This window comes from Streptomyces sp. NPDC041124 (genome assembly GCF_055592385.1).
In genome coordinates, this window is sequence record NZ_JBVIYR010000006.1 from 1 (window position 1) to 107,952 (window position 107,952).

At 73.1% G+C, this 107,952-nt stretch carries 115 protein-coding genes, 1 rRNA gene, 1 pseudogene and 2 riboswitches (1 of these 119 only partly in view); of the genes and pseudogenes, 61 read left to right on the top strand and 56 right to left on the bottom strand.

Features of this window, described 5'->3' with window-relative positions:
* The 11 genes from rrf to ACZ6A9_RS17345 all read left to right on the top strand — a co-directional run.
* A 5S ribosomal RNA gene (rrf, locus tag ACZ6A9_RS17295) occupies positions 1 to 95 on the top strand; the annotation flags it as partial.
* Positions 96 to 205: 110 nt separating this feature from the next.
* On the top strand, positions 206 to 814 hold the full coding sequence (locus tag ACZ6A9_RS17300; RefSeq protein WP_468985794.1) for a CDP-alcohol phosphatidyltransferase family protein: 609 nt from the start codon (positions 206 to 208) through the stop codon (positions 812 to 814).
* Positions 815 to 929: 115 nt separating this feature from the next.
* A complete protein-coding gene (locus ACZ6A9_RS17305) occupies positions 930 to 3,425 on the top strand; it encodes a sugar phosphate nucleotidyltransferase (RefSeq protein WP_468985796.1) in 2,496 nt (831 codons plus the stop codon).
* Between the two features lie 130 nt (positions 3,426 to 3,555).
* Entirely contained in the window at positions 3,556 to 4,452 is an 897-nt protein-coding gene (locus ACZ6A9_RS17310) for a DUF881 domain-containing protein (RefSeq protein ID WP_468985800.1), read from the top strand.
* A complete protein-coding gene (locus ACZ6A9_RS17315; protein WP_030808725.1) occupies positions 4,449 to 4,781 on the top strand; it encodes a small basic family protein in 333 nt (110 codons plus the stop codon). The genes ACZ6A9_RS17310 and ACZ6A9_RS17315 overlap by 4 nt, the downstream gene beginning before the upstream one ends.
* 5 nt (positions 4,782 to 4,786) lie before the next feature.
* The gene (locus tag ACZ6A9_RS17320) at positions 4,787 to 5,680 is read left to right on the top strand and encodes a DUF881 domain-containing protein (RefSeq protein WP_468985806.1); all 894 of its coding nucleotides are present in this window, start codon (positions 4,787 to 4,789) and stop codon (positions 5,678 to 5,680) included.
* A 61-nt stretch (positions 5,681 to 5,741) separates the two neighbouring features.
* The gene (locus ACZ6A9_RS17325) at positions 5,742 to 6,674 is read left to right on the top strand and encodes an FHA domain-containing protein (protein ID WP_468985809.1); all 933 of its coding nucleotides are present in this window, start codon (positions 5,742 to 5,744) and stop codon (positions 6,672 to 6,674) included.
* 38 nt (positions 6,675 to 6,712) lie between these two features.
* Positions 6,713 to 7,453, top strand: coding sequence for a transcriptional regulator FtsR (gene ftsR, locus ACZ6A9_RS17330; RefSeq protein WP_468985812.1), 741 nt, complete (start codon positions 6,713 to 6,715; stop codon positions 7,451 to 7,453).
* Between the two features lie 83 nt (positions 7,454 to 7,536).
* Positions 7,537 to 8,010, top strand: a complete 474-nt coding sequence (locus tag ACZ6A9_RS17335) for a bifunctional nuclease family protein (protein WP_004934251.1) — start codon at positions 7,537 to 7,539, stop codon at positions 8,008 to 8,010.
* A gap of 190 nt (positions 8,011 to 8,200) precedes the next feature.
* The gene (locus tag ACZ6A9_RS17340) at positions 8,201 to 8,881 is read left to right on the top strand and encodes a MerR family transcriptional regulator (protein WP_468985815.1); all 681 of its coding nucleotides are present in this window, start codon (positions 8,201 to 8,203) and stop codon (positions 8,879 to 8,881) included.
* A gap of 61 nt (positions 8,882 to 8,942) precedes the next feature.
* Positions 8,943 to 10,328 carry a DNA polymerase IV gene (locus ACZ6A9_RS17345; protein ID WP_468985818.1) on the top strand — a complete coding sequence of 462 codons (1,386 nt, stop codon included), beginning with the start codon at positions 8,943 to 8,945 and terminating at the stop codon, positions 10,326 to 10,328.
* Positions 10,329 to 10,338: 10 nt separating this feature from the next.
* Here ACZ6A9_RS17345 and ACZ6A9_RS17350 read toward each other — a convergent pair whose 3' ends face one another.
* A complete protein-coding gene (locus ACZ6A9_RS17350) occupies positions 10,339 to 10,713 on the bottom strand; it encodes a PRC-barrel domain-containing protein (RefSeq protein WP_468985821.1) in 375 nt (124 codons plus the stop codon).
* A gap of 113 nt (positions 10,714 to 10,826) precedes the next feature.
* A riboswitch (glycine riboswitch) is annotated at positions 10,827 to 10,922 on the top strand.
* Between the two features lie 174 nt (positions 10,923 to 11,096).
* Between ACZ6A9_RS17350 and gcvP the strand changes: the two genes are divergently transcribed.
* Entirely contained in the window at positions 11,097 to 13,982 is a 2,886-nt protein-coding gene (gene gcvP, locus ACZ6A9_RS17355; protein WP_468985823.1) for an aminomethyl-transferring glycine dehydrogenase, read from the top strand.
* 55 nt (positions 13,983 to 14,037) lie between these two features.
* On the opposite strand, the gene ACZ6A9_RS17360 is transcribed toward gcvP, so the two are convergent.
* From ACZ6A9_RS17360 to ACZ6A9_RS17385, 6 genes are all read right to left on the bottom strand, one after another.
* Positions 14,038 to 15,129 carry an ABC transporter ATP-binding protein gene (locus ACZ6A9_RS17360; protein ID WP_468987200.1) on the bottom strand — a complete coding sequence of 364 codons (1,092 nt, stop codon included), beginning with the start codon at positions 15,127 to 15,129 and terminating at the stop codon, positions 14,038 to 14,040.
* A 2-nt stretch (positions 15,130 to 15,131) separates the two neighbouring features.
* A complete protein-coding gene (locus tag ACZ6A9_RS17365) occupies positions 15,132 to 15,959 on the bottom strand; it encodes an ABC transporter permease (RefSeq protein WP_468985826.1) in 828 nt (275 codons plus the stop codon).
* Positions 15,956 to 16,762, bottom strand: a complete 807-nt coding sequence (modA, locus tag ACZ6A9_RS17370) for a molybdate ABC transporter substrate-binding protein (RefSeq protein ID WP_468985829.1) — start codon at positions 16,760 to 16,762, stop codon at positions 15,956 to 15,958. Before modA ends, ACZ6A9_RS17365 begins: the two co-directional genes overlap by 4 nt.
* A 162-nt stretch (positions 16,763 to 16,924) precedes the next feature.
* The gene (locus ACZ6A9_RS17375) at positions 16,925 to 17,320 is read right to left on the bottom strand and encodes a TOBE domain-containing protein (RefSeq protein ID WP_468985834.1); all 396 of its coding nucleotides are present in this window, start codon (positions 17,318 to 17,320) and stop codon (positions 16,925 to 16,927) included.
* Between the two features lie 150 nt (positions 17,321 to 17,470).
* On the bottom strand, positions 17,471 to 17,671 hold the full coding sequence (locus ACZ6A9_RS17380; RefSeq protein WP_468985837.1) for a DUF5999 family protein: 201 nt from the start codon (positions 17,669 to 17,671) through the stop codon (positions 17,471 to 17,473).
* Between the two features lie 304 nt (positions 17,672 to 17,975).
* Positions 17,976 to 18,560: a hypothetical protein gene (locus ACZ6A9_RS17385; protein ID WP_468985840.1), complete on the bottom strand. Its 585-nt coding sequence runs from the start codon at positions 18,558 to 18,560 to the stop codon at positions 17,976 to 17,978.
* A 562-nt stretch (positions 18,561 to 19,122) separates the two neighbouring features.
* On the opposite strand from ACZ6A9_RS17385, the gene ACZ6A9_RS17390 reads away from it, so the two are divergent.
* Together ACZ6A9_RS17390 and ACZ6A9_RS17395 are read left to right on the top strand one after the other, a co-directional pair.
* Positions 19,123 to 20,640: a glutamate-cysteine ligase family protein gene (locus ACZ6A9_RS17390; protein WP_468985844.1), complete on the top strand. Its 1,518-nt coding sequence runs from the start codon at positions 19,123 to 19,125 to the stop codon at positions 20,638 to 20,640.
* Between the two features lie 79 nt (positions 20,641 to 20,719).
* A complete protein-coding gene (locus tag ACZ6A9_RS17395) occupies positions 20,720 to 21,520 on the top strand; it encodes a CPBP family intramembrane glutamic endopeptidase (protein WP_468985847.1) in 801 nt (266 codons plus the stop codon).
* Between the two features lie 42 nt (positions 21,521 to 21,562).
* On the opposite strand, the gene ACZ6A9_RS17400 is transcribed toward ACZ6A9_RS17395, so the two are convergent.
* The gene (locus ACZ6A9_RS17400; RefSeq protein ID WP_468985849.1) at positions 21,563 to 22,372 is read right to left on the bottom strand and encodes a PhzF family phenazine biosynthesis protein; all 810 of its coding nucleotides are present in this window, start codon (positions 22,370 to 22,372) and stop codon (positions 21,563 to 21,565) included.
* 186 nt (positions 22,373 to 22,558) lie between these two features.
* On the opposite strand from ACZ6A9_RS17400, the gene ACZ6A9_RS17405 reads away from it, so the two are divergent.
* The 4 genes from ACZ6A9_RS17405 (at position 22,559) to ACZ6A9_RS17420 (ending at position 26,146) form a co-directional block, all read left to right on the top strand.
* Positions 22,559 to 23,191: a PadR family transcriptional regulator gene (locus tag ACZ6A9_RS17405; RefSeq protein WP_468987202.1), complete on the top strand. Its 633-nt coding sequence runs from the start codon at positions 22,559 to 22,561 to the stop codon at positions 23,189 to 23,191.
* A 191-nt stretch (positions 23,192 to 23,382) separates the two neighbouring features.
* A complete protein-coding gene (locus ACZ6A9_RS17410; RefSeq protein ID WP_468985851.1) occupies positions 23,383 to 23,916 on the top strand; it encodes a Clp protease N-terminal domain-containing protein in 534 nt (177 codons plus the stop codon).
* Positions 23,917 to 23,962: 46 nt separating this feature from the next.
* A complete protein-coding gene (locus ACZ6A9_RS17415; protein WP_468985853.1) occupies positions 23,963 to 24,964 on the top strand; it encodes an EamA family transporter in 1,002 nt (333 codons plus the stop codon).
* A 225-nt stretch (positions 24,965 to 25,189) separates the two neighbouring features.
* Positions 25,190 to 26,146 carry a DMT family transporter gene (locus tag ACZ6A9_RS17420; RefSeq protein WP_468985856.1) on the top strand — a complete coding sequence of 319 codons (957 nt, stop codon included), beginning with the start codon at positions 25,190 to 25,192 and terminating at the stop codon, positions 26,144 to 26,146.
* Positions 26,147 to 26,177: 31 nt separating this feature from the next.
* Here ACZ6A9_RS17420 and ACZ6A9_RS17425 read toward each other — a convergent pair whose 3' ends face one another.
* Positions 26,178 to 26,807 (bottom strand): FMN-binding negative transcriptional regulator, encoded by a 630-nt coding sequence (locus tag ACZ6A9_RS17425; RefSeq protein ID WP_468985858.1) that lies wholly within the window; start codon positions 26,805 to 26,807, stop codon positions 26,178 to 26,180.
* The gene (locus ACZ6A9_RS17430) at positions 26,807 to 27,487 is read right to left on the bottom strand and encodes a pyridoxamine 5'-phosphate oxidase family protein (RefSeq protein ID WP_468985861.1); all 681 of its coding nucleotides are present in this window, start codon (positions 27,485 to 27,487) and stop codon (positions 26,807 to 26,809) included. The genes ACZ6A9_RS17425 and ACZ6A9_RS17430 overlap by 1 nt, the downstream gene beginning before the upstream one ends.
* Before the next feature lie 35 nt (positions 27,488 to 27,522).
* On the opposite strand from ACZ6A9_RS17430, the gene ACZ6A9_RS17435 reads away from it, so the two are divergent.
* Both ACZ6A9_RS17435 and ACZ6A9_RS17440 read left to right on the top strand, forming a co-directional pair.
* Positions 27,523 to 28,860, top strand: a complete 1,338-nt coding sequence (locus ACZ6A9_RS17435) for an aminotransferase class I/II-fold pyridoxal phosphate-dependent enzyme (RefSeq protein ID WP_468985865.1) — start codon at positions 27,523 to 27,525, stop codon at positions 28,858 to 28,860.
* Between the two features lie 258 nt (positions 28,861 to 29,118).
* Positions 29,119 to 29,595: a hypothetical protein gene (locus ACZ6A9_RS17440; RefSeq protein WP_468985868.1), complete on the top strand. Its 477-nt coding sequence runs from the start codon at positions 29,119 to 29,121 to the stop codon at positions 29,593 to 29,595.
* A 162-nt stretch (positions 29,596 to 29,757) separates the two neighbouring features.
* On the opposite strand, the gene ACZ6A9_RS17445 is transcribed toward ACZ6A9_RS17440, so the two are convergent.
* Positions 29,758 to 30,705, bottom strand: coding sequence for a DMT family transporter (locus ACZ6A9_RS17445; protein ID WP_468985872.1), 948 nt, complete (start codon positions 30,703 to 30,705; stop codon positions 29,758 to 29,760).
* A 75-nt stretch (positions 30,706 to 30,780) separates the two neighbouring features.
* Here ACZ6A9_RS17445 and ACZ6A9_RS17450 point away from each other — a divergent pair, with 75 nt between their 5' ends.
* Positions 30,781 to 31,731 (top strand): LysR family transcriptional regulator, encoded by a 951-nt coding sequence (locus ACZ6A9_RS17450; protein WP_468985876.1) that lies wholly within the window; start codon positions 30,781 to 30,783, stop codon positions 31,729 to 31,731.
* Here the strand turns inward: ACZ6A9_RS17450 and ACZ6A9_RS17455 are convergent.
* Positions 31,706 to 32,176 carry a pyridoxamine 5'-phosphate oxidase family protein gene (locus ACZ6A9_RS17455; RefSeq protein ID WP_468985878.1) on the bottom strand — a complete coding sequence of 157 codons (471 nt, stop codon included), beginning with the start codon at positions 32,174 to 32,176 and terminating at the stop codon, positions 31,706 to 31,708. The genes ACZ6A9_RS17450 and ACZ6A9_RS17455 overlap by 26 nt on opposite strands.
* 41 nt (positions 32,177 to 32,217) lie before the next feature.
* Entirely contained in the window at positions 32,218 to 32,703 is a 486-nt protein-coding gene (locus tag ACZ6A9_RS17460; RefSeq protein WP_468985881.1) for a Rieske (2Fe-2S) protein, read from the bottom strand.
* Positions 32,704 to 32,904: 201 nt separating this feature from the next.
* Between ACZ6A9_RS17460 and ACZ6A9_RS17465 the strand changes: the two genes are divergently transcribed.
* Both ACZ6A9_RS17465 and ACZ6A9_RS17470 read left to right on the top strand, forming a co-directional pair.
* Positions 32,905 to 33,669: a HipA family kinase gene (locus ACZ6A9_RS17465; RefSeq protein WP_468985883.1), complete on the top strand. Its 765-nt coding sequence runs from the start codon at positions 32,905 to 32,907 to the stop codon at positions 33,667 to 33,669.
* The gene (locus tag ACZ6A9_RS17470; protein ID WP_468985885.1) at positions 33,666 to 34,049 is read left to right on the top strand and encodes a DUF3037 domain-containing protein; all 384 of its coding nucleotides are present in this window, start codon (positions 33,666 to 33,668) and stop codon (positions 34,047 to 34,049) included. Before ACZ6A9_RS17465 ends, ACZ6A9_RS17470 begins: the two co-directional genes overlap by 4 nt.
* 43 nt (positions 34,050 to 34,092) lie before the next feature.
* Here ACZ6A9_RS17470 and ACZ6A9_RS17475 read toward each other — a convergent pair whose 3' ends face one another.
* Complete coding sequence (locus ACZ6A9_RS17475; protein WP_468985891.1) at positions 34,093 to 34,638, bottom strand: excalibur calcium-binding protein; 546 nt, start codon at positions 34,636 to 34,638, stop codon at positions 34,093 to 34,095.
* Between the two features lie 278 nt (positions 34,639 to 34,916).
* Between ACZ6A9_RS17475 and fabG the strand changes: the two genes are divergently transcribed.
* The 5 genes from fabG (at position 34,917) to ACZ6A9_RS17500 (ending at position 39,679) form a co-directional block, all read left to right on the top strand.
* The gene (gene fabG / locus ACZ6A9_RS17480) at positions 34,917 to 35,678 is read left to right on the top strand and encodes a 3-oxoacyl-ACP reductase FabG (protein ID WP_468985894.1); all 762 of its coding nucleotides are present in this window, start codon (positions 34,917 to 34,919) and stop codon (positions 35,676 to 35,678) included.
* A 13-nt stretch (positions 35,679 to 35,691) separates the two neighbouring features.
* Entirely contained in the window at positions 35,692 to 36,450 is a 759-nt protein-coding gene (locus tag ACZ6A9_RS17485) for an SDR family oxidoreductase (RefSeq protein WP_468985898.1), read from the top strand.
* Between the two features lie 213 nt (positions 36,451 to 36,663).
* Positions 36,664 to 38,250: an ABC transporter substrate-binding protein gene (locus ACZ6A9_RS17490; protein WP_468985901.1), complete on the top strand. Its 1,587-nt coding sequence runs from the start codon at positions 36,664 to 36,666 to the stop codon at positions 38,248 to 38,250.
* Between the two features lie 89 nt (positions 38,251 to 38,339).
* On the top strand, positions 38,340 to 39,023 hold the full coding sequence (gene ung / locus ACZ6A9_RS17495) for a uracil-DNA glycosylase (protein ID WP_468985903.1): 684 nt from the start codon (positions 38,340 to 38,342) through the stop codon (positions 39,021 to 39,023).
* A gap of 140 nt (positions 39,024 to 39,163) precedes the next feature.
* Positions 39,164 to 39,679 (top strand): hypothetical protein, encoded by a 516-nt coding sequence (locus ACZ6A9_RS17500; RefSeq protein WP_468985906.1) that lies wholly within the window; start codon positions 39,164 to 39,166, stop codon positions 39,677 to 39,679.
* Between the two features lie 71 nt (positions 39,680 to 39,750).
* Here the strand turns inward: ACZ6A9_RS17500 and ACZ6A9_RS17505 are convergent, their stop codons facing one another.
* The 3 genes from ACZ6A9_RS17505 to ACZ6A9_RS17515 form a co-directional block, all read right to left on the bottom strand.
* Positions 39,751 to 40,239, bottom strand: a complete 489-nt coding sequence (locus tag ACZ6A9_RS17505) for a hypothetical protein (protein ID WP_468985908.1) — start codon at positions 40,237 to 40,239, stop codon at positions 39,751 to 39,753.
* Between the two features lie 112 nt (positions 40,240 to 40,351).
* Complete coding sequence (locus tag ACZ6A9_RS17510) at positions 40,352 to 40,861, bottom strand: DinB family protein (RefSeq protein WP_468985910.1); 510 nt, start codon at positions 40,859 to 40,861, stop codon at positions 40,352 to 40,354.
* Positions 40,862 to 40,891: 30 nt separating this feature from the next.
* Entirely contained in the window at positions 40,892 to 41,494 is a 603-nt protein-coding gene (locus tag ACZ6A9_RS17515) for a TetR/AcrR family transcriptional regulator (protein ID WP_468985914.1), read from the bottom strand.
* An 87-nt stretch (positions 41,495 to 41,581) separates the two neighbouring features.
* On the opposite strand from ACZ6A9_RS17515, the gene ACZ6A9_RS17520 reads away from it, so the two are divergent.
* Entirely contained in the window at positions 41,582 to 42,817 is a 1,236-nt protein-coding gene (locus ACZ6A9_RS17520; protein WP_468985916.1) for an FAD-dependent monooxygenase, read from the top strand.
* A complete protein-coding gene (locus ACZ6A9_RS17525) occupies positions 42,814 to 43,719 on the top strand; it encodes a Gfo/Idh/MocA family protein (protein ID WP_468985919.1) in 906 nt (301 codons plus the stop codon). Before ACZ6A9_RS17520 ends, ACZ6A9_RS17525 begins: the two co-directional genes overlap by 4 nt.
* Here ACZ6A9_RS17525 and lnt read toward each other — a convergent pair.
* The 3 genes from lnt to ACZ6A9_RS17540 all read right to left on the bottom strand — a co-directional run bounded on the left by lnt (position 43,643) and on the right by ACZ6A9_RS17540 (position 46,144).
* On the bottom strand, positions 43,643 to 45,208 hold the full coding sequence (gene lnt / locus ACZ6A9_RS17530) for an apolipoprotein N-acyltransferase (protein ID WP_468985923.1): 1,566 nt from the start codon (positions 45,206 to 45,208) through the stop codon (positions 43,643 to 43,645). The two genes, ACZ6A9_RS17525 and lnt, sit on opposite strands and share 77 nt — an antisense overlap.
* A 69-nt stretch (positions 45,209 to 45,277) precedes the next feature.
* Positions 45,278 to 45,763 (bottom strand): nuclear transport factor 2 family protein, encoded by a 486-nt coding sequence (locus ACZ6A9_RS17535; protein WP_468985926.1) that lies wholly within the window; start codon positions 45,761 to 45,763, stop codon positions 45,278 to 45,280.
* A 111-nt stretch (positions 45,764 to 45,874) separates the two neighbouring features.
* A complete protein-coding gene (locus tag ACZ6A9_RS17540; RefSeq protein WP_468987204.1) occupies positions 45,875 to 46,144 on the bottom strand; it encodes a hypothetical protein in 270 nt (89 codons plus the stop codon).
* 144 nt (positions 46,145 to 46,288) lie between these two features.
* Here ACZ6A9_RS17540 and ACZ6A9_RS17545 point away from each other — a divergent pair, with 144 nt between their 5' ends.
* The gene (locus ACZ6A9_RS17545; protein ID WP_468985929.1) at positions 46,289 to 47,029 is read left to right on the top strand and encodes an SDR family NAD(P)-dependent oxidoreductase; all 741 of its coding nucleotides are present in this window, start codon (positions 46,289 to 46,291) and stop codon (positions 47,027 to 47,029) included.
* Between the two features lie 25 nt (positions 47,030 to 47,054).
* Here ACZ6A9_RS17545 and ACZ6A9_RS17550 read toward each other — a convergent pair whose 3' ends face one another.
* The 3 genes from ACZ6A9_RS17550 to ACZ6A9_RS17560 form a co-directional block, all read right to left on the bottom strand.
* On the bottom strand, positions 47,055 to 47,234 hold the full coding sequence (locus ACZ6A9_RS17550) for a hypothetical protein (protein WP_468985932.1): 180 nt from the start codon (positions 47,232 to 47,234) through the stop codon (positions 47,055 to 47,057).
* 102 nt (positions 47,235 to 47,336) lie between these two features.
* Positions 47,337 to 48,212 (bottom strand): undecaprenyl-diphosphate phosphatase, encoded by an 876-nt coding sequence (locus ACZ6A9_RS17555; protein ID WP_468985935.1) that lies wholly within the window; start codon positions 48,210 to 48,212, stop codon positions 47,337 to 47,339.
* Between the two features lie 158 nt (positions 48,213 to 48,370).
* A complete protein-coding gene (locus tag ACZ6A9_RS17560) occupies positions 48,371 to 48,844 on the bottom strand; it encodes a winged helix-turn-helix transcriptional regulator (protein WP_468985939.1) in 474 nt (157 codons plus the stop codon).
* Positions 48,845 to 48,968: 124 nt separating this feature from the next.
* Here ACZ6A9_RS17560 and ACZ6A9_RS17565 point away from each other — a divergent pair, with 124 nt between their 5' ends.
* Entirely contained in the window at positions 48,969 to 50,138 is a 1,170-nt protein-coding gene (locus tag ACZ6A9_RS17565) for a thiolase family protein (protein ID WP_468985941.1), read from the top strand.
* A 16-nt stretch (positions 50,139 to 50,154) separates the two neighbouring features.
* Here ACZ6A9_RS17565 and ACZ6A9_RS17570 read toward each other — a convergent pair whose 3' ends face one another.
* Positions 50,155 to 50,943, bottom strand: a complete 789-nt coding sequence (locus tag ACZ6A9_RS17570) for a TVP38/TMEM64 family protein (RefSeq protein ID WP_468985944.1) — start codon at positions 50,941 to 50,943, stop codon at positions 50,155 to 50,157.
* A gap of 49 nt (positions 50,944 to 50,992) precedes the next feature.
* On the opposite strand from ACZ6A9_RS17570, the gene ACZ6A9_RS17575 reads away from it, so the two are divergent.
* The 3 genes from ACZ6A9_RS17575 to ACZ6A9_RS17585 all read left to right on the top strand — a co-directional run bounded on the left by ACZ6A9_RS17575 (position 50,993) and on the right by ACZ6A9_RS17585 (position 54,143).
* The gene (locus ACZ6A9_RS17575) at positions 50,993 to 51,760 is read left to right on the top strand and encodes a DNA alkylation repair protein (protein ID WP_468985946.1); all 768 of its coding nucleotides are present in this window, start codon (positions 50,993 to 50,995) and stop codon (positions 51,758 to 51,760) included.
* A gap of 293 nt (positions 51,761 to 52,053) precedes the next feature.
* Positions 52,054 to 53,223, top strand: a complete 1,170-nt coding sequence (gene tuf / locus ACZ6A9_RS17580; RefSeq protein WP_468985949.1) for an elongation factor Tu — start codon at positions 52,054 to 52,056, stop codon at positions 53,221 to 53,223.
* Positions 53,224 to 53,297: 74 nt separating this feature from the next.
* Positions 53,298 to 54,143 carry a spermidine synthase gene (locus ACZ6A9_RS17585; protein WP_468985952.1) on the top strand — a complete coding sequence of 282 codons (846 nt, stop codon included), beginning with the start codon at positions 53,298 to 53,300 and terminating at the stop codon, positions 54,141 to 54,143.
* A 126-nt stretch (positions 54,144 to 54,269) separates the two neighbouring features.
* Here the strand turns inward: ACZ6A9_RS17585 and ACZ6A9_RS17590 are convergent, their stop codons facing one another.
* Together ACZ6A9_RS17590 and ACZ6A9_RS17595 are read right to left on the bottom strand one after the other, a co-directional pair.
* A complete protein-coding gene (locus tag ACZ6A9_RS17590) occupies positions 54,270 to 55,571 on the bottom strand; it encodes an MFS transporter (protein WP_468985954.1) in 1,302 nt (433 codons plus the stop codon).
* 61 nt (positions 55,572 to 55,632) lie between these two features.
* A complete protein-coding gene (locus ACZ6A9_RS17595; protein ID WP_468985956.1) occupies positions 55,633 to 56,637 on the bottom strand; it encodes a DUF8017 domain-containing protein in 1,005 nt (334 codons plus the stop codon).
* A 134-nt stretch (positions 56,638 to 56,771) separates the two neighbouring features.
* On the opposite strand from ACZ6A9_RS17595, the gene ACZ6A9_RS17600 reads away from it, so the two are divergent.
* Positions 56,772 to 57,209 carry a DUF4442 domain-containing protein gene (locus ACZ6A9_RS17600; protein ID WP_468987207.1) on the top strand — a complete coding sequence of 146 codons (438 nt, stop codon included), beginning with the start codon at positions 56,772 to 56,774 and terminating at the stop codon, positions 57,207 to 57,209.
* 21 nt (positions 57,210 to 57,230) lie between these two features.
* Here ACZ6A9_RS17600 and ACZ6A9_RS17605 read toward each other — a convergent pair whose 3' ends face one another.
* The gene (locus ACZ6A9_RS17605) at positions 57,231 to 57,695 is read right to left on the bottom strand and encodes a cyclic nucleotide-binding domain-containing protein (protein WP_468985958.1); all 465 of its coding nucleotides are present in this window, start codon (positions 57,693 to 57,695) and stop codon (positions 57,231 to 57,233) included.
* Positions 57,696 to 57,984: 289 nt separating this feature from the next.
* On the opposite strand from ACZ6A9_RS17605, the gene ACZ6A9_RS17610 reads away from it, so the two are divergent.
* From ACZ6A9_RS17610 to ACZ6A9_RS17620, 3 genes and pseudogenes are all read left to right on the top strand, one after another.
* Positions 57,985 to 58,866, top strand: a complete 882-nt coding sequence (locus tag ACZ6A9_RS17610) for a universal stress protein (protein ID WP_468985961.1) — start codon at positions 57,985 to 57,987, stop codon at positions 58,864 to 58,866.
* 228 nt (positions 58,867 to 59,094) lie between these two features.
* Positions 59,095 to 61,473, top strand: coding sequence for a phosphoketolase family protein (locus tag ACZ6A9_RS17615; protein ID WP_468985963.1), 2,379 nt, complete (start codon positions 59,095 to 59,097; stop codon positions 61,471 to 61,473).
* Between the two features lie 12 nt (positions 61,474 to 61,485).
* Positions 61,486 to 61,698: pseudogene (locus tag ACZ6A9_RS17620) on the top strand (DedA family protein); the annotation flags it as partial.
* A 42-nt stretch (positions 61,699 to 61,740) separates the two neighbouring features.
* On the opposite strand, the gene ACZ6A9_RS17625 reads toward ACZ6A9_RS17620, so the two are convergent.
* Positions 61,741 to 62,271, bottom strand: a complete 531-nt coding sequence (locus tag ACZ6A9_RS17625) for a gamma carbonic anhydrase family protein (RefSeq protein WP_468985966.1) — start codon at positions 62,269 to 62,271, stop codon at positions 61,741 to 61,743.
* Positions 62,272 to 62,385: 114 nt separating this feature from the next.
* Here ACZ6A9_RS17625 and ACZ6A9_RS17630 point away from each other — a divergent pair, with 114 nt between their 5' ends.
* Positions 62,386 to 63,189 (top strand): acyltransferase, encoded by an 804-nt coding sequence (locus tag ACZ6A9_RS17630; protein WP_468985970.1) that lies wholly within the window; start codon positions 62,386 to 62,388, stop codon positions 63,187 to 63,189.
* 139 nt (positions 63,190 to 63,328) lie between these two features.
* Here ACZ6A9_RS17630 and ACZ6A9_RS17635 read toward each other — a convergent pair whose 3' ends face one another.
* Positions 63,329 to 63,736 (bottom strand): CoA-binding protein, encoded by a 408-nt coding sequence (locus ACZ6A9_RS17635; RefSeq protein ID WP_468985972.1) that lies wholly within the window; start codon positions 63,734 to 63,736, stop codon positions 63,329 to 63,331.
* A 152-nt stretch (positions 63,737 to 63,888) separates the two neighbouring features.
* Between ACZ6A9_RS17635 and ACZ6A9_RS17640 the strand changes: the two genes are divergently transcribed.
* The 5 genes from ACZ6A9_RS17640 (at position 63,889) to ACZ6A9_RS17660 (ending at position 70,121) form a co-directional block, all read left to right on the top strand.
* Entirely contained in the window at positions 63,889 to 64,653 is a 765-nt protein-coding gene (locus tag ACZ6A9_RS17640; RefSeq protein ID WP_468985975.1) for a hypothetical protein, read from the top strand.
* Positions 64,650 to 65,192: a SixA phosphatase family protein gene (locus ACZ6A9_RS17645; RefSeq protein ID WP_468985978.1), complete on the top strand. Its 543-nt coding sequence runs from the start codon at positions 64,650 to 64,652 to the stop codon at positions 65,190 to 65,192. Before ACZ6A9_RS17640 ends, ACZ6A9_RS17645 begins: the two co-directional genes overlap by 4 nt.
* Positions 65,193 to 65,220: 28 nt before the next feature.
* Positions 65,221 to 65,847, top strand: coding sequence for a YigZ family protein (locus ACZ6A9_RS17650; protein WP_468985981.1), 627 nt, complete (start codon positions 65,221 to 65,223; stop codon positions 65,845 to 65,847).
* A gap of 117 nt (positions 65,848 to 65,964) precedes the next feature.
* Positions 65,965 to 67,128, top strand: coding sequence for an exonuclease SbcCD subunit D (locus tag ACZ6A9_RS17655; RefSeq protein WP_468985983.1), 1,164 nt, complete (start codon positions 65,965 to 65,967; stop codon positions 67,126 to 67,128).
* Positions 67,125 to 70,121 (top strand): AAA family ATPase, encoded by a 2,997-nt coding sequence (locus ACZ6A9_RS17660; RefSeq protein WP_468985986.1) that lies wholly within the window; start codon positions 67,125 to 67,127, stop codon positions 70,119 to 70,121. Before ACZ6A9_RS17655 ends, ACZ6A9_RS17660 begins: the two co-directional genes overlap by 4 nt.
* Before the next feature lie 7 nt (positions 70,122 to 70,128).
* On the opposite strand, the gene ACZ6A9_RS17665 is transcribed toward ACZ6A9_RS17660, so the two are convergent.
* The gene (locus ACZ6A9_RS17665) at positions 70,129 to 70,575 is read right to left on the bottom strand and encodes an Lrp/AsnC family transcriptional regulator (RefSeq protein WP_468985989.1); all 447 of its coding nucleotides are present in this window, start codon (positions 70,573 to 70,575) and stop codon (positions 70,129 to 70,131) included.
* 93 nt (positions 70,576 to 70,668) lie between these two features.
* Between ACZ6A9_RS17665 and ACZ6A9_RS17670 the strand changes: the two genes are divergently transcribed.
* The 3 genes from ACZ6A9_RS17670 to ACZ6A9_RS17680 all read left to right on the top strand — a co-directional run bounded on the left by ACZ6A9_RS17670 (position 70,669) and on the right by ACZ6A9_RS17680 (position 72,609).
* Positions 70,669 to 71,142: a rhodanese-like domain-containing protein gene (locus ACZ6A9_RS17670; protein WP_468985993.1), complete on the top strand. Its 474-nt coding sequence runs from the start codon at positions 70,669 to 70,671 to the stop codon at positions 71,140 to 71,142.
* Positions 71,143 to 71,185: 43 nt separating this feature from the next.
* Positions 71,186 to 71,698 carry an immunity 21 family protein gene (locus ACZ6A9_RS17675; protein ID WP_468985996.1) on the top strand — a complete coding sequence of 171 codons (513 nt, stop codon included), beginning with the start codon at positions 71,186 to 71,188 and terminating at the stop codon, positions 71,696 to 71,698.
* 65 nt (positions 71,699 to 71,763) lie between these two features.
* Complete coding sequence (locus ACZ6A9_RS17680) at positions 71,764 to 72,609, top strand: SDR family oxidoreductase (protein ID WP_468986000.1); 846 nt, start codon at positions 71,764 to 71,766, stop codon at positions 72,607 to 72,609.
* Positions 72,610 to 72,627: 18 nt separating this feature from the next.
* On the opposite strand, the gene ACZ6A9_RS17685 is transcribed toward ACZ6A9_RS17680, so the two are convergent.
* Together ACZ6A9_RS17685 and ACZ6A9_RS17690 are read right to left on the bottom strand one after the other, a co-directional pair.
* A complete protein-coding gene (locus tag ACZ6A9_RS17685; RefSeq protein ID WP_468986004.1) occupies positions 72,628 to 74,316 on the bottom strand; it encodes a DUF885 domain-containing protein in 1,689 nt (562 codons plus the stop codon).
* A gap of 32 nt (positions 74,317 to 74,348) precedes the next feature.
* The gene (locus tag ACZ6A9_RS17690; protein ID WP_189559028.1) at positions 74,349 to 74,840 is read right to left on the bottom strand and encodes an Lrp/AsnC family transcriptional regulator; all 492 of its coding nucleotides are present in this window, start codon (positions 74,838 to 74,840) and stop codon (positions 74,349 to 74,351) included.
* A gap of 71 nt (positions 74,841 to 74,911) precedes the next feature.
* Between ACZ6A9_RS17690 and ACZ6A9_RS17695 the strand changes: the two genes are divergently transcribed.
* On the top strand, positions 74,912 to 76,087 hold the full coding sequence (locus ACZ6A9_RS17695) for a trans-sulfuration enzyme family protein (protein ID WP_468986007.1): 1,176 nt from the start codon (positions 74,912 to 74,914) through the stop codon (positions 76,085 to 76,087).
* Positions 76,088 to 76,190: 103 nt separating this feature from the next.
* Here ACZ6A9_RS17695 and ACZ6A9_RS17700 read toward each other — a convergent pair whose 3' ends face one another.
* From ACZ6A9_RS17700 to ACZ6A9_RS17710, 3 genes are all read right to left on the bottom strand, one after another.
* Positions 76,191 to 77,465: a GNAT family N-acetyltransferase gene (locus ACZ6A9_RS17700; RefSeq protein WP_468986010.1), complete on the bottom strand. Its 1,275-nt coding sequence runs from the start codon at positions 77,463 to 77,465 to the stop codon at positions 76,191 to 76,193.
* 98 nt (positions 77,466 to 77,563) lie between these two features.
* A complete protein-coding gene (locus ACZ6A9_RS17705) occupies positions 77,564 to 79,150 on the bottom strand; it encodes an alkaline phosphatase D family protein (RefSeq protein WP_468986013.1) in 1,587 nt (528 codons plus the stop codon).
* Between the two features lie 133 nt (positions 79,151 to 79,283).
* Positions 79,284 to 80,114 (bottom strand): alpha/beta fold hydrolase, encoded by an 831-nt coding sequence (locus tag ACZ6A9_RS17710; protein ID WP_468986015.1) that lies wholly within the window; start codon positions 80,112 to 80,114, stop codon positions 79,284 to 79,286.
* Between the two features lie 174 nt (positions 80,115 to 80,288).
* Between ACZ6A9_RS17710 and ACZ6A9_RS17715 the strand changes: the two genes are divergently transcribed.
* Both ACZ6A9_RS17715 and ACZ6A9_RS17720 read left to right on the top strand, forming a co-directional pair.
* Entirely contained in the window at positions 80,289 to 81,176 is an 888-nt protein-coding gene (locus tag ACZ6A9_RS17715; RefSeq protein ID WP_468986017.1) for an RNA polymerase sigma-70 factor, read from the top strand.
* 165 nt (positions 81,177 to 81,341) lie between these two features.
* Positions 81,342 to 82,103: a GntR family transcriptional regulator gene (locus ACZ6A9_RS17720; RefSeq protein WP_468986019.1), complete on the top strand. Its 762-nt coding sequence runs from the start codon at positions 81,342 to 81,344 to the stop codon at positions 82,101 to 82,103.
* A 134-nt stretch (positions 82,104 to 82,237) separates the two neighbouring features.
* On the opposite strand, the gene ACZ6A9_RS17725 is transcribed toward ACZ6A9_RS17720, so the two are convergent.
* From ACZ6A9_RS17725 to ACZ6A9_RS17735, 3 genes are all read right to left on the bottom strand, one after another.
* A complete protein-coding gene (locus ACZ6A9_RS17725) occupies positions 82,238 to 83,404 on the bottom strand; it encodes an ROK family transcriptional regulator (protein ID WP_468986022.1) in 1,167 nt (388 codons plus the stop codon).
* Between the two features lie 107 nt (positions 83,405 to 83,511).
* Positions 83,512 to 84,174, bottom strand: a complete 663-nt coding sequence (locus ACZ6A9_RS17730; RefSeq protein ID WP_468986025.1) for a response regulator transcription factor — start codon at positions 84,172 to 84,174, stop codon at positions 83,512 to 83,514.
* Positions 84,175 to 84,188: 14 nt separating this feature from the next.
* Positions 84,189 to 85,343: a sensor histidine kinase gene (locus ACZ6A9_RS17735; RefSeq protein WP_468986029.1), complete on the bottom strand. Its 1,155-nt coding sequence runs from the start codon at positions 85,341 to 85,343 to the stop codon at positions 84,189 to 84,191.
* Between the two features lie 109 nt (positions 85,344 to 85,452).
* On the opposite strand from ACZ6A9_RS17735, the gene ACZ6A9_RS17740 reads away from it, so the two are divergent.
* The 3 genes from ACZ6A9_RS17740 to ACZ6A9_RS17750 are packed head-to-tail and all read left to right on the top strand — an operon-like array spanning position 85,453 to position 87,598.
* Complete coding sequence (locus tag ACZ6A9_RS17740) at positions 85,453 to 86,373, top strand: ATP-binding cassette domain-containing protein (RefSeq protein ID WP_468986032.1); 921 nt, start codon at positions 85,453 to 85,455, stop codon at positions 86,371 to 86,373.
* A 2-nt stretch (positions 86,374 to 86,375) separates the two neighbouring features.
* Entirely contained in the window at positions 86,376 to 87,101 is a 726-nt protein-coding gene (locus ACZ6A9_RS17745; RefSeq protein WP_468986035.1) for an ABC transporter permease, read from the top strand.
* A 56-nt stretch (positions 87,102 to 87,157) separates the two neighbouring features.
* A complete protein-coding gene (locus ACZ6A9_RS17750) occupies positions 87,158 to 87,598 on the top strand; it encodes a hypothetical protein (protein WP_468986041.1) in 441 nt (146 codons plus the stop codon).
* A 9-nt stretch (positions 87,599 to 87,607) separates the two neighbouring features.
* Here ACZ6A9_RS17750 and mug read toward each other — a convergent pair whose 3' ends face one another.
* From mug to ACZ6A9_RS17785, 7 genes are all read right to left on the bottom strand, one after another.
* A complete protein-coding gene (gene mug / locus ACZ6A9_RS17755; RefSeq protein ID WP_468987208.1) occupies positions 87,608 to 88,156 on the bottom strand; it encodes a G/U mismatch-specific DNA glycosylase in 549 nt (182 codons plus the stop codon).
* A complete protein-coding gene (purB, locus tag ACZ6A9_RS17760; protein ID WP_468986045.1) occupies positions 88,153 to 89,595 on the bottom strand; it encodes an adenylosuccinate lyase in 1,443 nt (480 codons plus the stop codon). Before purB ends, mug begins: the two co-directional genes overlap by 4 nt.
* A 72-nt stretch (positions 89,596 to 89,667) precedes the next feature.
* Positions 89,668 to 90,444, bottom strand: coding sequence for an SGNH/GDSL hydrolase family protein (locus tag ACZ6A9_RS17765; protein ID WP_468986051.1), 777 nt, complete (start codon positions 90,442 to 90,444; stop codon positions 89,668 to 89,670).
* 59 nt (positions 90,445 to 90,503) lie between these two features.
* Positions 90,504 to 91,517 (bottom strand): hemolysin family protein, encoded by a 1,014-nt coding sequence (locus ACZ6A9_RS17770; protein ID WP_468986054.1) that lies wholly within the window; start codon positions 91,515 to 91,517, stop codon positions 90,504 to 90,506.
* Positions 91,514 to 92,881 (bottom strand): hemolysin family protein, encoded by a 1,368-nt coding sequence (locus ACZ6A9_RS17775; protein WP_468986057.1) that lies wholly within the window; start codon positions 92,879 to 92,881, stop codon positions 91,514 to 91,516. Before ACZ6A9_RS17775 ends, ACZ6A9_RS17770 begins: the two co-directional genes overlap by 4 nt.
* Before the next feature lie 168 nt (positions 92,882 to 93,049).
* Positions 93,050 to 93,475, bottom strand: coding sequence for a GNAT family N-acetyltransferase (locus ACZ6A9_RS17780; protein WP_468986058.1), 426 nt, complete (start codon positions 93,473 to 93,475; stop codon positions 93,050 to 93,052).
* A gap of 117 nt (positions 93,476 to 93,592) precedes the next feature.
* The gene (locus ACZ6A9_RS17785; protein ID WP_468986061.1) at positions 93,593 to 94,384 is read right to left on the bottom strand and encodes an ABC transporter ATP-binding protein; all 792 of its coding nucleotides are present in this window, start codon (positions 94,382 to 94,384) and stop codon (positions 93,593 to 93,595) included.
* 176 nt (positions 94,385 to 94,560) lie between these two features.
* Here ACZ6A9_RS17785 and ACZ6A9_RS17790 point away from each other — a divergent pair, with 176 nt between their 5' ends.
* Both ACZ6A9_RS17790 and ACZ6A9_RS17795 read left to right on the top strand, forming a co-directional pair.
* Positions 94,561 to 94,800, top strand: a complete 240-nt coding sequence (locus tag ACZ6A9_RS17790; protein WP_468986064.1) for a toxin-antitoxin system HicB family antitoxin — start codon at positions 94,561 to 94,563, stop codon at positions 94,798 to 94,800.
* A gap of 4 nt (positions 94,801 to 94,804) precedes the next feature.
* On the top strand, positions 94,805 to 95,179 hold the full coding sequence (locus tag ACZ6A9_RS17795) for a fic family toxin-antitoxin system, toxin component (RefSeq protein ID WP_468986066.1): 375 nt from the start codon (positions 94,805 to 94,807) through the stop codon (positions 95,177 to 95,179).
* Here the strand turns inward: ACZ6A9_RS17795 and ACZ6A9_RS17800 are convergent, their stop codons facing one another.
* The 4 genes from ACZ6A9_RS17800 to bioB form a co-directional block, all read right to left on the bottom strand.
* A complete protein-coding gene (locus ACZ6A9_RS17800) occupies positions 95,180 to 95,884 on the bottom strand; it encodes a class I SAM-dependent methyltransferase (protein WP_468986069.1) in 705 nt (234 codons plus the stop codon). It lies immediately after the preceding gene.
* Between the two features lie 327 nt (positions 95,885 to 96,211).
* Positions 96,212 to 96,928: a dethiobiotin synthase gene (gene bioD, locus ACZ6A9_RS17805; protein WP_468986073.1), complete on the bottom strand. Its 717-nt coding sequence runs from the start codon at positions 96,926 to 96,928 to the stop codon at positions 96,212 to 96,214.
* 1 nt (position 96,929) lies between these two features.
* On the bottom strand, positions 96,930 to 98,210 hold the full coding sequence (locus ACZ6A9_RS17810; protein WP_468986077.1) for an adenosylmethionine--8-amino-7-oxononanoate transaminase: 1,281 nt from the start codon (positions 98,208 to 98,210) through the stop codon (positions 96,930 to 96,932).
* Positions 98,203 to 99,360, bottom strand: a complete 1,158-nt coding sequence (bioB, locus tag ACZ6A9_RS17815) for a biotin synthase BioB (RefSeq protein WP_468986082.1) — start codon at positions 99,358 to 99,360, stop codon at positions 98,203 to 98,205. The genes ACZ6A9_RS17810 and bioB overlap by 8 nt, the downstream gene beginning before the upstream one ends.
* Positions 99,361 to 99,506: 146 nt before the next feature.
* On the opposite strand from bioB, the gene ACZ6A9_RS17820 reads away from it, so the two are divergent.
* A complete protein-coding gene (locus tag ACZ6A9_RS17820) occupies positions 99,507 to 100,634 on the top strand; it encodes an 8-amino-7-oxononanoate synthase (RefSeq protein WP_468986085.1) in 1,128 nt (375 codons plus the stop codon).
* Between the two features lie 89 nt (positions 100,635 to 100,723).
* Here the strand turns inward: ACZ6A9_RS17820 and ACZ6A9_RS17825 are convergent, their stop codons facing one another.
* Together ACZ6A9_RS17825 and ACZ6A9_RS17830 are read right to left on the bottom strand one after the other, a co-directional pair.
* A complete protein-coding gene (locus ACZ6A9_RS17825) occupies positions 100,724 to 100,948 on the bottom strand; it encodes a DUF397 domain-containing protein (protein WP_468986087.1) in 225 nt (74 codons plus the stop codon).
* Positions 100,949 to 100,957: 9 nt separating this feature from the next.
* On the bottom strand, positions 100,958 to 101,818 hold the full coding sequence (locus tag ACZ6A9_RS17830) for a helix-turn-helix domain-containing protein (RefSeq protein ID WP_468986093.1): 861 nt from the start codon (positions 101,816 to 101,818) through the stop codon (positions 100,958 to 100,960).
* 213 nt (positions 101,819 to 102,031) lie between these two features.
* Between ACZ6A9_RS17830 and ACZ6A9_RS17835 the strand changes: the two genes are divergently transcribed.
* The gene (locus ACZ6A9_RS17835) at positions 102,032 to 102,499 is read left to right on the top strand and encodes an ATP-binding protein (RefSeq protein WP_468986098.1); all 468 of its coding nucleotides are present in this window, start codon (positions 102,032 to 102,034) and stop codon (positions 102,497 to 102,499) included.
* Positions 102,500 to 102,608: 109 nt separating this feature from the next.
* Here the strand turns inward: ACZ6A9_RS17835 and ACZ6A9_RS17840 are convergent, their stop codons facing one another.
* From ACZ6A9_RS17840 to ACZ6A9_RS17850, 3 genes are all read right to left on the bottom strand, one after another.
* The gene (locus tag ACZ6A9_RS17840) at positions 102,609 to 103,082 is read right to left on the bottom strand and encodes a C40 family peptidase (RefSeq protein WP_468986101.1); all 474 of its coding nucleotides are present in this window, start codon (positions 103,080 to 103,082) and stop codon (positions 102,609 to 102,611) included.
* 3 nt (positions 103,083 to 103,085) lie between these two features.
* Positions 103,086 to 103,272, bottom strand: a riboswitch (cyclic di-AMP (ydaO/yuaA leader).
* 338 nt (positions 103,273 to 103,610) lie between these two features.
* Positions 103,611 to 103,919 carry a hypothetical protein gene (locus ACZ6A9_RS17845; RefSeq protein WP_468986107.1) on the bottom strand — a complete coding sequence of 103 codons (309 nt, stop codon included), beginning with the start codon at positions 103,917 to 103,919 and terminating at the stop codon, positions 103,611 to 103,613.
* 7 nt (positions 103,920 to 103,926) lie between these two features.
* Positions 103,927 to 104,562, bottom strand: a complete 636-nt coding sequence (locus tag ACZ6A9_RS17850; RefSeq protein WP_468986112.1) for an ATP-dependent Clp protease proteolytic subunit — start codon at positions 104,560 to 104,562, stop codon at positions 103,927 to 103,929.
* Between the two features lie 68 nt (positions 104,563 to 104,630).
* On the opposite strand from ACZ6A9_RS17850, the gene ACZ6A9_RS17855 reads away from it, so the two are divergent.
* Complete coding sequence (locus tag ACZ6A9_RS17855) at positions 104,631 to 104,918, top strand: type II toxin-antitoxin system Phd/YefM family antitoxin (protein WP_468986116.1); 288 nt, start codon at positions 104,631 to 104,633, stop codon at positions 104,916 to 104,918.
* A gap of 237 nt (positions 104,919 to 105,155) precedes the next feature.
* Positions 105,156 to 105,770 carry an urease accessory protein UreD gene (locus tag ACZ6A9_RS17860; RefSeq protein WP_468987212.1) on the top strand — a complete coding sequence of 205 codons (615 nt, stop codon included), beginning with the start codon at positions 105,156 to 105,158 and terminating at the stop codon, positions 105,768 to 105,770.
* A gap of 64 nt (positions 105,771 to 105,834) precedes the next feature.
* Here the strand turns inward: ACZ6A9_RS17860 and ACZ6A9_RS17865 are convergent, their stop codons facing one another.
* Positions 105,835 to 106,560: a lysophospholipid acyltransferase family protein gene (locus ACZ6A9_RS17865; RefSeq protein ID WP_468987213.1), complete on the bottom strand. Its 726-nt coding sequence runs from the start codon at positions 106,558 to 106,560 to the stop codon at positions 105,835 to 105,837.
* Between the two features lie 192 nt (positions 106,561 to 106,752).
* On the opposite strand from ACZ6A9_RS17865, the gene ACZ6A9_RS17870 reads away from it, so the two are divergent.
* On the top strand, positions 106,753 to 107,208 hold the full coding sequence (locus tag ACZ6A9_RS17870; protein ID WP_468986118.1) for an RpiB/LacA/LacB family sugar-phosphate isomerase: 456 nt from the start codon (positions 106,753 to 106,755) through the stop codon (positions 107,206 to 107,208).
* A gap of 29 nt (positions 107,209 to 107,237) precedes the next feature.
* On the opposite strand, the gene ACZ6A9_RS17875 is transcribed toward ACZ6A9_RS17870, so the two are convergent.
* Positions 107,238 to 107,952, bottom strand: partial view of a SpoIIE family protein phosphatase gene (locus tag ACZ6A9_RS17875; RefSeq protein ID WP_468986120.1) — the end only. It continues 1,739 nt past the right edge of the window; the window shows 715 of its 2,454 coding nt (coding positions 1,740-2,454); its start codon lies off the right edge, out of view — the gene reads right to left on this strand; the stop codon is at positions 107,238 to 107,240.

The following is a 107,952-nucleotide window of genomic DNA, read 5'->3' on the forward strand; positions in this document are numbered from 1 at the left end:
AAACGCCCGGTTACATTCCGAACCCGGAAGCTAAGCCTTACAGCGCCGATGGTACTGCAGGGGGGACCCTGTGGGAGAGTAGGACGCCGCCGAACTCCTATTAGAGCTCTGGCTCTTGGGCATACAGCCCGAGGGCCAGAGCTTTTTTGCGTTGAGGTAAGGTCGGGGAGCATCGTCGACATCATTTCCCACAGGAGGATCCCGGGTGGAGGTCCAGGAGACGCGGGTGCAGACAGACCGCGTCCTCACCATCCCGAACGTGCTCAGCATGGCGCGGCTCGTCGGCGTACCCCTGTTCCTGTGGCTGATCCTCAGGCCGGAGTTCGGCGGTCCGAAGAGCGACGGCTGGGCGCTCCTCGTGCTGGCCCTCAGCGGCGTCAGCGACTACCTGGACGGCAAACTCGCCCGGCGGTGGAACCAGGTCAGCAGCCTCGGCCGGCTGCTCGACCCCGCCGCTGACCGGCTCTACATCCTCTCCACGCTCGTGGGCCTCACCTGGCGGGAGATCCTGCCGCTCTGGCTCACAGCCGTGCTGCTGGCCCGCGAGCTGGTCCTCCTGGTGATGGTGGGGATCCTCAGGCGACACGGCTATCCGCCGCCCCAGGTCAACTTCCTGGGGAAGGCCGCCACCTTCAACCTCATGTACGCCTTCCCACTGCTCCTGCTCAGTGACGGAACTGGCTGGATCTCGTCACTCGCCGCAATTTTCGGCTGGGCGTTCGCCGGATGGGGTACAACCCTGTATTGGTGGGCAGGAGTGCTTTACGTGGTCCAAGTCCGCCGTCTGGTTCGTGCGGACCCTGTGGCCGATTGACCCCGCTGATCAGTACGCGCAACGTCGCGCGACGACCCGCACTGTAAAAGTGCCGGCCCCTCCTGGCGGGTGAAGTCGGTCCGACCGTCGTCTCTTCGAGGAGGACGCTTCCGACATGAAGGCCGTCGTGATGGCCGGAGGCGAGGGCACCCGCCTTCGCCCTATGACCTCAAGCATGCCCAAGCCGCTCCTGCCGGTGGCCAACCGGCCGATCATGGAGCACGTGCTGAGGCTGCTGAAAAGGCATGGGCTCAACGAAACCGTTGTGACAGTCCAGTTCCTTGCGTCGCTCGTCAAGAACTACTTCGGTGACGGCGAAGAGCTCGGAATGGAACTCACCTATGCCAATGAGGAGAAGCCCCTCGGCACCGCGGGGAGCGTCAAGAATGCGGAGGAGGCGCTGAAGGACGACGCCTTCCTCGTCATCTCCGGCGACGCCCTGACCGACTTCGACCTCACCGAGCTGATCAATTTCCACAAGGAAAAGGGCGCCCTCGTCACGGTCTGCCTGACCCGTGTGCCCAATCCGCTGGAATTCGGCATCACCATCGTGGACGAGGAAGGCAAGGTCGAGCGGTTCCTCGAGAAGCCGACCTGGGGACAGGTCTTCTCCGACACCGTGAACACCGGCATCTACGTGATGGAGCCCGAGGTCTTCGACTACGTCGACCCCGACGTGCCCGTCGACTGGTCCGGTGACGTCTTCCCGCAACTGATGAAGGAAGGCAAGCCCGTCTACGGCTACGTCGCCGAAGGCTACTGGGAAGACGTCGGCACGCACGAGAGCTACGTCAAGGCCCAGGCCGACGTCCTGGAACGCAAGGTCGACGTCGACATCGACGGCTTCGAGATCTCCCCGGGCGTCTGGGTCGCCGAAGGCGCCGAGGTGCACCCCGACGCCGTCCTGCGCGGCCCGCTCTACATCGGCGACTACGCCAAGGTCGAGGCCGGCGCGGAAATCCGCGAACACACCGTCGTCGGATCCAACGTCGTGGTGAAGAGCGGCGCCTTCCTGCACAAGGCCGTCGTGCACGACAACGTGTACGTCGGGCCGCACAGCAACCTGCGAGGCTGCGTCGTCGGCAAGAACACCGACATCATGCGGGCCGCGCGGATCGAGGACGGCGCCGTCATCGGTGACGAGTGCCTGGTCGGCGAGGAATCGATCGTCCAGGGCAACGTGCGGGTCTACCCGTTCAAGACCATCGAGGCCGGCGCCTTCGTCAACACCTCCGTCATCTGGGAGTCCAGGGGGCAGGCGCACCTGTTCGGAGCCCGGGGCGTGTCCGGCATCCTGAACGTGGAGATCACACCGGAACTCGCGGTCCGGCTGGCGGGTGCGTACGCCACGACGCTCAAGAAGGGCTCCACCGTCACCACGGCCCGCGACCACTCCCGCGGCGCCCGTGCGCTCAAGCGGGCGGTGATCTCCGCGCTGCAGGCCAGCGCCATCGACGTACGGGACCTGGAGAACGTACCCCTGCCCGTCGCGCGGCAGCAGACCGCGCGGGGCAGCGCGGGCGGCATCATGATCCGGACCACGCCCGGCGTGCCCGACTCCGTCGACATCATGTTCTTCGACGGGCAGGGCGCCGACCTCTCCCAGGGCAGCCAGCGCAAGCTGGACCGTGTCTTCGCACGGCAGGAGTACCGGCGTGCCTTCCCCGGCGAGATCGGGGACCTGCACTTCCCGGCGAGCGTCTTCGACTCGTACACCGGATCGCTGCTGCGCAACGTCGACATCACCGGAATCGCCGAGTCCGGACTCAAGGTGGTCGTGGACGCGTCCAACGGCAGTGCCGGACTGGTCCTGCCGAGCCTGCTCGGCAAGCTCGGTGTCGACTCGCTGACCATCAACCCCGGTCTCGACGAGTCCAGGCCGACCGAGACGGCCGACGTACGACGCGCGGGGCTGGTCCGGCTCGGGGAGATCGTGGCGTCCTCCCGAGCAGCCTTCGGCGTACGGTTCGACCCGGTCGGCGAGCGGCTGTCCCTGGTCGACGAGAAGGGGCGGATCATCGAGGACGACCGGGCGCTGCTCGTGATGCTCGACCTCATCGCCTCCGAGCGGCGCAGCGGCCGCGTCGCCCTGCCGGTGACCACCACCAGGATCGCCGAGCAGGTGGCGGCCTACCACGGAACGCAGGTCGAGTGGACGACCACCTCGCCCGACGACCTGACCCGCGTGGGCGGGGAAGAGGGCACGATCTTCGGCGGTGACGGCAAGGGCGGCTTCATCGTCCCGGAGTTCAGCAGCGTCTACGACGGCACCGCGGCCTTCGTGCGGCTCATCGGGCTCGTCGCCCGCACCCAGCTCACGCTCAGCCAGATCGACGCGCGCATCCCCCGGGCGCACGTGCTGAAGCGGGACCTGGCCACCCCGTGGGCGGTCAAGGGCCTGGTGATGCGGCGGGTCGTCGAGGCGGCCGGAGACCGCTTCGTGGACACCACCGACGGTGTGCGCGTGGTGGAGACCGACGGCCGCTGGGTGATGGTGCTGCCCGACCCCGCCGAGGCGGTCACCCACCTGTGGGCCGAAGGCCCCGACGACGCGTCCGCGCAGGCACTGCTCGACGAGTGGTCCGCGGTCGTCGACAGCGCGGGCAGGTAGGCCGGCAGCGCCCGACGACGGACCGAACGCCTGACCGGTGTGTCGGACAGGTGCCCCTGACGGGGCCCGTCCGGCACGCCGGTCAGGGCCGTTTCGGAGGTAGCGGCCGCGGCGTGCGACGATGTGCGGCATGCCGCAGCAACCCCCCGTTCGGAGCACCCCCGCGCGGCCCGCGCGCCCGGACGCCTCCATGTCGTTGCTCACCAACGTCATGGACCACAGCCTCGACGACGGATACGCCGAGGCCGCCGCGCGCAAGCAGTCCCACGGTGACGGCGGCCTGCCGAAGACCCTCCGGGCGAAGCTCGGACTGGCCGGCGGCCTGGTGCTTGCCGCGCTGATCGTGACCGTCGGTGCCGCGCAGGCCCGGGTGGAGGCTCCGGTCGTCGCGAAGGAACGCGAGGAGCTGATCGACCGGATCGACCGGGAGACCCGGGCCGCCGACAAGCTCGAGGACAGCGTCGACGGGCTGCGCGCCGACGTGAGCGCACGGCAGCGCGAGGCTCTGCGGGACAGCGGGGGCGGCGACCGGTCCACGCTGGTGGGCATACTGTCCGGCGCGAGCGCGGTGCACGGCCCCGGAGTGCGGCTCGTGGTGGACGACGCCAAGGACGCCGGCGGGGGCGGTGACGGTGACGCCCGGTCGGCCTCCGGATTCTCCGACACCGGCAGGGTCAGGGACCGCGACATGCAGCGCGTGGTCAACGGCCTGTGGGAGTCGGGTGCCGAAGCGGTCTCCGTCAACGGACAGCGGCTCACCGCCCTGTCCGCGATCAGAGCCGCCGGAGACGCGATACTGGTCGACAACAAACCGCTGGTGCCGCCGTACACGGTGCTCGCGGTGGGGGACGGGCGGCCGATGAGTGACCGGTTCCAGAACGGCGCGGACGGGCTGTACCTGCACGCCCTGCAGGAGAACTACGGCATCAGGACGGCCATCTCCGTGGAGGACGACGTCCGGCTGCCCGCCGCGCCGAGCGTCATCGTACGTACCGCACAGCCGATAACCGAGAAGGGCACATCGTGATCGCCGTACTGGGCCTCGTCGTGGGAGTCGTGGCCGGACTGTTGGTCCGGCCCGAGGTCCCGGCGGTTGTCGAGCCTTACCTGCCGATCGCCGTCGTCGCGGCGCTCGACGCCGTGTTCGGGGGACTGCGGGCGATGCTCGACGGCATCTTCGACGACAAGGTCTTCGTGGTCTCGTTCCTGTCGAACGTCGTCGTCGCCGCGCTGATCGTGTTCCTCGGCGACGAGCTCGGCGTGGGCGCCCAGCTGTCCACCGGTGTGGTGGTCGTCCTCGGCATCCGCATCTTCTCCAACGCCGCGGCGATCCGCCGGCACGTGTTCCGGGCGTGACGCCGATGAACGAACACGAGCACGACGAGACCACACGCCCGACGGTGACCCCGCCCAGGACCGCCCCCGAGGCCCCGCCCGCGGTCGGTCTGCGCAGGGAACTGCCCGCGGAGGTGCCCGCGAGTGCGCCCACACCCGCCGAGGAGGCCGTCCCGCGGGAAGCGGCCGGGCCCGCGCTGACCGGGCGGCAGAGGCTGGTGAAAGGGCTGTGGCCGCCGCGTCTGACCCGGGCGCAGCTCATCGTCGCCCTGCTGCTCTTCGGCCTCGGCTTCGGTCTGGCCGTCCAGGTGGCCTCCAACAGCGACGGCGACAGTGCGCTGCGCGGGGCACGCCAGGAGGACCTCGTGCGCATCCTCGATGAACTCGACAACCGAACAGAACGTCTTGAAGACGAGAAGCAGGGCCTCGAGAAGCAGCGCGAGGAGCTGGAAAACAGTTCCGACCAGGCCGAGGAGGCCCGCAGGCAGACGATCGAGAAGGAGAGGCAACTCGGCGTCCTGGCCGGCACCGTCGCCGCGCAGGGGCCCGGGATCACCATGACCATCGAGGACACCAAGGGGATGGTCGAGGCGGACATGCTGCTCGACGCCGTCCAGGAGCTGCGAGCGGCCGGTGCCGAAGCGATTCAGGTGAACGGTGTACGGGTGGTGGCGAGCACCTACCTGACGGATTCCGGCAGCGGTGTCGCCGTGGACGGGAACAAGATCACCGCGCCCTATCGTTTCAAGGTCATCGGCAAGTCGCAGGACCTCGAGCCGGCGCTCAACATCCCCGGAGGCGTGGTGCAGACTCTCGAGAAGGAACAGGCCACCGTTACCGTAGAGCGGTCCACCAAGATCGTTGTGGATGCCTTGCGGGCGGCGGAGCGGCCTGACTACGCTCGGTCGTCCTCCCGGTGAACCGAGGGTGCATGGGGGGCTTCCGGCGAGGGCATGAGGTTGCGGGGGGTCGGCGCACCGAATGGGTGGTGCGTGGTGGAAACTGTCTGGCGGAGGCGGACGTTGTGAAGATGTCCGGGTCGGCCAATGTGTTCAGTCAGGGTTCGTCCTGCCCCACGGGCGGGTCTGTTTCGGTCAAGGGGAATCGCCCGTGAAGTTGTTTGCGAAGTTGTTCGGCAAGAGCGCGCGGCGAGAGGACGGCGGCAACGCGACCGCTCGTCACCGCGCACAGCCTGACGCGGAAGGTCAGCGTCCGCTGTTCCGGGACCAGGTGGGTCAGGGTGCGCCGTCCGTCGACCCCGCGCAGTCGGGCGGCATAGGTTTCGGGCAGCAGCCGACCCCGGGTACGGGTGGTGGATACTCGGACCCGTACGCGTCCCAAGCCCCAGGTGGGCAGCCGCGGCAGGAGGATCCGTCCATGTCGGCCCTGGTGTGTACGAGGTGCGGTAACCGCAACGCGGAGAACAGCCGCTTCTGCTCCAACTGCGGCGCGCCGCTGAGGCCCGGCGTCACGCCGGAGCGCCCTTCGGAGACGACGTCGACGATCTCCATCTCCGGTCTCGAGGCCTACGACGCCGAGGCCACCGGTCAGACGCAGATGCCGACGCTCTCTCCGGAGGCGCAGGCGGCCGTCGACGCGCTGCCGGTGGGCTCCGCTCTCCTGGTCGTGCGCCGGGGGCCCAACTCGGGCAGCCGCTTCCTGCTGGACGGCGACCTGACGACGGCCGGGCGTCACCCGCAGAGCGACATCTTCCTGGACGACGTGACGGTCTCCCGCCGGCACGTGGAGTTCCGCCGCAGCCCCGACGGTTCCTTCACCGTGGCCGACGTCGGCAGCCTGAACGGCACCTACGTCAACCGGGAGCGGATCGACCAGGTCGCCGTCTCCAACGGTGACGAGGTGCAGATCGGCAAGTACCGGCTGGTCTTCTACGCGAGCCAGCGGGGCTACTGACGGCCCCGGTTCCGGCCGGGGGACCCCAGGGAAGGTCCATGCTTCAGACACCGAGCGGCGGTGCCGGTCACGGCGCCGCCGCCGCGGGCACCGGACTGATGAGCATCGGGGCGGTGCTGACCGTGCTGCGTGAGGAGTTCCCCGAGGTCACCATCTCCAAGATCCGCTTCCTCGAGTCGGAGGGGCTCATCGAGCCGCAGCGGACGCCCTCGGGGTACCGCAAGTTCAGCACCGGGGACGTCGAGCGCCTCGGCCACGTGCTGCGGATGCAGCGGGACCACTATCTGCCGCTCAAGGTGATCCGGGAGCACCTCGCGGCCATGGAGCGCGGAGAGGCCGTACCGCTGCCGGTTCTGAGCCGTCCGGGTGACGGTGAGGCCGCCCCGGAGCCGGCCCCCGACGGGCCCGCACCGGCCCGTATCGGACGTTGCCAGCTGCTCGCCGCCGCAGGCGTCGGGGAGAGCGATCTCGCCGAGTGGGAGTCCTACGGTCTGCTCGCCCCCTCGGAGGGCGGGGTGTACGACGCCGAGGCGGTCACGGTCGCCGGGCTCATCGCGGAGCTGGGGCGGTTCGGGATCGAACCACGTCACCTGCGGGTGATGAAGGCCGCCGCGGACCGGGAAGCCGGCCTGGTGGACCAGGTCGTCGCCCCGCTGCGGCGCCACCGCAACCCGCAGACCAGGGCGCACGCGGAGGCCCGCACCAAGGAGCTGGCCGGACTCGCGGTGAAGCTGCACGCGACGCTGGTGCAGTCCGCGCTCGGGGTGCGACTGCCCTGATCGCGCGGGTTCGGGAGACCGGATCGGCCACCCGATCCCTGCCCGACTACCCAAACGTCCCGGGCACGGCCTAGGGTTGCTGTGTGAACGAGCTCGATGTCGTAGGTGTCCGGGTCGAGATGCCCTCCAACCAACCGATCGTGCTGTTGCGTGAAGTGGGCGGCGACCGCTACCTCCCCATCTGGATCGGACCGGGGGAGGCGACGGCCATCGCCTTCGCCCAGCAGGGCATGGCACCGGCACGGCCGCTGACCCACGACCTTTTCAAGGACGTGCTCGAAGCCGTCGGACAGGAGCTCACCGAGGTACGCATCACCGATCTGCGCGAAGGTGTCTTCTACGCGGAGCTGGTCTTCGCCAGCGGGGTCGAGGTGAGTGCCCGCCCGTCCGACGCCATAGCGCTGGCGCTGCGCACGGGCACGCCGATCTACGGCAGCGACACGGTGCTGGACGACGCGGGGATCGCCATTCCGGACGAGCAGGAGGACGAGGTGGAGAAGTTCCGCGAGTTCCTCGACCAGATCTCGCCGGAGGACTTCGGCACCAGCAACCAGTGAGGGAGGGCGGCCGCCGCGACGGCTGGGCTGAGGGCCCGTGCGGCAGGCATTCGGCTAGCCTTTCCCCGGGGTGGGGCACGGTAAACCACTCTTAGGGTGATTATCACTCGGCGTGCCGAGTGTGGCGATCGTTGACGCACCCTTGGCGACTGCCTACCGTCGAGGAGGCAGGTCAAGGACGGAGGTCGGCGTGAGAAGCAGCGGCGACGGTACGGCTGGGGGTGCCCCCGGACACGGTCTCGGGGCGAGCGGGCCGTACCCTCCCCAGAGCTCCCGGCTCCGCCCGAGTGCGGGCCACCCCGGGCACGGCGGGGCGACCGGGGCGGTTCCTCAGCGGCCGACGGCCGTGCCGGCCGGCGGAGAAGAGGTGGGGGCCGCCGAGGAGATCGGCTACCGGGGGCCCACTGCCTGTGCCGCCGCGGGCATCACCTACCGGCAGCTCGACTACTGGGCCCGTACGGGTCTGGTCGAGCCGAGCGTGCGTCCGGCCCACGGATCGGGGACGCAGCGGCTGTACAGCTTCCGTGACGTCGTCGTGCTGAAGATCGTCAAGCGGTTCCTCGACACGGGCGTGTCGCTTCAGAACATCCGCAGCGCCGTGCAGCATCTGCGCGAGAGCGGCTTCAGCGATCTCGAACGCATGACGCTGATGAGCGACGGCGCCACCGTCTACGAGTGCGGCTCCCCGGACGAGGTCCACGCCCTGCTCCAGGGCGGCCAGGGGGTCTTCGGCATCGCCGTGGGTGTGGTGTGGCGGGACGTCGAGAGCGCCCTGTCGCAGCTGCACGGGGAGCGCGTCGACACCGGGGAGACCCTGGTCGGCCACAATCCGATGGACGAACTCGCGCGCCGCCGCAACAAGGCCGTCTGAGGAAGGCCCCCCGGGCCTGCCGAGGAGGGCGTTGTCAGTGGCGTAGGGCAGCATCGGACATGTGAGATCCGCGCCCACGATCCTGCATCTCGACATGGATGCCTTCTTCGCCTCGGTGGAGCAGGCGTCCAAGCCGAGTCTGCGCGGGAAGGCCGTAGTCGTGGGCGGGCTCGGGCCGCGCGGTGTGGTCGCCACGGCGTCGTACGAGGCACGGGTCTTCGGCGTCCACTCGGCGATGCCCATGGCACAGGCCCGGCGCCTGGCGCCGAACGCCGCGTACCTGGTGCCCAGGTTCGCCCTCTACCGCTCGATCAGCGAGCAGGTGATGAGGCTGCTGCGGGCCCTGTCGCCGCTGGTGGAGCCGCTCAGCCTGGACGAGGCCTTCGTGGACCTGGAGGCCGGTGGCACCGCCTGGGACGAGCGGTCGGCCCGCCTGGCGGGGGCGAGGCTGCGCGCGGACATACGGGAGGTCACGGGGCTCACCGGGTCGGTAGGGCTCGCCGCCTCCAAGATGCTCGCGAAGATCGCGTCGGAGCAGGCGAAGCCGGACGGGCTGGTGGTCATCGAGCCGGGTACCGAGCGGGCCCTGCTGGGGCCGCTGTCCGTGCGCACGCTGCCCGGCGTGGGCCCCGCGACCGGCGACCATCTGCGCAGGGCCGGGATCCACACGGTCGACGAACTCGCCGGAGCGGGGGAGGACGAACTCGTACGGCTGCTGGGCAAGGCCCACGGGCACGCGCTGTTCGCCATGGCGCTGGCGCGGGACGAACGGCCGGTGGTGGCTGAGCGGGAGACCAAGTCGGTGTCCGTGGAGGACACCTACGACGTGGACATCCACGACCGGGTGCGGGTCGGCACGGAGGTGCGCCGGCTCGCCGACCGGTGTGTGAGCAGACTGCGCGGGGCGGGCCTGTCGGGGCGGACCATCCAGCTCAAGGTGCGGCGGTACGACTTCTCCACGCTCACGAGGTCCGAGACGCTGCGCGGGCCCACGGACGATCCCGCCGTGGTGCGGGAGGCTGCCGAACGGCTGCTGGAGTCGGTCGACACCACGGGCGGGGTGCGGCTGCTCGGGGTGGGGGTCAGCGGACTGGCCGACTACACCCAGGAGGACCTGTTCGCACAGGCGGCGGGCGTGGCCGGAGAGGAATCCGCCGGGGAGGAGCCCGCGGCCGCGACCGTGGCGGACAGCCCGCCACCCGCCGAGCGGCACTGGACCGCCGGCCACGACGTACGGCACGCCGGACACGGACACGGCTGGGTGCAGGGCAGCGGCCTCGGCCGGGTCACCGTGCGCTTCGAGACCCCCGACTCCCCGCCGGGCCGAGTGAGGACCTTCCGCACCGACGACCCGGCCCTGCAGCCGGCGGATCCGCTGCCGCTGGTGTCGCGCGGACCCGGGAAGGACGAGGGGGCGGAGAACGGGGGAGGAGCGGAGGGTTCGTGAGCGCGGCGGGTCAGACCTGCTTGTCCCGGCCCGCGAGTTCGCCGAAGTCGCGGTCCCCGGGAGGAGGCGGCGCGGCGATGTCCAGACCGTAGTGGTGGTAGAGCTGGAGTTCCTGCTCGGGGGAGAGGTGACGGCCCACGCCGAAGTCGGGTGCGTCCTTGATCAGGCTCCGTTCGAACGGGACGTGGAGCGCCCCGTCGATCAGTTCGCTCGGCTCCAGGGGGACGAAGGCGTCCCTGCTGAACAGGCCGGTGCGTATGGCCGCCCACTCCGGCACGCCGGTGGCGTCGTCGAGGTACACCTCGTCGATGGTGCCTATGCGGGTGCCGTCGCGGTCGAACGCCTTGCGGCCGATCAGGTGGCGCGGATCGATGTCGGTCTGCACGGGCCCTCCACTGGTCGCACACTCATCCGTAAGCACTACAAAACGGCACAATCGGCGGGGCGGCCACTCGAAGACCCGGTCGTGTGCTCGCTGGTACGCTGGCAATCGGCTGCTGACCCCGTGCGGGAGAGTCCTCCGGACACCACCGGAGGCGCCGAAGGAGCAAATCCTCCCCGGAATCTCTCAGGCACACGTACCGCACGGACGAGGTCACTCTGGAAAGCAGAGCGGGTGTCGACGGCTTCCGCTCTCACCGACGGTGAAAGCCGGACCGCCCCGGGCGTTCCGGTGAAGCTCTCAGGTTGAGATGACAGAGGGGGAGGCCGTCCGGGCACCTGCGCCGTGGTGCCCCTCGAAGGTCGTCGGACCAGGAGGCCTCCTCAATGACCGCCCCTCGCACTCCGCTCTCCGCACTCGAACGGGGAATACCCTTCGAGCAGCGCCACATCGGCCCCGACCACGAGGCCCGGGCCAAGATGCTCGCCCAGGTCGGCTACGGCTCGCTCGACGAGCTGACCGCCGCCGCCGTGCCGGATGTGATCAAGAACGCCGAGGCGCTTGACCTGCCGGGCGCGCGGAGCGAGGCCGAGGTGCTGGCCGAACTGCGGACCCTGGCCGACCGCAACGAGGTGCTGGGCTCCATGATCGGGCTCGGCTACTACGGCACCTTCACCCCGCCCGTCATCCTGCGCAACGTGATGGAGAACCCCGCCTGGTACACGGCCTACACGCCGTACCAGCCGGAGATCTCCCAGGGCCGGCTCGAGGCGCTGCTGAACTTCCAGACCGTGGTCGCCGAGCTCACCGGGCTGCCGACCTCCGGCGCCTCCCTGCTGGACGAGGGGACCGCCGCCGCCGAGGCGATGGCTCTGTCGCGCCGCATGGGCAAGAACAAGAAGGGCCTGTTCCTGGTCGACGCGGACGCCCTTCCGCAGACCATCGCCGTGATCGAGACCCGTGCCGAGCCGACCGGCGTCGAGGTCGTCGTCGCCGACCTGAGCGACGGCATCCCCGCCGAACTCGCCGAGCGCGACATCAACGGCGTGCTGATCCAGTACCCGGGCGCCTCCGGTGCCGTACGCGACATCAAGCCGGTCATCGACCAGGCGCACGGCCTCGGCGCGCTCGTCACCGTCGCCGCCGACCTGCTCGCCCTGACCCTGCTGAAGTCGCCGGGCGAGCTGGGCGCGGACATCGCCGTCGGCACCACGCAGCGCTTCGGTGTGCCGATGGGCTTCGGCGGACCGCACGCCGGTTACATGGCCGTGCAGGAGAAGATGGCGCGCAGCCTGCCCGGGCGGCTCGTCGGCGTCTCCGTCGACGCTGACGGGCACAAGGCCTACCGCCTCGCCCTGCAGACCCGCGAGCAGCACATCCGCCGTGAGAAGGCCACCAGCAACATCTGCACCGCCCAGGTGCTGCTCGCTGTCATGGCCGGAATGTACGCCGTCTACCACGGGCCCGAGGGCCTGCGGGTCATCGCCCGGCGCACCCACCGGTACGCCACCGTCCTCGCCGAGGGGCTGCGGGCCGGCGGTGCCGAGATCGTGCACGGCTCCTACTTCGACACGCTGACGGTGCGCGTCCCCGGACGGGCCGCCGAGATCGTCGCCGCCGCCCGCGGCAACGGAGTCAACCTGCGCGGCGTCGACGCCGACCACGTCTCCCTCGCCTGCGACGAGACCACCACCCGGGCGCACCTCGCCGCCGTGTGGAGCGCCTTCGGTGTCGAGGGCGACATCGAGGCCCTGGACGCGTCCGCGGCGGACACGCTCCCGGACGCCCTGCTGCGCGACGACGAGTACCTGACCCACCCCGTCTTCCAGCAGCACCGCTCCGAGACCGCGATGCTGCGCTACCTGCGCCGGCTCGCCGACCGCGACTACGCGCTGGACCGCGGCATGATCCCGCTGGGCTCCTGCACCATGAAGCTCAACGCGACCACCGAGATGGAGCCGGTCACCTGGCCCGAGTTCGGGCAGCTGCACCCCTTCGTGCCCGCCGAGCAGGCGCAGGGCTACCTCACGCTCATCCGTGAGCTGGAGGAGCGCCTCGCCGAGGTCACCGGCTACGACAAGGTGTCCCTCCAGCCCAACGCCGGCTCCCAGGGCGAGCTGGCGGGCCTGCTCGCCGTCCGCGGCTACCACCGGGCCAACGGCGACGAACAGCGCACCGTCTGCCTGATCCCGTCCTCCGCCCACGGCACCAACGCCGCCAGCGCCGTGATGGCCGGCATGAAGGTCGTCGTCGTCAAGACCTCCGACGACGGCGAGGTCGACGTCGCGGACCTGCGGGCCAAGATCGAGCAGTACCGTGACCAGCTGGCGGTGCTGATGATCACGTACCCGTCGACGCACGGCGTGTTCGAGGAGCACGTCGCCGACATCTGCGCCGAGGTGCACGAGGCCGGCGGCCAGGTGTACGTGGACGGCGCCAACCTCAATGCCCTGGTGGGACTGGCCAAGCCGGGCCACTTCGGCGGTGACGTCTCGCACCTGAACCTGCACAAGACCTTCTGCATCCCGCACGGCGGCGGTGGCCCCGGCGTCGGCCCGGTCGGCGTGCGGGCGCACCTCGCGCCGTACCTGCCGAACCACCCGCTCCAGCCGGAGGCCGGTCCGCAGACCGGTGTGGGACCCATCTCGGCGGCGCCGTGGGGTTCTGCGGGCATCCTGCCCATCTCCTGGGCGTACGTGCGCCTCATGGGCGGTGAGGGCCTCAAGCGGGCCACCCAGGTGGCCGTCCTCAGCGCCAACTACATCGCCAAGCGTCTCGAGCCGCACTTCCCGGTGCTCTACACCGGCCCCGGCGGGCTGGTCGCGCACGAGTGCATCATCGACCTGCGCCCGCTGACCAAGGCGACCGGCGTGACGGTGGACGACGTCGCCAAGCGCCTGATCGACTACGGTTTCCACGCGCCGACGATGTCGTTCCCGGTGGCCGGCACGCTGATGATCGAGCCCACCGAGTCCGAGGACCTCGCCGAACTCGACCGGTTCTGCGAGACGATGATCGCGATCCGCGCCGAGATCGAGAAGGTCGGCTCCGGCGAGTGGCCCGCGGACGACAACCCGCTGCGCAACGCGCCGCACACCGCCGCCGCCCTCGGCGGGGAGTGGGACCACTCCTACGCCCGCGAGGAGGCCGTCTTCCCGGCCGGGGTGAGCGCCGCCGACAAGTACTGGCCGCCGGTGCGCCGCATCGACCAGGCCTACGGCGACCGGAACCTCGTCTGCTCCTGCCCGCCGCTGGACGCCTACGAGGACTGACGGAGGACGAAGGGCCCCGCTCCGGCACCGGAGCGGGGCCCTTCGCCGCCTGCCGCTAGGCCGGATACGCGTGCGTCTGCGTCGCCTTGACCGCGGCCCACACCGGCGCGCCCGGATGGAGGTCGAGTTCGGCGGCGGCGACCGTGGTGAGGTCGGCGGCCAGGGACAGTTCGCCGGTGAGTTCGGCGCGGATCTGGTCCCCGTGGGTCTCCAGGCCGGCGACCGCGCAGTGCCAGACGTTGCGGGCGCTGGAACCGGTGGGCCGGTTGCGGTGCAGGGTCACCGCCCCGGGCGGGAACGCCACGAACGCGGGTCCGGCGAGGTGCTCCGTGGTGCTGACGGAGGGGCCCGTGTCGAGCCGCACCGTGTGGCCCTCGGCCCGCCCCCGGTACAGGTTGAGACCGACCAGCCGGGCGACGTACTCGGTGCGCGGGTGGCGGGCGATGTCGGAGGGGGTGCCCTCCTGCACGACGCGCCCGTGCTCCACGACCACCAGGCGGTCGGCGAGCACCATGGCGTCCAGCGGGTCGTGCGTGACCAGGACCGCGACGGCCTCGAACGCGGCCAGATGGCGGCGCAGCTGCGCGCGCACCTCCAGCCGGGTGCGGGCGTCCAGGGCGGCGAGCGGTTCGTCCAGGAGCAGCAGCCGGGGGTGGGTGGCCAGGGCGCGGGCGAGTGCCACGCGCTGCGCCTGGCCGCCGGAGAGGTGCCGGGGCTTGGCGCCGGCGTGCTCGGTGAGCCCCATCCGCTCCAGCCACTCGGCCGCCCCGGCGCGGGCCGCCGCCTTGCCGGCGCCCCGGCAGCGGGGTCCGAAGGCCACGTTGTCCAGGGCCGTGAGATGCGGGAAGAGCAGATAGTCCTGGAAGACGACCCCTACCGGGCGCGATTCGGGCGGTGTGCGGAGCAGGTCCGCGCCGTCCAGCCGCAGACGGCCGGAGGTGAGGGGAGCGAGGCCCGCCAGGGCGCGCAGGGCGGTGGTCTTGCCCGCGCCGTTCGGGCCCAGCAGGGCGACGACGTCACCGGGGGCGGCGGCCAAGGCGATGTCCAGGCGGAACGAACCGCGGTCCACGACGAGGTGCGCGTCCAGCCCTTCGGGAGCGGTCCCGAAGGGGATGCCGGGCGTCTTGTCGGGTTTCTCCCGCATCATCGTCACCCGGCCCTCATCCAGCGGTCCCGCAGCCCGGCCAGTACGGCGATGGACACCGCCAGCAGGACGAGACTGAGGGCGATCGCGGCGGCCGGGTCGTTCTGCAGGGCGAGGTAGACCGCGAGCGGCATGGTCTGGGTGCGGCCGGGGAAGTTCCCGGCGAAGGTGATCGTCGCGCCGAACTCCCCGAGGGCCCGGGCCCAGGCCAGTACCGCGCCGGCGGCGACGCCGGGTGCGATCAGCGGCAGGGTGACGCGGCGGAACGCGGTGAAGCGGGAGGCTCCCAGGGTCGTGGCCGCCTCCTCGTAGCGAGGGTCGGCTGCCCGCAGCGTGCCCTCGACGCTGATGACGAGGAACGGCATCGCCACGAACGTCTCGGCGAGGACGACGCCCGCCGTGGTGAACGGCAGGGTGATGCCGAACCACGCGTCCAGCCACTGGCCGACGACGCCGTTGCGGCCGAGCGCGAGCAGCAGGGACACTCCGCCCACCACCGGGGGCAGCACCAGCGGGAGCGTCACCAGGGCGCGGACGAGACCGCGTCCGGGGAAGTCCGTACGGGCCAGCAGCCAGGCCAGCGGTACCCCGACGACCAGGCTCAGCGCGGTCGCCAGGGTGGCGCACAGCAGCGACAGGCGCAGCGCCTCCCACACCTCGGGGCTGGTCAGCTGCTCGGGCAGGCTGCGCCAGGGGGCCCGCAGGAGCAGGGCGAGGAGGGGCACCAGGAGGAACGCCAGGCCCAGCAGGGCGGGCACGAGGAGGGCGAGGGGGACACCCCGGCCGGGCGTGCGCGGGCGTGAGGTGCGGGGCACTTGACGGCCGGTGGTCACGGCTCCAGGAATCCCGCCTCGCCGAGGACCTTCCGGCCTTCCGCGGACGTGACCGACTCCACGAACGCCTTCGCCGCCGACGGGTTCGGGGCGTCGTCGAGCCGGGCGATCGGATAGTCGTTGACGGCCTCGGCGGATTCGGGGAAGTGCACGCCCTCCACCTTGTCACCGGCCGCCCGGACATCCGTGCCGTACACGAGGGCGGCGTCCGCCTCCTTCAGCTCGACCTTCGTGAGCGCGCTCCTGACGTCCTGCTCGTAGGAGACGGGGGTCAGCCCGACGCCGCCCGCGGCGAGCGCGGTCCGTGCGGCGGCGCCGCAGGGGACCGTCCTGTCGCACAGCACGACCTTCAGCCCGGGCGCGGTCAAGTCCTGAAGGGTGCTGATCCCGTGCGGGTTGCCCGGCGCGGTCGCGATCTGCAGCCGGTTGCGGGCGAACGTGCTCGGGGCGCCGGCCGTGCGGCCCTCGTCCGTGACGAGCTTCATCGTCTTCGCGCTGGCCGCGGCGAAGACGTCGGCGGGGGCGCCGTTGCTGATGCCTGCCGCCAGGGAGTCGCTGCCGCCGAAGCTGAAGGTGACCTCGGCCCCCGGGTGTCGCTTCTCGAACCGCTCGCCCAGCTCCGTGAAGCTCTCCTTGAGGGAGGCGGCCGCGAACACGGTGACCGTGCCGGTGACGGCGTCCCCCTCCGCTGCGGGGGAGGATCCCGAACCCGACGGGGAACAGCCGCTCAGCGCCAGTACGGTGACGGCTCCGAAACCGGTGAGCCGGCGGGACGCGCGGGCCCGGCGCGTGCGACGGGTCATCTCGGAGACTCCCTCGGTGGTCGGAGGAAGAGCCCGGGGACCCTCCCGATACGCCGATCATACCGGCGCATCTGCCACGTCGAAGTCACCTTTACTCTCGCGTGAGCCAGGAAATGAAGGCCCCGTGCTTGCAGATGCGTACGAGACGGTGGGCTTCCCCGTTCACACGCGGTCGATATGGACGCTGGTCGACTTCACACGGGCGGTGGCCTCCATGCCGACCTCCAGGCCCAGTTCCTCGACCGCCTCGCGGGTGAGCAGGGAGACGAGACGGTGCGGACCCGCCTGGATCTCCACCTGCGCGGCGACGTCACCGAGCTTGATCGCCGTGACGATGCCGGGGAAGGCGTTACGGGCGGAGGTGTACGGGGCGTCCTCCTCGGTGGTGCCCGCCCTGGCGAGTTCGACGGAGAACGCGGCGAGGTCCCGTCCGTCGACGAGCCGCCGTCCGCCGTCGTCGCGGTGGGTGGTGACGCGCCCCGCGTCCGCCCAGCGGCGGGCGGTGTCCGGGCTCACTCCGAGCAGCTTCGCTGCCTGGCCGATGGTGTAGGACTGCATGCGGGTCACGATAGGGCGCGGGATGGGGGCGGGGTGGGGTGGTGGTCAGGTCCTGCGGGCGCCTGTGAGCGGCTGAGCGGCTCCGGACACCCGTCGGGGCCGGTCCGCATGAGGTGTTCGCGGTCCGGCCCTGCGGTGCCCGGGCGGGGCTCAGGCGGTGGTCAGGCTGGCGCCCCGGGTGCGCTGCGGGGCGATGACCCTCCCGTCGGGCAGGAGTTCACCGGTGTCCTCGAAGAGCACCACACCGTTGCACAGCAGGCTCCAGCCCTGCTCCGGGTGGTGCGCCGCGAGACGGGCGGACTCCCGGTCGGCGGAGTCGGCTGAGGGGCACGGTGGCTGGTGCTGGCACATGGGTGGGATCTCTCGCTCTGTGGTGACCTGTGAGTCGTCTGTCGTTTCGCGGCGTGAAGCATCGTTCATGGCCGCCCCCCGTTGTGATAGGCCGGTCGGAAACCAGTGTTGCCCCACGGACGACGTTCCGCAGGGATTTCGCGGCACCGCTCCTCACACGTTGATGACGCATCACCCGCGCGGACGGTTCATCCCAACTGCACTGTCACTTCGGGTGGTTCACCGAGGCCGGATGGGGCTGGTCCGCCGGCCCGGACAGGAGCGCACCCCGCCCCCGGGGGTACCGGGGCGGGGTACACGGAGGTCAGGCCGGCGATCCGAGCAGGCGGGTCGGGGTCACCCGGTGCGTCAGCACCGGCAGCAGATCGGTGACCCGGTGCGGGCGGTGGGCGGCGATGCCCGGGGGCGCCGGTGCGAGCGGGACGAGCAGGTCGGTGGCGGCCGGGTGGCCCGTGGAGCCGTCCGCGGTGGGATCGCCGTGGAGCCAGAGCGTCAGCATGTAGAGACCGGGCACCGACAGCAGCCGGGGCTGGTACGGCTGCGCCATGGCCTCCGCCTGGCGCAGGGCGCGTTCGGTGGAGGCGATGTAGGGGCCCTCGAAGAAGCGGGAGAACGCCCAGCCGTCGGCGGTGAGCACGGTGTCCGCGGCGGCCACCGCCCGGTCGCCGGTGCGGATCAGGAAACGCCACCCGGCCAGCCGGGTCGCGGTCCCGGCGTCGGCCGTGACCCGGTCCAGGACGTGCACCGGAAGAGGCAGCTCGGGTGAGGCGGGGCCCTGGGCGCCCAGCAGGGAGGGGGTGCGTGCCTCTCGGACCGCGGTCGGTGAGGAGAGCGCGGTCAGGACGGAACGCAGTGCGGGCGCGGGAGCCGGGGAAACGTGCAGCGGCATGGTGGGTCGCCTCTCATTCGAAGGCACAGTGGCGCGAGGGCGGGGCGTGGCGGGGCGGACGGCGCTGTCAGCTCGCGAAGGTCAAGAGGCAGGGGCCGGGGTCTGAGCGCGGGAGACGGGGGTGAGGACTGTCGCACGCCGCCTCTCGGCTGGATCACTCGACCGCGGGCGCCAACCTTCTGCCTTGTGGGCGAAGTTTATACGACACGTGTTCGGCCTATGTTTCGTCTAGCTGTTTCCGGCCCGGCGGGCAAGGGTACTTCTGGCCGGTGAAACGCGAAAATGATCCCGATTCCACGACGGGTGCGCGCCGGTGACCTCGGATAACGACCGCCGAGCGGTCGGCCAATTCTCATCGGCTTTTTTCACGAGCCCGTAACCGGCGTGTGCCGTACGGGTCGCGCCATGCCCCGTGAATGTGCCACTGGTCACCTTCGGATCAGACTAGCGGCTGACAGCTCACTCCGGGGCGTTATCGATCGCATCCGCGGGGCATCCTCCCTTGTGGACCGGGACCCCGGCGGCCGTTCTTCGGCCCGCCCATCCGAGGAGGGACGCTTCGATGGGGGAAAAGGTCGTGGCAGGTCAGTTCGACCTGTCCGATCGCCAGCGCTACCGCGAGAAGCTCCGCCGTTGCCTGACGGGCCTGGAGCGACTTCTGGCGGAGAAGCGGTTCGATCGCCCGAAGAACCTCATGGGGCTGGAGATCGAGCTGAATCTCACGGGCGCCGACGGCATGCCGAGAATGTTGAATGCGCAAGTCCTCGAACGGATCGCCAGCCGGGACTTCCAAACGGAACTCGCGATGTTCAATCTGGAAGTGAACATCGCGCCCCACCGATTGGGCGGACGGGTATTCGACCGGCTCGACGAGGAACTGCGTACCTCGCTCGCATATGCCGACCGAAAAGCCGGCGAGGTGGACGCGGGCATCGTGATGATCGGCATTCTTCCGACACTGGACCGGGACGATCTGGTCTCCTCGAACCTTTCCGCCGTCGACCGCTACGCGCTGCTCAACGATCAGATCGTGGCAGCGCGCGGTGAGGACTTCACCCTCGACATCGACGGTGTGGAGCACCTCAGCTGCACCTCGAAGTCCATCGCCCCCGAGGCCGCCTGCACATCGGTGCAGTTGCACCTCCAGGTGACGCCTGAGCGTTTCGCCGGCGTGTGGAACGCGGCGCAGGCCGTCGCCGCCGCACAGATCGCCGTGGGTGCCAACTCGCCGTTCCTGTTCGGCCGTGAACTGTGGCGGGAGTCCCGGCCCCCGCTGTTCCAGCAGTCCACCGACACCCGCCCGCCCGAGCTCCAGGCCCAGGGCGTGCGGCCGCGCACCTGGTTCGGGGAGCGGTGGGTGACCTCGGCGTTCGACCTCTTCGAGGAGAACCTGCGCTACTACCCGGCCCTGCTGCCCATCTGTGACGACGAGGACCCGCTCGAGGTACTGGACCGGGGCGGCGTCCCCTCCCTCGCCGAGCTCGTCCTGCACAACGGCACCGTCTACCGCTGGAACCGCCCGGTCTACGGCATCGCCGACGGCGTCCCCCACCTGCGGGTGGAGAACCGCGTGCTGCCCGCCGGCCCCACCATCACCGACGTCCTCGCCAACGCGGCCTTCTATTACGGCCTCGTCCGGGCCCTGGCGGAGGACAGCCGCCCGGTGTGGACCCGGCTGCCCTTCGAGGCCGCCGCCGCCAACTTCGACGCGGCCTGCAAGCACGGCATCGACGCCCGCTTCACCTGGCCCCGGCGCGGCCGCCTCGGTGGTCTGGGCGAGGTGGACGCGGTCACCCTCGTACGGGACGAGCTGCTGCCGCTCGCCGAGGCCGGACTGGACGCGTGGGGGATCGAACCCGCCGACCGCGATCTGTACCTCGGTGTGATCGAGGAGCGCTGCCGGCGCCGGGTGAACGGCGCGACCTGGCAGGCCGCCACCTTCCACCGGGCGCTCGATCTGGGGCTCAGCCGCGAGGCCGCCCTGGCCGCCACCACCCGCCGCTACCGCGAGCTGACGGCACAGGGAGATCCCGTGCACACCTGGCCGGTGGGACTCCCGGAACCGGTGCCCACGGGCTGACCCGCGCGGTGGCCCCCGGCCCGGGCCCACGGCCGCTGCCCTCATACTGATCGGACCGATCGGTGATGTGGAGGCAGGTGTGCAGGCGGAGGCGGGCCCGGGGGCCGATTCCCTTCCCGAGCGGAGGCCGTCACGGACGACGCTCCGCAACGAGACGCTGCTGGTGCTCGCGCTGTCGCTCGGTGCGAGCGCGGTCTCGGCGCTGATCAGCTTCGTCGGCTCGGTGACGAAACCGGGCGGACTCGAGGACCAGGCCGCCACCCTGAACGCCTCGGCCGCGCCGGGCCGCCCCTGGCTGGACCTGGCCTGGCAGCTCTTCGGCATCACCACGGCCCTCGTCCCCGTCGCACTGGTCGCGCACTTCCTGCTGCGTGAGGGCGTCGGGCTGCGCACCCTCGGCTTCGACCGCACCCGCCCCTGGTCCGACCTCGGGCGCGGAGCGGCGGTCGCCGCCGTCATCGGCAGCAGCGGCATCGCCTTCTACCTGGCCATGCGCGGCCTCGGGTTCAACCTCACCGTGGTGCCGGAGGCACTGCCCGAGGTGTGGTGGAAGTACCCCGTGCTGATCCTCTCGGCGTTGCAGAACTCGATCGTCGAGGAGGTCATCGTCCTCGCCTACCTGCTGCGCCGCCTCGACCAGTTGGGCTGGTCCCCGGGCGCCGCCATGGCGGGCAGCTCGCTGCTGCGCGGCTCGTACCACCTCTACCAGGGCATCGGCGGCTTCGTCGGCAACATGGTCATGGGCGTGGTGTTCGTGTACCTGTACCGGCGCTGGGGGCGTGTCGGGCCGCTGGTGGTCGCGCACACCCTGCTCGACATCGGGGCGTTCGTCGGGTACGCGGTGCTGGCCGGCAGGGTGGACTGGCTGCCGACGGCGTGAGGGGCGCGGCGCGGGGGAACGGGCCCCCGCGCCGCGGCGGGGTCAGACCAGCAGATCGCCTTCGATGACGGTCACGGCCCGCCCGCTCAGCAGGGTGCGTTCGCCGCGCACCTCGGTGCGGACACGGCCGGAGCGCGCCGAGGCCTGGAGCCCGGTGAGGACGGAGCGGCCGAGGCGCTCGGACCAGTACGGGGCCAGCGCGGTGTGCGCGCTGCCGGTGACGGGGTCCTCGTCGATGCCGACGTTCGGGAAGAAGCAGCGGGAGACGAAGTCGTAGCCGAGGGCGGGGTTCTCGGCCCGGGCGGTGGCGATGACGCCGCGTTCGGAGCAGGCGGACAGGGCCGCCAGGTCGGGCTTCAGGGCGTGCACGGTCCGCTCGTCGGCGACCTCGACCAGCAGGTCCCCGATGTCCGGGCCGGTGTCGAATGCCGCACGGGGTTCGGCGCCCAGCGCCCGCGCGACACCCTCGGGGAGGCCGACCGGGGTGAGCGGGGCCGTGGGGAAGTCCAGTGTGATGGTGCCGTCCTCGCCGGGGCTCGCGACGAGCACACCGCTGCGCGTGGCGAACCGCACCGTGCCCCTGTGCGCGCCGGTGCGGTACAGGACGTGCGCGGTGGCCAGGGTGGCGTGGCCGCACATCGCCACCTCCGTGGCCGGGGTGAACCAGCGCAGCGCCCAGTCGGCCTCGCCGCCGTCGGGGAGGGGGTGGGCGAAGGCGGTCTCGGCGTGGTTGACCTCCAGGGCGACGTTCCGCAGCCAGTTGTCGTCCGGGAAGGCGTCCAGGAGCAGGACCCCGGCGGGGTTGCCGGCGAAGGGCCGGTCGGTGAAGGCGTCGACGATTCGAATCCGCATGGTGCCGACCGTACGGGCTGAGAGAAGCCGCGGGCGAAGGCCGATCGGCGACGGCTGGACCTGTCGGTGACTCGCCGGGGTGTTCCCGCCGCCTGAGGTCCCTCGGTCGCCGAAGCCTTGTCGGACGAGCGCTTCCGATATATCGTTGAAGTATCGCGACAGATCAAAGAGGGAACGGTGGTGGCGATGCGTACCCACGGCTACGAGCACGGACACGGTCACGGCGGCCCGCGGGGCGGCCGGGGCGACTTCGACCGGCCGCGGGCGGCCTTCGGGCCCTTCGGCCCGGGGGGCCCGGGCGGTCCCGGTGGCCCGTTCGGTCCCGGATTCGGCCACGGTGGCCCCTGGGGCGGGCGCGGACGCGGGGGGCCGAGGGGGAGGGCCCGGCGGGGTGACGTGCGGGCCTCGATCCTGGCCCTGCTGAAGGACCGGCCCATGCACGGCTACGAGATGATCCGGGAGATCGCCGAGCGCAGCGGCGGGGCGTGGAAGCCCAGCCCCGGGTCGGTGTACCCCACCCTCCAGCTGCTGGAGGACGAGGGCCTGATCGTCAGCGAGTCCGAGGGCGGCAAGAAGCTCTTCTCCCTCACCGTCGAGGGCCGCACGGCGGCCGAGGAGGGGCCCGAGGCCCCTTGGGAGGAGGCCTCGCGCGGGGTCGACTGGGAGGCGCTGAGCGAGATCCGGCAGGCCGGCTTCGGACTGATGGAAGCCTTCGGGCAGGTCTGGAGGACCGGCAGCAAGGGGCAGCGGGAGAAGGCCCTCGCCGTCATCAACGAGGCCCGCAAGAAGCTGTACCTGATCCTCGCCGACGAGGACTGACCGGGAGCAGGGAGGTTGAGGGCTGGGGCGGCGCCGGGGCGTGCGCGAACCGGCGCGCGCCCCATGGTGGGAAACGCCCTGATCTCCTCCGCAAGGAGGAGATTCCGCCCCGGGCGTCCACTTCCCGTGGGACCCCAAGATGCTTCCCGCCGGGGATGCCACCGGGCCCGTGGGACTGATGGGGTGGGGATGTGCAACCCCGTATCCCCCGGCAGCAGGGCAGCGAGCTCCCGGAGCAGGGCGTCCCGCGCCCGGACGCCGACGCCGGGCTCACCCCCGAGCTGGCAGCGGCCGTCGCCGCCGCCCGCCGCAGGGCGGTCCGGGACGGGGACCGGCAGATCGACACCGCCCACCTGCTGCACTCGCTGCTCGACCACGACGCCGAGGTGCGAGCCGCGCTCGGCGAAGGGCCGCGGATGGCCCGGCTGCTCGGCTACCTGGTCCAGCGCAGCATCGGCTACGGCCTGCGCTGGCAGGGTGCCATCGAGGACTCCGGCGCCGTCCCCGTGGTGGCCGACGCCGCGGGCTTCTCACCACTGGCCGCCAGCTGCGTGGAGCGCGCCCGCGAGCGTGCCGTCCGCGGCGCGACCGGCCCGGCCTCCGGCACGGACCTGCTCGCCGCGATCGTCGCCGACCCGCAGGCACGCGCCGTCGAAGTGCTCGGACGGGCCGGGATCGACCCCCGAGAACTGCTCACCCGGCTCGAGGCGCCGTCCAGCCGGTGAGACAGGTGTCATGGGGGGTGACGCTCCTGTCGACGCCTGTCATCATGTGCCGGTGCCTACCTCTGTCACCACCCGGGCCCCCCGTGAAAAGAGTCTCGGGCTCGGTCTCGCGCTGCTGTCCGCCCTCGCCTTCGGGGGATCGGGTGTGGCGGCCAAGCCGCTGATCGAGGCGGGCCTGGATCCCCTGCACGTCGTCTGGCTGCGGGTGGCGGGCGCGGCGCTCGTCATGCTGCCGCTGGCGGTGCGCCACCGCGGACTGCTGCGCCGCAGGCCGGGACTGCTCGCCGGGTTCGGCCTCTTCGCCGTGGCCGGCGTCCAGGCCTGCTACTTCGCCGCGATCTCCCGCATCCCGGTCGGAGTCGCGCTGCTGGTCGAGTACCTGGCGCCCGCGCTCGTGCTCGGCTGGGTGCGGTTCGTGCAGCGGCGGCCGGTGACCCGCGCCGCCGCGGTGGGGGTGGTCCTGGCGGTCGGGGGCCTCGCCTGTGTCGTGGAGGTGTGGTCGGGGCTCGGCTTCGACGCCCTCGGACTGCTGCTCGCCCTCGGCGCGGCCTGCTGCCAGGTCGGCTACTTCGTCCTGTCCGACCAGGGCAGCGACGGCGAGGAGGCACCCGACCCGCTCGGCGTGATCGCCTACGGGCTGCTGATCGGCGCCGCCGTCCTGACCGTCGTCGCCCGCCCCTGGTCCATGGACTGGACCGTGCTCACCGGCAGCGCGGAGATGGACGGCACCCCGGTCGCCGCGTTCGTGCTGCTGGGCTGGATCGTCCTGGTCGCCACGGTCGCCGCCTACATCACCGGGGTGGTGTCGGTGCGCCGGCTCTCGCCGCAGGTCGCCGGCGTCGTGGCCTGCCTGGAGGCGGTCATCGCCACCGTCCTCGCCTGGTTCCTGCTCGGCGAGCACCTGTCGGCGCCGCAGATCGCCGGCGGCGCGGTCGTCCTCACCGGCGCGTTCATCGCCCAGTCCTCGGCCCCCGCCAAGGGCTCCGGGACACCGGTGGCGGGCGGCGGACCCGAACGGGAGTTGTCCACGCCGGGAAGGAGCGCCTAGGGTGCCGATCATGCATGCGCACGGACTCGTTCTTCCGCCTCCGGCAGCCTGACGCGGGCCCTCCGGCACACCCGCCCGGCTGGTCGCCGGGTGTGACGGTGCTGCCCGCAGACGGAGTCCGAGGACCCCGCCGCTCCGGCCCCGACCGGACCCGACCCGGGGTCCCTTCCCGAACTTCCGCGCCCGCGCCGACGCGCGCGGCGCGCGTCACCGCGGAGAGAACACGTGTCGAACGCCGTCTCCGGCCTGCCCGTCGGGCGAGGCCTCCTCTATCTGATCGTCGCCGGTGCCGCCTGGGGCACCGCGGGTGCGGCCGCCTCGCTGGTCTACCGGACCAGCGACATGGGCCCCGTCTCCCTCTCCTTCTGGCGCTGTGCCCTCGGGCTGCTCCTGCTGCTCGCCGTGCGACCGCTGTCCCGACGCCCCCGGACGGCCGCCCCCGAGCCGCTCGGCCGGCGGGCGCTGCGGGCCGGAGCCACCGGGATCGGGCTCGCCCTCTTCCAGACCGCCTACTTCGCGGCCGTCTCGGCCACGGGACTCGCCGTGGCCACCGTCGTCACCCTCGGCGCCGGACCCGTCCTCATCGCACTGGGAGCCCGGCTGACCCTGGGGGAGCGGCTGGGGCGCGGCGGCCTGGCAGCCGTCGTCGGCGCGCTCGCCGGACTCGTGGTGCTCGTTCTCGGGGGCGGGGACACCACCGTGGACACCTGGGGCGTCCTGCTCGCCCTGCTGTCCGCCGCCGGGTACTCGGCGATGACCCTGCTCACCCGATGGTGGGGACGCGACGGCGCGGTGGACTCCTCCGGCACGACGGTGGCGGCGTTCGCCGTCACCAGTGCGGTGCTGCTGCCGTTCGCCGCGGTCGAGGGGCTGGTGCCGCACACGGACGCGCCCGGCGTGCTGCTCTGCCTGCTGGCGTACGTCGCCTCCGTGCCGACGGCGCTGGCCTACGGCCTCTACTTCGCGGGTGCCGCCGTCGTACGGTCGGCCACCGTGTCCGTGATCATGCTGCTGGAGCCGGTGAGCGCGGCGGTGCTCGCGGTGGCCCTGCTCGGTGAGCGGCTGACGCCGGCCACGCTGGTGGGCACCCTGCTGATGCTGGGCTCGGTCGCGGGCCTCGCGGTGGGGGAGGCGCGCGGTGCGCGGGCCGGCAAGGCGGAGCCGGCGGCCATGACCGCGTGACGGCGGGGGCCCTCCCGGAGGGGGCCCTTCGTCAGGCCTGCTCCCGGCGCAGGACGTGCGCGCGGGCCTCGGAGTCCCGCGCGCCGTTCCGGTCCGTGAGACCGGCCGCGATCCGTGTCCGCACCGCCGCCGACCGTTTGCCCGCGTACTTGAACTTCGCCCGTACGCCGATCACTTCGAGTCTCAGTCCGCGGATGCCGGACAGCAACCTGCCGTACGGTGCCTCGCCGGCCGCCGCGGGTGCCGAGCCGCCCTCCGGCTGGAAGTGACCCGTCTGGAGGTTCAGCAGCGCGGCCTTCTCCGACGGATCGTCCACGACGTGGGCGTGGCACCGCAGTTGTACGGCGGCGTACAGGCTCGTCGGCACCCCGTGCTCGGGCGGGGTGCCGGGCTCGGCCTGCCATGGACCGGGCACGTACACGTAGTCGTCGACCACGCTCAGCAGGACCCGCGGGTCCGCCTCGACGGCCTGCCAGAGCGGGTTCGGCCGGGCCAGGTGGGTGACCGCCTCGCGGCGCCCGGCGTCGTAGGCGAAGTGCAGGGGCTGGACCAACGGCGGTTCGCCGGGCGGGCCGTTCACCGCGAGCTGTCCGAAGTCGTGCGCGGTCAGCCACCGCTGCCACTCGTCGTCGCGGGGCGCGTCCCAGGGGTGGATCAGCATCACAGGGCCGTCAGGTAGCCGGGGACCGCGGTGCCGGGGGCCAGCGCGGGGTCGGCGAGCGGGGCGTCGTAGCCCTTGCGCAGCGGGACGACACCGGCCCAGTGGGGCAGGCCCAGGTCCTCCGGTTCGTCGTTGACGCCGCCGGCGCGAAGCTTGGCGGAGACCTCGGTGAGGTCGAGGCGGATCACCGCGGTGGCGGCCAGTTCCTTCCTGTCGGCCGGCCGGGAGTCGGCGGCGCGGCCCGGTACGACATGGTCGACCAGGGCGTCCAGCGCCCTCCGCTTCTCCTCGGGGTCGGTCACGTCGTACGCCGGGCCGTGCACCACCACGGAACGGTAGTTGACCGAGTGGTGGAAGGCCGAGCGGGCCAGCACCAGTGCGTCGACGTGGGTGACGGTCAGGCAGACCGGCAGGCCGGAGCCGGCCCGGCCCGCCGCGCGCAGGGGACGCGAGCCGGTCGAGCCGTGGACGTACAGCACCTCGCCGACCCGCCCGTACAGCGTGGGCAGCACCACCGGCGCGCCGTCGCGGACGAAACCGAGGTGGCAGACGTAACCCTCGTCGAGTATCGCGTGCACCAGCTCCTTGTCGTACGCGGCGCGGCCGGGGGAGCGGGTGGGGACGGTGCGCTCGGTGGGCGGATAGGTGGCGGCGGGCTGCGGCGGCCGGGTCCCCTGCATGGCGTTCTCCATTGTACTAGTGCATAATTGGCTTTGTGCTAGGAGAGTATCGGATCAGTGGGCGGCGCGCAGCGGAGATTTCCGCGAGCATCGAGCGCGCGGTGGGTGAAGGAGAGCTGCGTCCGGGTGAACTGCTGCCCCCGATGCGGGAGTTGGCGGAACGGCTCGGGGTCAACGCGAACACCGTCGCGGCCGCGTACCGCACCCTGCGCGAGCGCGGGGTCATCGAGACGGCGGGCCGGAGGGGCAGCCGGGTGCGGCCCAAGCCGGCCACCACGGCACGCGACCTCATGCGGGTGGAGGTGCCGCCGGGTGTGCGGGACCTGTCCGAGGGCAGCCCCGACCCGGCGCTGCTGCCGGCGCTCGCCGGGGCCTTCGCGGCGGCGGCCGCGCAGGGCGACCGGGAGCCGGTGCTCTACGGGCACGCGCCGGTGGATCCAGGACTGGCGCGGGCCGCGCGGGACGGGCTGGACGCCGACGGTGTGCCCGACGGGCCCGTCGCCGTCACCTCGGGGGCACTGGACGCCATCGAGCGGGTGCTCGCCGCCCACCTCAGGCCCGGGGACGCGGTCGCGGTGGAGGACCCCGGGTGGGGCAGTCTGCTGGACCTGGTTCCGGCGCTCGGGCTGCGGACCGTCCCCGTGGGCCTCGACGACGAGGGCCCGCTCCCCGACGACGTGCGCGGGGCGCTGGCGGGAGGTGCCCGGGCCCTGATCGTCACCGACCGCGCACAGAACCCGACCGGTGCCGCGCTGAGCGCCGCACGCGCGCGCGCCCTGCGGCCGGTGCTCGCCGCTCACCCGGAGACGCTGCTGATCGAGGACGACCACGGGCACCACATCGTCGACATCCCGCTCCACCCCCTCGCGGGAACCACCCGGAGCTGGGCCTTCGTACGTTCGGCGGCCAAGGCCTACGGCCCCGACCTGCGGCTCGCGGTGCTCACCGGGGACGCGATGACGCTCGACCGGGTGCGGGGCCGGCAGCGGCTCGGACCCGGCTGGGTCAGCCTGATCGTCCAGCGGGCCGTGGCGCGTCTGTGGAGCGAGGGCGCGGTGGACCCGGTGGCCGTCGCCGGGTGCTACGGGCGGCGCCGGGACGCCCTGATCGGGGCGCTCGCCCGGCGCGGGATCGCGGCGTACGGACCCAGCGGCATGAACGTGTGGGTGCCCGTCCGGGACGAGACAGGCGCCGTCGCCCGGCTGCTGCACGCCGGCTGGGCGGTGGCCCCGGGCGCCCGCTTCCGGATGAACGCGCCGCCGGGTATCCGGGTCACGGTGTCGACCCTCACCGAGGCCGAGATCGAGCCCCTGTCCGAGGCCGTCGCCGCGGCGCTCGGTCCTGCCGGGGGGCCTGCGCGGACGTACGTCTGAGGCGCGGGCGGACGAGACTCTCCGCAGACGCCGGCGGATCCGGCCGGCGCCGAGGCCGTTCCGGCTGCCGTCCCGCTGTCGGCCCCCTTACCGGGCGTGGTCGGTGGCTGCCACCGCCGGCACGATCCCGCTCGCGGACGTCGGTGAGGTCTCAGGGATCCGGCAGATCCGGCCGGGGAGCCGGCAGCCGGAGGCGGTGAAGGCTCGGTCGAGGAAAACGGTGCTGCGTCGAACCCGGGGGTCGGGCAGCATGGCGGGGTGTCCGATCTGCTGTGGGACGACGTGAAGTGCTTCTTCGACCCTGACTCGATGGGGTCGTTGCCGGACCTGCGGGTGCCGCATGCCATGCCGGAGGGCTGGCAGGCGCTCCTCGACCTTGTCACGGAGAAGGGCTGGACGTGCCAGTACTCCGAAGGGGGCAGGGTGCTTCCGGTGCCCAGGGCGGAGGCCGTGCTGTCCCGTCCCGCAGGTGCCGAGTGCCCGGCCCTGCGGGTCTGGCCGACGGCCGGGATGTCGGCGATCTTCCGGTTCCATGCCGGCGACGAGGTCGACTTCGACGTCGACCTGCGGAAGGTGCAGGGCCAGGAGCGACTCGACGAGTTCTGCGGCTTCCTCCGCGCGATCGGGCGGCGGCTGGGCAGACCGGTGTTCATGGACCCTGAGGGGTATTACGGCCATCCGGTGCTCGGCTTCGACGTCGAGGCCGACCGGGTCGTGCTCCTCGCGGAGCCGTAGGTCGGGTGACGTGGCGTGACCGCAGGCAAGGGTGACGGGGCAGATCCCTCCCGACGCGCCGCCGTCCGGCCTTGCCCGGGCACCGGGCAAGGCCACAGCCGCTTTCCGGCCGGCCCGCCCGCACGCGTCGCGAAGGCGGCTGACGGTCGGCGTCCGGCGCCGCTACGCCGGGCGCTTCGGGCGGACCTGGGTCAGTGCCGCACCCGCCAGCACGATCGCCGCGCCCACCGGTGTCGACCAGGTCAGCGTCTCGCCGAGGAGGGCGATGCCGGCCGCCGCGGCGATCACCGGGACGAAGTACGTCACCATCTGGCCGGTCGTCGGACCGACCTCGGCGACCAGGCCGTACTGGACGAGGACGGCGAGGCCGGTACCCAGTGTGCCCAGCGCGGCGATCGCCAGCAGCGGTCCCACGGCGAAGCTGCTCGGGACAGTGGTGAACAGCGGGGTGACCACGGCCAGTTGTGCCGTCGCGAGCAGCAACTGGCCGCCGGTCAGGGAGAGGTTCGAGTGGCTGCTGCCCGCCAGGGTGCGACGGACGTAGATCCAGCCCACCGGGTAGCTCAGCGAGGCCAGCAGGGCGAGCGCGGTGCCGCGGGCGTCCAGGCCCTGGAAGCCCTGCCAGGCGCCCAGCACGGTCAGCACCCCGAGGAAGCCCAGCCCCAGCCCCGCCACCCGCACCCGGGTCGGCCGGTCCTCGGACAGTGCCACCAGGGACAGCGCCATGCCCCACAGCGGTGAGGTGGCGTTGCAGATGCCGGCCAGTGTGGACGGGATGGTCAGCTCGGCGAACGCGAACAGTGAGAAGGGCAGGGCGTTCAGCAGGAACCCGGCGACCGCGAGATGGCCCCAGGTGCGCGCACCGCGCGGCAGCCGCTCCCGGCGCACCGCCATGGCGACCGCGAGGACCGCCGTCCCGAAGGCCAGTCGGCCGAGGGTGACCTGGAACGGGGCGTAGCCCTGCGTGCCGACCTTGATGAGGAGGAAGCTGAAGCCCCAGATCAAGGAGAGCGCACCGAAGCGCAGGCGCCAGTCCAGGCGGGGACGGCCGGCTCCGGGGGTGGGGCCGGACGGGACCGGCGTGGTGGTGGTCGCGGTGACGCTGCTCATGGACGCAACGATGCGGGACGCTCATCTCGTAGCACAATCGAGATTTCGCACGGGGTATTTCGTAGCATCGCTTACATGTTGAACCTGGAGCGCCTGCGCACCCTCGACGCCCTCGCCCGGCACGGCTCGGTCAGCGGTGCGGCCGAAGGGCTGCACATCACCACCTCCGCCGTCTCGCAGCAGATGGCGAAACTGGAGCGCGAGGCCGGCCAGCAACTGCTGGCGAAGAACGGGCGCGGCGTCCGGCTCACCGACGCGGGCCGGCTGCTCGCCGAACACGCCGCCCGCATCCTGTCCCAGGTCGAACTCGCCCAGTCCGATCTGGAGGCGCAGCGCGGTCAGGTCGCCGGCGAGCTGCGGGTCTCGGCGTTCCCGACCGCCGCGCGAGGGCTGCTGCCGTCCGCGCTCGCGGATCTGCGCGCACGGCACCCGGCGCTGCGCGTGCGCTCCAGCGAACTGGAACCCGAGCGGGGCATCCGGGGAGTCGTCCGGGGCGACCTCGACCTCGCCGTCGTACTCGACTGGTACAACAAGCCGATGCCCCTGCCCGACGGCCTGGTCAAGGCGCTGTTGCTCGACGACCCGGCCGACGTGGCACTCCCGGCCGGGCACCGGCTGGCCGGACGCGAGGAGGTGGACCTCGCGGAGCTGGCCGACGACGAGTGGATCACCTGGGGCGAGGGCGAGTTCTGCCACGAGTGGCTGATGTTCACCCTGCGCTCCAAGGGCGTCGAGCCGGTCGTCGGTCACCTCGCCGCCGAGAGCCACACCCAACTCGCCCTGGTCGCGGCGGGACTCGGCGTCTGCGTCGCCCCCCTGCTGGGCCGTGACCCGCTGCCCGGCGGCGTGGTGACCGTCCCGCTCCGGCAGCGCGTGCGCCGGCACGTCTTCGTGGTCTGGCGCGCGGACGCCGACCGCCGCCCCTCCATCCGGGCGGCGGTGCGGGCCCTGCGGGCGGCGGGGCAGCGCGTCGGGGGAGACGCGGCGAGCGGCGCGAGCCCTACGACAGCGTCGACAGCTTCCTGAAGTCCCAGGAGACGATCTTCTCCGGGGTCAGGCGCAGCCAGGCGTGCCGGCCGTCGTGCGGCATCTCGTCCAGACCGAAGTTCTTACGGGCGAACAGCGTCTCAGGGACGTCGAGTTCCGCCCGCAGCTCACCGGTCCGCGGGATCTCGCCCACGAACTCCACCCGTCCCGAGAGCTCAGCGCCGCGCAGTTCGTCGTACTCCTCGCCCGTGTCGACCACGATCGCCACGCGCGGATCCCGCCGCAGATCCGCCCAGCGTCTGCTGCGCACCACGGAGTAGAGCCACAGCGCGGTGCCGTCCCAGGCGAACCAGAGCGTGCTGACGTGCGGAGCCCCGTCGGCGGACACCGTGGCGACCCGGCAGGTGCGCTGGGCGGTGAGGAAATCGTCCAGCTCCCCCGGCGTCATCATGATCTTGCGGCCCCGGCGCTGCGTGGCGGTCATACGGTCCTTTCTTCTCTCACGTCGTACCCGGCGCCGCAGGTTCAGGCGAGGGTGATCGAGTCCCCGCTGACGGTGATCTCCACCGCGGGCAGGGGTTTCGTGGCCGGACCGCCCCGCACACTTCCGTCGGTGATGGAGAAGTCGCTGTTGTGACAGGGGCAGTTGATCACGCCGTCGGCGACGCTCTTCACCGCGCACCCCTGGTGGGTGCAGGTCGCCGAGAACGCCTTGAACTCGCCCGCCGAGGGCTGGGTGACGACGACCTTGCGTTCGGCGAAGACCTTCCCGCCGCCCTCGGGGATGTCGGCGGTCGAGGCGAGGGGCGTGCCGCCGGCGGCCTCGCCGCCACCGCCGCCCGTGCCGTCGTCCGGTGCGCCGCCCGGGGACCCGGAGTCAGCCGGGGGGCCGGACGCCTCGTCGTCGGAACCGCCGCACGCGGTCAGCGCGACGGCGAGGCCCGCCGCCCCTGCCGCCGCGACGACGGTGCGGCGGGCGGGTCCCGATGCGGAGTGGAGCGATGCGGTCATGCCGAGAGTTTCCCTTCCTGGGCGGACAGGTGATCCGGGGAGAGGTACGGTCAGCGGGGCCACCCTGTTCAGGCAGTGACGAGAGCTTGGCGTATGCCTGGTCGGACGGGCGTAAACCACAGCTGTCGTTTCCCTGCCGGGCGGCCGCCCTTCCCGCCCCGCCCCCTCCGACGTGCGGTGACGCGCCAGTAGCCTGGGGCGATGCTCAAGGAAGTCATCGCGACCCGTTTCGTCGGGCCGCTGCGCGAGGGCGGCTCGCTGCCGGGACTGGTCGAGGCCGACGATCTCGGGACCTACGTCCTGAAGTTCAGCGGCGCCGGACAGGGCCGCAAGACGCTGGTCGCCGAGGTGGTGTGCGGGGAACTCGCCCGCCGGCTGGGCCTGCGGGTGCCACGGCTGGTCACCGTCGAACTCGACCCCGTACTGGGGCTGGGTGAACCCGAGCAGGAGGTGCAGCACCTGCTGAAGTCCAGCGGCGGCACCAACCTCGGCATGGACTTCCTCTCCGGCGCCCTCGGCTTCGACCCGCTCGCCTTCGAGGTGAGCCCCGAGGAGGCCGGACGGATCGTCTGGTTCGACGCGCTGGTGAACAACGTCGACCGTTCCTGGCGCAACCCCAACATGCTCCGCCTGCGGGACGGACTGTGGCTCATCGACCACGGCGCGACGATGATCTGGCACCACAACTGGCCCGGCGCCACCGCCTCCGCAGCCCGCCCCTACGACGCCACCGACCACGCGCTGCGTACCTTCGCGCCGGACGTCGCGGCCGCCGCGGCCGAACTCGCACCGCGGGTGACCGATGAACTGCTGGCCGAGGTCACCGCGGAGATCCCCGACGCCTGGCTGGCCGGGGAGCCGGGCTTCGACACGCCCGACGAGCTCCGGCGGGCCTACGCGCGGCCGCTGCTCGCCCGCGCGACCACCGTCCACCGCGACATCCACGGCCTCGAGGGGGACCAGTGAGCGACCGGCACGTCTACGAGTACGCCCTGCTGAGGGTCGTACCGCGTATCGAGCGCGGCGAACGCGTCAACGCCGGGGTGCTCGTGTACTGCCGCCACCGGTCCTTCGTCACGGCCCGCACCCACCTCGACGAGGCGCGGCTGCTCGCCCTCGACCCCGCCGCCGACCTGCCCGGCGTGCGGGCGGCGCTGCGCGCGGTCGAAGGGGTCTGCGCGGGCGGGAATGCGGCGGGGCAGGCGGCGCGGGACGACGCGGGACGGCGATTCCGCTGGCTGATCGCGCCCCGGTCCACCATCGTCCAGCCCGGCCCCGTGCACACCGGGCTCACCGCCGATCCCGCGGCGGAGGCGGAGCGGCTCCTCGACCTGCTCGTCCGCTGAACCGGGCCTGGACGGCCCCGGACCTGTGTCCGTCCACACCCCGTCAGGCGCGGCGGCGCCTCACCAGGTGTCCCGCCGCGAGGACGGCGCCCGTCACGAACGTCGCTCCCACGCCCAGGTCCCAGCCGCTCGGGCCGGAGTCCGAGGAGCCGCCCAGCCCGCCCTCCACACCCCGCGTCGGGGCCACGGTGGAGGGGGCCGCCGGCGCGGCGGACGTCACGGTGGGAGTCACCGGCACCGGGCTGGAAGTCCTGGTCGGCGGGGGAGCCGGAGTCCTGGTGGGCGGAGCGGTCGTCGGGGCCGGTGACGGCGACGCCGACCGGATGGGAGCGGGGCTGACCGGCGCGGGCCGGAACGTGGACGAGGTGAGGCCGCGCCGGGGGAGCGCCTCACAGGCGAGCCCGTCGTCCGGGCCCGGGTCCTCGTCGAGCCGGTGCGGATCACTCCGGTCCAGGTCGAAGAAGGCCTGCGCGTCCTCCTGGTAGGTGAAATCGCCGCAGTCCAGATCCTGGGCGCGGGCGGGGTCGGCCAACGGCACGATCGCGGCGAGCGCGATCAGTGTGCCTATGACTCCGGTGCGACGACGCATGGAGCGCCTCCTCTCCGGCCGTGGGTGGCTCACCCTTCGACGCTAGGGGCCCTCCGGCGCGAAGGCGCGCGGCGCTGCGCCGATCGGGTGCTCGGCGGCACGAGGCCGGGGACCGGGCGGAGCGCCCGCACGCGCGGGGAATGGATCACACCGAAGCGGTGCGCCGTTGACACCGGGTGCCAGGGCTTCTAGCGTCACGTCTGCTGAAGGTACTAAGCGGTCGCTCACTGAACGAGTCCGGCCGCGGAGCCGCATCCCAAGGGCGAGGAGAAGCAGCAATGTCCACCACTGAGCAGCGGGTCGCGGTCGTCACCGGCGCCGCGCGCGGCATCGGCGCCGCCACCGCCGTACGACTGGCCGCCGAGGGCCACGCGGTCGCCGTGATCGACCTGGACGAGGCGGCCTGCAAGGACACCGTGGAGAAGATCACCGCCGCCGGTGGCCGGGCCCTCGCGGTCGGCTGCGACGTCTCCGACGAGGGGCAGGTCGAGGCCGCCGTCGCGCGCATCGCCGAGGAGCTCGGCGCGCCGACCGTCCTGGTCAACAACGCGGGCGTGCTCCGCGACAACCTGCTGTTCAAGATGAGCGTCTCCGACTGGGACACCGTCATGAACGTGCACCTGCGCGGCGCCTTCCTGATGTCGAAGGCCTGTCAGAACCACATGGTCGACGCGGGGTTCGGACGCATCGTCAACCTGTCCTCCTCCTCCGCGCTCGGCAACCGCGGCCAGGTCAACTACTCGGCCGCCAAGGCCGGTCTGCAGGGCTTCACCAAGACGCTCGCCAAGGAGCTCGGCAAGTTCGGCATCACCGCCAACGCCGTCGCCCCCGGCTTCATCGCCACCGAGATGACCAAGGCCACCGCCGACCGCGTCGGTATGGGCTTCGAGGACTTCAAGGCCGCCGCCGCCACCCAGATCCCGGTCGCCCGCGTCGGCTACCCCGAGGACATCGCCAACGCCATCGCCTTCTTCACCGGCGAGGCCGCCGGCTTCGTCTCCGGCCAGGTGCTGTACGTCGCCGGCGGACCGCTCGACTAGGAAGACCGGGAACATGACTGCTGTGGAACTCTCGGGCAAGGTCGCCCTGATCACCGGCGCCAGCCGCGGAATCGGCTACGGCGTCGCCGAGGCGCTCGTCGCACGCGGCGACCGGGTCTGCCTCACCGGCCGGGGCGAGGACGCCCTCAAGGAAGCCGTGGAGAAGCTCGGCCCCGACCGGGCCGTGTACGTCGCCGGCAAGGCGCACGACGAGGCCCACCAGGCCGTCGCCGTCGAGCGCGCCATGGAGGCCTTCGGGCGCGTCGACTACCTCGTCAACAACGCCGGCACCAACCCGGTGTTCGGGCCGATCGCCGACCTCGACCTGAACGTGGCCCGCAAGGTGTTCGAGACGAACGTGATCTCGGCGCTGGGCTTCGCGCAGAAGACCTGGCACGCCTGGCAGAAGGACAACGGCGGCGCGATCGTCAACATCGCCTCCGTCGCGGGCCTCGCACCCTCACCGTTCATCGCCGCCTACGGCGTCAGCAAGGCCGCGCTGATCAACCTGACCCAGCAGCTGGCGCACGAGTTCGCGCCGAAGGTGCGGGTCAATGCCATCGCCCCCGCGGTGGTGAAGACCAAGTTCGCGCAGGCGCTCTACGAGGGCCGGGAGGAGGAGGCCGCCGCCGGCTACCCGCTGGGCCGGCTCGGCGTGCCGTCCGACATCGGCGGCGCCGCCGCCTTCCTCACCTCGGAGCAGTCGGACTGGGTCACCGGTCAGACCCTGGTCGTCGACGGCGGCATCTTCCTGAACGCCGGCGTGGCCTGACCCGCAACGCCCGCGCACACGCGCACGAGCCGGTCCCGACACGGGCGCCCGTTGACGAAAACGGCGCCCGTGTCGGCGTATCCGGCAGGCGACGGCGCGTGACAACGTAGTCATCGCAAGTTGATCTCAAGGGGTGCGGAGAGGGGGGTCAGCGGGCGTGTCACTGCGGTATGGTCTGCCGACCCTTGGCATGGCAGATCGAGGAGCGTGCGCGTGTTCAACCGGAACCGATGCCTGCGGCGGGTGGCGGCCATCGCGTCCATATCGTCCCTGATAACCGGATGCGGAATCCTGTCGTCCGGCGATCCGGACGACGAGGGACCAATAGTCGTGGGAACCACCAGCTCGCCCAGCACGCTGGATCCTGCCGCCTCCTGGGACAGTTCCTGGGAACTGTTCCGCAACATCTATCAGACGCTGTTGAGTTACCCCATCGGTGCGACCACCCCCCAACCGGACGCCGCGGAGAGCTGCGAGTTCTCCGACAGCTCCAACCGGGTCTTCCGCTGCGAACTGCGCGAGGGCCTGACGTTCTCCGACGGCGGCACCCTGGACGCCAAGGCGGTCAAGCACTCGATCGACCGGATCCGCGAGATCAACGTCAACGGTGGCCCGGCCGGTCTGCTGGGCAGCCTGGAGAGGGTGCAGGCGCCCAGCGAACGCGAGGTCGTCTTCTACCTCAACAAGCCGGACGCCACCTTCCCGTTCGTCCTCGCCACCCCCGCGATGTCGATCGTCGACCCGGAGTCCTACCCCTCGGACGCGCTGCGTGAGGGCACCGAGGCCGTCGGCTCCGGGCCGTACACGCTCCAGGCGTACGAGGAGGGGAAGCGGGCCGAACTCGTCCGCAACGACCGCTACAAGGGCTTCGCCGACCGGAAGAACAGCGCGGTCACCGTCCGCTACTTCCAGGAATCCAGCACCATGGTCAAGGCGCTGCGGGACAGGGAGATCGACCTGACCTACCGGGGTCTGGCCGCCGGCGACGTCATCGACTTCCAGGGCAGGGCCTCCAAGGAGCAGGAGATCCAGCTCATCGAGGGCACCGGGACCGACATCAACTACCTGGTGTTCAACCCGAAGGACCGGTGGGCCGGCAAGAAGGAGGTGCGCCAGGCCATCGCGCAGGTCCTCGACCGCGCGGCGATCGCGCACAAGGTCTACCGGGACACCGTCGACCCGCTGTACTCCATGGTCCCCAAGGGCCTGACCGGGCACACCACCGGCTTCTTCGACGACTACGGCGAGCCCAGCGCCGACAAGGCCCGGGACATCCTGACCGACGCGGGCATCACCGAACCCGTCCCGCTCACCCTCTGGTACACCACCGACCGCTACGGCTCCGAGACCGCGCTGGAGTTCAAGGAGATCGAGAAGCAGCTGGAGGCGTCGAAGCTGTTCGACGTCACGCTCAAGAGCCGCCCCTGGAAGACGTACGTCGAGGGCTACCAGAACGGCGAGTACCCGGTGTTCGGGCGTGGCTGGTCCCCCGACTTCCCGGACGCCGACAACTTCATCGCCCCCTTCGTCGGCAAGCAGAACGCGCTCGGTACGCCCTACGAGGCGACCGAGATCACCAACAAGCTGCTGCCCAGCTCCCGCCGGGAGAGCGACCGCGGCAACGTGGTGAAGCAGTTCGAGGAGGCCCAGCAGATCCTCGTCGACGACGTGCGGCTGCTGCCCCTGTGGCAGGGCCGGCAGTACGTGGCGGCGAGCCGGGACGTCTCGGGCGCGGAGCGGTCGATGGACCCCTCCACGATCATGATGCTGTGGCAGCTGTCCCGGAAGACCAGCTGGTAGACCGGACGCTCACGGCCGCGGGGCCGGATGTCAGTGGTCGCCTGTAGGTTCAGTGGCCTGGAAGTGACCGCACACGTGAGGACATTGACGTGACCGACATCGCCATGCTGCCCGAGTCCTGGCGCGGGGTTCTGGGCGACGAACTGCAGCAGCCCTACTTCAAGGAGCTGACGGCGTTCGTCGAGGAGGAGCGGGCGAAGGGTCCCGTCTACCCGCCCCGCGAGGAGGTCTTCGCGGCGCTGGACGCCACGCCGTACGACAAGGTCAAGGTCCTGGTCCTCGGCCAGGACCCGTACCACGGCGAGGGCCAGGGCCACGGCCTGTGCTTCTCGGTCCGGCCGGGCGTGCGGATCCCCCCGTCCCTGCGCAACATCTACAAGGAGATGCACGCCGAGCTCGGCACGCCCGTCCCGGACAACGGCTATCTGATGCCGTGGGCCGAGCAGGGCGTGCTGCTGCTCAACGCGGTACTCACGGTCCGCGCCGGCGAGGCTAACTCGCACAAGGGGCGGGGCTGGGAGAGGTTCACCGACGCGGTCATCCGCGCGGTCGCCGACCGCCCCGACCCGGCGGTCTTCGTGCTGTGGGGCAACTACGCGCAGAAGAAGCTCCCGCTGATCGACGAGAGCCGGCACGTGGTGGTCAAGGGCGCGCACCCCTCACCGCTGTCGGCGAAGAAGTTCTTCGGCTCCCGGCCGTTCACGCAGATCAACGAGGCGGTGGCCGCGCAGGGCCACGCGCCGATCGACTGGACGGTGCCGAGCGCGGGCTGACACCGCCCCGGGCCGGGCCGCTTCGCCGGGCCCGGCACCCGGCTCACCCGTGGCGGGCCCCGGAGCGGCTTGTCCGGCATTGCCCCCGCCTGCGGTTAGCGTCGGGGGACGACAGCCGGCGAGCGGTGGTGGAGGACGTGGTGGCCGAACGACAGGGGCAGGCGGCGCCGGACGCGGTACTGACACGGATCGGTCAGGTCGTGATGCTGCACCACGCGGGCGACCGCGAGGAGGCCCGGCGTCGCTTCCTCGGCCTGTGGGCGGAGATCGGTGAGCACGGCGACCCGCTGCACCGCTGCACGCTCGCCCACTACCTCGCCGACACCCAGGACGACCCCGGCGACGAACTGGCCTGGGACCTGCGGGCCCTTACCGCGGCCGAGGAGGTCGCCGACGACCGCCCGGCCGCGCACGAGGCGTCCCCCGCCCTGCGCGCCCTCTACCCTTCGTTGCACCTCGGCCTCGCCGCCGACTACGCCCGCCTCGGCCGCCCCGACGCCGCCCGCACCCACCTGCGCCGGGCCCGGGAGACGGCCCGCGCCCTCGCCGACGACCGCTACGGAGAGGGTGTACGGGCGGCCATCCGGCGGCTGGAGTCCCGGCTCGAGGAGGGCGGGAGCCCCGAAGGCCGGGGGCTGCCCGGGCAGCGTCCCTAGGGCTCCACGACACCCCTGGGGCCTGCCCGGCCCCGGCGCGGAGCACCCACCTCCCGTGCCGTCGCGTCCGCTCAGCGGCCGTAGGCGTCCTGGCAGATGGCGGCCTCCTGGCTGTCCGCGCGCCAGCCGCCGTACTCCCGGCCCAGCGCGCAGAGGTCCGGCCGGCTGTCGCCGCCCGGATGTACCGGCGCGGCGGCGCCCGGGAGTTCCACCGGCGGACGCCGCGGAGTGTCCTCCCCGCCCGGCGAGGGGCGGGCGGGCCGCGTCCGCCCGTTCCGGTCGTCGGAGGGTGCGTCACGGTCCGGTGCCGCCGTGGCGGTGGCGCGGTGTGACGGTGACGCGGACTTCTCCGGCGACGGCGACGGGACCATGCCCAGCGCCTCGCTCGCCGGTCCCTGCACGATCGATGTCTCGTTCCCCACGGCGGGGCGCGGTCCGGTCCCCTGGGCGGGTGCCGTCGCCGGTCCGGGTGCGAGGGGACGCTGGACCGTCATGCAGCCCGAGAGGGCGGAGACCGCCACGGTCACCAGAAGCGTTGCTGTGGTCGTCGTTCGATGCACCCGTGCCACTCTGCTGGCTCCGGGGGCCCCGCGGGGGACGGACAGGCGCAGCATGCCCCGCACGGGTGATCTCCCGCCCCGTACGGACGCCCCGGTGGTGCCGCGGGTGACGTCATTCGCCGGTGGCGCCGTCGATCCGTTCGCGGATCAGATCGGCGTGGCCGTTGTGCCGCGCGTACTCCTCGATCATGTGGGTGTAGATCCAGCGCAGGCTGTACGCGTCGCTGAACCGGTCGCCGCTGCGGGACCGGTCGTCCAGGGCGAAGCCGGCCGCTGCGCCGCGGGCGGCGTCGATCTCGGCCCGCCAGGTGGAGCGGGCCTCCTGCCAGGTGTCCCCGTCGCCCAGACGGAACTCGCCGTCACGGTCGGCCTCGCTGTAGTAAAGAGGGCCGGCGTCCTCGCCCGCGAGCACCCTGCGGAACCAGCCGCGCTCCACCTCCGACATGTGCCGCACCAGACCCATCAGGGACAGTTTCGAGGGCGGCACCGAGGCGGTGCGCAGCTGCTCGTCCGTCAGTCCTTGGCACTTCCGGGCGAGGGTGGCCCGGTGGTAGTCGAGCCATCCCTCCAGCATGGAGCGTTCGTCGGCGTCCGTGGCGGGTTCGGTGCGCTCTGGCGTCATGCCGCCATCCTGGCCCGGCACCCACCACCTTCACCAGGGCTTCTCGGCTCCCAGCATGCCGGCCAGCAGTTCCTCCAGGTCCGAGCGCACCTCGGCGACACCCGGCACGCGCGCGCTGAACGAGCCGGCCACACAGGAGAACAGCAGGCCGTCCGCCCAGGCGATGAGCGACAGCGAGTGCCGCTCGGGATCCGTGGAACCGAGTCCCGTGACGAGGGCGGTGAGCTGCTCGCGGAACCGGGCGCCGGCGGCGTCGAAGGAGGCCCGCAGCTCGGGGCGGCGGGTGGCCTCCAGGGCCAGCTCGTAGCGGGCGAGGGTCAGCTCCCGGTTGCCGGTCAGCGCGCGGTGGGCGGCCAGGGCGAGGGCGTCCACCAGGGAGTCGGCGCCGGCCCGCGGATCGGGCATCTCGTGCAGTGCGAGCACCCGTGCCTCGCGCTCGGCCAGCCGCCGTACCGCCAGTTCCAGCAGGGCCTGCCGGGTGCGCGCCAGGTTCGAGGTGGATCCCTGGGGGAGTCCGGCCGCCTCGTCGACCGCCCGGTGGGTCAGGCCGCGCATCCCGCGTTCGGCGAGCAGGGCGAGGGCGGTGTCGGCGACGAGGTCGGAACGGGCGGCGCCTTGGGTGCGTACGGACATGAGGGCCAAACTACCCGTCGCACTACGACTGTAGTACGTTGGATCCCAGAGCGCACTACAGGTGTAGTTCCGACAGGAGGGGGAGCCATGGCACGCCTCGAGCGGGCGATCGTGATCGGCGGCGGGATCGGGGGCCTGACGGCGGCCGTCGCCCTGCACCGGCGCGGTGTGCGGGTGACGGTGCTGGAGCGGGCCGCCTCCCTGGAACCGGTCGGCGCCGCCATCTCCCTGTCGCCCAACGCGCTCCGCGCCCTGGACGTCATCGGGCTCGGCGACCACATCCGCGACCTGGCGGCCTGGCAGGGCGACGCCGGGCTGCGCGCGCCCGGCGGCCGGTGGCTGGCCCGCACCAGCGCCACCGCGGCGGCCGAGCGCTTCGGCGGGCCGCTCGTCCTGGTCCACCGGGCCACCCTCATCGGGCACCTGGCCGCGCGGCTCCCGTCCGGCACCCTTCGCACGGGCACCGCGGCCCGCCTCCTCGACCCCGGCGCCCCGGGCCGCCCCGCCAGGATCGGCACCCCGGCCGGGGATCTGGAGGCCGACCTGGTGGTGGCCGCCGACGGCATCGCCTCCGCCGTACGCCGCGAGCTCTTCCCCGCCCACCCCGGGCCGGTGTACTCCGGGTTCACCACCTGGCGGCTGGTGATCCCCCTCCCCGGCGTGGAGTTCGCCTCGCACGAGACCTGGGGCCGGGGCCGCATCTGGGGTACGCATCCGCTCAAGGACGGCCGCGTCTACGCCTACGCCGCCGCCCTGGCGCCCGCGGGCGGGCGCGCCCCCGACGACGAACGGGCCGAGCTGCTGCGGCTCTACGGCGACTGGCACACCCCCGTCCCCGAGGTGCTCGCCGCCGCCCGCCCCGAGGACGTGCTCCGCCACGACGTCCACCACATCGCCGATCCGCTGCCCGCGTTCCACCGGGGCCGGGTGGCCCTGGCCGGCGACGCCGCGCACGCCATGCCGCCGACCCTGGGCCAGGGCGGCAACCAGGCGATCGAGGACGCGATCACCCTCGCCCACCACGCCGGCGACCTGCCCGCCTACACCGCGGCGCGGCTGCCCCGCACCACCGCGATCGCCCGCCGCGCGGTGCGCGCGGCCCGCCTCAACATGGGGACCGGACGCGTCGGCACCGTCGTGCGCGACCACGCCCTCGCCGCACTGTCCACGGCCGCCCCGGCGCTGTTCCTGCGCGGCTTCGACGGCATCGCCGACTGGCGGCCGCCCGGGGGTGTAGCCCGCTCGGGCGAATCGGGGAGCGAGGGAGGCCGTATGCTCGCAGCGGACCACGGCAGGCGAGGACCAGAGGAGAACACCCCGTGAAGGTCGGCTGCATCGGACTCGGTGACATCGCGCAGAAGGCCTACCTGCCGGTCCTCGCCGTACAGCCCGGGGTGGAACTGCACCTGCAGACCCGCACCCCCGCCACGCTCGAACGGGTCGCCGACGCCCTCCACCTCCCGCCCGGGCAGCGCCACGCGGACCTCGCCTCCCTGATCGACCAGGGCCTCGACGCGGCCTTCGTGCACGCGCCGACCGAGGTCCACCCGGAGATCGTGACCCGGCTCCTCGACGCGGGCGTCCCGACGTACGTCGACAAGCCGCTCGCCTACGAACTCGCCGACTCCGAGCGGCTGGTGGCCCTCGCCGAGGAGCGGGGCACCGGTCTCGCCGTGGGATTCAACCGCCGCCTCGCTCCCGGCTACGCGCAGTGCGCCGACCACCCGCGCGAGCTGATCCTGATGCAGAAGAACCGCGTCGGGCTTCCCGAGGACCCGCGCACGATGATCCTCGACGACTTCATCCACGTCGTGGACACCCTGCGCTTCCTGGTGCCCGGCCCGGTCGACGACGTGACCGTGCGCGCCCGCACCGAGGACGGACTGCTGCACCACGTGGTGCTCCAGCTCGCCGGGGACGGGTTCACCGCGCTGGGCGTGATGAACCGCCTCAGCGGTTCCGCCGAGGAGATCCTGGAGGTCTCCGGGCAGGACACCAAGCGCCAGGTGGTCAACCTCGCCGACGTGATCGACCACAAGGGCCAGCCGACCGTGCGCCGCCGGGGGGACTGGGTGCCGGTGGCGCGCCAGCGCGGCATCGAGCAGGCGGTGCTCGCCTTCCTGGACGCGGTGCGCGCGGGCAAGGTGCTCAGTGCCCGGGACGCGCTGGCGACCCATGAGCTGTGCGAACGGGTGGTACGAGCGATCCACGAGCGCGCCGCCTGAGACGCACCAGCTCGGTGACGCCCCACACTCCGAGGACCAGCAGCGCCGCGTACGGCGGCCAGTCACCGAAGCGGACGTAGAGCGTCGTGCCGTGCGCCAGCGGTACCTCGTACACCTGCGCGGCGGCGGTGTCCGTGCCGAGCCGCGGGCCGACGCGCCCGCCGTCCGGACCGTACACGGCGGAGACGCCCGTCAGGGTCGCGTGCACCATCGGGCGGCCCGTCTCGGCGGCCCGCAGCGCGGCGAGCGAGGCGTGCTGGGCCGGCGCCCAGCTCTGCTGGAACGTCGACGTGGAGGACTGGGCGAGCAGCACCTCGGCGCCGTCCTGGGCGAGGTGCCGGCTCATGTCGGGGAACGCCGACTCGAAGCACACCATCGGCCCGATCCGCAGCCCGTCGCCCGCGTCCATCACCACCTGCGCGGAGCCCATCCGGCGGTCCTCGCCGGCCGCCTTGCCGACGGAGGTCGCCCAGCCCAGCAGGGAACGGGCGGGGATGTACTCCCCGAACGGAACCAGCCGCATCTTGTCGTACCGGTCCCCGGTGGGGCCGTCCGGGCCGATCAGCACCGAACTCTTGTAGATACCGGGTTCGTCCGAGCGCCGGGCGTCCACGTTGACCAGGATCCGCGCGTCCGTCTCGCGCGACAGGGCCGTCAGCCGCCGTGCCAGGTCGGGCCGGTTCCCCAGGTCGAAGCCGACACTGCTCTCGCCCCAGACGATCAGGCCGACGTCCCGGCCGGCCATCTCACGCGTGAGCCGTTCCTCCAGGTCGAAGCGGCGGTCGGCGCTGTCCCGCCCCGCCACGACTCCCGGCTGCACGAGCGCGATCCGCACCCGGTCGCCGGTGTCCGGGCGCGGCGACCACACCCAGGCGGCGGAGGTGACGGCGGCCGCGGCGACCAGTCCGGCCACGGCCGGCACCCGGGCCCGCCGGACCGCGACGAGCACGGCCACGGCGACGTTCACCGCGACCACCAGGAAACTGGCCAGCCAGACGCCGCCCACCGACGCGAGCCGGAGTGCGGGCTCCACCTCCCACTGACTCGCCCCGAGCACCCCCCAGGGACCGCCGAGCCCCTGCCAGGAGCGGACCAGTTCGACCGCCAGCCACCCCGACGGCAGCACGGCGAGCGCGGCCGCGACCCGCCCCCGGGACGGCCCCCCGCCCAGCAGCCGCCGCACCAGCCACCCCCACGGCGCCCACAGCGCGCCCAGCAGGGCGGCGATGACGAAGGTGAAGACGTGCAGGTTCGGCAGCAGCCAGTGGTGCATGGCCAGCATGAACCCGAAGCCGCCCCACCAGCCGTCGAAGGCCGCGCGCTTACCGGTCGGAGCCGTCCGGGCCAGCAGGATCCACGGCACCAGGGCGACGTAGGCGAACCACCACAGGGACGGGGCGGGAAAGGCCAGGACGGGCAGGGCACCGGTGACCGCGGCGGCGGTCGAGCGGCGCCAGGGGGAGGCGAGCCAGCGGCCGAGCGACTTCATAGGCGCCTCCCTACCCCGTGCTGCCTCCAGTGTGCGTCCCGACGCCGATCCGCAACACCGCGCACCGGATCAGTGGACCACGGGTGCGGCCCGCCGGTCGGGAACGCGACGCCACTTCTCCTGTACGACCACCCCGCTCAGCCGCCAGCCGTCGTCCGTGCGCAGCATCGCGAACACGCACCGGCCGCCGCACACGACATCCGGCTCGGCGGACTCCCCGTCGGCCCCGGCGCGGCACATCGGGTTCACGTAGTCGGCCTGCACCCGGGCCGTGTCGCCGCGGTCCTGCTCCCAGATCCCGAACCGCACCCGCCGGTTGACGAACAGCTGCTGCCGCACGGGGTACACGCCGAGGCTCTCCGCGAGCCATCCGGCCACCGCCCCGGCGCTGCCCTCGATACCGCCGGCCGAGCGGTAGTCCGCCCTCCCGTCCGCGGTGAACAGGGCCTGGTACGCCTCCCAGTCACAGTCGTCCACGGCCACCGCGTACTCGGTGACGAGTCCGTCCACGGCCAGCCGGTCCCTCACGGTCGCGAGCTCCACACGCTGGGTCATCGGATCAGTGTTGGCCATGGGGCGGGCGCAGCCAAGGGGGCGCGCACCGGTAATCACCGGCCTCGGGCACCCGCCGTGCCCACCGTCCCGCGGGCCCCGCGGATCCTGAGGTCAGGAAGCGGTGCGCAGGCCCGCCAGGAGCCGGTCGAGGGCCTGGTCCGCCGCCCCGGGATCCCCGCCCCGTGCGACCCGGAGCGCCGCCTCGTTCATCGCACCCGAGAGCAGCCGGGTCAGGGGCTCCATCGGCTGATCGGCGGTGTACCCGGCCGCGACGAGCTCCGTCAGGACCTCCGCCAGGTGCCGGGCGGAGGACTCCTCGTCCATGGCCCGCCACTCGTCCCAGCCCAGCACGGTCGGCGCGTCAGTACGTCGGCGCCTGATCCCGGGTCGCCGGTGGCGCGGCCGGCTCCCGCACCGGGGCCGAGTCCCTCGTACCGGGGAGCGGGTCCGCGCCCCTGGTGACGGAGGCCTCGTCTGTCTGCGAGCCTGAGGATCTTCGTGTCGCGCTCTTCACAGGAGGTACTCATGAAGCGTCTGGTCACGGTGGTCACCGGTGGCAGCCGGGGGATCGGTGCCGCGACCTGTCTGCGGCTGGCGGCGGAGGGGCACGACGTCGTCGTGAACTATGTCCGTGATGCAGACGCCGCCGAGTCGGTGGCGGAAGGGGTGCGCGCGACCGGGGCGCGGGCCGTGACCGTACGCGCGGACACGGCGGTCGAGGCCGACGCCGAGCGCCTCTTCGAGGTGGCGGAGCGGGAGCTGGGGCCGGTGACGGGGTTGGTGAACAACGCGGCGGTGACCGGGCCGCTGGGACGGTTCACCGAGGCCGACACCGGTACCCTGCGCCGGGTCGTCGACGTCAACCTGATGGGTACGCTGCTGTGTTCGCGGCGGGCCGCGCAGCTGATGGTCCCGCGGGGCGAGGGTGTGATCGTGAACATCTCCTCGGGCGCCGCCACGCTGGGCAGTCCGAACGAGTACGTGCACTACGCGGCGACGAAGGCCGCCGTCGACGCGCTCACCGTCGGTCTGGCCAAGGAGCTCGGTCCGGACGGCATCCGGGTCAACGCGGTCGCCCCCGGTGTCGTCGACACGGAGATGCACGCCACGATGGGTGCCCCGGACCGTGCCCGGCGGGTCGCCGGGACGGTTCCGCTCAGGCGCGCCGGACGGGCCGAGGAGATCGCGGCGGCCGTGGCCTGGCTGATGTCGCCGGACGCCTCGTACACCACGGGGACGGTGCTGCGGGTCGCGGGCGGACGCTGACGAGCACCGGAGGGGCGGGGAGCGGTCAGGCCGCTTCGGCGACCCGGCCGCGCATCGCCGCCGCCCACTCGACCACCAGCAGCTCGTACTCCGCGCGTTCCCGGTCGGACAGGGAACCCTTCGCGCGCAGCCACAGCGCGCGGATCTCCTCATTGACCTCGGCGGCGGGCCGCACGGAACCAGGGGTCGTTAAATCGGGGGACATGCGGACAAGCCTAGGGCCATGGACTGACACTGCGCTACCGGACGGCTACCCGATCCGTATGCTCTCGGTCACGTGCCCCGGTCACCTTCCCCCGGGGCCGGCTCAGCCGGCCGACTCCGCGGCGTGCGGACTGAGCACGCCCATGCCGATCAGGACGATGATCACGACGCCGAGCGCGATGCGGTACCAGACGAACGGCATGAAGCTCTTGGTCGAGATGAACTTCATGAACCAGGCGATCACCGCATAGCCGGTGACGAAGGCGATGACCGTCGCGAAGACCGTCGGGCCCCAGGAGACGTGCCCGCCGTCGGCGGCGTCCTTCAGCTCGAAGGCGCCGGAGGCCAGCACCGCCGGGATGGCGAGCAGGAAGGAGTAGCGGGCCGCGGCCTCGCGGCGGTAGCCCATGAACAGGCCGCCGCTGATGGTGGCGCCGGAGCGGGAGACGCCCGGGATGAGGGCCATCGCCTGGCAGATTCCGTAGATGAGGCCGTCCTTGACGGTCAGGTCGCCGAGTTCCTTGCGCTGCTTGGCCGCCCGGTGCCGGCCGCCGCTCTCGTCCCGCGCGGCGAGGCGGTCGGCGACGCCGAGGACGATGCCCATGCCGATGAGCATGGCCGCGGTGAGCCGCAGGTCGCGGAAGGGCCCCTCGATCTGGTCCTTGAGGGTCACCCCGAGCACGCCGATCGGGATGGAGCCGACGATGACCAGCCAGCCCATGCGCGCGTCCTGGTCCCGGCGCATCTCCTTGTCGGTCAGGGAGCGGGTCCAGGCCGACAGGATCCGGCCGATGTCCTTGCGGAAGTAGATCAGGACCGCGGTCTCCGTGCCGATCTGGGTGATCGCGGTGAAGGCGGCGCCCGGATCCTCCCAGCCGGAGAAGGCCGCGGTCAGCCGCAGGTGGGCGCTGGAGGAGACGGGGAGGAACTCGGTCAGCCCCTGGACGAGTCCGAGGATGAGGGATTCAAACCAAGACATGAGTCAGCGGAGTCCAAGTGCCGATCGTGGGACGGACGAAGGGCACACCACGCCGCCACGTGCGGTGATCGGTGATCGGGCGCGCCGAGGGGGAAGCGTAGCGCCCCAAGATGAACCCCAGGCGTCAGGGCGGTGCGGCTCGCCGCCCCCGGGGCTGCTCAGGCCGCCGTCGGGCCGCTCACCGTCCACCCGGGGGTCTGCGGGCGCGGCGTCAGCTCCTCGTGCCGTGCCTCGCCGCCGCAGGCCCGGCAGGTGACGACCGGCACGAATGTGTCGCCGCAGTTGTGGTCGACCACCATCGGCAGGTCGCCGTCCTGCCGCAGATGGCGGTCGCCCCAGTCCTTGAGGGTCAGCAGGACGGGCTCCAGCTCCAGCCCCGCCCGGGTGGGCCGGTACTCGAAGCGCTGCGGGCGCTCGCTGTAGAGGCGCTTGGCCAGGATCCCGGCGTCGACCAGCCGCCGCAGCCGGGTGGCCAGGACGTCGCGCGGTGCGCCGGTGTTGCGCACCAGCTGGTCGAAACGGCCGTTGCCCAGGCACACCTCGCGCAGGACGAGCAGGGAGTACTTCTCGCCGACGAGTGCGAGCGCGTCGGCGATCGAGCAGGGGCGCGGGTCTTTGGAAGCGGCGGCCATGCCTTCGAGTCTACGGGAGGGTTTGAATTTCCAACTTACGCGGCTATGGTGAGTTCGGATTTCCTACTCACCGGTACGCCGTTCCCGCTCCGGCACCGCCCGGGCGGCCAGGGAGGCCCGCACCATGCGTGACGCAGTCGTCGTCGAAGCCGTACGCACCCCCATCGGCAAGGGCAAGCCGCACGGCGCCCTCGCCCACGTCCACCCCGTCGAACTCCTCGCCCACACCCTGCGCACCCTCGTCGAACGGTCCGGTGTGGACCCCGCGCTGATCGACGACGTCATCGGCGGCGCCGTCGACCAGGTCGGCGAGCAGGCGATGAACACCACCCGCTACGCCGCCCTGTCCGCCGGACTGCCGGAGTCCGTCCCGGCCACCACCGTGGACCGTCAGTGCGGCTCCTCCCAGCAGGCCGTGCACTTCGCGGCCCAGGGCGTCATCGCCGGGGCGTACGACCTCGTCGTCGCCTGCGGCGTGGAGTCGATGAGCCGGGTGCCGATGTGGTCCAACGTGCCCGAGGGGAAGGACCCCTTCGGCCCCGGCGTCGCCGAGCGCTACCCGGAAGGGCTCGTCCCGCAGGGCATCAGCGCCGAACTCATCGCGGCCACGTGGTCGATCGGCCGCGAGCGGATGGACTCCTTCGCCATCACCTCGCACCAGCGGGCCGCCGCGGCCTGGGACGCCGGACTGTTCGACGCCGAGGTCGCGCCCCTCGACGGCGTCACCCGCGACGAGTGCGTACGCCCCGACAGCACCATCGAGACCCTGGCCGGACTGCGGCCCGCCTACCACGACCCCGCCCTCGCCGAGCGCTTCCCGCAGATCGAGTGGAACGTCACGGCGGGCAACGCCAGCCCCGTCAACGACGGCGCCTCCGCCGTCCTCATCACCTCCAGCGAGACCGCCGCCCGGCTCGGCCTGCGCCCGCTCGCGCGGCTGCACGGCTTCGCCGTCACCGGCTCCGACCCGCTGCTGATGCTCACCGGTGTCGTCCCGGCCACCGAGAAGGCGCTGCGCCGCTCCGGGCTCTCCCTCGACGACATCGACCTCTTCGAGGTCAACGAGGCGTTCGCCAGTGTGGTCCTGGCCTGGCAGCAGGAGACCGGCGCCGACCTCGCCAAGGTCAACGTCCACGGCGGCGCCCTCGCCCTCGGTCATCCGCTCGGCGCCAGCGGCACCCGGCTGACGACGACCCTGGTCCACGCGATGCGCGAACGCGGCGCCCGCTACGGCCTGCAGACCATGTGCGAGGCGGGCGGACTGGCCAACGCGATGATCCTCGAACGGCTCTGACGCGCCGTCGGCCGTCCTACCGCCCGCGCAGCTGGTGCCGCTTGCGCCACGCCACCACCGCGCCCGCCAGGCCCGGGACGGCGATGCAGGCCAGCGCGATCAGGAAGGCCGGGGACGTCGGCGTCGAGGCGCGGGCGCCGGCCACGACGTAGGCGGCGGTGTTCGGGACCGAGCCGAGCGCCGTCGCCAGCAGGAACGGCAGCAGGCCCATGCGGGAGACGGCGGCGCAGTAGTTCGAGGCGGCGAAGGGGATCCCCGGGAACAGCCGGGCCGCCAGCATCGAGCGGAAGCCGTGCCGGCTGAGCTGGTTGTCCGCGGCCTTCAGCCAGCGTCCGCGCAACAGCGGACGGAGCGCCTCCTGCCCGAGGGCCCGCCCCAGACAGAAGGCCAGCCCGGCGCCCAGCACCGTGCCGCCCAGCGCGGCGGCCAGACCCAGCTGCGAGGCGAACAGCGCCCCCGCTGCCAGGTTCAGCAGCGGACGCGGCACGAAGGCCACCGTGCAGACCCCGTAGGCCACGGCGTACGCCACGACCGCCACGGCACCGCCGAGCCGGTCGGGCCAGCCGTCGGTCAGCAGCCGCTGCGGTTCGAGGACCAGCATCGCCGACGCCGCCGAGGCGAGCAGCACCACGAGCAGGGACAGTCTCGACCACGGCGACAGCACGACTCTGGCGCAGCGCGCGGCGAAACCGGTGGCGGGTGCGAGAGCGGGGGCGGCCGTGGGGACGGCGACCGCGAGGTCGGGTGCGGCGGCCCGGGGAGAGGCCGCAGCCGTGCCCCCGGAGCGGGTGGTGGCATCGAGCATTCGGTGACACTAACCGACACATACGTGTGATCGCCGTAGTGTTCGTCTCATGCGCGTCACAGGAGGCGGCGGGACGGCGGCCGGCGGGCCGCCGGTGCCGGACAGCCCGCTCGCCGACACCGTCCTGGAGCGGCTCACCGCCGCCTACCGGCGGGCGGCCGACCCGGGACGGGCCGTGGCCATGCGGGCCTACATGAAGGACGTCGCCCCCTTCCTGGGGCTGACCACCCCGGTCCGCCGCGCCCTGTCCCGCACCGTCACGGCGGGACTGCCCCGGCCGGCCGAGGCCGACTGCGCCGCCGTCGCGCTGCGGTGCGGGCAACTGCCCGAGCGCGAGTACCACTACTTCGCCGTGGATTACGTGCGCCGGCACGTACGGCACTGCTCCTCCGGCTTCCTGCCCGTCGCCCGGCACCTCCTCACCACGGTGCCGTGGTGGGACACGGTCGACCCGCTCGCCGCGCACGTCGTCGGGGCGCTGGTCGCCGCCGACCCGGCGCTCACCGCCGACATGGACGACTGGATCGCCGACGACGACAGGTGGCTCGTCCGCGCCGCCCTGCTCCACCAGCTCCGCTACCGGGAACGCACCGACACCGCACGCCTCTTCGCCTACTGCCTGCGCCACTCGGACCACCCGGACTTCTTCGTGCGCAAGGCCATCGGCTGGTGCCTGCGCGAGTACGCCAAGACCGACCCCGACGCCGTGAGGTCCTTCCTCGCGCGCGAGCAGGGGCGCCTCGCGCCGCTGTCCGTGAGAGAGGCGCTGAAGAACATCGGCGGGCAGCGCCCCGACCGGAGGACCACCGGCCGGTAGCGCCCGGTCCCGAAAACCATTCGACGCGGGGCGGGCCGTCGGCGAGGATCGACGTCATGTTCCGGTACGCCTTCCACTTCGCAGCATCCGCCGTCGCGGATGCCCCGAAGGCTGCCGTTCCCGCTCTCCTCGCCGCAGTCGACGGCGCCCGAAGCTGACCCTCCCCGGATCGTCCGGCGGACCCCCCAGGGGGAGGGTCGGTCAGGTTCCAGGGGTCCCCGTCCCGGCCGCGCGCCGCAGCGCCGCGCCCGGGGCCCTCACGCGTCACCACCGAGAGGCTTCGAGGTACCGCCATGTCCAAGACGGCGTACGTCCGCACCAAACCGCATCTGAACATCGGCACGATGGGCCATGTCGACCACGGCAAGACCACCCTGACCGCCGCCATCACCAAGGTCCTGGCCGCGCGCGGCACCGGCAGTTTCGTGCCGTTCGACCGCATCGACCGGGCCCCCGAGGAGGCCGCCCGCGGCATCACCATCAACATCGCGCACGTCGAGTACGAGACCGACACCCGGCACTACGCGCACGTCGACATGCCCGGCCACGCCGACTACGTCAAGAACATGGTCACCGGCGCCGCGCAGCTCGACGGGGCGATCCTCGTCGTCTCCGCGCTCGACGGGATCATGCCGCAGACCGCCGAACACGTGCTGCTCGCCCGCCAGGTGGGCGTCGACCACATCGTGGTCGCGATCAACAAGGCGGACGCGGGGGACGAGGAGCTGACCGACCTGGTCGAGCTCGAGGTCCGCGACCTGCTCTCCGCGCACGGCTACGGCGGCGACTCCGCGCCCGTCGTACGGGTGTCCGGGCTCAGGGCGCTGGAGGGCGACCCGCGCTGGACGGCCTCGATCGACGCGCTGCTCGACGCGGTGGACACCTATGTGCCCATGCCCGAGCGGTACCTGGACGCGCCGTTCCTGCTGCCGGTGGAGAACGTGCTCACCATCACCGGCCGGGGCACCGTCGTGACCGGCGCGGTGGAGCGGGGCACGGTCCGCGTCGGCGACCGGGTCGAGGTGCTCGGCGCGGAGGTGGAGACCGTGGTGACCGGCCTGGAGACCTTCGGCAAGCCCATGGAGGAGGCGCAGGCCGGCGACAACGTGGCGCTGCTGCTGCGCGGGGTGCCCCGCGACGCGGTGCGGCGCGGGCACGTGGTCGCCGCACCGGGCAGCGTGGTGCCGAGCCGGCGCTTCACGGCGCAGGTGTACGTGCTGTCGGCCCGTGAGGGCGGCCGTACGACAGCGGTGTCGACCGGATACCGGCCGCAGTTCTACATCCGCACGGCGGACGTCGTGGGCGACGTCGACCTCGGCGAGGCGGCGGTGGCCCGGCCCGGGGACACGGTCACGATGACCGTGGAGCTGGGCCGGGACGTGCCCCTGGAGGCCGGACTCGGATTCGCCGTCCGTGAGGGCGGACGCACCGTCGGGGCCGGCACCGTGACGTCGGTCGGCTGAGCCGCGAACAGCCGCCCGCCCCCCGCACACGGGGGCGGGCGGCCGTCCGCGTGTCCGCCGGGGACAATGGGGCGGTGAGCGAATCCCTCCCCGTGACCCGTGCCGTCGGTCACGGCACCGCCAAGCTGATGCCCGACGTGGACCGGGAGCGTGCCTGGCTGCTCACCGTCGACGGGGCGCCGCAGTCGTACGTCGACCTCGACGACCCGGCCCACCTGGAGTTCGAGTACGTGCGCCGGCTCGGGCACGTCCTGGACGCGGTCGCCGAACCGGGGGTCCGGCTGGACGCCCTGCACCTCGGCGGCGGTGCGCTCACCCTGCCCCGGTACCTGGCCGCGACCCGGCCCGGCTCCCGGCAGGACGTCGTGGAGATCGACCGGGAGCTGCTGGACCTGGTCACCGGGGAACTGCCCCTGCCCGACGGCGCCGGCGTGACGCTGCACGCGGCGGACGCCCGGGCCTGGCTGGAGACGGCCCCCGACGACAGCGCGGACGTCCTGGTCGCCGACGTGTTCGGCGGCTCGCGCGTGCCGGCGCATCTGACCACCGTGGCCTACGTCCATGAGGCCGCGCGCGTCCTGCGGCCCGGCGGGGTCTACCTCGCCAACCTCCCGGACGCGGCCCCGTTCGCCTTCCTGCGCTCCCAGCTGGCCACGCTCGCGACGCGCTTCGCCGAGCTGGTGCTGATCGCCGAACCGGGAGTGCTGCGCGGCCGCCGCTTCGGCAACGCGGTCCTCGCCGCGGCCCACCACCCGCTCGACGTCGCCGCGCTGTCCCGCGCCACCGCCGCCGACGCCTTCCCGGCACGGGTGGAACACGGCGCAGGGCTGCGGGAGTTCGTCGGGGGCGCGCTCCCGGTACGCGACGAGGACGCCGTCCCCTCGCCCGAGCCGCCGGCCGGGGCGTTCGGCATCGGCTGACGCACGGCCGGGCTCGTGTGCCGGGGGAACGGCGTGAAGTTCTGCCGCCCGCACGGCGACGGGGTCGTCCGGCCGGGTCCCCGGCTCCCGCTTCCGCGTGCGGTCCGCACCGGTGCGGGCCGTGGGTCAGTCCCCGGGCAGGCGTCCCGGTTCCCGCACCTGGTGCTCCGCGTCCCTCGGCGCGGGGAGGGCGACCGTGAGTTGGTGGGTCCGGCGGCGCAGATCGCGTACGTCGGGGACACACAGGACCGCCGCCGTGGCGACCACCACCAGCGCGGCGCAGCCCCACAGCGCCTCCGGCCGGCCGAACGCCGTCTCCGCGGGACCCGCAAGCGCCATCGCCATCGGTACCAGCGCGACCGAGCCGAACCAGTCGTACGCCGAGACCCGGGACAGCTTCTCCTCCGGAATCTCCTGGTGCAGCGCGGTCATCCACGAGACGCCGAACACCTCCACGGACACACCGGTCACGAACATCACCGCGCACAGCACGGCGACCGGCGCCGGCACGGCGAGCGCGGCGGACGGCAGCGCCAGCGGGAACACGCACAGGGTGCCGACGAACAGCAGCCGGCGCGGCTGCCAGCGGGTCATCAGCAGCGCGCCCGCCACCGTGCCCCCGCCGAAGAAGGCCAGCGCCACGCCCCACGGTGCGGCGCCGCCCAGGTGGTCCCGCGCGACGAGCGGCCCGTAGACCGCGTCGGCCGCGCCGACGACCGCGTTGGCGAGCGAGAACTGGACGACGATGCCCCACAGCCACGGCCGGCCGGTGACCTCCCGCCAGCCCTCCTTCAGATCGGCGAGCATTCCGCCACCCGGTGCGCGCGGCGGTATGTGCTTCACGTCGAGGAACGCCCGCAGCACCGCGGCCAGCGCGAAGGCCGCCGCGTCCACCGCCAGCACCCAGCCCGGTCCGATCGCGGCGACCATCGCGCCGCCGAGCGCGGCACCCCCGAGGGTCGCGCCGTGCATCGCCATCCGGAACACCGCGAACGCCCGGCCGGCCTGCTCGCCGTCGACGGAGGAGAGCAGCATGCCCTCGGCCGCCGGGTTGAAGAACGCCTGGCCGGTCCCGCCGAGCGCGCTCAGCAGCATCATCTGCCACAGCTGCGCCTCGCCCGCCAGGACGAGCGCCGCGAAAGCGCCCTGCGAGACGCAGTTCAGGGCGTTGGCCGCGACCATCACCCGGTGACGCGGCAGCCGGTCCGCGACGGCACCGCCGATCAGCAGGAACAGCACCAGCGGCAGGGTGCGCGCGGCGGCCACCAGCCCGACGTCACCGCCGTCGCCGCCGGCGCCGAGCACGGCGAACGCGGAGGCGATCAGCGCGCCGTGGCTGCCCAGATTGGTCACCACGGCGGCAGCGGTCAGCAGGGTGTAATTGCGCCCGGCCCACGGGGGCCGGCGACGTATGGCGATGGTCGGCACCCCGTGACTATCGCCGGGCGGGGGCCGGCTTGCCAAATGGGGCGCCGGCCCTGGCCTTCTGCTACGCGCCCTGCGGGCCCTCCTCGGTCAGGCGCACCGTGCTGAGTATCTGCTGCACGGTCGTCTCCGGGATCTCGTCCTTGACCTTCGCGGCGCCGTACAGGTTCCAGGTCACGAAGTCACCGGCGCCGTTCTTGAAGGCGAACGTGATCGCCTTGCCCTCGCTGTCGCACTTGCCCTTCTGCGGAGTGTTCTCCGAGTGGGACGTGGCGACGTGGCCGGTGAGTCCCGACTTGGTGGTGTAGGGCTTCGGCTTGACCTGCTTCACGCTCTTCTTGTCGGGCTGGGTGTACCCGCCGAAGATCCACCACGGCACGCGCGTCTCGGCGGCCTCCTGTGTGGTCTTGGCGCCGTTCTCACCGCGGGTGCCGGCGGTCGCGAGGGCGGTGTCCTCCTCGCGGCCGTCCTTGTTGTCGTCGCTCGTGCACCACTCGGACTTCAGGTACGCCGGGGCGGTGACGGTGGTGCGGCCCATCTCACCGTCCTTCTCCTCCCATTCGAAGCCCACGCTGGTGCCGGGAGTCTCGATCTCCCAGTCGGCGGGGACGTCGAACTTGGTGCCGAAGCGCGTGTTGACGACGACCTTCCAGCCGGGAACGGTCGCCTTCTCCTCGTCGCCGCCGCGCGGGTTGCTCCCCGACGCCGAGGTGCTCGGCTCCGCGGAGGTGTCCTTCGTCGCGGTCGCCGTCGGCTTGGCGTCCTTCTTGCCGTCGGCCTCGTCGTCCTTGTCGCCGCCGAGCACCAGGAACCCGGTGACACCCGCGGCCACCACCACGGCCGTCGCCGCCACGATCGCGACCAGCTTCGTCCGGTTCCCGCCACCCCCGCCCTGCGGCGCCTCGGGCATGCCGACCGTGGAGGGATCCCCCCACTGCTGCTGGTACGGGTTCGGCTGCTGGTAGCCGGGCTGCTGGTACGGATTGGGCTGTTGGTACCCCGGCTGCTGGTACGGATTGTTCGACTGCGGGTTCTGCTCGCCCCCGGGCGGCTGCTGTCCTGGCCACATGGTCAGCCACCCTAGCCGCGCCCCGGACACGATTGGGTCACCGCCCTTTGACGGGCTGGTAGCAACCGTGACGTCGCGCCGCATCACGAACGGGTGCTACCCATGGGTAACATCCGGCCATGGGCGCGGACCAGATGTCCGTCGGCGAGCTGCTCGCCGCCGCGGTCCCCATGGCCCGGACCCTCGGCCTCCGGTTCCTGGAGGCCACGCCCGAACGGGCCGTGGTGGTACTGCCGGACCACTGCGCCTTCCACCACCACGCGGGCGGGCCGCACACCGGCGCCGTGTTCGCCCTCGGGGAGTCGGCGAGCCACGCGATCGTGCTCGCCGCCTTCGGGGACCAGCTCCCGCGTGCCGTACCGCTGGCCGTCCGCGCCGAGATCGCCTGCCGGAGGCCGGCCATGGGACCGGTCACGGCCACCGCCACCCTCGGCCGTCCGGCCGCCGAGGTCGTCGCCGCACTCGACGGGGGCCGCCGCCCGGAGTTCCCCGTGTCGGTCGCCCTCCGCCGTGAGGGCGGCGCGGTCACCGGCGAGATGACCGTCGTCCGGGCGCTGCGTCCCAGCGGCTGACGCCCGCCCCGTGGCCTTCCCTCACACGGCGGCGCCGGCGCCGTACGGGCCGTAGAGGTCCAGCAGGCGCACCCGGGAGGCGTGCAGCCGGTGGGCCACCACGTCGCCGACCCACCGGGCGAGGTCCCGGCCCATCTCGGGGTCCTCGCGGCACAGCGCGAGCACGGCCCCGGCGTCGAACTCGTAGGCCCGTACCGGGGTCGTCGCCTCGGCGCCGAGCTGCCACACGTGCGGGGAGAAGAGCCAGGACCAGCCGACCAGCTCGTTGTGCCCGAGGCGTTCGATGACGGCCGCCCGGCGTCCGGGCACCCGCATGTCGAGTTCCACGGTGCCGGTGCGGATCACCCAGAACCGGTCCGCCCGGCCGCCCTCCTCGAACAGCCGGGCGCCCGGCGGGAAGGACACCTCGCGGGCGGTCCTCACGAGCCGTGCCCGGTGCCTGGCGGGCAGGGCGCGCGGCATGCTGGGGGACGGGGGAGCGTACATGGCGGGCCTCCCGGACCGGGCGTTCGTGACTGCCGTTCGTGTTTCCAGCCTCGCCCCGGCCGTCGGCACCCTGCCATGGGCCGTACGGCCCAAAGTTGCGGAGTGTTCGGCCCTGCCCGCCGACCGCTGCCCACCGCGGTCCCGGTCCGGGGCGCGGGCCCTCCGGCGCCCGGCCGGGACCGGGACGGCGCGGGCCCTCCGGCGCCCGGCCGGGACCAGTGGCCCTTGTCATCGGTGCCGTTACGGGCGAAGCTCGTGGTGATCACTTCGACCCGGGAGGTTTCCCACCATGACCCGCACCGTCACCGTCGGACTCGACGGCTCACGCGAGAGCCGGGCCGCCGCCGAGTGGGCGGCCCGTGAAGCGGTGCTGCGCGGTCTGCCGCTGCGGCTGCTCCACGTCCGCCGGCCGGCTCCCGCGCCGGCGGCACCCCACGCCGAGGCCTGGCGGAGCATGCCGAGCGAGACGGCCGAAGGGCTGCGGCTGCGCCACCCCGGCCTGCAGGTGACCCACGAACAGGTCGACGGCATGCCCTACGAGGTGCTGATCAAGGCCGCGGAGGAGGCCGAGCTGCTGGCGCTCGGCTCCCGCGGGCTCGGCGCCCTCGGCGGGTTCCTGGTCGGCTCGGTCGGACTCGTCGTCGTGGCCCGCGCGGAGCGGCCCGTGGTGCTGGTCCGGGCCGGCGAACAGGCCGCCGACGAGCACGAACCGGACCCCGCGGGCATTCCCTCGGCGGGCACGCCCTACCGGCCGGTGCTGCTCGGGCTGGACGCGGACCGGCCGCGCGACGCGGTCATCGAGTTCGCCTTCGCGGAGGCACAGCGGCGCGACACCGCCCTGCGCGTGGTGCACGGCTGGGTTCTGCCGCCGTACTACGTCTACGGACTCGCCGCCGCTCCGGAGACGTACCACGACATCGAGCGGGAGCAGGCCGCGAACCTGACAGCCGTGCTGGCTCCCTGGCGTGCGAAGTTCCCGGAGGTGGAGGTCGTCGAGGAGTCCTTCGGCGGCAGCCCGTCCGTGCGCCTCGTCGAGGCCTCCGCGGAGTCCTCGCTGGTGGTCGTCGGCCGCCGGACCCGCCGCAGTCCGCTCGGCGCGCACATCGGGGCCATCACCCACGCGGTGATGCACCACTCCGCCGCGCCGGTCGCCGTGGTCGCCCACGGCTGAGCGAGCCGGACCGCGGGCGCCCCGGGACAGCCGTGGCTGTGGAGGGGCGCCTGGGGACCGGGCTGCCGCGGCGCTCCGGGCCGCCGCTCCGCGCCGGGCGCCCGTACCGATTGCGCCACATGGTGCCGTTCCGCTGCGCGGGGGGTATCGGTGCCCGGAAAGCTGGTACTCCGCTCCCGATTGCCCGCCCCGCCGGACCCGCCCGGGCCGACCACTCACGGAGTCTCCATGCCCCAGGACCAGGACATCCGGACCGTACCGAGCGACGAGGAACTGCGCACCCTGGACGCCCACTGGCGGGCCGCCAACTACCTGGCGGCGGGCCAGATCTACCTGCTGGCGAACCCGCTGCTCACCGAACCCCTGAGGCCCGAACACATCAAGCCCAGGCTGCTCGGGCACTGGGGCACCTCGCCCGGGCTCAACCTGGTGTACACGCACCTCAACCGGGTGATCGCGGCCCGCGGACTGGACGCGCTGTGCGTCTGGGGACCGGGACACGGCGGCCCCTCCGTGCTCGCCAACTCCTGGCTGGAAGGCAGCTACAGCGAGACCTACCCGGACGTCGGCCGGGACGCGGCCGGCATGGCACGGCTGTTCCGCCAGTTCTCCTTCCCCGGCGGCGTACCCAGCCACATCGCCCCCGAGGTGCCCGGCTCCATCCACGAGGGCGGCGAGCTCGGATACAGCCTCGCCCACGCCTACGGCGCCGCCCTCGACAACCCCGGCCTGCTGGTCGCCTGTGTGATCGGTGACGGCGAGGCGGAGACCGGTCCGCTCGCCGCGTCCTGGCACTCCAACAAGTTCCTCGACCCGGTGCACGACGGCGCCGTGCTGCCGATCCTGCACCTCAACGGCTACAAGATCGCCAACCCGACCGTCCTGGCCCGCCTGCCCGAACCGGAGCTCGACGCGCTGCTGCGCGGGTACGGCCACGAGCCGATCCACGTCGGCGGCAGCGACCCCGCCGCCGTCCACCGCGCGATGGCGCACGCCCTGGACTCCGCCCTGGACCGCATCGCCGGGATCCAGCACGCCGCCCGGGAGGAGGGCGCCGGCGAACGACCCGCGTGGCCGGTGATCGTGCTGCGCACCCCCAAGGGCTGGACCGGCCCCCGAGAGGTCGACGGCCGGCCCGTCGAGGGCACCTGGCGCTCCCACCAGGTCCCGCTCTCCGGCGTCCGCGACAACCCCGAGCACCTGCGGCAGCTGGAGGCGTGGCTGAAGTCGTACCGGCCCGAGGAGCTGTTCGACGACCAGGGCCGGCCCGTCGCCGACGTGCTCGCCTGTCTCCCCGAGGGGGCCCGGCGCCTCGGCTCCACCCCGCACGCCAACGGCGGACTGCTGACACGCGAACTGCCCATGCCCTCCCTCGACGACTTCGCCGTCCCCGTCGACAAGCCCGGAACCACCCTCCACGAGCCCACCCGGATCCTGGGCGACCTCCTGGAGCGGATCATGCGGGACACCTCGGGCCGGCGGGACTTCCGGCTGGTGGGTCCCGACGAGACCGCCTCCAACCGGCTCCAGGCCGTCTACCACGCCAGCGGCAAGGCCTGGCAGGCCGCCACCCTCGATGTCGACGAACACCTCGACCCGCACGGCCGGGTGATGGAGATCCTCTCCGAACACCTCTGCCAGGGCTGGCTCGAGGGCTACCTCCTCACCGGCCGGCACGGACTGTTCTCCTGCTACGAGGCGTTCGTGCACATCGTCGACTCGATGGTCAACCAGCACATCAAATGGCTGAAGACCTCCCGGGAACTGCCCTGGCGCGCCCCCGTCCCCTCCCTCAACTACCTGCTCACCTCCCACGTGTGGCGCCAGGACCACAACGGCTTCTCGCACCAGGACCCCGGGTTCGTCGACCACGTGCTCAACAAGAGCCCCCACGTCGTACGGGTCTACCTGCCGCCGGACGCCAACACCCTGCTGTCCGTCGCGGACCACGCCCTGCGCAGCCGCGACTACGTCAACGTGATCGTGGCCGGCAAACAGCCCTGCTACGACTGGCTGTCCATGGACGAGGCCCGTGCCCACTGCGCGCGGGGCGCCGGGATCTGGGAGTGGGCGGGCAACGGGAACGGCGGCGAGCCCGACGTCGTCCTGGGCTGCGCGGGCGACGTGCCCACCCAGGAGGTCCTGGCCGCCGCGCAACTGCTGCGCCGTCACCTTCCCGAGCTCGCCGTCCGCGTGGTGAACGTCGTCGACATCGCCCGGCTCATGCCCCACGAGGAGCACCCGCACGGCATGACCGACTTCGAGTACGACGGCCTGTTCACCGCGGACAAACCGGTGATCTTCGCCTACCACGGCTACCCGTGGCTCATCCACCGCCTCGCCTACCGCCGCAACGGCCACCAGAACCTGCACGTGCGCGGCTACAAGGAGTCCGGCACCACGACCACCCCGTTCGACATGGTGGTCCGCAACGACCTCGACCGCTACCGACTGGTCATGGACGTCATCGACCGCGTGCCCGGGCTCGCCGTGCGCGCCGCCCCCGTACGGCAGCGGATGGCCGACGCGCGCAGCCGGCACCACTCCTGGATCCGCGAGCACGGCACCGACCTGCCCGAGGTGGCGGAGTGGAGCTGGAACGCCTGAGCACCGGCCACCGCCAACGTCCTCGGCGGCATCCAGTGGGCGGGTGGCACCACGGCCGTCGTCTCCTACGCCGGCGTCGTCGCCGAGTCCTGGCCGAAGCGCTTCTCCTGGCTCGGCCCGGTGGCGGCGGTACCGGTCGGCGTCACCTCGGGGCTGGTCCTGAGGCGCAGGGCGGGGATGGCCGCGGTGAACACCCCGGAGCCGGCGGTCGCCGGCGACTCGTGAGGGAACGGGGGAACCGCGCCACGGCCACCCGTCGTCCGCGGCCTACGCCCCGTGCTCGTCCCGGTGCGCCTTCGCGAGTTCCGCGTACATCGTGCCGTTCAGCGTGAGCCCTTCCCGCTCCTCGGCGGTCAGCTCCCGCCGGACCTTCGCCGGCACCCCCGCGACCAGCGACCCGGGCGGCACCTCCATGCCCTGCGGCACCAGCGCCTGAGCGGCGACCAGCGACCCCGCGCCGATCACCGCACCGTTCAGCACCGTGGCCCCCATGCCGATCAGACAGTCGTCGCCCACGGTCGCCCCGTGCACCACGGCGTTGTGCCCGATCGACACCCGCTCACCCACGGCGACCGGGAACCCCGGATCGGCGTGCAGCGTGCAGTTGTCCTGCACGTTGCTGCTCGCGCCGACGGAGATGCGCTCCACGTCGCCGCGCAGGACCGCCCCGTACCAGACGCTCGCGCCGGCGTGCACGGTCACGTCCCCGATCACGGACGCCGTGGGCGCCACGAAGGCGCCCGGGTCCACCTGCGGCTCCCTGCCGCCGATGCCGGTGATCAGCGCGCGGTGCGTCATCGCCCTCTCCTCCGCAGACGTCGTGTGCACCACGCACCGTACGCCAGTCCGGTGGGGTGAAGATCACAGGGTCACCGGCCCGTCCGCGCCGTGCCCGCCGACTACGGTGAGCGGGTGCCGAAGCGCAAGAACACGTTCTCGTCCTGGCCGCGCCGCCTCGCTCAGCGCGCCGTCCACGCGGGCTGGGCCTGGGTGCAGCGCACGGGCTCGGTGACGGCCGAGCACCCCGGCCGCTTCCGCTTCGCCGCCATGGGAACCGGTACCAGGCTGGCCTTCCCGCTCGGGACGGTCTTCGGGGAGCCGTGGATCCGCATCGGCGCGCACTGCATCGTCGGCGAGCAGGTCACCCTCACCGCCGGACTGATGCCCGGCCTCGACCTCGGGCCCGAGCCGATCCTGCGCATCGGTGACGGGGTCGTCCTCGGCCGCGGCAGCCATGTCATCGCCGACACGACCGTCACGATCGGCAGCGACTGCTACTTCGGTCCGTACGTCTACATCACCTCCACCAACCACTCCTACGACGATCCGCACGAGCCCATCGGCAAGCAGTGGCCGCGGATGGAGCCGGTGGAGATCGGCCCCGGCTGCTGGATCGGCACCGGCGCGGTGATCCTGCCGGGCGCGCGCGTCGGGCGGAACGTGGTGGTCGCCGCGGGTGCGGTGGTCCGGGGCACGGTGCCCGACCACGCCGTGGTCGCGGGCGCTCCGGCCCGGGTCGTACGGCGCTGGACGCCCACCGACGGCTGGCAGCCGCCGCTGCGCACCCCGGCGCCCGTGCCGATCCCGGAGGACGTCACGCCGGAGCAGTTGCGGGCGCTGTCGCTGCTGGACGAGGAGAGCGTGGCCCGGCTCGCCGAACTCGACGCGGACGCCCCGGCACCGGCGCGGCTCGCGGAGCTGGAACCCGGCAGCTGACCGCTTGCCGTCCGGCCGCCGGCGGCACCTGCCCGGCGTCACGGGAGCCCCGCTCGCCGCCCACGGCCGGCCCGTCGCCCACCACGAGGGCTGACCGGGAACGCCGCGCCGCCATGACGGCGCGACGCCCCGCGGGTGCCTAGGCGAGCCGGGGTATCTCGATGGCCGGGCAGCGGTCCATCACCATCTCCAGGCCCGCCGCGCGGGTGCGCGCGTAGGCCGCCTCGTCGATGACGTCGAGCTGGAACCACACCGCCCGGGCCCCCTTGGCCACCGCCTCGTCGGCGACGGCCCCTGCCAGGTCACCGTTGACGAACACGTCGACGACGTCCACCTCGAAGGGGATGTCCGCGAGGGAGGAGTACCCCGGCTCGCCGTGCACGGTCTCCGCCTTGGGGTGGACCGGCACCACACGCTTGCCGAACCGCTGGAGGACCTGGGCGACGCCGTACGCCGCGCGCTGACGGTTCGACGACAGGCCCACCACCGCCCAGGTGTCGCCGAGCTCGGTGAGAATCTTGCGGACCGTCGCCTCGTCGCCGTACACCCCAGGCCTCCCGGCACTCGTCGAAAGCTGTCGCCCCTCACAACGAAGCGGGACGCACGGTGATTCCCGCCACCCCCTCCCGCTCCGGCGGGGAGGGCGGACCGGGCCGCCCGGCGCGGGATCCCCGCACGGCGCTCCGAAATGCGTGCGAGATGCCTGCGTACGCCCGCTCGCGCGCCTACGCTCACCTCGTGCTGCGTATCACCGACGCCCGAACCGGCGAGTCCGTCGACGCCGCCCCCGCCCGGCGGGGCCTGACCCGGGTCGAGGCCCACACCCGGGGGCTCGACCCGACCAGCCTGCGCGTGCTGCTCGTCGCGGACCTGCTCGTACGCGCCCTGGAACTGGGGGGCACGCCCGTGTGGGCGCTGCTCACCGGCGAGCGGCAGCGGGCGGAACTCCACGCGGCGGGCGCCGCGCTCGGCGTGCGCCCCTTCGAGGACGGCGGGGACGCCGGCACCGGACTGGGTGAGGCACAGGTGCTGCACGTGGTGGAGGAGGGCGGCGAAACCCCCGGCGGAGTGCGCGTCGCGGTGGCGCCCGTGCGCTGGGAGGCTCCCGGCCCGCCGGGCGACACCGACCCCACGGTCCTGCGCCTGACCCTGTTCACGCACTTAGCGGGCACCCCCGTGGCGGTCGACGCGGCCGCCCTGGGCGACGCCCGCGACACCCTCGGCCGCTGGCGCCGCGCGGTCGCCGCCTGGGCGCGCCGGCCCTCCCGCCCCGTTCCCGACACCGTCCGCGCCGACCTGCGCTCCGCGTGGGAGGACGACCTGGACACGGCCGGTGTCCTGCGCGTGCTGCGCGCGGTGGAGCAGGACCCGGACCTGGCGGACGGCGCCCGCTTCGAGACCTACGCCTACGCCGACCGCCTCCTCGGCCTCGACCTCACCCACGACCTGGGATCCCCGGCATGATCGAACGGCCGGGCGCCGGACCGCTGCGCCGACTGGTCGTGCTGCGCCACGCCAAGTCCGCCCGGCCGGAGGGCGTCACCGACCACGAACGCCCCCTCGCCGCGCGCGGCGAGGGCGACGCCCCCGCCGCCGGACGCGCGCTCGCCGACGCCGACTGCCTGCCGGGCCTCGCCCTGTGCTCCACCGCCGTACGCGCCCGGCGGACCTGGGAACTGGCCGCAGCGCAATGGGGCACGCCCCCGCCGGTCCGCCACGACCCCCGCCTCTACCACGGCGAGGCCACCGACCTGCTGGCCGTGATCCACGAGGTCCCGGCCGAGGTCGAGACGCTGCTTCTGGTCGGCCACAACCCGGGCCTCGAGGAACTCGTCCTCACCCTGGCCGGCGACGGCCTGGACGACACCCTGGACCGGGTGGCCGCCAAGTTCCCCACCTCCGCGATCGCCGTACTGTCCTGGCGCGGGGCCGCATGGCGGGACCTCGCGCCGGGCGCTGCCCTCCTGACGTCGCTGACCGTGCCCCGGGGCGGGCGCCGGTAGCCCGCGCGGCGGCGCATAGGCTGGCCGGATGCAGGACGAGTACCGCACCGTCGCCCGCGCGGGCGTGCACGAGACCGAGATCAACCGCTCCCGTTTCCTGTGCGCGCTCGCCCCGGCGGCCACCGAGCAGGAGGCGCGGGACTTCATCGCCGCCGTCCGCGAGGAGCACGCCGACGCCACCCACAACTGTTTCGCCTACGTCATCGGCGCCGACGCCTCCACGCAGAAGGCCGGCGACGACGGCGAACCCGGCGGTACCGCCGGCGTCCCCATGCTGCAGATGCTGCTCCGCCGCGACGTGCGGTACGTCGTCGCCGTCGTCACCCGCTACTACGGCGGCATCAAGCTCGGCGCCGGCGGACTCATCCGCGCCTACGGCGGCGCCGTGGGCGAGGCACTGGACAGCCTCGGCACGATCACCCGGCGCCGCTTCCGGCTCGCGACGGTGACCGTCGACCACCAGCGGGCCGGGAAGGTCCACAACGACCTGCGCGCCACCGGACGCGAGGTGCGCGACGTGCGCTACGGCGAGGAGGTCACGATCGAGATCGGCCTCCCCGACGCCGACGTGCCCGCCTTCCGCGCCTGGCTCGCGGACGCGACCGCGGGGACGGCAGGGTTCGAGCCGGGCGGGGAGGCGTACGGGGACGCGTGACCCCGGGACAGTCCGTTATGTTCTGCACATAACGGGCACGTGTGGACCGGGTCATGACGGAGCGATACGGGAGTAACCGCCCGTGCTGTCCGACCCGGGAGTTACGCTGCGGGAATCATGAGACTCCTGCACACGTCCGACTGGCACCTCGGCCGCTCCTTCCACCGGGTCGGCATGCTCGGGGCCCAGGCCGAGTTCCTCGACCACCTCGTCACCACCGTGCGGGAGCGCGACGTGGACGCGGTGCTCGTGGCGGGAGACGTGTACGACCGCGCCGTGCCGCCGCTCTCCGCGGTCGAGCTGTTCGACGACGCCCTGCACCGGCTCGCCGACCTCGGCGTGCCCACGGTGATGATCTCCGGCAACCACGACTCGGCCCGCCGCCTCGGCGTCGGCGCCGGACTCATGGGGCGGGCGGGCGTCCACCTGCGGACCGAGCCGTCCGCGTGCGGCACGCCCGTGCTGCTGTCCGACGGACACGGGGACGTCGCCGTCTACGGGCTGCCCTACCTCGAACCTGCCCTCGTCCGGGACGAGTTCGCGGTGGAGAAGGCCGGACACGAGACGGTGCTCGCCGCCGCCATGGACCGCGTCCGCGCCGATCTCGCCGGCCGGGACCCCGGCACCCGTTCCGTCGTCCTCGCCCACGCCTTCGTCACCGGCGGCGAACCCAGCGACAGCGAACGGGACATCACCGTCGGCGGGGTCGCCGCCGTACCGGCCGGGGTGTTCGACGGCGTCGACTACGTGGCCCTGGGGCATCTGCACGGCTGCCAGACCCTCACCGACCGCGTCCGCTACTCCGGCTCCCCGCTGCCGTACTCCTTCTCCGAGGCCGCCCACCGCAAGACCATGTGGCTGATCGACCTGGCCGCCGACGGGGCCGTCACCGCCGACCGCGTCGACTGCCCCGTGCCGCGCACGCTGGCCCGGATCCGCGGCACCCTGGAGGACCTGCTCGCCGACCCCGCCCTCGCCCGGCACGAGGACGCGTGGATCGAGGCGACGCTCACCGACCCGGTCCGGCCGGCCGACCCGATGGCGCGCCTCACCGAGCGTTTCCCGCACACCCTCAGCCTCGTCTTCGACCCGGCCCGCGCCGCCGGCGACCCCGACCTCTCCTACGCCCGCCGCCTCGCCGGCCGCGACGACCAGCAGATCGCCGAGGACTTCGTCGCCCACGTACGCGGCACTGGCCCCGACGCGCGCGAACGGGCGGTCCTGCGCGACGCCTTCGACGCGGTCCGCGCGGACGACGCGGTGGGGGAGCCGGCGCGATGAGGCTGCACCGGCTGGACATCACCGCCTTCGGCCCCTTCGGGAGCACCCAGAGCGTCGACTTCGGCGAGCTGTCCGCCGCGGGCCTCTTCCTGCTGCACGGCCCCACCGGCGCCGGCAAGACCTCCGTCCTCGACGCCGTCTGCTACGCCCTGTACGGCTCCGTCCCGGGCGCCCGGCAGAGCGGCCAGGGCATGACGCTGCGCAGCGACCACGCCGCCCCGGGCACGCGTACGCAGGTCACCCTGGAACTCACCGTCGCCGGACGCCACCTGGAGATCACCCGGCAGCCGCCCTGGGAGCGCCCCAAGAAGGGCCGCCGCACGGGCACCACCGTGGACAAGGCCCAGACCTGGCTGCGCGAACGCGACGCGGCCTCGGGGACGTGGAAGGACCTCAGCCGGTCGCACCAGGAGACAGGCGAGGAGATCACCCAGCTCCTCGGCATGAGCCGGGAGCAGTTCTGCCAGGTGGTGCTGCTGCCCCAGGGCGACTTCGCGCGCTTCCTGCGCGCCGACGCCGAGGCGCGCGGCAGACTGCTGGGCCGCCTCTTCGACACCCGCCGCTTCGCCGACGTGGAGAAGCGCCTCGCCGAACGCAGGCGGGCGACCGAGGCCCGGGTGCGCGAGGGCGACGCCGACCTGCTGGCCGACGCCCACCGGATGCAGCAGGCAGCGGGCGGCACCATGGAGCTGCCGGAGCTGACGCCCGGAGAGCCGGGACTGGCGGAGACGGTGCTGACCGCTGCCGCGGTCGCCCGCAGCACCGCCCGCGAACAGCTCGCCGTCGCGCACAGCCGCCTCGCCGCCGCCGAGTCCGCCCTGGCCGGCGCCGACCACGCCCTGGAGAGCTCGCGCGAGCGGGACCGGCTGCAACGCCGGTTCGCCGAGGCGCGGCAGCGGGCGGCGCGGCTGGAGGAGCGATCCGTTGCTCACCGGGAGGACCGCGCCCGCATGGAGCGGGCCCGCAAGGCGGAGACCGTCGGCCCCGCCCTGGAACTGCGCGACGCCGCCGACACCGAGCACCGGCGGGCCGCCCGCGCCGAACTGCACGCGCGTGGCGCGCTCCCGGCGTCCCTCGCGGACGCCGGAGCGGCTGGGCTCGCGGTCGCCGCCCGCCGGGCCGCCGAGGAACTGGGCGGTCTCGAGTCGGCCCGCCGCGCCGAACGGCGCCTGACCGAACTCCACGCCGAGCGCGCCGACCTGGACCGGCAGGAACGCGCCGACGACGACGTCCTCCAGGACGCGGAGACCTGGCTCGCGGGCTGGGAGGAGACCCGCTCCGGTCTCCGGGCCCGCATCGAGTCCGCCCAGCAGGCCGCGACCACCGCACGTGAACTCGCCGTGCGGCGCGACCCCGCCCGGCAGCGTCTCGACGCCGCCCGGACCCGCGACCGACTCACCGACGCCACGGACACCGCCGCGGAAGAGGCCGGCGCCGCCAGGGAGGAGGCCCTCGCCGCCCAGCAGCGCTGGCTCGACCTCAAGGAACAGCGGCTGAACGGCATCGCCGCCGAACTGGCCGCCGGCCTCGCCGACGGCGCTCCCTGCGCCGTCTGCGGTGCCACCGAACATCCCGCGCCCGCCCGCAAGGTCGACGGACACGTCGACCGCGAGACGGAGGAGCGCGCCCTCGACGACTACCGCACCGCGGACGCGCGACGCGCCGAGGCCGAGCAGCGGCACGCCGCCGTACGGGAGGCACTGGCCGCCGCGAGCGCCGAGGCCGGCGACACCGCCACCGAGGAACTCGCCCGCGCCGCCGCGGAACTGGAGCGGCAGTACACCCAGGCACGGGACGCCGCCTCCACACTGCACTCCGCGCAGGAGCAGTTGCAGCATGCCGAGCGGGAACACGGGCTGCGGATCACCGCCCAGCGCGACGCGGCAGTCCGGGCCGCCTCCCGCGTGGGCCACCGCGAGCGCCTGGACCGGGAACGCGCGGCGCTGGAGGAGGAACTGACCCGGGCCCGCGGGGACGCCCCCAGCGTCGCCGCCCGGGCCGCACAGCTGGAACAGCGCGCCGCGCGGCTCACGGAGGCAGCCGACGCCGCCCGCGCCGCCGAGGAGACGGCCCGGCGGCTCAAGGAAGCCGACGCCCGCCTCGCCGACGCCGCCTTCCGCGCCGGCTTCGACACCCCACAGGCCGCCGCCGACGCCCTCCTGGACGACGCGGCCCACCGGGAACTCCAGCGGCGCCTGGACGCCCGGCAGCACGAGGAGGCCACCGTACGGGCCGTCCTCGCCGAACCGGAGACGGCGGCCGCCGCACAGCAGCCGCCCGCGGACCTCGCCACCGCGCAGCGGGAGGCCGAGGACGCCCGCCGCCGGGTGCGGGAGGCCGCCTCCGCGCGGGACGCCGCCGCCCGGCGCTGCGCCGAACTCGACCGGCTCTCCGCAAGGGCCACCGCCTCGGTACGACGGCTGGGGCCGCTGCGCGAGGAGTACGACCGGGTGGCCCGCATGGCCGGACTCGCCGCGGGCACCTCCGCGGACAACGAACGCAAGATGCGCCTGGAGTCGTACGTCCTCGCCGCCCGGCTGGAACAGGTCGCCGCCGCCGCGACCGTGCGGCTGCACCGCATGTCGTCCGGCCGCTACACCCTCGTCCACTCCGACGGCCGCACCGGTCGCGGCCGCAGCGGCCTCGGGCTGCACGTCGTCGACGCCTGGACCGGACGGGAGCGCGACACCGCGACCCTCTCGGGCGGTGAGACGTTCTTCGCCTCCCTGGCCCTCGCGCTCGGTCTCGCGGACGTCGTCACCGACGAGGCGGGCGGGGTCCGGCTGGACACCCTCTTCATCGACGAGGGCTTCGGCAGCCTCGACGACCAGACCCTCGACGAGGTCCTCGACGTCCTGGACTCCCTGCGCGAACGCGACCGCAGCGTCGGCATCGTCAGTCACGTGGGCGACCTGAGGCGACGGATACACGCCCAGTTGGAGGTCGTGAAGGGCCGCTCCGGCTCGCGGCTGCGGCAGCACGGCACCCGCTGAGACCGGCTCACCGGCCCAGCGCGCGGCGCGGCAGCGGCGAGGAGTAGACGACGCTGGTGGTCACCGGGCCGAGCGCGCCGATCCGGCCCGTCACCTCCTCCAGGTGCCGCATCGAGCGGGCGGCGACCTTGATGACGAAACAGTCCTCGCCCGTCACATGGTGCGCCTCCAGGATCTCGGGCATCACGGCGACGAGGTCGTGGAAGGGCTTGTAGTTGCGGGTCGGGTGGCGCAGCCGCACGAAGGCCATGACCGACAGCCCGATCCGTTCCGGGTCCACCACCGCCGCGTAGCCCTGGATGACGCCGGCCTCCTCCATGCGGCGCACCCGCTCGGTGACCGCGCTCGCGGACATCGAGACGGCACGGGCGAGTTCGGCGAAACTGGCCCGTCCGTCCCGTTGGAGGACGTCGAGGATGCGCCAGTCGGTGGCGTCCGGGGAATACACGGTCATTCCCGAGAAGTAGCAGGGGAATCCCGGTGGATCAAGGCGAAGGCCGGGGTTCTCCGCTTCAGGCCCGGAACGCGCGGCCGTAGTTTTCCTCCCATGACCACCACCGTGAACTCCGTCCTGCGCGTCGCCCCCGCCTCCCCGGCAGAGGCCGCCGCCCACTTCCGCGCGAGCCTCGCCTTCCACACCGACGTCTCCGACGTGGCAGCCACCCTCGTGGCCGGCGGCGACCCCGGGTTCGTCCTGGTCGACTCGCGTTCCACCGAGGCATGGGACCAGGGGCACGTGCCCGGCGCGGTGCACCTTCCCACCGGGCTGGTCCCCGAGCGGGCCCCGCAGCTCCTGGATCCGTCCGTACCGGTCGTGGCGTACTGCTGGGGCCCAGGCTGCGACGGCGCCACCCGAGCCGCGCTCGCCCTCGCCGAACTCGGCTACCGGGTCAAGGAGATGCTCGGCGGATTCGAGTACTGGGTGCGCGAGGGCTTCGAGTTCGAGACCCGGCGGGGCCGTGAGCGCCGCGCCCCCGACCCGCTGACCGCGCCCGCGGGCGCCGACGACTGCGGTTGCTGAACCCCGGCCTGAGGTGGAGCAGCCGACCCGATAGGTTGCGCGCATGGTGCGATACGCGGAGCCGGGCACGGTCGAGTGGGTGGAGTCGGGCGGCGGGCCCCTCGTCGCGGTGCCGGAGACGGTGCTGTCGTTCTGGACCGGAGCCGACGGCGAGGAGACCGCCTCGGACTACGACCGGGCCTGCGAGGTGGACGGACCCCTCGGACTGCTCCCGGTCGGCGACGCCACGGCCCTGGTCCTCGGTGACGAGCCCGCCGCCACCGCCTTCCTCCCCGAGCACGGCACCCTCGTCCGCTGGATCGCCGGACACTCGGAGGCGGAGCTCCTCGGACAGGTCCCGCAGGCGCTGCACGCCGCGCCGTGGGAGCCCGAGGTGCGGTGGAAGGTGCCGGGCACGGTCCTGCTGTTCGATGCCGCCTGGCCCGGCCCGCACTGCACGGCCACCGACCACGTCCGCCTCCCCCTCGCCCCCGGCCGTTACGCGGTCCGCGCCGCACACGTGCAGCCCGGCCCCGAGACCTGGCTGGCCCTCGTACAGCTCCGGCCACTTCCCTGACCGGTCACGGGGAGGCGGGGAAATCGGAGTGCGCCCACCCCGCGCGCACTCCATGATGGGCGGTCATGCCGAAGTTTCCTCACCCCGCCCCCGAAACCCTGCGCCGTGACCTCCTGCCCCTGCGCGGCCGGACCGCACTGGTCACCGGGGCCAGCCGGCGCGGCGGCATCGGACACGCCGTCGCCCGGCGGCTCGCCGCCTACGGAGCCGGTGTCTACCTGCACCATCACGTGCCGCACGACGCCGCCATGCCCTGGGGCGCCGACCGGATCGAGGAGGTGACCGCCTCGGTGCGCGAGGCTCTCGGTGACCCCGACGCCCCGGTGCTCGCCGGTCCCGGCGACCTGACCGACCCCGCGGCCCCTGCCGCACTGCACGCCCGCGCCGCCGCGGCGCTCGGCGGACGGCTCGACATCCTCGTCGCCAACCACGCCCTCAGCGGATCCGACGGCGACCTCGACACCGTCGACGCCGCGATGCTCGACGCGCACTGGGCCGTCGACACCCGCTCGGTGCTGCTGCTCGTCCAGGCCCACGCCCGCCACCGTGCCGCCCTGCCGCCCCGGACCCCGGGCGGGCGCGTGGTGATGATGACCTCCGGGCAGGACATCGCCGGCGGTATGCCGGACGAGATCGCCTACGCCCTCCAGAAGGGCGCGCTCGCCTCCGTCACGCGCTCCCTGGCGACCGCCCTCGCCGCACACGCGGTCACCGTGAACACCGTCAACCCCGGCCCCGTGGACACCGACTACCTGAGCGGCGACACCTACGACGCCATCGCCGCGGGCTTCCCCGCCGGACGCTGGGGCATGCCCGACGACCCGGCCCGCCTCATCGCGTGGCTCGCCACGGACGAGGCGGACTGGATCACCGGTCAGGTCATCGACTCGGAGGGCGGCTTCCGGCGCTGACCCGGGCGCCGGGCCGGCTCACAGCGCCGACAGCTCGTCCACCAGGTCGTCCAGGCCCAGCGACCCCTGCGACAGCGCGGCCATGTGCCAGGCCTTGAGGTCGAAGGCGTCGCCGTGCCGCTCGCGGGCCCTCTCCCGGCCCAGCAGCCACGCCCGCTCACCGAGCTTGTAGCCGATCGCCTGGCCCGGGATCGTCAGGTAGCGCGTCAGCTCGCTCTCCACGAAGTCCGCCGGGCGGCTGCTGTGCGCCCCGAAGAACTCCTCAGCGAGCTCCGGCGTCCAGCGCTCACCCGGGTGGAACGGCGAATCCGCCGGGATCTCCAGCTCCAGGTGCATGCCGATGTCGACGATGACCCGGGTCGCCCGCATCATCTGCGCGTCCAGGTATCCCAGCCGCTCCTCCGCGTCCGCGAGGAAGCCCAGCTCGTCCATCAGCCGTTCCGCGTACAGCGCCCAGCCCTCCGCGTTGGCACTGACCCCGCCCACCGAGGCCTGGTAGCGGGAGAGGTTCTCCGCCACGTGCACCCACTGCGCCAACTGGAGGTGATGCCCGGGGACACCCTCGTGGTACCAGGTGGACACCAGGTCGTAGACCGGGAAGCGGGTCAGCCCCATGGTGGGCAGCCAGGTGCAGCCGGGCCGGGAGAAGTCCTCCGACGGGGGCGTGTAGTACGGTGCCGCGGCACTGCCCGCCGGTGCGATCCGCGACTCCACCTTCCGTACGCGCTCCGCGAGGTCGAAGTGCGTGCCGTCGAGGGCCTCGATCGCCCGGTCCATCACGCCCTGAAGCCACTCGCGGACCTCGTCCACGCCCTCGATGTGCCGCCCGTGCTCGTCCAGGTGCGCCAGCGCCGCCCACGGCGTCGCGGCGCCGGGCAGGACCTTCTCGGCCTCCTTCCTCATCTCGCCCAGCAGCCGGTGGTACTCCGACCAGCCGTACGCGTACGCCTCGTCCAGGTCGAGGTCGGTGCCGTTGTAGTAGCGGGACCAGCGGGCGTAGCGTTCCCGTCCCACGGCGTTCGGCGCGCCCTCGATCGCCGGCGCGTACACGTCGCGCACCCAGTCCCGCAGCTCCACCACGGCCGCGGTCGCCGCGCGGGCGCCCTCGTCCAGCTCCGCGCGCAGGGCGTCGGGCCCGGCCGCGGCGAAGTCCTCGAACCAGCCGCGGCCCTCGCCCGTGTCCGCCCACTCGGTGAGCTGGCCGACGAACGACCGCGTGGGGCGCGGAGAGGCGTACAGCTTGCGCTCCAGGCCCAGGGACAGGGACTCCCGGTAGCCCGCCAGCGCGGCCGGTACCGCCCGCAGCCGCTCGGCGATCGCGGCCCAGTCCTCCTCCGACTCCGCCGGCGTCACCGTGAACACCTCGCGCACCGACTGCGCGACCGTGCCCAGGTTGCCGACCGAGCGCAGCCCCTCGCCGGCCTCGTGCACGGCCAGTTCGGCGGTCAGCCGCTCGCGCAGCAGACGGGCGCAGCGGCGCTCGATGTCGCTGTCCGCGCCCGGCAGCCGCTCGGCCTCGTCGAGCCGCGCGAGAGTGGCCCGGCCGAGCTCGGCGAGCGCCTCCTGCCCGGCGGGCGAGAGGTCGGGCAGCCGGGAGGAACTCTCCCTCACCCCCAGGAACGTTCCGGTGATCGGGTCGAGGGCGATGAGCTCGTCGACGTAGGCGTCGGCGACCTGACGGGGGAGGGCGCTGTTGGTCTGTGACATGCGGACCATCCTGGTACGCGGCCCGCCGCGCGTCACCCCGATTGTGCCGAGGGCGAAGGAGGCAGCATCGGCCCGCAGTCCCACCGCTGGAAGATCAGCCGGGTCTCCACCCGGGCCACCTCGCGCTGCGAGGTGAACTCGTCGAGCACCAGCCGCTGCAGATCCGCCATGTCCGCCACCGCCACATGCACCAGGTAGTCGTCGGGACCGGTCAGGTGGAACACGGTCAGCGACTCCGGCAGCGCCCTGATCCGCTCCACGAACGGACCCACCAGTTCCCGCCGGTGCGGCCTGACCTGCACCGAGAGCAGTGCCTGCAAGCCCCGGCCCAGTTTGGCCGGGTCCAGTTCCAGCCGGTGCCCGAGGATCACGCCGGAGCGGCGCAGACGGGTCACCCGGTCCAGACAGGTCGACGGCGCGACCCCGACCTGCGCGGCGAGGTCCCGGTACGTCGTCCGGGCGTCGTTCTGCAGCAGCCGCAGCAGATGGAGGTCCACCGGATCCAGTACGACACTTTCCGCCACCTGCCGAACGTAACACGGGGAACCATCCCCTGAGCCCGTCCGGTGTTCACCCTCCCGGTATGGACATGGGTATGGACACGCGACGCACCACCAGAGCACTCGCCACCGAGGCCGTGCACGCCGGCCGGGACGACCTCGCCGGACTCGGACTGCACGCCCCGCCGATCGACCTGTCCACCACCTACCCCTCGTACGACAGCAGGGCCGAGGCCGCCCGCATCGACGCCTTCGCCACCACCGGCGCCGAACCGGACGGCCCGCCCGTCTACGGGCGGCTCGGCAACCCGACCGTCGCCCGCTTCGAGACCGCGCTGGCCCGCCTGGAGGGCACCGAGTCGGCGGTCGCGTTCGCCAGCGGCATGGCCGCGCTCAGCGCCGCCCTGCTGGTCCGCGGCTCGATGGGGCTGCGCCACGTCGTCGCCGTACGTCCGCTGTACGGGTGCAGCGACCACCTGCTGACCGCCGGACTGCTCGGCTCCGAGGTGACCTGGACCGACCCGGCCGGGGTCGCCGACGCGCTGCGCCCGGACACCGGCCTGGTACTGGTGGAATCCCCGGCCAACCCCACGCTCGCCGAGATCGACCTGCGGGCCGTCGCCCACGCCTGCGGCTCCGTGCCGCTGCTCGTCGACAACACCTTCGCCACTCCGGTCCTCCAGCGCCCGGCCGAGCACGGGGCGCGCCTGGTGCTGCACAGCGCCACCAAGTACCTCGGCGGCCACGGGGACGTCCTGGCGGGCGTGGTGGCCTGCGACGAGGAGTTCGCGGGGCAGCTGCGCCAGGTGCGGTTCGCCACCGGCGGTGTCCTGCATCCCCTGGCCGGCTACCTGCTGCTGCGGGGCCTGTCGACCCTGCCGGTGCGGGTGCGGGCCGCCTCCGCGAACGCCGCCGAGCTCGCCGCCCGGCTCGCCGCCGACCCGCGGGTGAGCCGGGTGCACTACCCGCGCATCGGCGGGGCGATGGTCTCCTTCGAGGTGAACGGCGACCCGCACGAGGTGATCGCGGGTGTACGGCTCATCACCCCGGCGGTGAGCCTCGGCAGCGTGGACTCCCTCATCCAGCACCCGGCGTCCATCAGCCACCGCATCGTCGACGCCGACGACCGCAGGGACGCCGGGGTCAGCGACCGGCTGCTGCGGCTCTCGGTCGGCCTGGAGGACGTCGAGGACCTGTGGGCCGACCTGGACGCGGCCCTGGGGGAGAGGGCTGTGACGCCGGCCCGCCCGGCGGTTCTGGCACAGGGCTGAGACGTGCCACGCCCGCGCCGGCCCGGCGGCTTCCGCCGGGCCGGCGCCCTGGCCGCGCGGTGGCCGAGGCGTCGTGAGGCCGCGGGCATGCGTCGGCCACCCCCTAGGAGCGGCCGATCCGCTCGCCTGACTCCCGTGCGCGGTGCGCCGGTACGGCGTCCAGGCGGGCGGTGATCACCAGGGTGCCCTCCTCGATCTGGTAGTCGAGCGGCAGACCCAGGCCGCGCATCGCGGCGACCATGCCGGTGTTGGACGCCTGCGTCACGGCGTACACCTGGGCACAGCCCGCCTCGGCCGCCATCGACACCAGCCGCGTGAGGAGTTCCGCGCCGATGCCGCGGCGCTGCCACGCGTCCTCCACGAGCAGCGCGACCTCGGTCTCGTCCCCGTCCCACAGCAGATGACCGAGGGCGACGATCCGGCCCGAGGCGGTCTGTGCGGCGAGGGTCCGCCCGAAGCGGGGACTGAGCAGGTGGTTCAGGTAGCGGTCCGCGTCACCGACCGGCCCGTGGTAGCGCCGGCGCAGGGTCTCGGGGGAGCACCGCTCGTGCATCGCGAGCGCGGCGGACAGGTCGCGGGTGTCCGCCCGGCGCACGGAGACGTCGCCGCCCTCCGGCAGCGTGAGCAGGTCGTGGCCGCGCGGGATCCGCGGGCCGAGCCGGGCGTCCAGCTCGACCAGTGCCCGGGCCCGGGCGAACTCGGTGGGAGTGAACGGCAGATGCGGCCGCTCCACGGTCAGCACCCCGCCCTCGGGGTCCCGCAGCCGGATCACGGTGTCCTCCAGGGAGCCGTCCACCGGTACGGTCGTCTCCGCCGCCCGGCCGGAGACGGACACCGCGGGCTGGGAGCGGATCGTGCACCGACCGAGCAACTGGCGCAGCGCCAGCGGAAGTTCGGCGGCGTCCGTCGCGGTGCGGGCGGCCAGCCCCAGCACCCGGGTCGGGGCGTCCACCAGGTCGTGGGCGTCGGCCCGCTCGGTCCACGTGGCGGTGCCCCCGGCGAGCGACACCGCGGCGGCCAGGTCGGTCCCCGCCGGCGCCCGCAGCAGGAACTCGTCCACGGTGTGTTCGCCCAGCGGATGCGTCTGCAGGCTCAGGATGTCCACCCGCCGCTCGGCCAGCGCCGTGCACAGCGCGGCCAGGGCGCCCGGTTCGTCCTTCACCGTCGTCCGCATCCGCCACAGCACGCTCTCCACGCCCCCGCCCCCGCCCCCGGCGGAGGGCGGCGGGGCGTCGCCGGTATCGTGCGCCGGCGGGGCGTGGCCGTGGCGGCGTACCCGCCACGCGTGGAACGCCGCCGTGCACCGCGCGGCGAGTCCGGCCGGGTTCCGGTGGCCGTGCGCGGGGCCGCCGTCGGGGGTGTTCGTCACGTCAGACATGTCTCGACTCATACAGCCACTGTGAAGGAATCGTGTTTCGTGATCACGAACGCACTGTGACTGATGGGTAAAGGCGCGTTTCTGTCCAGTTTGCCGCGTTACTGACCGACCAGGCCCGGCCGCAGCGTCTTCGTGAACAGTACGGTGCCGTCCTGCTCCCGCAGCCGCACCGTCAACGCGCCGCTGTCGCCGTCGATGTCGACCTCGCCGAAGAACTGGTACCCGCCGGCCGGGGAGACGTTGGAGACGCTCGGCGCCTTCACCCACACCCGCTCCGGACCGAACGTGCCGTCCAGCGCGCTCGCCGGGAAGGCGCCGGCGTTCAGCGGTCCCGAGACGAACTCCCAGAACGGCTCGAAGTCACCGAACGCGGCCCGCTCGGGCCGGTAGTGCTGCGCCGAGGTGTGGTGCACGTCCGCCGTCAGCCACACGGTGCCGGTGATCCGCCGGTGCTTGACGAACCGCAGCAGCTCCGCGATCTGCAGCTCCCGGCCCAGCGGCGCTCCCGGATCGCCCTGGGCCACCGCCTCCACGTGCTGCCGGCCCTCGGTGGTGTCCGGTACGACCAGGCCGATCGGCATGTCGGCGGCGATCACCTTCCACACCGCCCGCGACCGCGCCAGTTCCCGCTTGAGCCAGTCCAGTTGCTCCCGTCCGAGGATGCCCTGCGGGTCCACGGTCCGGTCACCGGGGGAGTTGGCGTTCCGGTACGTCCGCATGTCCAGTACGAACACGTCGAGCAGCGGTCCCTGCCGCAGCACCCGGTACATGCGGCCCTCGCGGTCACCCGCCCGCGGCGCCGACATCGGGAAGTACTCGCCGAACGCACGCCGCGCGCGGGCCGCCAGGACGTCGACGCTCTTCTCCGTGTAGCGGGTGTCGGTGTCCGCGATCCGCTGGCCGGGGTACCAGTTGTTGCGCACCTCGTGGTCGTCCCACTGCACGATCGACGGCACCCGGGCGTTGAACCGGCGCAGGTTCTCGTCGAGCAGGTTGTAGCGGAAGTTCCCCCGGAACTCGGCCAGTGTCTCGGCGACCTTGGCCTTCTCCTCGGTGGTGACGTTCCGCCAGACGCCGCCGTCGGGGAGGGCGGCGCTCGCCGCGATGGGCCCGTCGGCGTACACGGTGTCGCCGCTGAACAGGAAGAAGTCCGGGTCCAGCCGCGCCATCGCGTCGAAGATGCGGTAGCCGCCGAGGTCGGGGTTGATGCCCCAGCCCTGCCCGGCCAGATCGCCCGACCACAGGAACCGCACCCCGTCGCGCCGCCGGGCCGGCGCCGTGCGGAAGGCGCCGGTGACCGGCTCGCCGCCGCGGCGCGGGTCGTCGGGGTCGGCCAGCAGCACCCGGTAGTGGATCTGTTCGCCCGGCGGCAGTCCGCGCAGCAGGGTCGTACCGGTGAAGTCGGTGCCCGGGCCGAGCAGCGGGCCGCGCCACCTGCGCGGGCGCCGGAACGACTCGGTCGCCGAGGTCTCGACGATCATCCGGGCCGGACGGTCCGACCGCACCCACACCAGCCCCGAGTCCTGGGTCACGTCGCCCGACTGGACGCCCCAGAGGGCTTCCGGGCGTCCGGAGCGGGCGAAGGCGGGCGCCGAGCCGAGCGCGGTGGGCAGCGCCAGGGCGGCCGAGGCCGCGAGCGAGCCGCGCAGTACGGCGCGACGGCCTGGGAACGGACGGTGTGACATGGCTGTGCCTCCCGGGACTGGATCCGGCCAGTGTGCGCTGCCACACCTACGCGGGCGGCGCGGCTCGCAGGCCAACCCCGGGTGAACAGTTCACCGCGGCGGACGCCCCGGACCGGGCCGCCCGCCCGGCCGTTCAGCGGCTGCCGTCGAGGATGACCCGGGCGACCAGCGCCGGGTCGTCGTTCATGGGGACGTGGCCGCAGCCCGGCAGCCGGACCAGCCGCGCTCCGGGGATGGTCCGCTTGGCGCGGATCCCCTGCCGGGGGACGAGCAGCCGGTCGCGGGCGCCCCAGGCGACGGTCACCGGGATGTCGGGCACGTCGTCGGTGAAGCGGACGGTGGCCCCCGCGCGGAGTGTCTCGGCGAAACCGGTGGCCCCGGCCAGCGCGAGCGTCTCGGCGACCACGGCCTCCGGTGAACGGCGCCCGGGCCGGGCGTAGATGGTGCTGGTCAGCGCCGCCCGGCCGGCCGCGGAACGGGCGAGGCGCTCGACCAGCGGGAGCGGCATGCGCTCCGCGATCCGGCGCATGCCGAGCAGCACGGTGAACGCGTACCGGCGCTCGGCCGGGGTCCAGAAGCCCGCCGGGGACAGGGCGGTGACGGACCGTACGAGCCGCTCGCGGCCGAGTTCCAGGGCCAGCAGACCGCCGAGCGAGTTGCCGGCGACGTGCGGCCGGTCCAGTTCCAGCGTCTCGCACAGGGCACCGAGGGCGGCGTTCATGGTGGGCAGATCGTGACGCAGACCGTCGGGCAGGGACGGGGAGGCGCCGAATCCGGGCAGGTCCACGGCGATCACCTCGCGTTCGGTCGCGAGGATGTCCACCACCGGGTCCCAGGCCTGGCGGTGGTGGCCGATGCCGTGCAGCAGCAGCAGCGGTTCGCCGCGTCCCACGCGCGCGTAGGACAGGGTCACGGGCTGCGGACCGAGGGGAGAGGTGACCTTGAAGGAGACGGTCGCGGACATGAGGGTGCTCCTCGTCTGGGACTCGCGGAAAGGGGCGCCGCCTGACGCCGTAGACAGCTTGTCAGCAATTGCTACCAGCCGGTAGCCCCGCGATCGCGGACCCGGCCCCGCGCCGCGCGCCGGACGCGCCGGTGCCGCCTGGACACGGCCGTACGGGTCGGCTGGGATGGAACCGTGACCGCCGACACCGTGACCGACGTCTTCGAAGAGCACCGCTCCGTTCTCCTGGGAGTGGCCTATCGCATGCTGGGCCGGGTGGCCGACGCGGAGGACGTGGTCCAGGAGGCGTGGCTGCGCTGGTCGGGTGGCGACAGGGCCGCCGTGCGCGAACCGCGCGCGTACCTGGTGCGCGTCACCACCCGCCTCGCCGTCGACCGGCTGCGCCAGATCAAGGCGCGCGGCGAGACCTACGTCGGCCCGTGGCTGCCCGAGCCGTACGCCACCGACTTCGGCGACACCGTCCCGGACACCGCCGAGCAGGCGGTGCTGGCCGACTCCGTCTCGCTGGCCGTCCTCGTCGTCATGGAGTCCCTCTCGCCTCTGGAACGCGCGGTCTTCGTCCTGCGTGAGGCGTTCGGCTGTCCCTACGCCGAGATCGCCGCCATGCTCGACCGCGGCGAACCGGCGGTGCGCCAACTCGCCGGACGCGCCCGCCGCCACGTCGAGGAGCGGCGCCCGCGCTACGACGTCGACCCCGCCCTGCGCCGCGACCTCACCGAGCGCTTCCTGGCCGCGGCGGCCGGCGGCGACATGGCGGCGCTGATGGAACTGCTCGCGCCGGACGTGCGGCTCGTCGGCGACGGCGGCGGCACGTCGCGCGCCCCGCTCAGGGTCCTGGAGAGCGCCGATCACGTGGGACGCTTCCTGCTCGGGGTGGCCGGCAAGGAGGCGCAGGACCTCACCGTCCACTTCCTGGAGCTCAACGCGGGTCCCGCGCTGCTCGTCCTGTCCGGCGGCCGGCCCGACTCCGTCGTCCAGCTCGACATCGCCGACGGACGCGTCCAGGCGGTGTACGTCATCCGCAACCCCGACAAGCTCCGCTCGCTCCCCACCCTTCCGTAGACGCCCCCGCGCGCAAGGGCCCCCGCCACCTCGCGGGGGCCCTTCGCCGTGCCGATTGGTATTGACCAAGGGTGAGGGCCGCCTTATCGTCGCTGAGAAGTGAAACAACCTTTAATAAACAAGGGCGCTAAAACGCGGCCGGACACGGCGATCGTGGAGGACAGGGTGGGGACCTCGCAGCTGGAAACGGTGCCGGAACCGAAGTACTGGCACCTCAGGACCGTGCTCAGCGAGGCGCTGGACTCGGAGTTCTCGGTGGGCGAGATCCTGCCCAACGAGCGCGATCTCGCCGCCCGCTTCGGCGTCGCCCGTGCCACGCTCCGGCAGGCCCTGGAGCAGCTCGAACTGGAAGGCAGGCTGCAGCGCCGCCGCGGTGTGGGCACCACCGTCGCCCCGCCGCGCATGGGCGTCTCCGTCGGCACCGCGCAGCACGCCTGGCCGGGAGGGCCGCTGGACGCCTGGCAGACCCTGGACTGCGTCCCCGAGGTGCCGCCCGCCGCCGTCGCCGAGACCCTGGTGACCGGCCGCGAGGAGCCCGTGCACGTCATCCGGCGCTCCCGCGTCACCCACGGTCAGCCCGTCGCCGCCGAACTGCTGTACGTCCCGGCGGAATCGGTGCCCGGGCTGTCCGCCATCGACGCGCCGTCCGGCGCGCCGCGCGCGCGTGCGGTGCTGCGTGAACTGCAGCGCCTGGAACTGGAACGGCAGGAGAACGCCGTCGAACTGGGCTCCGCCCGCGCGGACGACGCCCGGGAGCTGGACCGCCTGCCCGGCGCGCCCGTCCTCGTCGTCACCACACGCTTCGTCGCCCGCGGCCGCACCGCGGCGCTCTCCGTGGCGACGTACCGCGCGGACACCTGCCGGCTGACGTTCGGCGACTTTGGCGGCGTCCACATCCACCACGGCCCGGAACGCCACGCCTCCTGACACCACCCGCCCGGCGTGGGCACCAGGCGCCTCCCCGCGCAGCACCCCGGTGGGCAACCACAAACCCCAGGGGGCGCGGGGAACCGCGCGCCCCACCACAGCGCACCCGCAGAAGACCACGGCGCCCCACGGAGTCAGCCGCTGCGCCGACGCGCGGTCACCGTGCCCTCCACGGCGAACAGTTGCGACTCCACGTGGTCGAGGGCGAGCCGCACCGCTCCCGTCGCGACCGCCGCCTCGCCGAGGAGGGACAGGGACACCTCCGGCGGGCGCAGGCAGTAGCGGGCCAGTTCGCCGCGCAGCGGCTCCAGCACGCCGTCCAGGCCGGCCGCCCAGCCGCCGATCACGACCAGTTCCGGGTCGAGGGCCAGCACCAGCGCCGCCACGTCGTGGACCAGCCGGCCGATGAAGCGGTCCATGGCCTCGAGCGCCCGCGGGTCGCCCTCGCGGGCCTGGGCGAAGACGGCGGTGACCGCCTGCTCGTCGAGCGGATGCAGCGGCTCGTCCGTCGTCGACAGCAGGGTCTCCGGGGTCGCCTCCCGGCCCAGCAGATGCAGCGCCCCGATCTCCCCGGCCGCCCCGCCGAACCCCCGGTGCAGCCGTCCGCCGATCAGTGACCCCGCGCCCGGGCTCAGTCCGGCCAGGACGAACACCACGTCGTCGGTGTCCTTCGCGGCCCCCTTCCAGTGCTCGGCGACGACGGCCGCGTTGGCGTCGTTCTCCACCAGCACCGGACACTTGAAGGACCGCCTCAGCCGCTCGCCGAGACCCAGCCCGGTCCAGCCGGGCAGCGCCGTGCCCAGCCGTACGGTGCCGTCCGCCTCGACGATCCCCGGGGTGCCCACGCCCACGGCCCGCAGCGAGCCACGGGAAACACCCGCCCGGCGCAGCAGCTCCCCGACGGCCGCGTGCAGCCGGTCCAGCCGTTCGTCCGCGTCGACCGTCTCGTCGACGTCCCGCGCCTCGGCGCCGACCACCCGGCCGTCCAGATCGGCCAGCAGCGCGGCCACCCGGTGGACGCCGATCTCCAGGCCGAGCAGATGTCCGGCCTCCGCCCGGAACCGGAAGCGCCGCGCCGGCCGGCCCTGCCGCCGCGCGGTGCCCTCCTCGGCCGCCGCCTCCACGACGAGCCCCGCCTCGATGAGCCCTTCCACGACCCCCTCGACGGTCGGCCGCGACAGCCCGGTGACCCGCGTGACCTCGGTCAGCGTCGCGCAGTCCGTCGCCCGCAACGCGTGCAGCACCACCGCGGAGTTGATCCTCCGCAGCAGCGAGGGGTCCCCGCCGGTCAGCCGACCCACCGTCCGTCCTCCCAGCTCGTGCGCGTGTTGGGCGGATCGTACTCGGCGTGGCGGACCCCGGCGACCACCGGGCGGGAGCGCCCCGGACCCGCCCCGGCGGACCCGGCTCACCCCGGTGCCACGAAGCCCGACTCGTAGGCCGCGATCACCGCCTGCGTCCGGTCCCGCGCCCCGAGCTTCGACAGCACGGCGCTCACATGGGACTTCACGGTCTCCGTCCCCACCACGAGCCGGGCGGCGATCTCCGCGTTGGTCAGGCCCCGCGCCATCAGCCGCAGCACCTCACCCTCCCGCTCGGTCAGCCGCGCCCGCTCCAGCACCGCCCGCGCGGCCCGGTTGCCACCGTCCTCGCCGTACTCGGCCGCGAGGCGGCGCACCGAGGCGGGGAACAGCAGCGACTCGCCCTCGGCGACCAGCCGCACCGCGTGCACGATCTCCGCGGGCCGTGCCCGCTTCAGCAGGAACCCGTCCGCGCCGGCGCGCAGCGCCCCGTACACGTACTCGTCGTTCTCGAACGTCGTCACGACGAGGATCTTCGGCGGCGCGTCGACCGACCGCAGCAGCGCGCGCGTGGCCTCGATCCCGTCCAGCAGCGGCATGCGGACGTCCATGGCGACCACGTCCGGACGCAGTCGCCGCACCAGCGGGATCACCGCCGCCCCGTCGGCCGCCTCCCCGACGACCTCGATGTCGGGCTGCGCCTCCAACACGGCCCGCAGACCGGCGCGTACGAGGGGTTCGTCGTCGACGAGGAGCACGGTCACCGGCATCCGGCCAGCCTAGATCAGCCCAGCGGCAGCTCGGCCCGCACCCGCCATACGCCCTCGTCGGGGCCCGTCCAGGCGCGGCCGCCGAGCAGCGCCGCGCGCTCGCGTATGCCGCGCAGACCATTGCCCCGCCCGGCGCCGGGCACGTCCTCCGTCAGCGGGTTGCGGACGTCGAGGAGCAGCGTGCCGTCCGCGACACCGATGCGGACCCGCACGGGGACCGCCCCGGCGTGCCGCAGCGCGTTCGTCAGCGACTCCTGCAGGATGCGGTAGCCCTCGCGGGACACCGGCCCCGGCACCGTCTCCAGCGGGCCCGTCACCTCGGCGTCGACCTCCGCGCCGGAGGCGCGGGCGGACTCCAGCAGGCGGTCGGCGTCCACGAGGCCCGGACGGCTGGCCGCCGGCCTCTCCGGCTCGCGCAGTACGCCCAGGACCCGCTCCAGGTCCTCCAGCGCCGCCCGGCCCGTCTCCTCGATGGCGTCCAGCGCCCGCTCGGTGAAGGCGGGATCGCCCGCGGCCCGCGCGGCACCGGCCTGCACGACGGCGACGGTCAGCGCGTGACCGATGGAGTCGTGCAGCTCCCGTGCGATGCGCGTGCGCTCCAGGAGTTGCTCGGTCCTGGCCTCCATCGCGGCCAGGCGTTCGGCGGGCGAGGGCCCGAGCAGCCGTCGCGCCGTCGCGGTGACCAGCTCGCCCAGCCCCACCACGACCGCGTACAGCGCGGCCAGCGGGAGCGGCACCAGCAGGGCGTACGCCCAGTGGCGGGCCGCGTCCTCCAGCACCGGCACGCCCCCGGGCACCGTCCCCGTCGCCGCCTCGACCAGGGAGTAGGCCAGGAGCGGCAGCCACACCGTGAGACCGACCGTCACGACCGCCAGAGCCACGCGCACCGCCAGCCACAGCGCGGTGCGCCCGCGGTCCCGCCATGTCGCCGACGGCTGCTGCGAGAAGCCCGGTTCCGGCTCGTCGGGCGTCAGCAGCAGCAGGGCCTGCACGCCCTCGCCCCTGCGCACCGCGGAGACCAGTCCCAGGGGGACGAGCACCACCGCGGGCACCCACGGCTTGCCGGGATCGATGAACATCCACACGCTGAACGGCAGCCCGGGCACCCAGAGATGCAGCAGGCGCGTGTACGTCTTCCCGCGCAGGAGCGGGCGCAGCATGCGGGTCACCCCGTCATGGTGCCAGGGCCCCGCCGGCACCGGCCTCCCCCGCGCGGGGGAGCGGATCTCCCCGCCCGGGGGAGGCCCCGCCACCGGTCAGGCAGTCAGGCTGAGGCACATGACCAGCATCGACGTCCAGGACCTCACCAAGGAGTACGGCACCCGGCGAGCCGTAGACCACCTCACCTTCCGTGTCCTGCCCGGCCGCGTCACCGGCTTCCTCGGCCCCAACGGCGCGGGGAAGTCCACCACCATGCGCCTGGTCCTCGGCCTCGACCACCCGACGTCGGGCTCGGCGACCGTCGGCGGACGCGCCTACGCCACCCTCACCGAACCCCTGCGCCACGTCGGCGCGCTGCTGGACGCGCAGGCCGCCCACGGCTCCCGGACCGGCCGCGACCACGTGCGCGTCCTCGCGGCGAGCCACCGGATCCCGGACCGCCGGGTGGACGCGGTACTGGAGGAGACCGGCCTGGGACCGGTGGCCCGCAACCGGGTGCGGACGTACTCCCTGGGCATGCGCCAGCGGCTGGGTATCGCCGCCGTGCTGCTGGGCGACCCGCAGGTGGTCATGCTCGACGAGCCGTCCAACGGCCTCGACCCGGAGGGCATCGTGTGGATCCGGGCGCTGCTCCGCCGCCTGGCGGACGAGGGACGCACGGTCCTGGTCTCCAGCCACCTCATGAACGAGACGGCCGTCTACGCCGACCACCTCGTCGTCCTCGGCCGCGGCCGGCTGCTCGCCGACACCCCGATGCGGGAGTTCATCGACGCGCGGGTCCGCCCGTCCGTCCGGATCCGCACCTCCGACGCCACCGCCCTGAGGAACGCCCTCGCCCGGCACGGCCACGACGCCGAGGAACACCCGGACGGGCACTGGACCGTACCCGGCGCGCGCGTGGACGACATCGGACGCCTCGCCTCCGCCGCGGGAGTACCGGTCCTCGAACTCACCGCCGACGAGGGCACGCTGGAACAGGCCTACCTGGATCTGACCGCCGCCGAGACCGAGTTCACCGCCCAGCCGCAGGAGGCCTGACCATGCAGTTCGCACCCGTGCTCCACGCGGAGTGGCTGAAGATCCGCACCGTCCGCTCGCTTCCGGGCACGCTGTTCGCGCTGTTCGCCGTGACCACGGTGTTCTCCGCCGTCGCCGGAGTGGACGGCGCCTCGGACCCGGGGGCCGACCCGCTGTTCACGGCCCTGTCCGGTGTCGCCCCGGGACAGATCGCCGCCATCTCCTTCGGCGCCATGGCCGTGTCGGCGGAGTACCACGACGGGGCCCTGCGGCTCTCCCTCGGCGCGGTCCCGCGGCGGGGACGCTGGTTCGCCGCGAAGATGACGGCGATCGCCCTTCCCACCCTGCTCGTCGGGCTGCTCACCGCCCTGGCCGCCCTTCTCGCGGCGCGGGCGGGCCTCGGCGACGCGGCGAGCGGCCTCGGTACGGCCGAACAGGTCCGCGGTGTGCTCGGCTGCGGCGTCTACCTGACCCTGATGGCGCTCTTCGCGGCCGGCCTCGCCACCCTGCTGCGCAGCGGAGTGGCCACCCTGTCCGTACTGATCCCGTTCATCCTGGTCGTGTCCTTCGTGATCGGCGACGCGGCCGGCACCGCCACCGAGTTCCTGCCCGACCGGGCCGGACAACTGGTCCTCCAGCAGACCCCCGAGGGAACCCTGGGCCCCTGGACGGGACTTGCCGTGACGGCGCTGTGGACGGCCGCCGCCCTGCTCGCCGGGGCGTGGAGCCTGCGCCGCAGGGACGCCTGAGCGGCGGCGGGCTGACGCCCCGCCAAGTGTCAGTGCCGACGGGTTTACTGGGACCCATGAACATCGCACGGCACATCGCCCTCATCGACGAGCTGTGCTTCCGCCCCTTCCCGGCGGAGCGCGGCCCGTCGGACGTCGGCTTCGGTGCGCCCGGCCACCATGTGGCGGTCCTCGAGAGCGGCCCCGGTCCGGGCGACGGCGACCCCGCAGACCTGGCGGTCGCGGCGGACCAGTTCGAGAAGGGCCGCGACGCCGTCTACGAGGTGCTGGCCTCGCGCTGGGGGGACGTCAGCCCCTTCAACCTGCGGACGCTGCTGCTGCGCACCGAGCGGGAGGACATACCCGAGCCGTGGGCCGGGCTCTGCGCCCGCGCGGACGTGGCGTGGCTGTGGGAGGTCCTGGGCACCGGACGCTGGGTCGCGGTGGCGGTCGCCGACCGGGACCCGGGGGAGGGGCTCCGGCTGCTGGCGGTGGTCACGGACACGGCGCCGCCCTGACCGCCGTCCTCACCGGTCCGCCGCGGCCTCCCGCAGCCGGCCGAACTCCTCCGCGAGCGTGGCCGGCGTCCAGTGCGCGTTCAGCCCGCTCGGATTGGGCAGCACCCACACACGTGTCCCGCCGATGGTCCGCGCCTGCGGCCCCACGCGCGCCGTCCGTTCGTCGAACGCCACGCGGTAGGCGGTGACGCCGAGCACGGCCAGCCACCGCGGACGCAGCCGGGCCACCTTCGCGGCGAGCAGCCGGCCGCCCTCGCGGTACTCCTCGGCACTCAGCTCGTCCGCCCGCGCGGTGGCCCGCGCCACCACGTTGGTGATGCCCAGCCCGTACGACAGCAGCTTCTCCTGCTGCGACGGCGGCAGCAGGTCCGGAGTGAACCCGGAGCGGTGCAGGGCCGGCCAGAAGCGGTTGCCCGGGCGGGCGAAGTGGTGTCCGGTCGCGGCCGTCATCAGACCCGGGTTGATCCCGCAGAACAGCACGCGCAGACCGTCCGCGGCCACGTCCGGTACGAGGCGGTCGCGGGCGGCCTGCAGTTCCTCCTGGGTGAAGCGCCTCAGAGGATCGCCCCGGGGGTGTAGCCGGCGGCCTCCGGGCGCTGCTTCACGATCGCGTCGATACGGCCCACGACGACGCCCACCTGGTCGCTCGCCGCGCCCGTGAAGGAGAGCTTGTCCGCCATCAGGGCCTCCAGCCCGGCCCGGTCGAGGGGCAGCCGCTCGTCGGCGGCGAGCTTGTCGAGGAGGTCGTTGCGCTCGGCGCCCCGCTCCCGCATGGCGAGGGCCGTGGCGACGGCGTTCTCCTTGATCGCCTCGTGGGCGACCTCACGTCCGACGCCCGCGCGCACCGCGCCCATCAGGACCTTGGTGGTGGCGAGGAACGGCAGGTAGCGGTCCAGTTCCCGGGCGACGACCGCGGGGAAGGCGCCGAACTCGTCGAGCACCGTCAGGAACGTCTCCAGCAGGCCGTCCAGCGCGAAGAACGCGTCCGGCAGCGCGACCCGGCGCACCACCGAACAGGACACGTCGCCCTCGTTCCACTGGTCGCCCGCCAGCTCACCGGTCATCGAGGCGTAGCCGCGCAGGATCACCATCAGACCGTTGACGCGCTCGCAGGAACGGGTGTTCATCTTGTGCGGCATCGCGGACGAGCCGACCTGGCCCGGCTTGAAGCCCTCGGTGACCAGCTCGTGCCCGGCCATCAGCCGGACGGTCTTCGCCAGCGACGACGGCGCGGCGGCCAGCTGCACCAGGGCGGTGACGACCTCGTAGTCGAGGGAGCGCGGGTAGACCTGGCCGACGCTCGTGAACGCCTGCGAGAAGCCCAGGTGCCCGGCGATCCGCTGCTCCAGTTCGGCGAGCTTGCCCGCGTCCCCGCCGAGCAGGTCCAGCATGTCCTGCGCCGTGCCGACCGGGCCCTTGATGCCGCGCAGCGGGTAGCGGTCCAGCAGTTCCTCCACCCGGCCGTGTGCGACCAGCAGCTCGTCGGCCGCGGTCGCGAACCGCTTGCCGAGGGTGGTGGCCTGCGCGGCCACGTTGTGCGAGCGTCCGGCCATGACCAGCTCGCCGTACTCGGCGGCCAGTTTGCCCAGGCGCGCCAGCACCGCCACGGAACGGTCGCGGATCAGCTCCAGGGAGAGCCGGATCTGCAGCTGCTCGACGTTCTCGGTGAGGTCGCGGGAGGTCATGCCCTTGTGCACGTGCTCGTGCCCGGCGAGGTCGTTGAACTCCTCGATCCGCGCCTTCACGTCGTGGCGGGTGACCTTCTCGCGCTCGGCGATCGAGGCCAGGTCGACCTGGTCGAGGACACGCTCGTAGTCGGCGATCGCCGCGTCGGGCACCTCGATCCCGAGGTCCTTCTGAGCCCGCAGCACGGCGAGCCAGAGCTGCCGCTCCAGCCTCACCTTCTGCTCGGGGGACCAGAGCGTGGCGAGCTCGGCGGAGGCGTAGCGTCCGGCGAGGACGTTCGGGATACGGGGCTTGGCGGGCGCAGCAGTCACGTACAGGGAGTCTACTGGCGATTCCTGCAGGCCGGTGCCACGGGGTGACCTGGAGGAACGTACGAGGAGCCGCTACGCGTTCTCGTACGGCAGCAGATCGGGCCGCTTCGGCGGCAGGCCGTCGCCGGAGGAGCGGCCGGTGAGGCGGCGGCCGATCCACGGCAGCAGGTGCTGCCGGGCGAACCGGGCGTCCGCGACCCGCCGGGCCGCCCAGCGCGGGGGGAGCGTCGCCTCCGGGGGCAGGTGCCACGCGGGGTCCTGGGGGGCGTAGCCCAGCGTCTGCCACACCGCCTCCGCGACCCTGCGGTGCCCGTCCGCGGTCAGGTGCAGCCGGTCCACGTCCCACATCCGGGGATCGGCGAGCGAGGGCGCCCCGTAGAGGTCGACGACCAGCGCGCCGTGCCGCTCGGCGAGGTCGTCGACGCATGCGAACAGCGCCTCCATGCGCGGCCGGAACCGCTCCAGCACCGGGCCCTGGCGGCCGGGGCTGCGCATCAGCACCAGCTGTTTGCAGTGCGGGGCCAGCCGCTCCACCGCCTCCGTCAGCAGATCCCGCACCTGGACCATGTCGCACTTGGGCCGGAGGGTGTCGTTGAGCCCGCCGACCAGGGTGATGACGTCGGCGCCCATGGCCGCGGCGACCCCGACCTGCTCGTCGACGATCTGCCGGATCAGTTTGCCGCGCACCGCGAGGTTGGCGTACCGGAAGCCGGGAGCGGTGGCCGCCATCCGCCCGGCGAGGAGGTCGGCCCAGCCGCGGTAGGTGCCGTCGGGGAGCCGGTCGGACATGCCCTCGGTGAAGGAGTCGCCGAGGGCGACGAGGCTGCTGTGGTCGGGATTCGTCTGCATGGCGACAGAGATGGTATCCCGTGGCACATACCCGGCGGTCGGTCGGGCTCCCCAGCGGCTCAGGCCCGCTGCCCGAACAGCTCCTGCAGCACGTCCTCCATCGTCACCAGGCCCGCCAGCCGTCCGTCCGCCCCGAGGACGGCCGCCAGATGCGTGCGGCTGCGGCGCATGGCGGTGAGGACGTCGTCCATCGGGGTGCTCTCCCGCACCCGCGCGATGGCCCGCATGTCCGCCGTCCGGAACGGCATGTCGCGCGGGGAGGCGTCCAGGGCGTCCTTCACGTGCAGATAACCGACGATCCGCCGCTGCTCGTCCACCACCGGGAACCGGGAGAACCCGGACTCCGCCGACAGCCGCTCCAGCCCCTCCGGGGTGACGCCCACGCGTGCGTAGACCACCCGCTCCAGCGGCATCACCACGTCCCGCACCGGACGGCGGCCCAGTTCCAGCGCGTCGTGCAGCCGCTCCCGCGCGCGGTCGTCGATCAGCCCCGCCTCGCCGGAGTCCTTCACGATCTGGGCCAGCTCGGCGTCCGAGAAGGACGCCACCACCTCGTTACGCGTCTCGACCCGCAGCAGCCGCAGCAGCGTGTTGGCGAACGCGTTGATCGTGAAGATCACCGGACGCAGCGCACGGGACAGCGTCACCAGTGGCGGACCGAGCAGCAGCGCGGTGCGCACCGGCTCGGCCAGGGCGACGTTCTTCGGCACCATCTCGCCGAGCAGCATGTGCAGGTACGTGGCGAGGGTCAGCGCGATCACGAACGACACGGCGTGCCCGGCGTCGTCGGGGACACCCGCCGCGTGGAACATCGGTTCGAGCAGGTGGGCGATAGCCGGTTCGGCGACGACACCGAGGACGAGCGTGGACAGGGTGATGCCGAGCTGCGCGGCCGCCATCAGCGCCGACACGTGCTCCAGACCCCACAGCACGCTCTTGGCGCGCCGCTCGCCCCGGTCGGCGTACGGCTCGATCTGGCTGCGGCGCACCGAGATCAGGGCGAACTCGGCGCCCACGAAGAAGGCGTTGACGACGATCATCGCCAGACCGATGAGCAGCTGTACGACGGTCATCGACGCGCCTCCTCGTCATCCGTGCTCCCGGCCGTCCGCGGTCCCGCCGAGGGACTGTCGCCGGCCGGCGCGTGCAGGTGGACCCGTGCCGCACGGTGTCCGGCGGCGTCCAGCACCTCGAGCCGCCAGCCCGCCAGCTCCAGGGTGTCGCCGGCGTCGGGAATGCGGCCCAGCCGGGCGGCCACCAGCCCGGCCAGGGTCTCGTAGGGCCCCTCGGGCGCGCGCAGCCCGACCAGGGCGAGCTGGTCCACGCGAGCGGCGCCGTCGGCCGCGAACAGGGTCCGTCCGTCCTCGTCGGTTCCGGCCCGGGCGAGGTCGGGCGTCTCGTGCGGGTCGTGCTCGTCCCGCACCTCGCCGACGACCTCCTCGACGATGTCCTCCAGGGTGGCCACCCCCGCCGTGCCGCCGTACTCGTCGATCACCACGGCCATGGTGCGCCGCCCGGACAGCCGGTCGAGGAGACGGTCGACCGTGAGTGATCCGGGGACCAGCAGCGGTTCACGCATCAGCTCCGACACCGGCACCCGGGCGCGACGCTCCGCGGGCAGCGCCAGTACGTCCTTGACGTGCGCGGTGCCGACGACGGCGTCCAGCGTCTCGCGGTAGACGGGGAAGCGGGACAGTCCGGTCGCCCGCGTCACGTTCAGCACGTCCTCGCAGGTCGCCTGCACCTCCAGGGCGATGACCTGGACGCGCGGGGTCATCACGTTCTCCGCGGTGAGGTCGGCGAGGTTCAGCGTGCGGACGAACAGCTCGGCGGTGTCCGGCTCCAGCACGCCCTCCTTCGCGGAGTGCCGGGCGAGCGCCGCCAGTTCCTGCGGTCCGCGCGCGGACTCCAGTTCCTCGGCCGGTTCGAGGCCGAGACGCCGCACCAGCCGGTTTGCGGTGTTGTTCAGATGGGTGATGAACGGCCGGAAGGCGACGCTGAACCAGCGCTGGGCGTTGCCGACCCGCTTGGCCACGGCCAGCGGCGAGGAGATCGCCCAGTTCTTCGGCACCAGTTCGCCGACCACCATCAGGAACACGGTCGACAGGGCCGTGCCGATCACCAGGGCCAGGGAGCGTGCCGCGGAACCGGACACGCCCAGGCTCTCCAGAGGACCCGCGAGCAGCGCCGCGATCGACGGCTCCGCCAGCATGCCGATCACCAGGTTGGTGACGGTGATGCCGAGCTGCGCGCCGGAGAGCTGGAAGGTCAGGCTCCGTACGGCCTGGAGCGCACCCGCCGCGCCCCGCTCACCGCGTTCGACCGCCCGTTCCAGCTCGCTCCGCTCCACCGTGGTGAGGGAGAACTCGGCCGCGACGAACGCGCCACAGGCGAGCGAGAGCAGGATCGCCGCCAGGAGAAGGAGCACTTCGGTCATCGGGTCACCTCAAGTCCCATGGTCGGACAGGACGGGAACGGATGCTCGATGTCGCGGACCGGGGGCTCGCCCATGGGCGGACGCACACAACCTTTCATGGAGGGCCGAGTGGCCCGTCGAAGCCAAAGGATCGCCAAAGGATGGTCCAGGGGGTCTTGGGGCCGTCGTTCATCCGGTCAGCGGTTTCACCCAGCGCCGCCACCGTTCCTCCGGCGTGTACCCCGCGGCGCCCCATGCATGGTGCGCGGTCTCGTTGCGCTGGAGCACCATCGCGTCCGCACGGCGCCCGCCGAGCCCGGTGAACCTCTCCTCCGCGGCGGCCAGCAGAGCCGAGCCGATGCCCCGGCGGCGGCGGTCCGGGCGCACCGCCAGCCGGTAGAGGTGGCAGCGCCAGCCGTCGAAGCCCGCGATCACCGTACCGGCGAGCTCGGCGCCCTCCTCGGCGAGGATCAGCGCCCCGGGGTCGCGCGCGACCAGCCGCTCCACACCGGCCCGGTCGTCACTGATGCTGGTGCCCTCGGCGGCCACCTTCCAGAAAGCCAGTACACGGTCGAGGTCCTCGGGCCCGGCGGCCCGTATGCGCAGCTCACTCATGCGGCCGATCCCAGCACGCGGGAGGGCGGCCGGTGCGCGATTCCACGATCCGGACCGGCCGCCACGCGGCTCACCCGTGCGCGAGGAAGCTCCGCGGCGTCGCCGGGGCGCGGTGCTTCAGTCCTTCGCGGACGCGCGGGTCACGTCGAAGCGCTTCATCCGCTCCAGTACCGACTCCGCCGTGGGCTGCCGCAGCTCGTCCACGATCCTGCCGTCGACGAGGAAGAGCACCAGGTCGGAGTGGGCGGCCGCGCCCGGGTCGTGGGTGACCATGACGACCGTCTGGTCGAGCAGGTCCACCGCCTCGCGCAGGAAGCCCAGCACCTCCAGGCCGGCCCGTGAGTCGAGGTTCCCGGTCGGCTCGTCCGCGAAGATCAGTTCCGGCCGCGAGGCCAGTGCCCGCGCGCAGGCCACCCGCTGCTGCTGGCCGCCCGACAGTTGCGCCGGCCGGTGCCCGAGCCGGTCCCGCAGGCCCAGCGTGCCGATGACCCGGTCCAGCCACTCCTCGTCGGGCCTGCGGCCCGCGATGCCCATGGGCAGGGTGATGTTCTCGCGGGCGTTCAGGGTCGGAATGAGGTTGAACGACTGGAACATGAACCCGACCCGGTCCCGACGCAGCCGGGTCAGCTCCCGGTCCTTCAGCCCCGTGATCTCGGTGTCCCCCAGCCACACCTGTCCCGCCGTAACGGTGTCCAGACCCGCCAGGCAGTGCATCAGTGTGGACTTCCCGGAGCCCGAGGGGCCCATCACCGCGGTGAACCGTCCGCGCGCGATGTCCACGTCCACCGAGTCCAGGGCGAGCACCGTCGTCTCACCCGACCCGTACGCCTTGGTCAGGCCGCGGGCGCGGGCCGCGCACCCGTCACCCGGTGCGATGCCGGGGGCGTGCTCCGCAGCAGAAGTGGACAAGGCCGCCTCCTCCGTATGGGCGTCCGGTCGTGCCTGTCGCCGCCGAGGGTAGTGTGGCCGGGCCCACAGCCGACACCCCCCGGTGCGTCCGGCTGCCGGGGCAGGCGCGAGAGATGGTCTCGTTGCCCCGTCCGGCGCACTTGCCGCCGCTAGCGTGCCGGCGCTAGCTTCGAGACATGCCGAAGACCCAGCTGAACGTGCGCGTGGACGAGGGCACCGCCCGCGCGGCCCGGGAGCGTGCCCTGGAGCGCGGGATGAGCGTCAACCGCTACATCGAGGAACTGGTCCGGCAGGACACCGGCGAGGCGGGCCGCACCTTCGTGGAGGCCGCCGCCGACTTCATGAAGCAGTACGAGAGCGTCTTCGCCGAGGAGCCGGGGCAGGAGCGCGAAGGCACGCGCGAAGGTCGCCGCTGAGCCGTTGAGGAGTCTGCGCATCGACCTCGCGTGGCTGCTCATGCTCGCCGAGCAGCAGACCCCGGGAGACCCCCAGGTCATCGACTGGGGCGCGCTCGTCGCCGCCGTCGCCCGCCACCAGGCCGAGATCTTCGACGTCCCCGTCTACGACACCCCGTACGCCCGCGCCGCGGCACTCCTGCAACTGCTGATCCACGTCCCCGCGCTGGAGCGCTCCAACGCCCTGTTCGCCTCCGCGGTCGCCTACGCCTACCTGGTCGCCAGCGGTCTGAAGGTGGTCACCTCGCCCGAGCAGGTGCGTGACCTGGCCCGGCTGGTGAAGAGCGGTGAGGCGACCGTCCAGGACATCGCGGAGGAACTGCGTGGCTGGGGCGAGTGATCAGCGCGGGGCCTGCGTCACCGCGTCGTCCACGGGCCGCCACGCCGTGCCGAGAACGCAGTACGACTGGGGCAGCGCCGGCCCCTTCTCCGGCACCGTCATCCGCCGGTAGGGGCCGAGTTCGAACCCGGCCTCCCGCAGCGCGCCGACCGGGTCCCGCGCCACGTGGCAGCCTCCGGCCAGCACAGGCCACAGCGTACGGTCCAGCGCGCGCTGGGTGAGGCGCATGACCGGGCCGCCGCCCCGGCCGTGCTCGAAGAACCGCACCTCACCGCCCGGCCGCAGCACCCGCCGCACTTCAGCGAGCGCCCGCGCCACGTCCCGCACGCTGCACAGCACCAGCGAGAGCACCGCCGCGTCGAACGCCTCGCTCTTGACCGGCAGCGCCTCCGCCACCCCCGGCGCCACGTCCACCGGCACCTCGGCGCGCAGGGCGGCCTCCACGGCCAGCGCCCGCAGCTCCCGCTCCGGTTCGATGGCGACGATCTCCGAGACGGCGCCCGGGTAGTGCCCGAAGTTCAGACCGTTGCCCGCGCCGACCTCGATCACCCGCCCCGAAAGTCCGCCGAGGAGTCTGCCGCGCACCCCGGCCATCCCCATGCGGGTCTCGGCGGCGACGCTCGCCCGGGCGTAGAAGCGGGCGAACACGGGGTGGTGCACGGGATCCCGCGTGGCTTTCGCCGTCCGGACGGACCGTAGCTGCATGAGGACCTCCCCGGAAGGGACCTACGGCGATTCTCCCCCCGCCCCCACCCGGCGAACCCCGGTCGCCCCCGCGCGCTCCGTAGGGGACGGCAACGAGAGCCGCCACCGCAGCCCATCCGGGTCACGGTCCCGGCGGCATCCCGGATCCCCTCCGGGCGCGATACGCGGCCGCACGCCCCGGTCGTCGTCCACGACCTCGCGACCGCTGCGGGCCGAGCCGGTCAGGGGCTCGCGCCGGGGCTCCGGCGGGGGCGCCGGATTCCGGATGGCGCACGGCCGCGACGGCCGTGCGCCATCCGGAACCTCCCGGGCCTCCAGCCGGTGCCGTCAGGGGGCCTCGCGCGTCCGGAAGACCTCCGCGTCCCAGGTTCCCTCCAGGCGGGGGGCCAGCCAGTGGCGTGCCGACGTGCGGAACCCGGTGGGGTCGAGGGCGCCCGCCCCCGCCGGTACGGCGCCCAGGAGCGGGGCCCCGGTCACGTCCGGCAGGTCCAGCAGATTGCAGCGCGCGGCCAGATCCGGCTCCCCCGGCCAGCTGCCGATCACCACACCCGCCACGACCAGCCCCCGCCCGCGCAGTTCCCTGACCGTCAGCTCCGTGGCGTTCAGGGTGCCGAGCCCGGCCGGGGCCACCACCAGCACCGGCGCGGACAGCAGCGCCGCCGCGTCCGCGAGCGTCCCGCCGGCCGGGTCGAACCGTACGAGCAGCCCGCCCGCGCCCTCCACCAGCACCAGATCGTGCTCCGCGGCCAGCTTGGCGGCCCGTTCCGCGACCTCGTGCGGACGCACGGGGGCGCGCCCCGCCCGGCGGGCCGCCGTGGCGGGCGCCAACGGGTCCGGGTAGCGGGCGAGTTCGGCCGTGGTCACCGCCCCGGCGAGCCGCGCGACCTCCTCCGCGTCCCCCGGCTCGTCCGGCCGCACACCCGTCTGCGCCGCCTTCAGCACGGCCACCGACCGGCCCGCCGCCAGCGCCGCCGCGGCGACCGCGGCCGTCACCACCGTCTTGCCGACCTCGGTGCCGGTGCCCGTGATCACCATCACCGGCATGTCATCCCTCCTCCGCCGCCGCGCACACCGCGCGGGCGATGCACGCGAGGTCCGCGTCGCCCGTGACGTACGGCGGCATGGTGTAGATCAGGTCGCGGAACGGCCGCAGCCACACTCCCTCACGCACCGCCGCCCGGGTGGCCGCCGCCATGTCGACCTCGTGGTCGAGCTGGACGACCCCGATGGCGCCCAGCACCCGCACGTCCCGCACGCCGGGCAGCCCGGCCGCCGGCGCCAGTCCGTCCCGCAGGCCCGCCTCGATCCGCTTGACCTCCGCGAGCCAGTCCTGCCCGAGCAGCAGCCCGATCGAGGCACAGGCCACGGCCGCCGCCAGCGGATTGGCCATGAACGTCGGACCGTGCGCCAGCACCGGCACCTCACCGCGCGAGATGCCCTCGGCCACCCGCGGGGTGCACAGCGTCGCCGCCATGGTCAGATAACCGCCGGTCAGCGCCTTGCCCACGCACATCACATCCGGTGTCACCGCCGCGTGCCCGGCCGCGAACAGCGCGCCCGTGCGGCCGAAGCCGGTCGCGATCTCGTCGAACACCAGCAGCACGCCGTGCTCGTCGCACACCTCGCGCAACACCCGCAGATACGCCGGGGAGTGGAACCGCATTCCGCCCGCGCCCTGCACCACCGGCTCCACGATCACCGCGGCCAGTTCACCCGCGTGGCGCTCCACCGTCTCCCGCAGGTGGTCGGCGTAGGACTCCTCGTACTCCGCGGGCGGCGCCGCGGCGAAGACCTGACGGGGCAGGACCCCGCTCCACAGCTCGTGCATCCCGCCCTCGGGATCGCACACCGACATCGGCTGCCAGGTGTCACCGTGGTAACCGCCCCGCCAGGTCATCAGCCGCCGCTTCTCCGGCCGGCCCAGCGAACGCCAGTACTGCAGGCACATCTTCACCGCGACCTCGACCGCCACCGACCCGGAGTCGGCGAGGAACACGTGCTCCAGTCCGTCCGGCGACATGTCGACAAGGAGCTTCGCCAGCCGCACGGCGGGCTCGTGCGTGAGCCCGCCGAACATCACATGGCTCATCCGCTCCATTTGCCCGCGCGCCGCCTCGTTGAGCACCGGGTGGTTGTAGCCGTGGATCGCCGACCACCAGGACGACATGCCGTCGACCAGCTCGCCGGAGCCGTCGGCGAGCCGCAGCCGCACCCCGCTCGCCGACTCCACGACGAGCGGTTCCTGACGGCCCGGCATGGGCCCGTACGGGTGCCACACGTGCCGCCGGTCGAGCTCCAGCAGCTCGGTGACGGACCGCTCAGGCATTGGGGGCGAGGTCCGTTCCGGCACCCCGTCGGCGCACGGCGACCAGATCGGTGCGCGGCTCCTCGGCCGCGCTCCCGCAAGCCCCCGCGCCGGCAGCCGCCGAACCGCACACCCCGCCGCCCTCGTGCGACCCGCAGCCGCCGCCGACGCGGTGCTCGGGCAGCGTCACCTGGTCGGCGCCCTCCACCTCGAAACCGGCGTCCGCGATCATCTCCAGGTCCGCCTTGCCCGCCTGACCCTCGCTGGTGAGGTAGTCGCCGAGGAAGACGGAGTTGGCCAGGTGCAGCGCGAGCGGCTGCATCGTGCGCAGATGGACCTCACGGCCGCCGGCGATCCGCACCTCGACGTCCGGGCAGACGAACCGCACCATCGCCAGGATGCGCAGGCACCGCTGCGGGGTCAGGTTCCACTCCTTGGCGAGCGGCGTGCCCTCGAACGGGATCAGGAAGTTGACCGGCACCGAGTCCGGGTCCAGCTCGCGCAGCGAGAAGACGACGTCGACCAGGTCCTCGTCGGACTCGCCCATCCCGGCGATCAGCCCCGAGCAGGCCGACAGACCGGCGGCATGGGCCTTGCGCACCGTTTCCACCCGGTCGGCGTACGTGTGCGTGGTCGTGATGTCGCCGTACGTCGACTCCGAGGTGTTCAGGTTGTGGTTGTAGGCGTCCGCGCCCGCCTCGCGCAGCCGCTCCGCCTGGCCGTCGGAGAGCAGCCCGAGACAGGCGCACACCTCGACGTCCTCGTTCTGTTCCTTGATCGCCTTGATGGTGTCGGAGACCCGGTCCACGTCACGGTCGGTCGGGCCGCGGCCGCTGGCCACCAGGCACACCCGCTTGGCGCCGCCCGCGAGACCGGCGGCGGCCGCCTGGGACGCCTCGTCCGGCTTGAGCCAGGTGTACTTCAGGATCCCGGCCTCGGAACCGAGCCGCTGGGAGCAGTAGGAACAGTCCTCCGGGCACAGACCGGACTTGAGATTGACGAGGTAGTTCAGTTTCACCCGCCGGCCGAACCAGTGCCGCCGCACCTTCCCGGCCGCGGCCACCACCTCGAGCAGGTCGTCGTCGGACGTCGCGAGGACGGCCAGTGCTTCCGCGCGGGTCGGCGTCTCGCGCCGAAGCCCCTTGTCCACCAGCGTGTTCAGCAGGTCCATGAGAGCCGATCCTGTCCTACCCGACCCGCTCCGGCCAAGGAGGGTTCGTACAACAGAGGTGTTCGCAGGTGTGGGTATCGCCACACAGTGGCCCGCGGGGCCTCCCGCTAATGTCTGTGCACTGCCTACAAAACCCCGGAGGAGCCATGGCGTTCGGCTGGATCGACGAGCAGGCGGAACTGCGCCGCCGGGCCGGGCTCGTGCGCACCCTGCGTCCGCGGGCCGCCGACACGCCGCTGCTCGATCTGGCGAGCAACGACTACCTGGGCCTGGCGCGGCACCCCGAGGTCACCGAGGGCGCGGCGGGGGCCGCGCGGACCTGGGGCGGCGGCTCGACCGGGTCCCGGCTGGTCACCGGCACCACCGAACTCCACGCGGAGCTGGAGCGCGAGCTGGCCGCGTTCTGCGGCTTCGAGGCCGCCCTGGTCCTCTCCTCCGGCTACGCAGCCAACCTGGCCGCCGTCACCGCGCTCGCCCCGCACGGGTCGAGGATCGTCTCCGACGCGGGCAACCACGCCTCGCTGATCGACGGCTGCCGGCTGGCCCGCGGTGCGACGCACGTCGCCGCGCACTCCGACCCCGATGCCGTCGGCAAGGCGCTCCAGGGGCACGACGGGCCCGCCGTGGCCGTGTCCGACACCGTCTTCTCGGTGGACGGCGACGCCGCCCCGCTCGCGGAACTGGCCGGGGTGTGCCGGGAGCACGGAGCGGGCCTGGTCCTCGACGACGCGCACGGCCTCGGAGTGCTCGGTGACGGCGGGCGCGGCGCCCCGTACGCGGCGGGTCTCGCGGGCGCCGACGACGTCGTCGTGACCGTGACCTTGTCCAAGTCGCTCGGCAGTCAGGGCGGGGCGGTGCTGGGCCCGGCCCGGGTGATCCGGCATCTGGTCAACACGGCGCGGACGTTCATCTTCGACACGGGGCTGGCGCCGGCGGCGGTGGGCGCGGCGCTGGCGGCACTCCGGCTGCTGCGCCGCGAACCCGGGCGGGCGGCGCGGGCGGGCGCGGTGGCGCGCGAACTGCACGAGCGGCTGACGGCCGCGGGTCTGGAAGCGGTGCGTCCGGACGCCGCGGTCGTCTCCGTGCGTGCCCCTTCCCCGGAGCAGGCCGTGCGATGGGCGGCCGACTGCCGGGCGGCCGGCCTGGCCGTGGGCTGCTTCCGTCCTCCTTCCGTGCCCGACGGCGTCTCACGGCTCAGGCTGACCGCCCGTGCGGACCTGTCCGGGGCAGAGATCGAACGTGCTGTGCGGGTGATCGGCGAAACGCGGCCATGAGTCGGCGTGGCAGGGCCGTGCGTCGCGCGATGACGGACGATCGGTCGGATCGGTGGCTGTGTCGGTCGGATGGGTGCCGGTGAGCCGGGTCAGCGGACCGCGGTCACGAACTCCGCCCAGCGCCCGGGGGAGAAGAGCAGCGCGGGCCCGTCGGGGTCCTTGGAGTCGCGCACGGCGAGCAGCCCGGCCAGGGGGCCGGTGGCCGGCCTGGCGGTCTCGACGCAGTTGTTCGCCCCCGTGCTGTAACTGCTGCGCAGCCACCGCACACCGTGCAGGGCGAGGCTGGAAGGGACGGTCCGGGGAGGTGCGGGCATCGTGCCTCCTTACGCGCCGGCGGCTGCGCCGGCGATGAAATCCAACGAGTCCTCTGGTGACAGGGCGTGGGCCGAGAGGGCGTTGAAGGCATCCACATAGGCCCGGAGGTCTTCTTTCCGCTCCAGATGGAGGCTACTCGTCAAGTGGTCGAGAACCACCACGTCGAGATCAGACCTGCGCGAGAACGAAAAGATGACGAAAGGACCCGTGACGCCGATGTGTGCCCCGGCGCTGAACGGCAGTACCTGCAATCGCACTTGGGGCAGCCGGGCCGCCTCGACCAGCCGCGCCAGCTGACGTGCCATCACTCCGGGGCCGCCGACCTCCCGGCGCAGCACCGCCTCGTCCAGCACCGCGCTCAGCTCCAGGGGCGGCTGAGCACGCAGCACGTCCTGCCGGGTCAGCCGCACCTCCACCAGGGCGTCCAGCCGTTCCTCCGACTCGCCCTCCAGGGCGGCCTCCGTCACCGCGCGGGCGTACTCCGGGGTCTGCAGCAGTCCCGGGATCACCGTGGTCTCCAGGGTGCGCATCGCGCTCGCCTGCGACTCCAGGCTGATGAAGTCCCGGTAGGTGGGCGGCAGCACGCCCCGGTAGGCGTGCCACCAGTGGTGCCTGTCGCCGCCGTCACCGGTGCCCGACAGCACCAGCAGCAACTCCCGCAACTGCGGATCCGCCACACCGTAGACGTCGAGCAGTAACCGCACATCGGCCGGTTTCACCCCGCTCGTGCCCGTTTCGATCCGGCTCACCTTCGACTGGTGCCAGCCCGCCAGCCGGGCCGCCTCACCGCTGGTGAGTGCCGCCGAGGTGCGCAGTGCACGCAATTCGGCGCCCAGTTTGCGGCGGCGCACCGCGGGACCGTGCTGCATGGGCTTCTCCTTACTCCTTCCGAGCCGCCCGGATACGGTCTCCCGTCGCAGAGTTCACCGCTTCGAGCGACAGATATATGCATATCCAGGTGGATCGCCGCGCCGTGCCGTGTGGTGATGGCAGTCTGGCGACGAAGCACCAGTGCGGGACCGTACTCGAACCAGCCGCTCAGTGTCGGACTGCGGGGCCCGTGGGAAAGGGACGACGTCGCCATGGCAGACCATCTGGAAGCATCCGTCACTCTGCCGAGCGATCCCGCTTCGGTCTCCGTCGCCCGCGCCCATGTGGTGGGGGCACTGGTGGAGTGGGGCATGCCGGCGGACGCGGAGTTGTCCGACACCGTCCGGCTGATCGTGTCGGAACTCGCCACCAACGCGGTGCAGCACACGCTCGGCCGGTCACCCACGTTCAGGGTGGACGTGGTCCTGGTCCGCGAGGAACGGGTGCACATCGGTGTGACGGACAGCCATCCCCGTTTCCCCAAGCGGTTGCCCGCCGCGGTGCAGCAGGACAACGGGCGGGGGCTGGTCATCATCCGCTGTCTGGCGGCGGAACACGGAGGCAGGCTCAGGATCCGCCCCACGCGGGAGGGCGGCAAGACGGTCGCGGTCGACCTCCCCTGGACGGGGGCCGTCCGGGCTGCCGAAGCGGTCACGGCGGCGGGACAGCAGGAGGTTTAGGCGCGGCGGTGGCAGGCGCGGGGGCGCGTGCCGGCGGGGCGGCGGGGCGGGTCGGCGGTGTGTGCCGGCGGGGCGGCGGCGCCCCCGCGCGCGCCGCCGCCCCGCCGGATCACCCCACGCGGCCGTACGAGACGCTCCGGGTCCAGATCTTCTGCAGGCGCACCACGTCCCCGGTCTTCGGAGCGTGCCAGATCTTGCCCTTCCCGGCGTAGATGCCCACGTGGTAGACGTAGCCGCCCGAGTGGAAGAACACCAGGTCTCCGGCCCTGCGGCTGCCGGCGGAGATGTGGCGCGTGTTGTTGTACTGCTGGGCGGCCGTACGCGGCAGTTTCTTGCCCGCCTTCTTGAACGAGTACAGCGTCAGCCCCGAGCAGTCGAACCGGCTCGGTCCGACGGCGCCCCACTGGTACGGGGAGCCCTTCTTGGACGCGGCGATGCTCAGCGCCTTGGTGGCGTGGCTCGCGGCGGCCGCCTCCGAGGCGCCCCCGGGGACCACGATGGAGCCGCCCACGGCGGCCAGGGTGAGGGCCGAGGCCGTACCGGCCCGGGCCATGAGAGACGGGACACGATTGAGCGCAGTCATGCGCAACCCTTCGTCAGCCGCCTGTGAAGGATGACCTGTCGGATTCGGGCTGGCGAAGTGGCCCGGCCGCACGAGTGCGGCTTCACCCCAAGGGCTGCTCGGAACCGGTGTTCCGGCGACCCGTCGTGCTTGGGTCCTCCACTCCTGCCGATCCACTCCTGTCGACCGGTCATCCGGGCGGCGGCAGGACTCGGCGTCCGCCCGGATCGCCCCGCCGCGGCGGCGGGGTCTTGTCGTCAGTCACGGATCTTGGCTCATCGCGCGATCGAAAACACAACGGAACGTGGGGTTTGTGTTGTTACTCACCACTCATCCGTTCGGGTGGACAGCGCACTGTTCGAGCCGTCGCCCGCTGCCCCGGTGAGCCCCGGACCAGCGACGAAATGCCCCCTTCCGCTCTCAGGCCGCGCAGGGAGCGCAACTTGGACCGGTCCGGAACAGGACGTTCGTCTACGCCGGATGGGGGTACGCCATTTGGTCCGTTGGAAGGCGTGTCGCGGCCCGGCCGCCGGCTCGCCCGCCGAGGTGTCAACTCCCCGGATCCGGCGGCAGCGTGACCCGGGCCGTGCGCCGCTCTCCGTCCAGCACCCGCAGCGCCCGGGCCAGCGTGGCGGAGTGCAGTTCCGTCTCGCCGCGCCGGTGCATCAGGGTCAGCGCGTCGCGGAGTGCGACGGCCTTGCCTACCAGGGCCTGGGCCGCGCGCAGTCCCCGGTAGGTGTCTCCGCTCAGGGCCGGGTTGACCCGGCCCAGCAGGTCGACGACCTCGAGGTACCGGTCGATCACTTCGGCCTCCGCCCGGGTGAGCGCGGGCAGCGGAGGCGGTTCGGGGGGCAGCATCCGCGGCTCACCTCGCGCCGGCGGCCGTGTGACCGCCCCCGCGGTGGGGCACGATCCGGTCCGCCAGGCCGTAGTCCACCGCGGCCTGCGCGTCGAGGACCAGGTCCCGCTCCATGTCCGCCCGGACCCGTTCCGCGGTGCGGCCCGTGTACCGCGCGAGCATCTCCTCCGTGCGGGCCCGGATCCGGGACAACTCCTCGGACCGGGACGCCAGATCGCTCGCGCTCCCCTCGACCGGCTCCATCACGGCCGGCTGACGGAGCACCAGGCGGGAGCCGGGCAGCATCAGCCGCTTGCCCGGAGCGCCGGCGGCCAGCAGCAGCGCGGCGGTCCCCTCCGCCCGGCCGAGGCAGACCGTCTCCACGTCGCAGGTGACGTAGCGCAGCGTGTCGTGGATCGCCGAGGCGGCGTGGAAGGGACCGCCCGGGGAGTTGATGTAGAGCGAGACGTCCCGCTCGGGGGCGTGGTGCTCGAGATGCATGAGCTGCGCCATCACGTCGTTCGCGGCGGTCTCGTCGAGCGGGGTGCCCAGGAGGACGATCCGCTCCTGGAGCAGTTTGGCGAAGGGGTCCGTCGTCCGGTGACCGGACGGCGTGCGTTCGGTGAACCCGGGGAGGACGTGGCGGGCGGACGGTCGGGTCATGAGGGCCCCTCCTGTCAGGCGGTCTCTGTAGAAAATGTACAGGACGTACATGACGTTATGATGGAGTCATGGCTTACGAGATTCCGGTGACCCAGGCCAGGGCTGAACTCGCCGACCTGATCAACCGCGTGGTGTACGGCGGTGAGCGGGTCGTCGTGACCCGGCACGGCAAGCCACTCGTCGCCCTGGTGTCCGCCGATGACCTGCGACGACTCGACGAACTCCAGGAGCTTCCGGAGCCCGCGGAGGAACAGGTGATCAGCACGGTGGCGGGCGTACGCGAGGTCGCGTCCGCTCCCCGCGAACGGCAGCGGTTCGGCATCGCCGCGGAGCACCGGGGGACGGAGGGCGCGTAAGCGGCCCGCGGGTGGGGACGGCTTCCGAGACCCGGTACAGGCGGGGACGGCTTCCGCCCGGCCTCCCAGACCGGCAGCACCGGCAGAGCTCCGTACGCCCCAGCGGCACGCCCCCGGCGGCCACGGCGGCCAGTACCGGCGCCGCCCGGACTCGACCACCCGACGCGGGCTCACGCGCGGTTCAACGTGCGGACGCGGGGGAGCGGCACCGAGGCGCACGTCGTGCTCGTCGGCGCGATGAGCGGCCCCCTCGGCGGGGACCGTCTCACCGTGCGGGCGGACGTGGGGACGGGGGCCCGGCTCCGGGTCGGATCGGCCGCGGCGACCCTCGCCCTGCCCGGCCAGCACGCCGGCGACGCGCGCTACGACGTGTGCCTGACCGTCGCCCGCGGGGGCGAACTTGGCTGGCTTCCCCAGCAGTTGATCTCGGTCAGGGGAAGTTCGCTGCGGGCCACCACGCATGCCGACCTCGCCCCCGGGGCGCGCCTCGTGCTCCGTGAGGAACAGGTGCTGGGACGGTCCGGGGAGCAACCCGGCCTGCTCACCACCCGGCTGACCGTACGGATCGCGGGGCGGCCCGTCCTCGACCAGCAACTGACCTGCGGACCCGGCGCGCAGGGCGGCTGGGACGGCCCCGCCGTGCTCGGCGGCCACCGACCCGTCGGGCAACTCGTGGTGGTCCTGCCCGAGTTCGAGGAGCAGCCGGTCACCGCGGGAGTGCTGGGAGAGGGCGTCGCCGTCCTGCCGCTCCCGGGCCCCGCCGCTCCGGTGACGGCCGTGGCGCCGGACGCGCTGCGGCTGCGCCGCCTCCTCGACGGCGCGTCGGCCCTCCTCGCCCCGGCGCCCGGCTGAGGTCGCCCTGCGGCCCGGCCGCCGTACGGGCAGGCCCCGGCCCGCCGGGTCACCGTGCCCGGGATCAGCTCCGCGGCAGGCGCGGGAACCGGCGCTTGTCCTCCGCCGCGCGCGCGGCGTCCTCGGCCTTGACGTCGGCCGCGTACCGGTCGACGTACTCCTGCTCGGAGAGGGAGAGGATGGCGTACATGATCTCGTCCGTGACGGCGCGGAGGACCGCCTTCTCGTTCTCCATCCCGGCGTAGCGCGAGAAGTCCAGCGGTTCGCCGAAACGGATCACCACCGGGTGGATCCGGGGGATCCTCCTGCCGGGCGGCTGTGCCTCGAACGTGCCGATCATCGCACAGGGGATCACCGGCACACCGGCCTTGAGGGCCATCACCGCGACACCGACCTTGCCCTTGTACAGACGGCCGTCGTGCGAGCGCGTGCCCTCGGGATAGATGCCGAGCAGCTCCTTCTCGCCGAGCACCGCCAGACCCTCACGGATGGCGGCCTGCCCGGCGTCCTTGCCGGACCGGTCGACCGGGATCTGGCCCGCGCTGCGGAAGAAGAACGCCGTCAGCCTGCCCTTGACGCCGGGGCCGGTGAAGTACTCGGCCTTGGCCAGGAAGGTGATGCGCCGTTTGAGTACGGCCGGCATCAGGAAGTGGTCCGAGAACGACAGGTGGTTGCCCGCGACGATGGCGGCACCGGACGACGGAACATGCTCCAGACCCTCTATTCGCGGCCGGAAGACCAGTCTCAGCAGCGGGCCCAGCAGCACATATTTGAGCAGGTAGTAGAACAAAAGCACGCTCCTCGACTCTGACGAACGGGCAGTGCCGCCGCGTTCCAGCAGGTCATCCGGCACGTCGTGAGGTGCCAGTCTAGAACCGGGCGGCACGGCCCGGCACCACGTTCGACGCGACCGCCGGACACCACCGGGCACCGCCGGTGAACGCCCGTCAGGGCAGGCACCGCGACGAGTAGGCTCGTCGGCATGCGGATCTCCGTCTCCTCCGACATGGACGAACCCGTGGCCCGCGCCCTCCTCGCCGAACTGCGCGAGCGCGGCCACGACGTACGCGCGCACGGCGCCCTGGCCCCCGGGGACGACCCGCAGTGGGCGGTGTGTTCCGCCGCTGCGGCCCGTGACGTCGCCGAGGGGGCGGCCGATCAGGCGGTGGTGTGCTGCTGGACCGGCACGGGCGCCTCGATCGCCGCGAACAAGGTGCCCGGCGTGCGCGCCGCCCTGTGCACGGACGCCCCCACGGCGGACGGCGCGCGCCGCTGGAACGACGCCAACGTGCTCGCGCTCAGCCTGCGGCTGACGTCCGCCCCGCTGCTGAAGGAGATCCTCGACGCCTGGTTCGCCGCCTCGCCCAGCGACGACCCCGAGGACCGGCGGAACGTGGAGCGGACGGCACGGCTGGACCGCCTGCGCACGGCCGGCTGAGGCACGCGGGCGCCGCGCCGTCCGGCGCCTCACACCGGGGGAGGCGACAGCGACTGCTCCGCCCAGATGATCTTCCCGTCCGGCACGAACCGGGTCCCCCACCGCTGGGCCATCTGGGAGACCAGCAGCAGTCCGCGCCCGCCCTCGTCCGTCGCACGGGGGTGACGCAGATGAGGTGTGGTGGCGCCGCCGTCGAACACCTCGCACACCAGCACCCGTTCGTGGATCAGACGCAGCCGGACCGGTCCGGAGGCGTGCCGGATGGCGTTGGTGACCAGCTCGCTGACGATCAGCTCCGTGGTGAAGACCAGCTCGTCCAGCCCCCAGCGGGTCAGCTGCCCGGTGGCCGTCCTGCGGGCCTCGGCTACGCCGGCCGGATCCTCGGACAGGTCCCATGCCGCCACAAGGCCCGGATCGAGCCGTTTGGTGCGGGCCATGAGGAGGGCGACGTCGTCGTACGGACGGGACGGCACCAGTGCGTCCACCACGGTCCGGCAGCTCAGTTCCAGCGTGGGCCCGGACCGCTCCAGCGCCTGCCGCAGCCGGGTGCGGCCGGTGCCGAAGTCACCGTCCTCGTCGGAGGGCAGCAGGAGGCCGTCGGTGTGCAGGGCGAGCGTGCTGCCCTCGGGCAGCTCCAGCTCCACCGACTCGAACGGCGGGCCGCCCACGCCCAGCGCCGGCCCCTCCGGCAGGTCGACGAAGGAGACCGAGCCGTCCGGTGCCACCACGGCGGGCGAGGGATGA

What these genes read in the sequence shown, in the direction of transcription:
- ACZ6A9_RS17830 (WP_468986093.1), bottom strand. Translation starts at nt 101,818, where the DNA reads ATGCAGCACGGTCCCGCGGTGCGCCGCCGCAAACTGGGCGCCGAATTG.
- ACZ6A9_RS17695 (WP_468986007.1), top strand. Translation starts at nt 74,912, where the DNA reads ATGGACACGCGACGCACCACCAGAGCACTCGCCACCGAGGCCGTGCAC.
- bioB (WP_468986082.1), bottom strand. Translation starts at nt 99,360, where the DNA reads ATGGACCTGCTGAACACGCTGGTGGACAAGGGGCTTCGGCGCGAGACG.
- ACZ6A9_RS17605 (WP_468985958.1), bottom strand. Translation starts at nt 57,695, where the DNA reads ATGTACGCTCCCCCGTCCCCCAGCATGCCGCGCGCCCTGCCCGCCAGG.
- ACZ6A9_RS17850 (WP_468986112.1), bottom strand. Translation starts at nt 104,562, where the DNA reads ATGACCCGACCGTCCGCCCGCCACGTCCTCCCCGGGTTCACCGAACGC.
- ACZ6A9_RS17465 (WP_468985883.1), top strand. Translation starts at nt 32,905, where the DNA reads ATGCTCAAGGAAGTCATCGCGACCCGTTTCGTCGGGCCGCTGCGCGAG.
- ACZ6A9_RS17405 (WP_468987202.1), top strand. Translation starts at nt 22,559, where the DNA reads ATGCGTACCCACGGCTACGAGCACGGACACGGTCACGGCGGCCCGCGG.
- ACZ6A9_RS17640 (WP_468985975.1), top strand. Translation starts at nt 63,889, where the DNA reads ATGCCTGCGTACGCCCGCTCGCGCGCCTACGCTCACCTCGTGCTGCGT.
- ACZ6A9_RS17615 (WP_468985963.1), top strand. Translation starts at nt 59,095, where the DNA reads ATGCCCCAGGACCAGGACATCCGGACCGTACCGAGCGACGAGGAACTG.
- fabG (WP_468985894.1), top strand. Translation starts at nt 34,917, where the DNA reads ATGTCCACCACTGAGCAGCGGGTCGCGGTCGTCACCGGCGCCGCGCGC.
- ACZ6A9_RS17645 (WP_468985978.1), top strand. Translation starts at nt 64,650, where the DNA reads ATGATCGAACGGCCGGGCGCCGGACCGCTGCGCCGACTGGTCGTGCTG.
- ACZ6A9_RS17520 (WP_468985916.1), top strand. Translation starts at nt 41,582, where the DNA reads ATGGCACGCCTCGAGCGGGCGATCGTGATCGGCGGCGGGATCGGGGGC.
- ACZ6A9_RS17705 (WP_468986013.1), bottom strand. Translation starts at nt 79,150, where the DNA reads ATGTCACACCGTCCGTTCCCAGGCCGTCGCGCCGTACTGCGCGGCTCG.
- gcvP (WP_468985823.1), top strand. Translation starts at nt 11,097, where the DNA reads ATGACCGCCCCTCGCACTCCGCTCTCCGCACTCGAACGGGGAATACCC.
- ACZ6A9_RS17820 (WP_468986085.1), top strand. Translation starts at nt 99,507, where the DNA reads ATGGCGTTCGGCTGGATCGACGAGCAGGCGGAACTGCGCCGCCGGGCC.
- ACZ6A9_RS17515 (WP_468985914.1), bottom strand. Translation starts at nt 41,494, where the DNA reads ATGTCCGTACGCACCCAAGGCGCCGCCCGTTCCGACCTCGTCGCCGAC.
- ACZ6A9_RS17430 (WP_468985861.1), bottom strand. Translation starts at nt 27,487, where the DNA reads ATGCAGGGGACCCGGCCGCCGCAGCCCGCCGCCACCTATCCGCCCACC.
- ACZ6A9_RS17510 (WP_468985910.1), bottom strand. Translation starts at nt 40,861, where the DNA reads ATGACGCCAGAGCGCACCGAACCCGCCACGGACGCCGACGAACGCTCC.
- ACZ6A9_RS17380 (WP_468985837.1), bottom strand. Translation starts at nt 17,671, where the DNA reads ATGTGCCAGCACCAGCCACCGTGCCCCTCAGCCGACTCCGCCGACCGG.
- ACZ6A9_RS17385 (WP_468985840.1), bottom strand. Translation starts at nt 18,560, where the DNA reads ATGCCGCTGCACGTTTCCCCGGCTCCCGCGCCCGCACTGCGTTCCGTC.
- ACZ6A9_RS17475 (WP_468985891.1), bottom strand. Translation starts at nt 34,638, where the DNA reads ATGCGTCGTCGCACCGGAGTCATAGGCACACTGATCGCGCTCGCCGCG.
- ACZ6A9_RS17360 (WP_468987200.1), bottom strand. Translation starts at nt 15,129, where the DNA reads ATGATGCGGGAGAAACCCGACAAGACGCCCGGCATCCCCTTCGGGACC.
- modA (WP_468985829.1), bottom strand. Translation starts at nt 16,762, where the DNA reads ATGACCCGTCGCACGCGCCGGGCCCGCGCGTCCCGCCGGCTCACCGGT.
- ACZ6A9_RS17740 (WP_468986032.1), top strand. Translation starts at nt 85,453, where the DNA reads ATGACCAGCATCGACGTCCAGGACCTCACCAAGGAGTACGGCACCCGG.
- ACZ6A9_RS17305 (WP_468985796.1), top strand. Translation starts at nt 930, where the DNA reads ATGAAGGCCGTCGTGATGGCCGGAGGCGAGGGCACCCGCCTTCGCCCT.
- ACZ6A9_RS17680 (WP_468986000.1), top strand. Translation starts at nt 71,764, where the DNA reads ATGCCGAAGTTTCCTCACCCCGCCCCCGAAACCCTGCGCCGTGACCTC.
- ACZ6A9_RS17700 (WP_468986010.1), bottom strand. Translation starts at nt 77,465, where the DNA reads ATGTCTGACGTGACGAACACCCCCGACGGCGGCCCCGCGCACGGCCAC.
- ACZ6A9_RS17555 (WP_468985935.1), bottom strand. Translation starts at nt 48,212, where the DNA reads ATGTCTTGGTTTGAATCCCTCATCCTCGGACTCGTCCAGGGGCTGACC.
- ACZ6A9_RS17570 (WP_468985944.1), bottom strand. Translation starts at nt 50,943, where the DNA reads ATGCTCGATGCCACCACCCGCTCCGGGGGCACGGCTGCGGCCTCTCCC.
- ACZ6A9_RS17560 (WP_468985939.1), bottom strand. Translation starts at nt 48,844, where the DNA reads ATGGCCGCCGCTTCCAAAGACCCGCGCCCCTGCTCGATCGCCGACGCG.
- ACZ6A9_RS17595 (WP_468985956.1), bottom strand. Translation starts at nt 56,637, where the DNA reads ATGTGGCCAGGACAGCAGCCGCCCGGGGGCGAGCAGAACCCGCAGTCG.
- ACZ6A9_RS17455 (WP_468985878.1), bottom strand. Translation starts at nt 32,176, where the DNA reads ATGACCGCCACGCAGCGCCGGGGCCGCAAGATCATGATGACGCCGGGG.
- ACZ6A9_RS17375 (WP_468985834.1), bottom strand. Translation starts at nt 17,320, where the DNA reads ATGCAGTCCTACACCATCGGCCAGGCAGCGAAGCTGCTCGGAGTGAGC.
- ACZ6A9_RS17655 (WP_468985983.1), top strand. Translation starts at nt 65,965, where the DNA reads ATGAGACTCCTGCACACGTCCGACTGGCACCTCGGCCGCTCCTTCCAC.
- ACZ6A9_RS17835 (WP_468986098.1), top strand. Translation starts at nt 102,032, where the DNA reads ATGGCAGACCATCTGGAAGCATCCGTCACTCTGCCGAGCGATCCCGCT.
- ACZ6A9_RS17390 (WP_468985844.1), top strand. Translation starts at nt 19,123, where the DNA reads ATGGGGGAAAAGGTCGTGGCAGGTCAGTTCGACCTGTCCGATCGCCAG.
- ACZ6A9_RS17790 (WP_468986064.1), top strand. Translation starts at nt 94,561, where the DNA reads ATGCCGAAGACCCAGCTGAACGTGCGCGTGGACGAGGGCACCGCCCGC.
- ACZ6A9_RS17710 (WP_468986015.1), bottom strand. Translation starts at nt 80,114, where the DNA reads ATGTCCGCGACCGTCTCCTTCAAGGTCACCTCTCCCCTCGGTCCGCAG.
- ACZ6A9_RS17565 (WP_468985941.1), top strand. Translation starts at nt 48,969, where the DNA reads ATGCGTGACGCAGTCGTCGTCGAAGCCGTACGCACCCCCATCGGCAAG.
- ACZ6A9_RS17775 (WP_468986057.1), bottom strand. Translation starts at nt 92,881, where the DNA reads ATGACCGAAGTGCTCCTTCTCCTGGCGGCGATCCTGCTCTCGCTCGCC.
- ACZ6A9_RS17810 (WP_468986077.1), bottom strand. Translation starts at nt 98,210, where the DNA reads ATGCCTGAGCGGTCCGTCACCGAGCTGCTGGAGCTCGACCGGCGGCAC.
- ACZ6A9_RS17450 (WP_468985876.1), top strand. Translation starts at nt 30,781, where the DNA reads ATGTTGAACCTGGAGCGCCTGCGCACCCTCGACGCCCTCGCCCGGCAC.
- ACZ6A9_RS17670 (WP_468985993.1), top strand. Translation starts at nt 70,669, where the DNA reads ATGACCACCACCGTGAACTCCGTCCTGCGCGTCGCCCCCGCCTCCCCG.
- ACZ6A9_RS17545 (WP_468985929.1), top strand. Translation starts at nt 46,289, where the DNA reads ATGAAGCGTCTGGTCACGGTGGTCACCGGTGGCAGCCGGGGGATCGGT.
- tuf (WP_468985949.1), top strand. Translation starts at nt 52,054, where the DNA reads ATGTCCAAGACGGCGTACGTCCGCACCAAACCGCATCTGAACATCGGC.
- ACZ6A9_RS17400 (WP_468985849.1), bottom strand. Translation starts at nt 22,372, where the DNA reads ATGCGGATTCGAATCGTCGACGCCTTCACCGACCGGCCCTTCGCCGGC.
- ACZ6A9_RS17610 (WP_468985961.1), top strand. Translation starts at nt 57,985, where the DNA reads ATGACCCGCACCGTCACCGTCGGACTCGACGGCTCACGCGAGAGCCGG.
- ACZ6A9_RS17550 (WP_468985932.1), bottom strand. Translation starts at nt 47,234, where the DNA reads ATGTCCCCCGATTTAACGACCCCTGGTTCCGTGCGGCCCGCCGCCGAG.
- ACZ6A9_RS17860 (WP_468987212.1), top strand. Translation starts at nt 105,156, where the DNA reads ATGAGCGGCCCCCTCGGCGGGGACCGTCTCACCGTGCGGGCGGACGTG.
- ACZ6A9_RS17840 (WP_468986101.1), bottom strand. Translation starts at nt 103,082, where the DNA reads ATGACTGCGCTCAATCGTGTCCCGTCTCTCATGGCCCGGGCCGGTACG.
- ACZ6A9_RS17870 (WP_468986118.1), top strand. Translation starts at nt 106,753, where the DNA reads ATGCGGATCTCCGTCTCCTCCGACATGGACGAACCCGTGGCCCGCGCC.
- ACZ6A9_RS17750 (WP_468986041.1), top strand. Translation starts at nt 87,158, where the DNA reads ATGAACATCGCACGGCACATCGCCCTCATCGACGAGCTGTGCTTCCGC.
- ACZ6A9_RS17485 (WP_468985898.1), top strand. Translation starts at nt 35,692, where the DNA reads ATGACTGCTGTGGAACTCTCGGGCAAGGTCGCCCTGATCACCGGCGCC.
- ACZ6A9_RS17855 (WP_468986116.1), top strand. Translation starts at nt 104,631, where the DNA reads ATGGCTTACGAGATTCCGGTGACCCAGGCCAGGGCTGAACTCGCCGAC.
- ACZ6A9_RS17320 (WP_468985806.1), top strand. Translation starts at nt 4,787, where the DNA reads ATGAACGAACACGAGCACGACGAGACCACACGCCCGACGGTGACCCCG.
- ACZ6A9_RS17675 (WP_468985996.1), top strand. Translation starts at nt 71,186, where the DNA reads ATGGTGCGATACGCGGAGCCGGGCACGGTCGAGTGGGTGGAGTCGGGC.
- ACZ6A9_RS17825 (WP_468986087.1), bottom strand. Translation starts at nt 100,948, where the DNA reads ATGCCCGCACCTCCCCGGACCGTCCCTTCCAGCCTCGCCCTGCACGGT.
- ACZ6A9_RS17780 (WP_468986058.1), bottom strand. Translation starts at nt 93,475, where the DNA reads ATGAGTGAGCTGCGCATACGGGCCGCCGGGCCCGAGGACCTCGACCGT.
- ACZ6A9_RS17310 (WP_468985800.1), top strand. Translation starts at nt 3,556, where the DNA reads ATGCCGCAGCAACCCCCCGTTCGGAGCACCCCCGCGCGGCCCGCGCGC.
- lnt (WP_468985923.1), bottom strand. Translation starts at nt 45,208, where the DNA reads ATGAAGTCGCTCGGCCGCTGGCTCGCCTCCCCCTGGCGCCGCTCGACC.
- bioD (WP_468986073.1), bottom strand. Translation starts at nt 96,928, where the DNA reads ATGCCGGTGATGGTGATCACGGGCACCGGCACCGAGGTCGGCAAGACG.
- ftsR (WP_468985812.1), top strand. Translation starts at nt 6,713, where the DNA reads ATGCTTCAGACACCGAGCGGCGGTGCCGGTCACGGCGCCGCCGCCGCG.
- ACZ6A9_RS17650 (WP_468985981.1), top strand. Translation starts at nt 65,221, where the DNA reads ATGCAGGACGAGTACCGCACCGTCGCCCGCGCGGGCGTGCACGAGACC.
- ACZ6A9_RS17460 (WP_468985881.1), bottom strand. Translation starts at nt 32,703, where the DNA reads ATGACCGCATCGCTCCACTCCGCATCGGGACCCGCCCGCCGCACCGTC.
- ACZ6A9_RS17845 (WP_468986107.1), bottom strand. Translation starts at nt 103,919, where the DNA reads ATGCTGCCCCCCGAACCGCCTCCGCTGCCCGCGCTCACCCGGGCGGAG.
- ACZ6A9_RS17445 (WP_468985872.1), bottom strand. Translation starts at nt 30,705, where the DNA reads ATGAGCAGCGTCACCGCGACCACCACCACGCCGGTCCCGTCCGGCCCC.
- ACZ6A9_RS17730 (WP_468986025.1), bottom strand. Translation starts at nt 84,174, where the DNA reads ATGCCGGTGACCGTGCTCCTCGTCGACGACGAACCCCTCGTACGCGCC.
- ACZ6A9_RS17325 (WP_468985809.1), top strand. Translation starts at nt 5,742, where the DNA reads ATGGGTGGTGCGTGGTGGAAACTGTCTGGCGGAGGCGGACGTTGTGAA.
- ACZ6A9_RS17685 (WP_468986004.1), bottom strand. Translation starts at nt 74,316, where the DNA reads ATGTCACAGACCAACAGCGCCCTCCCCCGTCAGGTCGCCGACGCCTAC.
- ACZ6A9_RS17745 (WP_468986035.1), top strand. Translation starts at nt 86,376, where the DNA reads ATGCAGTTCGCACCCGTGCTCCACGCGGAGTGGCTGAAGATCCGCACC.
- ACZ6A9_RS17770 (WP_468986054.1), bottom strand. Translation starts at nt 91,517, where the DNA reads ATGACCGTCGTACAGCTGCTCATCGGTCTGGCGATGATCGTCGTCAAC.
- ACZ6A9_RS17625 (WP_468985966.1), bottom strand. Translation starts at nt 62,271, where the DNA reads ATGACGCACCGCGCGCTGATCACCGGCATCGGCGGCAGGGAGCCGCAG.
- ACZ6A9_RS17425 (WP_468985858.1), bottom strand. Translation starts at nt 26,807, where the DNA reads ATGCTGATCCACCCCTGGGACGCGCCCCGCGACGACGAGTGGCAGCGG.
- ACZ6A9_RS17600 (WP_468987207.1), top strand. Translation starts at nt 56,772, where the DNA reads ATGTCCGTCGGCGAGCTGCTCGCCGCCGCGGTCCCCATGGCCCGGACC.
- ACZ6A9_RS17660 (WP_468985986.1), top strand. Translation starts at nt 67,125, where the DNA reads ATGAGGCTGCACCGGCTGGACATCACCGCCTTCGGCCCCTTCGGGAGC.
- ACZ6A9_RS17535 (WP_468985926.1), bottom strand. Translation starts at nt 45,763, where the DNA reads ATGACCCAGCGTGTGGAGCTCGCGACCGTGAGGGACCGGCTGGCCGTG.
- ACZ6A9_RS17765 (WP_468986051.1), bottom strand. Translation starts at nt 90,444, where the DNA reads ATGCAGACGAATCCCGACCACAGCAGCCTCGTCGCCCTCGGCGACTCC.
- ACZ6A9_RS17665 (WP_468985989.1), bottom strand. Translation starts at nt 70,575, where the DNA reads ATGACCGTGTATTCCCCGGACGCCACCGACTGGCGCATCCTCGACGTC.
- ACZ6A9_RS17575 (WP_468985946.1), top strand. Translation starts at nt 50,993, where the DNA reads ATGCGCGTCACAGGAGGCGGCGGGACGGCGGCCGGCGGGCCGCCGGTG.
- ACZ6A9_RS17800 (WP_468986069.1), bottom strand. Translation starts at nt 95,884, where the DNA reads ATGCAGCTACGGTCCGTCCGGACGGCGAAAGCCACGCGGGATCCCGTG.